This window comes from Saccharothrix carnea (assembly GCF_003014735.1).
GTDB classification, from domain to species: domain Bacteria; phylum Actinomycetota; class Actinomycetes; order Mycobacteriales; family Pseudonocardiaceae; genus Actinosynnema; species Actinosynnema carneum.
In genome coordinates this window covers 451,446-552,424 of sequence record NZ_PYAX01000007.1, presented here as the reverse complement: position 1 = coordinate 552,424, position 100,979 = coordinate 451,446, and the positions used below count along the sequence as shown (strand labels likewise).

The 100,979-nt window shown below is 72.1% G+C and carries 87 protein-coding genes and 1 other RNA gene (1 of these 88 only partly in view); 34 read left to right on the top strand and 54 right to left on the bottom strand.

From position 1 onward, the window contains the following. Positions 1–414: 414 nt before the first annotated feature. Together B0I31_RS23640 and B0I31_RS23635 are read right to left on the bottom strand one after the other, a co-directional pair. The gene (locus B0I31_RS23640; protein WP_106617516.1) at positions 415–4,878 is read right to left on the bottom strand and encodes an FkbM family methyltransferase; all 4,464 of its coding nucleotides are present in this window, start codon (positions 4,876–4,878) and stop codon (positions 415–417) included. A gap of 11 nt (positions 4,879–4,889) precedes the next feature. Next, a complete protein-coding gene (locus B0I31_RS23635) occupies positions 4,890–6,233 on the bottom strand; it encodes a glutamine synthetase family protein (protein ID WP_106617515.1) in 1,344 nt (447 codons plus the stop codon). Between the two features lie 150 nt (positions 6,234–6,383). On the opposite strand from B0I31_RS23635, the gene B0I31_RS23630 reads away from it, so the two are divergent. From B0I31_RS23630 to B0I31_RS23620, 3 genes are read left to right on the top strand one after another with little or no spacing between them, the layout of a single operon-like run. Continuing rightward, positions 6,384–7,037 (top strand): LppX_LprAFG lipoprotein, encoded by a 654-nt coding sequence (locus B0I31_RS23630; protein WP_106617514.1) that lies wholly within the window; start codon positions 6,384–6,386, stop codon positions 7,035–7,037. Next, positions 7,034–8,587 (top strand): MFS transporter, encoded by a 1,554-nt coding sequence (locus B0I31_RS23625; RefSeq protein ID WP_245950280.1) that lies wholly within the window; start codon positions 7,034–7,036, stop codon positions 8,585–8,587. The genes B0I31_RS23630 and B0I31_RS23625 overlap by 4 nt, the downstream gene beginning before the upstream one ends. Before the next feature lie 44 nt (positions 8,588–8,631). Further along, positions 8,632–9,243: an HdeD family acid-resistance protein gene (locus tag B0I31_RS23620; protein WP_106617513.1), complete on the top strand. Its 612-nt coding sequence runs from the start codon at positions 8,632–8,634 to the stop codon at positions 9,241–9,243. Positions 9,244–9,490: 247 nt separating this feature from the next. On the opposite strand, the gene B0I31_RS23615 is transcribed toward B0I31_RS23620, so the two are convergent. Continuing rightward, complete coding sequence (locus B0I31_RS23615) at positions 9,491–11,206, bottom strand: NAD+ synthase (protein ID WP_106617512.1); 1,716 nt, start codon at positions 11,204–11,206, stop codon at positions 9,491–9,493. An 87-nt stretch (positions 11,207–11,293) separates the two neighbouring features. On the opposite strand from B0I31_RS23615, the gene B0I31_RS23610 reads away from it, so the two are divergent. Further along, positions 11,294–12,841 (top strand): alpha/beta hydrolase, encoded by a 1,548-nt coding sequence (locus tag B0I31_RS23610; protein ID WP_106617579.1) that lies wholly within the window; start codon positions 11,294–11,296, stop codon positions 12,839–12,841. Here B0I31_RS23610 and B0I31_RS23605 read toward each other — a convergent pair whose 3' ends face one another. Together B0I31_RS23605 and B0I31_RS23600 are read right to left on the bottom strand one after the other, a co-directional pair. Further along, positions 12,842–13,123, bottom strand: a complete 282-nt coding sequence (locus B0I31_RS23605) for a DUF4287 domain-containing protein (RefSeq protein ID WP_106617511.1) — start codon at positions 13,121–13,123, stop codon at positions 12,842–12,844. 50 nt (positions 13,124–13,173) lie between these two features. Then, positions 13,174–13,386 carry a hypothetical protein gene (locus tag B0I31_RS23600; RefSeq protein WP_106617510.1) on the bottom strand — a complete coding sequence of 71 codons (213 nt, stop codon included), beginning with the start codon at positions 13,384–13,386 and terminating at the stop codon, positions 13,174–13,176. 106 nt (positions 13,387–13,492) lie between these two features. Here B0I31_RS23600 and B0I31_RS23595 point away from each other — a divergent pair, with 106 nt between their 5' ends. Further along, positions 13,493–14,323: a helix-turn-helix domain-containing protein gene (locus tag B0I31_RS23595; protein ID WP_106617509.1), complete on the top strand. Its 831-nt coding sequence runs from the start codon at positions 13,493–13,495 to the stop codon at positions 14,321–14,323. Beyond that, on the top strand, positions 14,320–14,496 hold the full coding sequence (locus B0I31_RS23590) for a DUF397 domain-containing protein (protein ID WP_106617508.1): 177 nt from the start codon (positions 14,320–14,322) through the stop codon (positions 14,494–14,496). Before B0I31_RS23595 ends, B0I31_RS23590 begins: the two co-directional genes overlap by 4 nt. Here the strand turns inward: B0I31_RS23590 and B0I31_RS23585 are convergent. Beyond that, positions 14,435–15,280: a helix-turn-helix transcriptional regulator gene (locus B0I31_RS23585; protein ID WP_106617507.1), complete on the bottom strand. Its 846-nt coding sequence runs from the start codon at positions 15,278–15,280 to the stop codon at positions 14,435–14,437. The two genes, B0I31_RS23590 and B0I31_RS23585, sit on opposite strands and share 62 nt — an antisense overlap. A gap of 120 nt (positions 15,281–15,400) precedes the next feature. Between B0I31_RS23585 and B0I31_RS23580 the strand changes: the two genes are divergently transcribed. Then, on the top strand, positions 15,401–16,150 hold the full coding sequence (locus B0I31_RS23580) for an SDR family oxidoreductase (RefSeq protein WP_106617506.1): 750 nt from the start codon (positions 15,401–15,403) through the stop codon (positions 16,148–16,150). A 36-nt stretch (positions 16,151–16,186) separates the two neighbouring features. Here B0I31_RS23580 and B0I31_RS23575 read toward each other — a convergent pair whose 3' ends face one another. Then, positions 16,187–16,999 (bottom strand): TetR/AcrR family transcriptional regulator, encoded by an 813-nt coding sequence (locus tag B0I31_RS23575; protein ID WP_106617505.1) that lies wholly within the window; start codon positions 16,997–16,999, stop codon positions 16,187–16,189. Positions 17,000–17,057: 58 nt separating this feature from the next. Here B0I31_RS23575 and B0I31_RS23570 point away from each other — a divergent pair, with 58 nt between their 5' ends. The 3 genes from B0I31_RS23570 (at position 17,058) to pip (ending at position 20,855) form a co-directional block, all read left to right on the top strand. Next, positions 17,058–18,746 (top strand): right-handed parallel beta-helix repeat-containing protein, encoded by a 1,689-nt coding sequence (locus tag B0I31_RS23570; RefSeq protein ID WP_106617504.1) that lies wholly within the window; start codon positions 17,058–17,060, stop codon positions 18,744–18,746. A gap of 221 nt (positions 18,747–18,967) precedes the next feature. Next, complete coding sequence (gene panB, locus B0I31_RS23565) at positions 18,968–19,822, top strand: 3-methyl-2-oxobutanoate hydroxymethyltransferase (RefSeq protein ID WP_106617503.1); 855 nt, start codon at positions 18,968–18,970, stop codon at positions 19,820–19,822. 91 nt (positions 19,823–19,913) lie between these two features. After that, complete coding sequence (gene pip, locus B0I31_RS23560; RefSeq protein ID WP_219910761.1) at positions 19,914–20,855, top strand: prolyl aminopeptidase; 942 nt, start codon at positions 19,914–19,916, stop codon at positions 20,853–20,855. Here the strand turns inward: pip and B0I31_RS23555 are convergent. The 11 genes from B0I31_RS23555 to B0I31_RS23505 form a co-directional block, all read right to left on the bottom strand. Next, positions 20,845–21,594, bottom strand: a complete 750-nt coding sequence (locus B0I31_RS23555; RefSeq protein WP_106617501.1) for a helical backbone metal receptor — start codon at positions 21,592–21,594, stop codon at positions 20,845–20,847. The genes pip and B0I31_RS23555 overlap by 11 nt on opposite strands. Then, a complete protein-coding gene (npdG, locus tag B0I31_RS23550; protein WP_106617500.1) occupies positions 21,594–22,262 on the bottom strand; it encodes an NADPH-dependent F420 reductase in 669 nt (222 codons plus the stop codon). The genes B0I31_RS23555 and npdG overlap by 1 nt, the downstream gene beginning before the upstream one ends. A gap of 52 nt (positions 22,263–22,314) precedes the next feature. Further along, complete coding sequence (locus tag B0I31_RS23545) at positions 22,315–23,721, bottom strand: RNB domain-containing ribonuclease (protein ID WP_106617499.1); 1,407 nt, start codon at positions 23,719–23,721, stop codon at positions 22,315–22,317. A 21-nt stretch (positions 23,722–23,742) separates the two neighbouring features. Further along, entirely contained in the window at positions 23,743–23,931 is a 189-nt protein-coding gene (locus B0I31_RS23540; protein WP_245950279.1) for a hypothetical protein, read from the bottom strand. 37 nt (positions 23,932–23,968) lie between these two features. Then, the gene (locus B0I31_RS23535) at positions 23,969–24,496 is read right to left on the bottom strand and encodes a hypothetical protein (RefSeq protein ID WP_106617497.1); all 528 of its coding nucleotides are present in this window, start codon (positions 24,494–24,496) and stop codon (positions 23,969–23,971) included. Between the two features lie 12 nt (positions 24,497–24,508). Next, positions 24,509–25,510 (bottom strand): C40 family peptidase, encoded by a 1,002-nt coding sequence (locus B0I31_RS23530; RefSeq protein ID WP_106617496.1) that lies wholly within the window; start codon positions 25,508–25,510, stop codon positions 24,509–24,511. A 1-nt stretch (position 25,511) separates the two neighbouring features. After that, positions 25,512–26,120, bottom strand: a complete 609-nt coding sequence (locus tag B0I31_RS23525; RefSeq protein ID WP_106617495.1) for a hypothetical protein — start codon at positions 26,118–26,120, stop codon at positions 25,512–25,514. Continuing rightward, on the bottom strand, positions 26,120–28,024 hold the full coding sequence (locus B0I31_RS23520; protein ID WP_106617494.1) for a hypothetical protein: 1,905 nt from the start codon (positions 28,022–28,024) through the stop codon (positions 26,120–26,122). Before B0I31_RS23520 ends, B0I31_RS23525 begins: the two co-directional genes overlap by 1 nt. Before the next feature lie 73 nt (positions 28,025–28,097). Next, a complete protein-coding gene (locus tag B0I31_RS23515) occupies positions 28,098–30,914 on the bottom strand; it encodes an ATP-binding protein (protein ID WP_245950276.1) in 2,817 nt (938 codons plus the stop codon). Between the two features lie 25 nt (positions 30,915–30,939). Next, the gene (locus B0I31_RS23510) at positions 30,940–31,413 is read right to left on the bottom strand and encodes a hypothetical protein (RefSeq protein ID WP_106617492.1); all 474 of its coding nucleotides are present in this window, start codon (positions 31,411–31,413) and stop codon (positions 30,940–30,942) included. A 3-nt stretch (positions 31,414–31,416) separates the two neighbouring features. Continuing rightward, entirely contained in the window at positions 31,417–31,692 is a 276-nt protein-coding gene (locus B0I31_RS23505; RefSeq protein ID WP_053721548.1) for a hypothetical protein, read from the bottom strand. Between the two features lie 383 nt (positions 31,693–32,075). On the opposite strand from B0I31_RS23505, the gene B0I31_RS23500 reads away from it, so the two are divergent. Then, a complete protein-coding gene (locus B0I31_RS23500; protein WP_106617491.1) occupies positions 32,076–32,420 on the top strand; it encodes a hypothetical protein in 345 nt (114 codons plus the stop codon). A gap of 271 nt (positions 32,421–32,691) precedes the next feature. On the opposite strand, the gene B0I31_RS42955 is transcribed toward B0I31_RS23500, so the two are convergent. Together B0I31_RS42955 and rnpB are read right to left on the bottom strand one after the other, a co-directional pair. Continuing rightward, complete coding sequence (locus B0I31_RS42955; RefSeq protein WP_342751494.1) at positions 32,692–32,991, bottom strand: DUF6345 domain-containing protein; 300 nt, start codon at positions 32,989–32,991, stop codon at positions 32,692–32,694. 112 nt (positions 32,992–33,103) lie between these two features. Continuing rightward, positions 33,104–33,504: RNase P RNA component class A (gene rnpB / locus B0I31_RS23495), an RNA gene on the bottom strand. Between the two features lie 222 nt (positions 33,505–33,726). On the opposite strand from rnpB, the gene B0I31_RS23490 reads away from it, so the two are divergent. Next, a complete protein-coding gene (locus B0I31_RS23490; protein WP_106617490.1) occupies positions 33,727–34,284 on the top strand; it encodes an NAD(P)H-dependent oxidoreductase in 558 nt (185 codons plus the stop codon). Here the strand turns inward: B0I31_RS23490 and B0I31_RS23485 are convergent. The 6 genes from B0I31_RS23485 to B0I31_RS23455 all read right to left on the bottom strand — a co-directional run bounded on the left by B0I31_RS23485 (position 34,281) and on the right by B0I31_RS23455 (position 39,785). Continuing rightward, positions 34,281–35,399 (bottom strand): bifunctional RNase H/acid phosphatase, encoded by a 1,119-nt coding sequence (locus tag B0I31_RS23485; protein WP_181320290.1) that lies wholly within the window; start codon positions 35,397–35,399, stop codon positions 34,281–34,283. The genes B0I31_RS23490 and B0I31_RS23485 overlap by 4 nt on opposite strands. Next, positions 35,396–36,133 carry a zinc ribbon domain-containing protein gene (locus B0I31_RS23480; RefSeq protein ID WP_106617488.1) on the bottom strand — a complete coding sequence of 246 codons (738 nt, stop codon included), beginning with the start codon at positions 36,131–36,133 and terminating at the stop codon, positions 35,396–35,398. Before B0I31_RS23480 ends, B0I31_RS23485 begins: the two co-directional genes overlap by 4 nt. Beyond that, entirely contained in the window at positions 36,130–36,957 is an 828-nt protein-coding gene (locus tag B0I31_RS23475) for a Nif3-like dinuclear metal center hexameric protein (RefSeq protein WP_106617487.1), read from the bottom strand. Before B0I31_RS23475 ends, B0I31_RS23480 begins: the two co-directional genes overlap by 4 nt. Beyond that, positions 36,954–37,997, bottom strand: a complete 1,044-nt coding sequence (gene cobC / locus B0I31_RS23470; RefSeq protein ID WP_106617486.1) for an Rv2231c family histidinol phosphate aminotransferase CobC — start codon at positions 37,995–37,997, stop codon at positions 36,954–36,956. Before cobC ends, B0I31_RS23475 begins: the two co-directional genes overlap by 4 nt. A 40-nt stretch (positions 37,998–38,037) precedes the next feature. Beyond that, positions 38,038–39,027, bottom strand: a complete 990-nt coding sequence (locus tag B0I31_RS23465; protein WP_245950275.1) for a polyprenyl synthetase family protein — start codon at positions 39,025–39,027, stop codon at positions 38,038–38,040. 296 nt (positions 39,028–39,323) lie between these two features. Continuing rightward, entirely contained in the window at positions 39,324–39,785 is a 462-nt protein-coding gene (locus B0I31_RS23455; protein WP_146173913.1) for a hypothetical protein, read from the bottom strand. 66 nt (positions 39,786–39,851) lie between these two features. Between B0I31_RS23455 and B0I31_RS23450 the strand changes: the two genes are divergently transcribed. The 4 genes from B0I31_RS23450 to B0I31_RS23435 all read left to right on the top strand — a co-directional run bounded on the left by B0I31_RS23450 (position 39,852) and on the right by B0I31_RS23435 (position 42,827). Further along, positions 39,852–40,307 (top strand): low molecular weight protein-tyrosine-phosphatase, encoded by a 456-nt coding sequence (locus tag B0I31_RS23450; RefSeq protein ID WP_106617576.1) that lies wholly within the window; start codon positions 39,852–39,854, stop codon positions 40,305–40,307. A gap of 298 nt (positions 40,308–40,605) precedes the next feature. Further along, on the top strand, positions 40,606–41,421 hold the full coding sequence (locus tag B0I31_RS23445; protein ID WP_106617575.1) for a fructosamine kinase family protein: 816 nt from the start codon (positions 40,606–40,608) through the stop codon (positions 41,419–41,421). A 4-nt stretch (positions 41,422–41,425) separates the two neighbouring features. After that, positions 41,426–42,001 (top strand): DUF1349 domain-containing protein, encoded by a 576-nt coding sequence (locus B0I31_RS23440; protein WP_106617483.1) that lies wholly within the window; start codon positions 41,426–41,428, stop codon positions 41,999–42,001. Between the two features lie 16 nt (positions 42,002–42,017). Continuing rightward, complete coding sequence (locus B0I31_RS23435; protein WP_106617482.1) at positions 42,018–42,827, top strand: SURF1 family cytochrome oxidase biogenesis protein; 810 nt, start codon at positions 42,018–42,020, stop codon at positions 42,825–42,827. On the opposite strand, the gene B0I31_RS23430 is transcribed toward B0I31_RS23435, so the two are convergent. Then, complete coding sequence (locus tag B0I31_RS23430; protein WP_106617481.1) at positions 42,763–43,737, bottom strand: cobalamin biosynthesis protein; 975 nt, start codon at positions 43,735–43,737, stop codon at positions 42,763–42,765. The genes B0I31_RS23435 and B0I31_RS23430 overlap by 65 nt on opposite strands. 51 nt (positions 43,738–43,788) lie before the next feature. On the opposite strand from B0I31_RS23430, the gene B0I31_RS23425 reads away from it, so the two are divergent. From B0I31_RS23425 to B0I31_RS23415, 3 genes are read left to right on the top strand one after another with little or no spacing between them, the layout of a single operon-like run. Continuing rightward, a complete protein-coding gene (locus B0I31_RS23425; RefSeq protein ID WP_106617480.1) occupies positions 43,789–45,270 on the top strand; it encodes a DUF2397 domain-containing protein in 1,482 nt (493 codons plus the stop codon). Beyond that, a complete protein-coding gene (locus tag B0I31_RS23420; RefSeq protein ID WP_106617479.1) occupies positions 45,270–46,439 on the top strand; it encodes a TIGR02678 family protein in 1,170 nt (389 codons plus the stop codon). Before B0I31_RS23425 ends, B0I31_RS23420 begins: the two co-directional genes overlap by 1 nt. Then, positions 46,436–50,731 (top strand): SbcC/MukB-like Walker B domain-containing protein, encoded by a 4,296-nt coding sequence (locus tag B0I31_RS23415; protein ID WP_106617478.1) that lies wholly within the window; start codon positions 46,436–46,438, stop codon positions 50,729–50,731. Before B0I31_RS23420 ends, B0I31_RS23415 begins: the two co-directional genes overlap by 4 nt. On the opposite strand, the gene B0I31_RS23410 is transcribed toward B0I31_RS23415, so the two are convergent. Further along, a complete protein-coding gene (locus tag B0I31_RS23410; protein ID WP_106617477.1) occupies positions 50,728–51,108 on the bottom strand; it encodes a MerR family transcriptional regulator in 381 nt (126 codons plus the stop codon). The two genes, B0I31_RS23415 and B0I31_RS23410, sit on opposite strands and share 4 nt — an antisense overlap. A gap of 114 nt (positions 51,109–51,222) precedes the next feature. Between B0I31_RS23410 and B0I31_RS23405 the strand changes: the two genes are divergently transcribed. Continuing rightward, positions 51,223–52,296 carry an alkene reductase gene (locus B0I31_RS23405; protein WP_106617476.1) on the top strand — a complete coding sequence of 358 codons (1,074 nt, stop codon included), beginning with the start codon at positions 51,223–51,225 and terminating at the stop codon, positions 52,294–52,296. A 46-nt stretch (positions 52,297–52,342) separates the two neighbouring features. Here the strand turns inward: B0I31_RS23405 and B0I31_RS23400 are convergent, their stop codons facing one another. From B0I31_RS23400 to B0I31_RS23380, 5 genes are all read right to left on the bottom strand, one after another. Then, the gene (locus tag B0I31_RS23400) at positions 52,343–53,533 is read right to left on the bottom strand and encodes an ROK family transcriptional regulator (protein WP_106617475.1); all 1,191 of its coding nucleotides are present in this window, start codon (positions 53,531–53,533) and stop codon (positions 52,343–52,345) included. 169 nt (positions 53,534–53,702) lie between these two features. Beyond that, positions 53,703–54,665, bottom strand: coding sequence for an NAD(+) diphosphatase (gene nudC, locus B0I31_RS23395; RefSeq protein WP_106617474.1), 963 nt, complete (start codon positions 54,663–54,665; stop codon positions 53,703–53,705). Further along, complete coding sequence (locus tag B0I31_RS23390; protein WP_106617473.1) at positions 54,662–56,050, bottom strand: M16 family metallopeptidase; 1,389 nt, start codon at positions 56,048–56,050, stop codon at positions 54,662–54,664. The genes nudC and B0I31_RS23390 overlap by 4 nt, the downstream gene beginning before the upstream one ends. Next, positions 56,047–57,333 carry a M16 family metallopeptidase gene (locus B0I31_RS23385; protein WP_106617472.1) on the bottom strand — a complete coding sequence of 429 codons (1,287 nt, stop codon included), beginning with the start codon at positions 57,331–57,333 and terminating at the stop codon, positions 56,047–56,049. The genes B0I31_RS23390 and B0I31_RS23385 overlap by 4 nt, the downstream gene beginning before the upstream one ends. A gap of 333 nt (positions 57,334–57,666) precedes the next feature. Further along, on the bottom strand, positions 57,667–59,307 hold the full coding sequence (locus B0I31_RS23380; protein ID WP_106617471.1) for a DUF2207 domain-containing protein: 1,641 nt from the start codon (positions 59,305–59,307) through the stop codon (positions 57,667–57,669). Positions 59,308–59,442: 135 nt separating this feature from the next. Here B0I31_RS23380 and B0I31_RS23375 point away from each other — a divergent pair, with 135 nt between their 5' ends. Both B0I31_RS23375 and B0I31_RS23370 read left to right on the top strand, forming a co-directional pair. Beyond that, positions 59,443–60,663 (top strand): neutral zinc metallopeptidase, encoded by a 1,221-nt coding sequence (locus B0I31_RS23375; protein WP_245950271.1) that lies wholly within the window; start codon positions 59,443–59,445, stop codon positions 60,661–60,663. 15 nt (positions 60,664–60,678) lie between these two features. Then, a complete protein-coding gene (locus tag B0I31_RS23370) occupies positions 60,679–61,578 on the top strand; it encodes a neutral zinc metallopeptidase (protein ID WP_106617469.1) in 900 nt (299 codons plus the stop codon). Here B0I31_RS23370 and B0I31_RS23365 read toward each other — a convergent pair. Then, entirely contained in the window at positions 61,548–61,985 is a 438-nt protein-coding gene (locus B0I31_RS23365) for a hypothetical protein (RefSeq protein WP_146173912.1), read from the bottom strand. The genes B0I31_RS23370 and B0I31_RS23365 overlap by 31 nt on opposite strands. A 709-nt stretch (positions 61,986–62,694) precedes the next feature. On the opposite strand from B0I31_RS23365, the gene B0I31_RS23360 reads away from it, so the two are divergent. Together B0I31_RS23360 and B0I31_RS23355 are read left to right on the top strand one after the other, a co-directional pair. Further along, positions 62,695–63,372: a response regulator transcription factor gene (locus B0I31_RS23360; RefSeq protein WP_425444389.1), complete on the top strand. Its 678-nt coding sequence runs from the start codon at positions 62,695–62,697 to the stop codon at positions 63,370–63,372. Further along, positions 63,369–64,856: a sensor histidine kinase gene (locus B0I31_RS23355; protein ID WP_245950269.1), complete on the top strand. Its 1,488-nt coding sequence runs from the start codon at positions 63,369–63,371 to the stop codon at positions 64,854–64,856. The genes B0I31_RS23360 and B0I31_RS23355 overlap by 4 nt, the downstream gene beginning before the upstream one ends. A gap of 30 nt (positions 64,857–64,886) precedes the next feature. Here the strand turns inward: B0I31_RS23355 and B0I31_RS23350 are convergent, their stop codons facing one another. Together B0I31_RS23350 and B0I31_RS23345 are read right to left on the bottom strand one after the other, a co-directional pair. Further along, positions 64,887–65,951 carry a potassium channel family protein gene (locus B0I31_RS23350; RefSeq protein ID WP_106617466.1) on the bottom strand — a complete coding sequence of 355 codons (1,065 nt, stop codon included), beginning with the start codon at positions 65,949–65,951 and terminating at the stop codon, positions 64,887–64,889. Beyond that, positions 65,948–67,360 (bottom strand): M20/M25/M40 family metallo-hydrolase, encoded by a 1,413-nt coding sequence (locus B0I31_RS23345; protein ID WP_106617465.1) that lies wholly within the window; start codon positions 67,358–67,360, stop codon positions 65,948–65,950. The genes B0I31_RS23350 and B0I31_RS23345 overlap by 4 nt, the downstream gene beginning before the upstream one ends. A gap of 69 nt (positions 67,361–67,429) precedes the next feature. On the opposite strand from B0I31_RS23345, the gene B0I31_RS23340 reads away from it, so the two are divergent. Next, the gene (locus tag B0I31_RS23340) at positions 67,430–67,810 is read left to right on the top strand and encodes a DoxX family protein (protein ID WP_106617464.1); all 381 of its coding nucleotides are present in this window, start codon (positions 67,430–67,432) and stop codon (positions 67,808–67,810) included. Positions 67,811–67,889: 79 nt separating this feature from the next. Next, a complete protein-coding gene (locus tag B0I31_RS23335) occupies positions 67,890–68,429 on the top strand; it encodes a hypothetical protein (RefSeq protein WP_073896039.1) in 540 nt (179 codons plus the stop codon). Here the strand turns inward: B0I31_RS23335 and B0I31_RS23330 are convergent. Together B0I31_RS23330 and B0I31_RS23325 are read right to left on the bottom strand one after the other, a co-directional pair. After that, positions 68,426–71,986 carry an ATP-dependent helicase gene (locus B0I31_RS23330; protein WP_106617463.1) on the bottom strand — a complete coding sequence of 1,187 codons (3,561 nt, stop codon included), beginning with the start codon at positions 71,984–71,986 and terminating at the stop codon, positions 68,426–68,428. The genes B0I31_RS23335 and B0I31_RS23330 overlap by 4 nt on opposite strands. 70 nt (positions 71,987–72,056) lie before the next feature. Next, positions 72,057–75,215 carry an ATP-dependent helicase gene (locus tag B0I31_RS23325; RefSeq protein WP_106617462.1) on the bottom strand — a complete coding sequence of 1,053 codons (3,159 nt, stop codon included), beginning with the start codon at positions 75,213–75,215 and terminating at the stop codon, positions 72,057–72,059. 113 nt (positions 75,216–75,328) lie between these two features. Between B0I31_RS23325 and B0I31_RS23320 the strand changes: the two genes are divergently transcribed. Further along, complete coding sequence (locus tag B0I31_RS23320; protein ID WP_073896225.1) at positions 75,329–75,655, top strand: MGMT family protein; 327 nt, start codon at positions 75,329–75,331, stop codon at positions 75,653–75,655. On the opposite strand, the gene B0I31_RS23315 is transcribed toward B0I31_RS23320, so the two are convergent. From B0I31_RS23315 to B0I31_RS23260, 12 genes are all read right to left on the bottom strand, one after another. Further along, the gene (locus tag B0I31_RS23315) at positions 75,618–76,022 is read right to left on the bottom strand and encodes a tetratricopeptide repeat protein (RefSeq protein ID WP_106617461.1); all 405 of its coding nucleotides are present in this window, start codon (positions 76,020–76,022) and stop codon (positions 75,618–75,620) included. The two genes, B0I31_RS23320 and B0I31_RS23315, sit on opposite strands and share 38 nt — an antisense overlap. Before the next feature lie 211 nt (positions 76,023–76,233). Next, on the bottom strand, positions 76,234–76,899 hold the full coding sequence (locus tag B0I31_RS23310; protein ID WP_106617460.1) for a sirohydrochlorin chelatase: 666 nt from the start codon (positions 76,897–76,899) through the stop codon (positions 76,234–76,236). Further along, positions 76,896–78,011 carry a uroporphyrinogen-III synthase gene (locus B0I31_RS23305; protein WP_106617459.1) on the bottom strand — a complete coding sequence of 372 codons (1,116 nt, stop codon included), beginning with the start codon at positions 78,009–78,011 and terminating at the stop codon, positions 76,896–76,898. The genes B0I31_RS23310 and B0I31_RS23305 overlap by 4 nt, the downstream gene beginning before the upstream one ends. Next, positions 78,008–78,328 carry a nitrite reductase small subunit NirD gene (gene nirD / locus B0I31_RS23300; RefSeq protein ID WP_073896023.1) on the bottom strand — a complete coding sequence of 107 codons (321 nt, stop codon included), beginning with the start codon at positions 78,326–78,328 and terminating at the stop codon, positions 78,008–78,010. Before nirD ends, B0I31_RS23305 begins: the two co-directional genes overlap by 4 nt. Further along, positions 78,325–80,829 (bottom strand): nitrite reductase large subunit NirB, encoded by a 2,505-nt coding sequence (nirB, locus tag B0I31_RS23295; RefSeq protein WP_106617458.1) that lies wholly within the window; start codon positions 80,827–80,829, stop codon positions 78,325–78,327. The genes nirD and nirB overlap by 4 nt, the downstream gene beginning before the upstream one ends. 119 nt (positions 80,830–80,948) lie before the next feature. Next, entirely contained in the window at positions 80,949–82,301 is a 1,353-nt protein-coding gene (locus tag B0I31_RS23290; RefSeq protein ID WP_106617457.1) for an MFS transporter, read from the bottom strand. 100 nt (positions 82,302–82,401) lie between these two features. Next, entirely contained in the window at positions 82,402–83,844 is a 1,443-nt protein-coding gene (locus B0I31_RS23285; RefSeq protein WP_106617456.1) for an FAD-dependent oxidoreductase, read from the bottom strand. Next, entirely contained in the window at positions 83,841–85,814 is a 1,974-nt protein-coding gene (locus B0I31_RS23280) for a molybdopterin oxidoreductase family protein (protein WP_106617574.1), read from the bottom strand. The genes B0I31_RS23285 and B0I31_RS23280 overlap by 4 nt, the downstream gene beginning before the upstream one ends. Before the next feature lie 152 nt (positions 85,815–85,966). Next, the gene (locus B0I31_RS23275) at positions 85,967–86,761 is read right to left on the bottom strand and encodes a TIGR02569 family protein (RefSeq protein ID WP_245950267.1); all 795 of its coding nucleotides are present in this window, start codon (positions 86,759–86,761) and stop codon (positions 85,967–85,969) included. A 254-nt stretch (positions 86,762–87,015) separates the two neighbouring features. Next, complete coding sequence (gene moeZ / locus B0I31_RS23270) at positions 87,016–88,188, bottom strand: adenylyltransferase/sulfurtransferase MoeZ (protein WP_106617454.1); 1,173 nt, start codon at positions 88,186–88,188, stop codon at positions 87,016–87,018. Positions 88,189–88,345: 157 nt separating this feature from the next. Next, a complete protein-coding gene (locus tag B0I31_RS23265) occupies positions 88,346–89,380 on the bottom strand; it encodes a DUF3152 domain-containing protein (RefSeq protein WP_106617453.1) in 1,035 nt (344 codons plus the stop codon). Between the two features lie 55 nt (positions 89,381–89,435). After that, positions 89,436–90,419 carry an alpha/beta fold hydrolase gene (locus B0I31_RS23260; protein ID WP_106617573.1) on the bottom strand — a complete coding sequence of 328 codons (984 nt, stop codon included), beginning with the start codon at positions 90,417–90,419 and terminating at the stop codon, positions 89,436–89,438. A gap of 140 nt (positions 90,420–90,559) precedes the next feature. Between B0I31_RS23260 and B0I31_RS23255 the strand changes: the two genes are divergently transcribed. Beyond that, a complete protein-coding gene (locus B0I31_RS23255) occupies positions 90,560–91,207 on the top strand; it encodes a TetR/AcrR family transcriptional regulator (protein WP_073896013.1) in 648 nt (215 codons plus the stop codon). A gap of 236 nt (positions 91,208–91,443) precedes the next feature. Here the strand turns inward: B0I31_RS23255 and B0I31_RS23250 are convergent, their stop codons facing one another. Both B0I31_RS23250 and B0I31_RS23245 read right to left on the bottom strand, forming a co-directional pair. Next, positions 91,444–92,367 carry an alpha/beta fold hydrolase gene (locus B0I31_RS23250; RefSeq protein ID WP_106617452.1) on the bottom strand — a complete coding sequence of 308 codons (924 nt, stop codon included), beginning with the start codon at positions 92,365–92,367 and terminating at the stop codon, positions 91,444–91,446. Then, complete coding sequence (locus B0I31_RS23245; RefSeq protein ID WP_106617451.1) at positions 92,364–93,263, bottom strand: AurF N-oxygenase family protein; 900 nt, start codon at positions 93,261–93,263, stop codon at positions 92,364–92,366. Before B0I31_RS23245 ends, B0I31_RS23250 begins: the two co-directional genes overlap by 4 nt. 64 nt (positions 93,264–93,327) lie before the next feature. Here B0I31_RS23245 and B0I31_RS23240 point away from each other — a divergent pair, with 64 nt between their 5' ends. Together B0I31_RS23240 and B0I31_RS23235 are read left to right on the top strand one after the other, a co-directional pair. Beyond that, entirely contained in the window at positions 93,328–94,062 is a 735-nt protein-coding gene (locus tag B0I31_RS23240) for a TetR/AcrR family transcriptional regulator (RefSeq protein WP_106617450.1), read from the top strand. Further along, complete coding sequence (locus tag B0I31_RS23235; protein WP_106617449.1) at positions 94,062–94,364, top strand: DUF4873 domain-containing protein; 303 nt, start codon at positions 94,062–94,064, stop codon at positions 94,362–94,364. Before B0I31_RS23240 ends, B0I31_RS23235 begins: the two co-directional genes overlap by 1 nt. 141 nt (positions 94,365–94,505) lie before the next feature. Here the strand turns inward: B0I31_RS23235 and B0I31_RS23230 are convergent, their stop codons facing one another. Together B0I31_RS23230 and B0I31_RS23225 are read right to left on the bottom strand one after the other, a co-directional pair. Then, complete coding sequence (locus tag B0I31_RS23230; RefSeq protein ID WP_106617448.1) at positions 94,506–94,736, bottom strand: DUF3107 domain-containing protein; 231 nt, start codon at positions 94,734–94,736, stop codon at positions 94,506–94,508. Positions 94,737–94,777: 41 nt separating this feature from the next. Continuing rightward, positions 94,778–95,476 carry a ferritin-like fold-containing protein gene (locus B0I31_RS23225; protein WP_106617447.1) on the bottom strand — a complete coding sequence of 233 codons (699 nt, stop codon included), beginning with the start codon at positions 95,474–95,476 and terminating at the stop codon, positions 94,778–94,780. A gap of 354 nt (positions 95,477–95,830) precedes the next feature. Here B0I31_RS23225 and B0I31_RS23220 point away from each other — a divergent pair, with 354 nt between their 5' ends. From B0I31_RS23220 to B0I31_RS23205, 4 genes are all read left to right on the top strand, one after another. Further along, positions 95,831–97,486: a DEAD/DEAH box helicase gene (locus B0I31_RS23220; protein ID WP_181320288.1), complete on the top strand. Its 1,656-nt coding sequence runs from the start codon at positions 95,831–95,833 to the stop codon at positions 97,484–97,486. A gap of 867 nt (positions 97,487–98,353) precedes the next feature. Next, on the top strand, positions 98,354–99,694 hold the full coding sequence (locus B0I31_RS23215) for an Rv3212 family protein (protein WP_106617446.1): 1,341 nt from the start codon (positions 98,354–98,356) through the stop codon (positions 99,692–99,694). Between the two features lie 42 nt (positions 99,695–99,736). Then, the gene (locus B0I31_RS23210; protein WP_106617445.1) at positions 99,737–100,609 is read left to right on the top strand and encodes an alpha/beta fold hydrolase; all 873 of its coding nucleotides are present in this window, start codon (positions 99,737–99,739) and stop codon (positions 100,607–100,609) included. Between the two features lie 221 nt (positions 100,610–100,830). Continuing rightward, positions 100,831–100,979, top strand: the 5' end (the start) of a protein-coding gene (locus B0I31_RS23205; protein ID WP_181320287.1) for a ricin-type beta-trefoil lectin domain protein. The gene runs 328 nt beyond the window's last position; the window shows 149 of its 477 coding nt (coding positions 1–149); the start codon lies at positions 100,831–100,833; the stop codon falls past the right edge of the window.

Genomic DNA, 100,979 nt, shown 5'->3' with positions numbered 1-100,979 from the left:
AGTTGTCCAGTAACAATCTCAAAGGAAACCTCTTGACGAGGTTCATAAATTTACTGGCTATTCGGCACGCTGTTGAGTTCTCAAAGAACACGCGCTCACCATCTTGTCCCGCGTCTTACCGCGGTTCATTCCGGGGCTTTGTGTTTCGTTCTGGTTGAAGCTTAGCTCGCTCGTTTTCGCGGTGTCAAATCGGCCGGTTTCGGCTTCTCGGCTCCGCGCTGAACTCGCTTCGCATTCAATTTGTATCAGTTTCCAGAGCGGAGGCAGCACGTTGTGCTGCTTATTCGTTTCTGGGAGCTTGACGCCGCAGTAGTCTACTCAGCCCGATTCGCGGTGTCAACCGCTCGTTCCGAGGTTCTTGCTGGCGACTCGGTAAAAGTTACTCATGACCATCGTCGGTGTCAAATCGCCTGGTCAGCGGCCTGCGGGCGCGGTGCGGGCAGGCCTGGCGACCTGCGGACCCGGCCCCTTCGGCGCCACGGGACGCGGTCGCAGCCACAGCGAGATGGTCCGCATGCCCTGCATCGCGGCCACGATCTGCTCCGGTGACGCCGGTTCGCGGGTGGCCACCGGCACCAGGTCGTAGCCCCAGATGCGGAACTCCTTCAAGACCGTGACCGGATCGTCGCCGAAACCCTCCGTCGCCGAGGCGGAGAACTCCAGGAACACGTGCGGGCGATCCCGACGCAGCAGGCGTACCAGTCCGGCCAACGCACGGTGACCACGACCGGGCGCGTCCACCCGGACGACGGACAGCTTCCGACCCTGCAACGACGGCACGGCCTCCAGCTCCTTGTCGAGCCTGGCCGCACGCACGCGGGGCACGTCGTCCCCGGCGCCCTCCGGCAGCGGCGCCACCGACACCCCGCCCGTCAACGACGGTTGGCTGGCCAGTTCGCCGGTGCTCTCCCACGCGGCGGCGTCGACCAGGACGAGCTGTTGCGCCACCCGTTCGGGCAGGTTGACGTCGACGTTGTGCCGCAACAGCGCCCGCGAGGTCGGGCACGGCTCGACCGCGACCACCGCGCCACCCGTGCCGAACCGGCTGAGCATGCGCACGGTCTGGTAACCGACGTACGCGCCGACGTCGAGGAAGATGCCGTCCGGCTCGACCACCGAGTCGATCAGCTCCGACAGGTCCGTCTCCCACACCCCGTTGCTGGACAGCATCGGGAGCATGAACGCGTCGTCAGACGGCAGGCGCAGCAGGCCGACGTCGGTCAGCACGAGCGAGCTGCGCGGCACGGCCTCGCTGTGCCGTTCGTGCTCGCGCACCACCACGCGGCGCAGGGCGTCGGCGGTCTGCTGGGCCTGGTTGGCGGCGCGCACGCTCGCGTCGAGCTTCGCGTCACGCTCCCGCAGCGCGTCGACGACCTTCGACTCCAGCGAGTCGATCCGGTCGAGGGTGCGTTCGAGGGCGACGGCGAGCTTGTCGATGCGCTGGGCCAGGACGTCGTTCTGCTTGGCGCGCTTGGCGGCCTCGGCGACGACGGTGTCCTCGATCTCGCGCAGCCGCCGCCCTTGGCCGGCCATGTCGGCGCGGACGCGGACGACGCCGTCGTCGACGCCGACGAGCTGGTCGGCGAGGTGGCCCTGGTGCTCGGCGTGCTGCTCCAGCTCGGCGCGCAGCACCTCCAGCTCGCCGAGGCCGACGCCGGTGGAGATGTCGTCCTGGCGGCGGACCAGCTCGGAGACCGTGCGCTCGACCCCGTCGACCAGGGACGTGAGCACGTCGCGCATGTGGTTGTCGTAGTGGTCGAGGACGCGCAGGACCACCTTGCGCAGCTGCGGCGCCATGGGCGTGCGGCTGGCCGTGCCGACGTCGGGTTGGCGCAGCAGGGCGTGCTTGGCGGCGTGCAGTGCCTTGAGCGGGTCGACGGTCGGCGCGGGCTTGGCCCGGCGTGCGCGCCAGCCGCGGTAGGCGTGCTCGACGCGTTCGCGGAGGACTTCGCCGATCTTGGTGACGTCACGGGTGGCGCGGACGTGGTCGCGGCCCTTGATGCCGATCGCGACGGCCGTCTTCAGGTCCTCCGCGAGGGCGCGCATGAGCTTGGCGGCGGCCTGGACGTCGGGTTCGACGCCTTGGCGGCACGGCACGAAGATCACCGCGGCCCGGTCGAACAGCTCGGCGACCGCGCCGTGGTCGGAGGTCAGGATCGGCGTGGCGTCGGCGGCGTGCCGGGCGAGGGTCTGCGCGATCCGGTCGCACGCGCCGCTCCGGTGCAGGTGGACGAGGCAGTCGACGTCGCCGAGCGCGTCGACCAGCTCGACGCGCGGGTCGGCGGCGGTGGCGAGGCGCAGTCGTTCGGCGGCTTCGGGGTGCGCGTCCGCGTGGGTGACCTCGATGCGCAACGTGACGTCGTTGCGGTCGGGGAAGGCGGAGAGGAATGCGGAGACGGCGCCCAGCACGTTGCCCGCGCGGTCGACGGCGTGGTCGGCGAGGGCGCCGAAGATCACGCCTTCGTGTGATTCGGGAGTGCGGGCTTCGGCTTCCGGGACCGGGAGCGGGACGACGCGGACGGTCGGGCCGCCGGGGCGTTCGAGGGTGGCGCGGGTCGTCTCGGAGGGGACCCAGAGTTCGGCGGCGTCGGTCGGCTGGTCGTCGTCGAGGAGGTAGTCGACGACGAAACGGCTGTCCGGGACTCGTTCGGTGGTGCCGACGCGGATCACGACCGGGTAGCCGGCGGTGGTGGAGGTCGGCAGGCCGGAGGCGCGGGCGGCGGCGTGGACGAGTTCGGCGATCGGGCCGGTGCCGAGGACGGAGACGCCGAGCTGGTCGTGCAGGACGGGTGCTTCGGCGCGGGGGCGGGGTACGGCGTCGACCGGCAACCGGCCCGCGGCCACGCCGACGCTCGCGCACCAATCGCGGAAAGCCGCACCGTCCGCGCCGAACGGGTCGGGGAACTGGGTGCGGAGGGCTTCGTCGGAACGCCAGAGGGCGGCGGCCCAGCGCGTGCTGCCGGGGAGGTCGGGCGCGGGTTCACTGGCCCAGGCGACAAAGCCCGCTCCGCCGTCCGGCCCGAAGGCCGGCGGTGGGGTGGTTCGCGCTGGGGGTGCGGCAACGGCGGGAGGTGCGGCAACGGCGGGAGGCGCGGCGACAGGGCTCGTGGGCTCGCCGCCGGTAGCGGGGAGAGGAGTGCCGTTGATGGCGGGTGCCGCAGCGGTGGTCGATTCGGTGCCGGTGGTGGTGGGCTCGGCCTGCCCGGACGCGGGTGTCGGTCGGTCGGCCTCCGCGAGGGGCTCGGCCTCGGCGGCAAGCTCCGCGGTCTGGGCGTCGGCGGCGGCAAGCTCCGCGGTCTGGGCGTCGGCGGCGGCAAGCTCCGCAGATCCGGCGTCGGCGGCGGCAGGCTCCGCAGATCCGGCGTCGGCAGCGGGCTCGGCGTCGCTGATCGACGCGGCCTCGGCGATCGGAGCTGCCTCGGCTGGTTCAACCTGGCCCCTCAAGTTGACCCGCTCGGCTGAGACAACCGGCCCGACCTGGGCAACCTGACCGTCCAAGTTGACCGGCTCCACCGGAACGACTGGGTCGGCTGGGGCAACCTGATCGGTCAGGTTGACCGGCTCGGCTGGGAGGACTGGCCCGACCCTGGTGACCTGACCGTTCAGGTTGACCGGCTCCGTCTGGGCGGCCGGGTCGGCTGGATCAAGCTGACCGGTCAAGTTGGGCCGCTCAGCCGGGGCGACCGGCTCGCTCGGGGTGACCTGAGCGGTCAGGTTGACCGGCTCGGTCGGGGTGACCGGCTCGGCCTGGGCGACCTGACCGGTTGAGGTGAGCGGTTCGGTTGGGGTGGTTGGGGCGGGCGGGGCAACCTGGCCAATCGGGGGGACGGGCTCGGTTGGGGTGGGTCGGCCTGCTGCGCTGAAGGCGGAGCCTGGGTGGGTTCTGGCGGCCTCGCGGTAGTCCGTGCGCAGTTCGTCCGGGATCTGGGTGCCGTCAGTGAGCTGGCCGAAGCCGTAGCGGACCCGCTGGGCCGTGTGGCCCCTGCGCACCAGTTCCGCGCGGTACGTCGTGCAGAGGTCGGCCAGTTCCGGGTGCTCCGAGAGCAGGACCCGGGGGCGGTCGGCGAAGTCCGCGGACAGCAGCCAGGGGCGGTGGGGGTCGAAGCCGGCGAAGTGGACGCTGCGGACCGGCTCGCCGAGCGTCGTCAACATGCCGTCCGGGCGGCGGTGGAGGTCGCGTTGGGCCGCGTTCCACACCGACAGGCCGACCGTCGCGTCACGCAGCACGTGCAGGTTCACCAGTGCGGGTGCCATGTCGAGCACGGCCTTGGTGGCGTCCGGCGTGCGGCGCAGTTGCTCGCCCAGAGAACGCAGGAACGGCTCGGCACCCGGCGCCACCAGCAGGAAACCGGGGTCGAAGACGCCCGTTTCGAGCAGTTCGGTCGGCGTGGGGCGCAGGCCGTCGTCGGGCAGCGGTCGCAGCGCCCTCGGCAGCAGGACCAGCGGGCCGCGGCGGACGGCGGCCTCGACCAGGTCGGTCAACGGGTTCAGGACCTGCACCCACGGGTCCAGGTACAGCACCGGGACGCCCTGGCCGAGCAGCTGTTCCAGCAACGTCGGCCGCAGCACGCCGCACAGCTGCGACGCCGTGCAGCCGGTCGCCAACTCGGCCAGCTCGTCCCGGCTCATCCCCAGGTCGGCGGGGGTGACCAAGCCCGGACCGGAGTTCTCCGGCTGGGCGTCCACCACCAGCGCCATGAACCTGGCCTGGGGGTGGTTGGCCAGGAACGAGCTGGACAGCACCTTCACCGCGGGCAGTTCGGCGGCGGTCGCCACCGTGCAGGCGATGAACGTGGGACGGGATTCCGAACGCGCGGGCACCTCGGTCACGGTCTGCAAACCTAGCTTCTCCGAGTGCCCGGTGTGGACCACCCGCACGGGTGTCTCCCTCACAGGACCGGCAACAGGTTGCGCAGCTCGTACGGCGTCACGCTGCGGCGGTAGCCGTCCCACTCGGCCCGCTTGTTGCGCAGGAAGAAGTCGTACACGTGCTCACCCAGCGCTTCGGGGAGCAGTTCGGAGTTCTCCATCTCGGTCAACGCCTCGCCGAGGTTCTGCGGCAGGTTGTCGTACCCGGCGGCACGCCGCTCGCGGTCGGTCAGCGACCACACGTCGTCCTCGGCGGGCGGCGGCAGCTCGTAGCCCTTCTCGATGCCCTTGAGCCCCGCCGCCAGGATCACCGCGTACGCCAGGTACGGGTTGCAGGCCGAGTCGAGCGAGCGGATCTCGACCCGCCGCGACGACGACTTGCCCGGTGAGTACATCGGCACGCGCACCAGCGCGGACCGGTTCGCGTGGCCCCAGCACACGGCCGTCGGCGCCTCGCCACCCACGATCAGGCGCTTGTAGGAGTTCACCCACTGGTTGGTCACGCCGGAGATCTCCCGGGCGTGCTTCAACAGCCCGGCGACGAACATCTTGCCGGTGTCGGACAGCTGGTACGGGTCCTCGGCGTCGTAGAACGCGTTGCGGTCGCCCTCGAACAGGCTGACGTGCGTGTGCATGCCGCTGCCGGGCTGGTCGGTGAACGGCTTCGGCATGAACGAGGCCCGCACGCCCTGCGTGAGCGCGACTTCCTTGATCACGTACCGGAACGTCATCACGTTGTCGGCCATGGTCAGGGCGTCGGCGTAGCGCAGGTCGATCTCCTGCTGGCCGGGCGCGCCCTCGTGGTGGCTGAACTCGACCGAGATGCCCATCGCCTCCAGCGCCTCGATGGCGTGACGGCGGAAGTGGGTCGCGGTCTCGTGGCTGGTCTGGTCGAAGAAACCGCCGTTGTCCGCCGGGACGGGCTCGCTCCCGTCGTCCGGCAACCCCTTGAGCAGGAAGAACTCCATCTCGGGGTGCACGTAGCAGGTGAAGCCCGCCTCACTGGCCTTGGCCAGGGCGCGGCGCAGCACGTGCCGCGGGTCGGCCCACGACGGCGAACCGTCCGGCATGGCGATGTCGCAGAACATCCGCGCCGAGTAGTGGCTCTTGTCCGGGGTCTGCCACGGCAGCACCTGGAACGTCGACGGGTCCGGCTTGGCCACCATGTCCGACTCGTACACGCGGGCGAAGCCCTCGATGGCGGAGCCGTCGAAGCCGATGCCCTCGCTGAAGGCACCTTCGAGCTCCGCGGGCGCGATCGCCACCGACTTGAGGAAGCCCAGGACGTCGGTGAACCAGAGCCGGACGAACCGGATGTCGCGTTCCTCTAGGGTGCGGAGCACGAACTCCTGCTGGCGGTTCATGACACGAAGCCTAGGTAAGACCGGTTAACCGCGCGTTGCCGACTCGGCCGAACGTGCTGCGCCGTTTGCCAGGCCGACGCGAACGCGCAGGTCACGGCCTCGCAGCCGCGTTTCGCCGTGCCGTGTGGCGGCTGGATCTACGATGCACCCATGCTCCCTCGTCGCGCCCTGATCGGGTCGCTCGTGCTCGCACTCGTGGCGGGCTGCACGTCGTCCGGTGGTGGCGGCGGTTCGCTGCCGGACGGGCCGGACCTGCTCGCCAAGGCGTCCGCGGGGATGAAGTCGGTGACCAGCACGCACTTCACGATCAAGGTCGACGGCGAGCTGCCCGGCGTGACCGTGAAGGACGCCGAGGGCGACCTGAACGCGGCCGGCGAGTCGCAGGGCCGGGCGAAGGTCGAGCAGTTCGGCCAGCTGATCGAGGTCGAGTACGTGCTGGTCGGGCAGGACCTGCACTTCAAGGGGCCGACCGGTGGGTACACCAAGCTGCCCGCGGCGCTGGCGGGCCAGGTGTACGACCCGACCGCGATCCTGGACCCGGACAAGGGCGTGGCACGGGTGCTGGCGGACGCGCGTGACGCCAAGACCGTGTCGAGCGACGACGGCGTGGCGGTGGTCCAGGCGACGGTGCCGAAGGACGTGGTGGCGGGGCTGGTGCCGGGTATCGACGCCGACGTCGCCTCGGAGTTCTCGCTGAAGGACGAGCGGCTGCAGAAGGCGCTGTTCACGTTGCCGAGCGGGGCGAAGGTGACGATCGAGCTGTCCGACTTCAACAAGCCCCTCACCGTTTCGCCGCCCGCGTGAGCACTGCCGTGGGTGATTCGGCGGTGAGCACGGCCAGGGCGCGTCGGCTGGCGATCGGCGCCGGTGCGACGGCGGTGCTGCTGGGTGCGCTGGACGCGTACGTGGTCGTCGGCGTGCTCGTGGACATGGTGCGTGACCTGGGCATCCCGGTGAACCACCTGGAACGCGCGACGCCCGTGGTGACCGGGTACCTGCTCGGGTACGTGGCCGGGATGCCGTTGCTGGGTCAGCTGTCGGACCGGTTCGGACGGCGGTTGGTGCTGCACCTGTGCCTGGTCGGGTTCGCGGTCGGCTCGGCGGTGACGGCGTTGGCGGGTGACCTGCCGCTGCTGGTGGCCGGGCGGGTCGTGCAGGGGCTGGCCGGTGGGGCGTTGCTGCCGGTGACGATGGCGTTGGTCGCGGACCTGTGGGCGGCGGAACGGCGTGCGTCCGCGTTGGGCGTGGTGGGCGCGGCGCAGGAGTTGGGCAGTGTGCTGGGCACGCTGTACGGGGTCGGGTTGGCGTCGTTGTTCAACGCCTGGTCGTTCTTCGAGTCCGTGGAGCCGCAGAGCTGGCGGTGGGTGTTCTGGGTGAACCTGCCGCTGGCCGCGATCGCGATGGCGGTCGTGCAGGTGACCGTGCCGCGGTCGGTCCGGTCGTCGGTGCGGATCGACTTCGTCGGTGGCGGTTTGCTGGCGTTGGCGCTGTCGCTGCTGGTGGTGGCCCTGTACAACCCCGATCCGGCACGGTCGGTGCTGCCGTCGTGGGGGTGGCCGGCGTTGGGTGCGTCGGCGGTGGTGTTCGTGGCGTTCGTGCTGTGGGAGCGGCGGTCGTCGGTGCGGCTGCTGGACCCGGCGGGGGTGGCCATGAGGCCGTTCCTGGCGTCGCTGGGTGTGTCGTTGGCGGCCGGTGCGGCGTTGATGGTGACGTTGGTGGACGTGGAGCTGTTCGCGCAGACCGTGCTGGGGCGTGACTCGGCCGCGGCGGCGGGGATGCTGGCGCGGTTCCTGATCGCGTTGCCGGTGGGTGCGCTGGTCGGCGGGTGGTTGGCGGCACGGACCCGGTTGGGTGACCGGTGGGTCTCGTTCGTGGGATTGGTGGTGGCCGGCGGGGCGTACGCGTTGATCGCGCAGTGGCCGGCCACGGTGACGTCGTTCGTGGTGGGGCGGGACCTGGCGGTGGCCGGGTTCGGGTTGGGGCTGGTGATCGCGCCGGTGTCGGCGGCGGTGCTGCGGGTCGTGCCGGCGGCGCAGCACGGTGTCGCTTCGGCGGCCGTGGTGGTGGCGCGGATGACCGGGATGCTGGTGGGCGTGGCCGGGTTGTCGGCTTGGGGGCTGCACCGGTTCCGGGAGCTGACGGCCGACCTGGACACTCCGCTGCCGTTCGGGATGACGCCGGAGGAGTTCGCCGAGAAGGCGGAGGCCTACCGGGAGGCGCTGACGGCGGCGCTGCTGACCGAGTACCACGAGATCTTCTGGATCACGGCGGTGATCTGCGGGGTCGGTGCGGTGGTGTCGTTGCTGCTGCCGCGGGCCGGTTCTCCGATGGAGACGAACCACTCGGACGAGTGAACCGCGGCCCTGCGGGGGCGGTCGGGTCGACGGACGATGGCCGCATGACACATCCCGATGCGAACACCGCTGGTCAGGCCGGTCAGGCTGGACGGGCCGAGCCGCGTGCCGGGCACGGGCGGACGTTGTGGATCACCTTCGGCGTGATCACGCTGCTGATCGGGCTGGCGGTGTTGCTGTGGCCGGGGCTCACGCTGCTCACGGCGGCCGTGCTGTTCGGCTTGCAGATGCTGGTCACCGGCGTGTTCTGGCTCGTCGGCTCGTTCACCGCGGACGCGCTGGGACGGCAGCGGTGGCTGCTCGCGGTGGCCGGGTTGTTGGCGCTGGTCGCGGGCATCCTGTGCCTGCGGGCGCCGTTCCAGACCATCGCGGTGCTGGCGCTGCTGCTCGGCGCGACCTGGGTCGTGGGCGGGGTCGCCGAGGTCTTCCACGGTGTCGGCACGAGCGGGTGGGCGGTGCTCTCCGGCGTCGTCACCGCGATCGGCGGGATCGTGGTGCTGGTGTGGCCGGTGGCGAGCCTGATCGCGTTGGCCTGGCTGCTCGCGGTCGTGCTGATCGTCTTCGGGGCCTTGGCCATCGCGGGCGCGGTCGGCATGGGCCGCGAACCACGGACCAGGGCGGCGGCCACCCCCACCGGGACGACGGCCACCGCCTGACCGCCGCCGACGCACGGACCCGCACCGACCCGAGCGGTGGGGCCTGTAGTCGCCCGGGCGGCGTCGGCTCCCGCGGGCGGCGGCGTCACAGACGGCTTTGACCGAGAACCCGATCACGCCCGCGCCCAGGGCGGCGACGGCCACCGCGACGGCGAGCGTCCGGTCGACCGGTTTCGCCCACCGCCTCCAGACCACGTGACCAGGTGAACACGGCCCAGACGCCGGCCGCGACCACGAGAGGGCTCCATCAGCCCTCGCGCCAGCCGCTGGTGATCGGGAGCCGGCGGTCGCGGCCGAACGCCTTGAACGTGATCTTGGTGCCCGGTGGGTACTGGCGGCGCTTGTACTCGGCCTTGTCGACCATGCGCAGCACCTTGTCGACCAGCTCGTGCGAGAACCCCATCGCGATCAGGTCGCGGTAGCCCTTGTCCCCCTCCACGTAGTCGTCCAGCACCGAGTCGAGCAGTTCGTAGTCCGGCAGCGAGTCGGTGTCGACCTGGCCGGGGCGCAGTTCGGCGGACGGCGGCTTGCTGATCGAGTTCTCCGGGATCGGCGGCAGCTCGCCGAGCTTCTCGGCCTCCGCGTTGCGCCACCGCGCCAAGTCCCACACCAGCGTCTTGAGCACGTCCTTGATCGGCGCGAACCCGCCGACCGCGTCGCCGTAGATGGTCGAGTAGCCGACGGCCAGCTCGGTCTTGTTGCCGGTGGCCAGCACCAGGTGGCCGTGCTGGTTCGACAACCCCATCAACGTGACGCCCCGGCACCGCGCCTGGACGTTCTCCTCCGCCAACCCGGTCAGCCCGAGCTGGTCCACGAAGACGCCGACCATGTCCGCGATCGGCTGCTCCGAGTAGTGGCAGCCGGTGCGCTGAGCCAGGTCGTAGGCGTCGGACTTCGAGTGGTCCGACGAGTACACCGAGGGCATGGACACGCCGTACACGTGGTCGGCGCCGAGGGCGTCCACCGACAACGCGGCCACCACCGCCGAGTCGATACCGCCCGACAGCCCGAGAACGACCGAGCGGAAGCCGTTCTTGTGGACGTAGTCGCGCAGCCCGGTGACGAGCGCGTGCCACACCTCTGCCTCGTCGGACAGCGGCTCGGCGGGCTGCGGCACGGGCAGCGGGTCGTAGGCCGGGAGTGGGTCATGGGTCAAGGATCGGCGGTGGACCATAAACCCGCCGTAACTACCTTCCGTGCGGGGCGAACCTCCGAGGAGGTCCAGGTCCAGCACGACCAGGTGCTCCACGAACTGCGGCGCACGCGTGATCAGCGAACCGTCCGCGCCGACCACCATCGTGTCGCCGTCGAACACCAGCTCGTCCTGCCCGCCGATCAGGTTCACGTACGCCAGCGGCGCACCCGCCTCGACCGCGCGCCGCGCCACCAACGGCAACCGGGCGTCGTCCTTCTTCCGCTCGTACGGCGACGCGTTCGGCGAGACCACCAGGTCCACGCCCGCCTCACCGAGCGCGGCGATCGGCCCGCCGTCCTGCCACAGGTCCTCGCAGATCACCATGCCGACCTCGACGCCGTGCACGCGCACGACGTCCAGCGAGTCGCCGGGCGTGAAGTACCGCCGCTCGTCGAACACGCCGTAGTTCGGCAGGTGGTGCTTGTGCTGCCGGGCCACCACTTCACCCCGGTAGAGCACTGCGGCGGAGTTGCGCATGCCGCGCTCGTCGCGGTCGAGGTAGCCGACGAACACCGCCAGCTCACCGCACCCCGCGTCGTCCAGCCTGGTGGCGAGCGCGGTCAGGGCCTGTTTGGACGCCTCCGCGAACGACACGCGCAGCGCCAGGTCCTCGACCGGGTACCCGGTCAGCGCCATCTCGGGGAAGACCGCGAGGTGGGCGCCCGCCTCCACGGCCTTGCGGGACCACTCGACGACGAGTTCGGTGTTGCCCGCCAGGTCGCCGACACAGGCGTTGACCTGGGCGAGGGCGAGTCGGAGCTGTGGCATGGGGGCATTCTCGCTCACCCGGAGCAACCTTGGCGGGCGTTGTGGCCCACGAGTCACACCTACGATCGGGATGTGCGCCGTCGGATGATGCTGTTCCTCGCCCTCCCGCTCCTCGCCTCGTGCACGAGCGTGCTGCCCGGCTCGCCCACCGCCGGGACCGCGTTGGAGCAGAGAGGGCCGGCGGGTGCCGTGCCCGGCGGGTTGGAGCGGTTCTACGGCCAGCAGCTGGGCTGGGAGGACTGCGCGCCGTACGCGACGACCGGGACGACGACGTCGCTGTTCAAGAACAAGAAGTCGATCGAGTGCGCCCGCCTGGAGGTGCCCCTCGACTACACCGAACCGGAGGGCCGCACGATCAAGGTCGGGTTGCTGCGGCAGCGCGCGACCGGCGACCGGATCGGGTCGCTGATCATCAACCCGGGTGGTCCGGGCGCGTCCGGCATGGCCGCGGCGGCGGGGATGGGCGCGCAGGTCAAGTCGTCACCGGTGGGTGAACGATTCGACCTGATCGGGTTCGACCCGCGCGGCATCGGGGCGAGCGAACCGCAGATCAAGTGCCTGACCGACGCCGAGCGCGACGCCGACCGGCTCGACACCGACATCGACACGTCACCGGCGGGCCTGGCGGAGACCGAGGCGGAGAACAAGGCGTACGCGGACAAGTGCGCGTCCGTGACCGGCGTCGACGTGCTGGCCAACGTGGGCACCCGTGACGTCGTGCGCGACCTGGACGTCATGCGGTCCGCGCTCGGCGACGAGAAGCTGACCTACCTGGGCTTCTCGTACGGGACGCACATCGGCGCGGCCTACGCGCAGGCGTTCCCGGGCAACGTGCGGGCGCTCGTGCTGGACGGCGCGGTCGACCCCACGCAGAACCAGGTGGAGTCGCTGATCGCGCAGGGCGCCGGGTTCCAGAAGGCGTTCGACGCGTTCGCCGCGTGGTGCGCGACGCGGCAGGACTGCGCGTTGGGCAACGACCCGTCGAAGGCCAACCAGGCGTTCCGGGACCTGACCCTGCCGCTGGTGCAGCGGCCGGTGGCGGTGGGCGAGCGGAAGCTGTCGTACAACGACGCGATCACCGGCGCGATCCAGGCGATGTACTCGGAGGAGCTGTGGGCGCCGCTGAACTCCGGGTTGACGGAGCTGAAGAACAACCGCGGTGAGGTGCTGCTGCTGTTGGCGGACAACTACTTCGACCGCGACAAGGAAGGCCGGTACTCCACGATCACCGACGCGTTCGTGGCGGTGAAGTGCGTGGACGAGCCGCGCGTGACGGACAAGAACGTGCTGAACGACGTGGCGCGGCGGTACAAGGCGGCGGCGCCGTTCCTGGACGACGGCCAGCCGCCGGGCGCCGCGCTGGACGCGTGCGCGTTCTGGCCTGTGCCGCCGAGCGTGCAGGAGCACAAGCCGGTGTCCGGCCTGCCGCCCGTGCTGGTGATCTCGACGACCGGTGACCCCGCCACGCCGTACGAGGCCGGGGTCAGCCTGGCGAAGGAGCTGGGCGGCGGGCTGCTGACGTTCGAGGGCAACCAGCACACCGTCTACTTCCACGGCAACGACTGCGTGGACGAGGCCGGGCACGCGTACCTGATCTCGCTGGAGCTGCCGCGCGAGGGGACGCGCTGCTCCTGATCAGCGGTTGGCGAGGCCGTCGATCCGCAGGGTCGCGGAGTCGTCCCGGTGGCTGCCGGTGCTGCCGACGTGCTTGTCGTTGATCGTGGTGCCGTTCTTGAGCACGTGGTAGAGCGCCATGCCGTGACCGCGACCCAGGTCGTAGTCGTCCTTCAGCCACTGGAGGACGACGCCCGCCTTGGTGGTCGCGTCGTAGCCGCGGTCGCCTGCCTCGGACAGCAGTTCGGCCGGGGTCTTGCCGGTCTTGCGTTCGATGGTGTCGAGGTACGCCTGGAAGGACATGCCCTGAGCCTAGGACAATGCAGTTTGTCTTGACAAGAGTTTTTGTCGGCTCAGATCCACAGCAGCTCGGACCCCTTGAACAGGTGCAGGCAGCTCTCGGGACCTTGCAGGCCCATCCGCAGGCTTCCGTCCTCCGACACCACTTGGGCGCCGCCTTCGAACTCCAGACCCCACGCCACCACCTGGAACTCGGGGTCGTGCTCCACCACGGCGAACAGACGCGGAGCCTCCGCCGCCACCTGCTCACGATCTTCTCCAGTCATAGGCGGAACGGTAAACCCGACCGGTCGAGTTGACCAGACACCTGATCGGGTGACCAATGGTCCGGAGTGGCTCGGGCAGACTGTCGGCGATCAACTGAGGAGACCCATGACCAGCAGCGACCGGAGCCCGGTCGACTACCGAGTCGGCCTCGCCCAGCGTCTGCGCGAACTGATGCAGCGCACGGGCGTCACGAAGGCCGCCCTCCAGGCGACGTTGGCTTGCTCGGAGTCGAAGGTGGGCAAGATCCTGCGTGGTGATCACTCGATAGCGCCGCTGGAACTGGTGGCCCTGCTCGACCTTCTCGGTGTGCGGGACGACGAGCGGGCCGACCTCATCCACCTCGGGGAGGAGGCGCGCAAGCGCCGGCCGAAGACGCCGTGGGGCGCGGCCATCCCGGATCGGCTGCGCAAGTACTTCAACACCGAGGAGACCGCGCGGAGCATCGAAGCGTACCGGCCGGATTTGCTGCACGGCTTGGCGCAGACCGAGGCATACGCGCGAGCGGTGATCGAGACGAACCCCGCGCTGCGGCCGAACGAGGTGGAAAGCCTGGTGCAGGCGAGGATGGCCCGGCAAGCGCGGTTGACCGGGCCGAATCCGCCGGACTACACGCTGGTGATCAGGCAGTCGGTGCTCCGGGCGCCGGTCGGGTCGCCGGAAACGCGCTTCGAGCAGTTGAGGCACCTCAAGAAGCTGTCCGGGCTGCCGCAAGTGACGATCCGGGTCATCCCGGACGGTGTTGGTCTGACCAGCGCGCTCTACTTCCCGTTCGAGATCCTCACGCCGCCGGGCGAGCTGCGGAAGATGGTGTACGTGGAGACGTTGACGGATGGGCTGTTCGTCGACGAGGAGAGCCGGATCTCCCACTACGAAGCCGTTTTTCAGGAGCTGCTGGCGGTCTCGGTGGCGGATCTGCTTGATAGCGTTGATCCATGACGTGGCGGAAGAGCAGCTACAGCGGGAACAGCGGCGGCAGCTGCGTCGAACTGCGAGCCGGGCTCGATGCCGTGCGCGACTCGAAGAACGTGGACGGGCCGGTGTTGGAGGTCAGGCCTGCTGCTCTGAGGGCGTTCCTGAAGGGGCTGCGGACCAGCTCGCCAGGAGTTTGAGGCGTTCCTCGGTCGGTGAGCCGACCTTGGCGGTGTAGACGGCGAGGACGATGTCCGGGTCGCCGGTCGGTTGCAGGGTCTCGTAGTCGAGGTCCAGGTCGCCGACCACCGGGTGCTGGATGAGCTTGGTGCCGTGGGTCTTCTCGAGGACCTTGTGCTGTGCCCACAGCTTGCGGAACGTGTCGTCCTTCATCGACAGTTCGCCCACCAGTGCCGCCAGCCTCGCGTCGTCCGGGTAGCGGCCCGCGTCGAGCCGGAGGAACGCCACCATGTCGGCCGCGACCGTGGGCCAGTCACGGTAGAACGCGCGGGATTGCGGGAGCAGGAACGTGTGCCTGGCGGAGTTCAGGTCCTCCGCCGGCAGGTCGTCGAAGCCGTACAGCGCCCCGGCGAGCGGGTTCCACGCCAGGATGTCCGTGCGGCGGCCCATCACGAACGCGGGCACGTCGACCACCATGTCGAGCAGGCGGCGCAGGCCCGGGCGGACGCGTTGGGGCGCGGGGCGCTTCGACGGCGCGGGACGGACCAGGTTGCGCAGGTGGGCGCGTTCGGTCTCGTCCAGCCGCAGCACGCGGGCGACGGCGTCGAGCACCGAGTCCGAGACCGCCGGGGTGCGACCCTGCTCAAGGCGCATGTAGTAGTCCACGCTCACGCCGGCCAGCAACGCCAGTTCCTCACGCCGCAGGCCCGGGACGCGCCGCCGACCGCCGCCGGGCAGGCCCACGTCGTCGGGCCGGACGCGGGCCCGGCGGCTGCGCAGGAATTCGCCGAGGTCGTGGTTCACCGGTCCAGTATGGCCGCGATCGGCGGGCCGAGCCTGGGTACCGGCAGTCCTAGGGAACGGCGCTCCACAGGCTGACCAGAGCCTCTGGTACCGGCGCTGACCAGGTCCAATGTTGTCGTCATGAGCTACGACCTGAACAACCGCACTGCCGTTGTCACCGGTGCCGCGAGCGGTATCGGCGCCGAGATCGCGCTCGTCCTCGCCCGGTCCGGGGCGAAGGTCGCGCTGCTGGCCCGCAGGGCGGACCGGCTCACCGAGCTGGCCGACAAGATCACCGCCGAGGGTGGGCGGGCGCTCGCCGTGGCCGCCGACGTGACCGGTGACCTCACCGAGGCCGTCGAGACCGTCCACACCGCCTTCGGACGGGTCGACCTCGTGGTGAACAACGCCGGCGTGATGCTCGCCAACCCGATCGACGCGGGTCGGGACGACGAGTGGGACCGGATGATCGACACCAACCTCAAGGGCCTGCTGAACGTGACCAAGGCGTTCACCGCCGACCTGGTCGAGGCGGGTGCGACGGGCACCGCCGACCTGGTGAACATCTCGTCCATCGCCGCGCACCTGACCTTCCCCAACTACGCCGTCTACACCGCCACGAAGGCCGCCGTCACCCACCTGTCCGCGAACCTGCGCACGGAGCTGGGCCCGAAGGGCGTGCGGGTGACCAACATCGAGCCCGGCCTGGTGCACAGCGAACTGCCCGACCACATCGACAACCCGGAGGTGTCGGCGCACCTGGCGCAGTGGCGGGAGGACGTGCCGCCGCTGAACCCGGCCGACATCGGTGACGTGGTCGGTTTCGCCACCAGCCGGCCCAAGCAGGTGAACCTGCGGCAGCTGATCGTGCTGCCGACCGTGCAGGTCTGAGGACGGCCGAGCCGCCCACCGGTCGCGGTGGGCGGCTCACGTCGAGCGGCGGTTGCGGTAGGCGCGTTGCTGGCACGCCCGCGAGCAGTACGCGCGGGGCCGCCCGGACGCGGCACGCACCACTGGTTTGCCACACATCTGACAAGTTTCATCACGCTTTACATCACGCCGACCGATCAACAGCTCGATACCGTCGAGCACCCGCGCCAGCCCGAACCCGAACGAGTCCGGCTGGTCGAAGCCACCGGTCTCCCACAGCCGGGTCAGGACCGGGTAGCGGTCGAAGTGGGCGAACAGCGTGTCCCGCGCGCCCCACCACTCCTCATCGCTGACCCCCGTGCCGCGTTCCGCCCGCGCGGCCTCGACCAGCGCGGACGCCTCGGCGTCCACCAACCGGCCGACCAGCCCGACCGCCGCGACCACCTCGGCCGGCTCCAGCCCGGTGTCGGCGAGGACGCCCAACGCGTGCTCGTAGTGGGCCAGGGCGTTGGGGCCGGGCACGGACCGGGCGGGCACCTCGGCCAGCCAGGGGTGGCGTTTGCGCAGCTCCCAGGCGTGCCGGGCGAACGCCTCCAGGTCCGCACGCCAGCCGCCGCCCGTCACCTCGGGCGGGTCGCCGTGCACCGCGTCACGCATCAGGTCGACCAGGTGGTCGCGGCCGAGCACGTGCCGGTACAGCGACATGGTGGTGAAGCCGAGCCGTTCGGCGACCTTGCGCATGGACAGCCCGGACAGGCCCTCCGCGTCGGCCACCTCGACCGCCGCGCCCACGATCGCCTCCAGGCTCAGCCCTCCCCGCCCGTCCCACAGCAACTCGACCGAGCGGTCGGGATCGCCTGTTTCGCCCATCACGCCTCCATGGTATACCTCTTGCGGTTTACGGCATAAACAACCTTGGGGGCTGCACATGACCGATTTCCACGTCTCCCCGGCCGGGGACGACTCCGCCGCCGGCACGGCCGACCACCCGTTCCGCACCCTGGAGCGCGCACGACGGGCCGCCCGGGAGGTGGGCGGTGACGTCACCGTGCACCTCAGGGCGGGCACGCACGTGCTCACCGAGCCGTTCGAGCTCACCGAGGAAGACTCCCAGGTCGTCTACCAGGCGTTCGGCTACGGCACCGACGCACGCGAGGACGTCGTCGTCAGCGGCGGGCGTGAGGTCGCCGGGCGGCGGGGTCCGGACGGCGTGTGGGTGGCCGAGGTCGGCGACCTGGTCACCCGTCACCTCGTGGTGAACGGGCGGCGGGTCGAGCGGGCCGGTGTGGACGGGCTGCCCGGCACGGTCCGCCGCACGCCCACCGGTTACGCCACGGACGCCCCGCTGAACTGGCGCAACACGTCCGGCGTCGAGTTCGTGCACCGGGGCGTCTACCCGTGGACGGAGGCGCGCACGGCGGTCGCGTCCGTCAGGCCGGACGGCGAGATCACGATGGCGCAGCCCGCGTTCGGCTGGGCCGTGGACGTCTACAACTCCGAGTGGTTCGGCCAGACCATGTCGGGTCCGCCGGCGCCGACCAGGGTGGAGAACGACCCGGCGTTCCTGACCGGGGGCACGTTCGCGCTGGACCGCTCGCGGCCCGGGCGGCACGTCCTGCACTACCTGCCCCTCCCGGACGAGGAGCCGCACGTCGTCGCGCCCGTGCTGGAGGTGCTGGTGCGGGCCACCGGCGTCCGGGACGTGACGTTCCGGGGCGTGGTGTTCGCCGACACGACGTGGCTGCGGCCGGGCAGCGACCGGGGATTCCTGCACTACCACTCGAACGGCTACTACGACGGTGGCCGGATCGGGAAGGTCGAGCCCGCCGAGGGCGCGTGGCTGACCGTGCCGGAGGAGACGGAGCAGATCCCGGCCTGCGTGCGGCTGGACGGCACGACCGGGGTGCGGTTCGAGGGCTGCCGGTTCACCAGGCTGGGCGCGACCGGGCTCGGCGCGACCGGCGGCGCGGACCTCGTGGTGCGCGGCTGCGACTTCGACGCCCTCGCCGCGTCCGCCATCGCCGTCACGGGCACGCGGAAGGCGTTGGTGGAGGACAACCTGGTCCGGCACGTCGGGCTGGACCACTCCGGTTCGGCCGGGATCACGTTCCTGGACACCGAGGACTGCGTCGTCACGCACAACCACGTGCACGACGTGCCGCACAACGGCATCGTGGCCGGTCCGGCGCGCGGCGGCACCCGGGTCACGCGCAACCTCGTGACCCGGACCATGGGTGTGCTGGCCGACGGCGGCGGCGTGTACCTGTCCGGCCCGCAGGGCTCGGCCGGGCACGGGGCCGTGATCAGCGGGAACGTGATCGAGGACACCCGCACGCCGTACAACTTCGGCCTCTACACCGACTACGGGGCCACGTGGGTGGAGGTCGAGGGCAACGTGGTCGTCCGCGCGGACAACACCTCGGTCCTGCACGTCTACCCGCCGTTGGAGCACGTCACCTACCGGGGCAACTTCTGGGACGCCGACCCGGTGGGCAGCGACGCCGTGCCGGACGGCGTCACCTACGAGGGCAACACCACGATCACCGACCAGGCCGACCTCGCCGCCGCCACGGCGGAGGTCCGGGCGCGGGCGGGGCTGCTCACGGCGAGGGGCTGACGAACCGGCGAGCGGTCGCGCCCCCGGAAGGGCCTCGCGCGGAGGTGGGAAGGCGGCACCGTACTCCCGATCGGCGGTGTTCGCGAGGTGGTGGGCGAGGCGTGTGAAGCGTCTCGCACTCCGCGCAATTCGCCCGGTGTCGGTGTCACGCTGGTCGGGTAACCGTGCAACAAGGCCCGGGGACCCGCGATGGAGCAGGCCCCGAGGGAGGACGGTCGACGATGACCTCGTCAGAGGTAACCGCGCCCTACGGCAGCGGGGCGGGCAGCGCCCCCACCGGCAAGAAGGTGCGCATCCACCACCTGCGGGAGATGAAGGAACGCGGCGAGCCGTGGCCCATGCTCACCGCCTACGACATGTACACCGCGGAGCTGTTCGACGAGGCGGGCATCCCGGTGCTGCTGGTCGGCGACTCCGCGTCCAACAACGTCTACGGCTACGACACGTCGCTGCCGGTGACCGTGGACGAGCTGATCCCGCTGGTCCGGGGCGTGACCCGGTCGGTGAAGCGGGCGCTGGTCGTGGCCGACCTGCCGTTCGGCTCCTACCAGGTGTCGGTGGAGCAGGCCGTGTCGACGGCCGTGCGGTTCATGAAGGAAGGCCGCGCGCACGCGGTGAAGCTCGAAGGCGGGAAGCACTTCGCACCGCACGTCGAGGCCATCGTGCGGGCGGGCATCCCGGTCATGGCGCACATCGGCTTCACCCCGCAGAGCGAGCACCAGCTCGGCGGCTACCGGGTGCAGGGGCGCAACGACGCCTTCGACTCGGTGGTCGAGGACGCGCACGCCGTCGAGGCCGCGGGCGCGTTCGCGGTGGTGCTGGAGATGGTGACCAGCGAGGTCGCCAAGCAGATCACCCACGACCTGCGGATCCCGACCGTGGGCATCGGCGCGGGACCGGACACCGACGCCCAGGTGCTCGTGTGGCAGGACATGATGGGCCTGCGCCGGGGTCGCGCGCCGCGGTTCGTGAAGCGGTACGCCGACGTGGCGGGCGTGATGAAGTCGGCGGCGGAGCAGTTCGCGGCCGAGGTGAAGGGCCACCAGTTCCCCGGCCCCGAGCACACCTTCCACTGATCGTGTGAACGTCGTCGCCGCGTCGGCCCCTCGGGTCGGCGCGGTCCGGCGTTGATCCACACCGGGCCGGTTCTCGGGCATTGTGGTGCTCATGTACCCCGAGATCGAACCGTACGACCAGGGCCTGCTCGACGTCGGCGACGGCTACCGCGTCTACTGGGAGGTGTGCGGCAACCCCTACGGCAAGCCCGTGGTGTTCCTGCACGGCGGGCCCGGTGGCGGTTGTTCGCCCGTGCACCGCAGGCTGTTCGACCCGGCCGCGTACCGGATCGTGCTGATCGACCAGCGCGGCTGCGGGCGGTCGGTGCCGCACGCGTCCGATCCCGGCGCGGACCTGTCGGCCAACACCACCTGGCACCTCGTGGCCGACCTGGAGAAGGTCCGCGAGCACCTCGGCGTCGACCGGTGGCAGGTGTTCGGCGGGTCGTGGGGGTCGACGTTGGCGCTGGCGTACGCCGAGACCCACCCGGACCGCGTCACCGAGATGGTGCTGCGGGGCGTGTTCACGTTGCGGCGCAAGGAACTGGACTGGTACTACGGCGGCGGCGCGGGGTCGCTGTTCCCGGAGCTGTGGGCCGAGGTCGTGGCACGCGTGCCGGAGGGCGCCGACGTGATCGAGAGCTACGGGCGGCTGCTGGCCGACCCCGACCCCGCCGTGCACGAACCGGCCGCGGTGGCGTGGAGCGTGTGGGAGGGGTCGACGGTCACCCTGCTGCCCCGGCCCGAGCTGGTGGAGGCGTTCGCGCAGCCCCGGTACGCGGTGGCGTTCGCCCGGATCGAGAACTACTACTTCCGCCACGCCGGGTGGTTGGAGGAGGGGCAGCTGCTGCGTGACGCGGGGAAGCTGGCGGGCATCCCCGGCGTGATCGTGCAGGGCCGCTACGACCTCGCGACCCCCGCCACCACGGCCTGGGACCTGCACCGGGCGTGGCCGGGTTCGGAGCTGGTGATCGTGCCGGACGGCGGGCACGCGTTCGACGAGCCGGGCATCCTGCGCGCGCTGCTGGCCGCCACGGACCGGTTCAGGGCCTGAGCGCCGCTTCGAGCGACGCGCGGGCTGCCACCAGCGACGGGCCGTACCAGGTCAGATCACGGCCCGAGACGTGCACCGGGCGCAGGCCCGGGAAGAACTGCGGGCCGTCGTCCGGGGTGAACAGGTACGGCTCGTCGGGCAGCACGACGATCTCGGCGTCCCGCAGTTCGGCCAGGTCGGGGCGGGGGTAGCGGTCGGGGTGGTCGGCGAGGGCGTTGACCACCCCGAGGCGCAGCAGCACGTCGCCGGCGAACGTGTCGCGGCCCAGCACCACCCACGGCTTGCGCCACACCGGGACCACCGCGCGCGTCCACGGTGGCGTCACGTCGCGCCACAGCCGCTCGGCCTCGACCAGCCAGTCCGGTTCCACGTCCCACGCCGTGCCGAGCAGGCGGCGCAGCGAGCCCAGCGCGGCGGGCACGGTGGCGGGCGCGGCGGTGACCCACACCGGGATGCCGTCTGCGCGCAGCCGTTCGACGTCCTCCGGCCGGTTCTCCTCGCTGTTGGCCAGCACCAGATCCGGTCGCAGCGCCAGCACCCGGTCCACCTTCGGGTACTTCGAGCCACCCACCCGGGTCACGTCCAGGCCCGGCGGGTGCGTGCAGTAGTCCGTGGCACCGATCAGCACGGTCTGCTCGACGGTCGCGACGGCCTCGGTGAGCGACGGCACCAGGCTGACCACGCGCCGCGGCGGGCCGGGCACCGGTACCGGCTCGCCGAGGTCGTCGACCGGCAGCATCAGATGTCGGTGATCTTGAGGCCGGCGTGCGCCTTGTAGCGCCGGTTGATCGCGATGAGGTTCGCGGTGAACGCCTCCACCTGGTGCGCGTTGCGCAGCCGCCCGCCGTAGACGCCGCGGAAACCGGGGATCGTCTCGGCCAGCGCGCGGACCAGGTCGGTGGCCTCGCGGTCGTCGCCGAGGACGAGCACGTCGTTGTCGACCCGCTCGATCGACAGGTCGGCCAGGTTGACCGCGGACACGTGGTGGAACGCGGCCGTGACGCGGGAGTCCGGCAGGAGCGCGGCGGCCTGCTGGGCGGCGCTGCCCTCCGGCACGGGCAGCGCGAACGGGCCCTGCTTGTCGAAGCCGAGCGGGTTCACGCAGTCGATCACGACCTTGCCGCGCAGCGGTTCGCGCAACGCCGCCACGGTGTCCGCGTGCCCGTCCCACGGCACCGCGATCAGCACCACGTCCGCCTGCGTCGCGCAGCCCTCGTTGTCCGCGCCGCTGACGTGCCCGACGCCGGTCTGGGACCGCACCTCCTCGGCCGCGGCCTCGGCGCGGTCGGCGTTGCGAGACCCGATGACGACCTTCAAACCCGCCTTGGCCCACCGCAGCGCCAAGCCCTTGCCCTGCGCTCCGGTGCCGCCCAGCACCCCGATGGTGAGCTCACGAATCTCAGTCACCCGGCCATCACATCACAGCCGAACGGGGCGGGCCCGCCGATCGCGTGCGTGATCACAGCCGTTCGAAGACAACCTTCCGGCGCTCCGGGTCGGCCTGCACCAGGCGCACCGCGATCCGCTCGCCCTCCGGCAGGTCCTCGCCCGTGCAGCGGCCCATCACGGGCGGTTGGGCGACGAAGACGTCGGCGCCGTTCGCGTCCGCCCGCAGCACGACCGCCTCGAACGACTGGCCCACCCGGTCGGCCAGCACCCACGCCTCGACCTGGTCCAGGCACGCCCGGTCGACCTTGCCCGCCAGCGCGTCCGAACCGCCCATCAGGCCCGGCAGCAGCGGCAACGCCTTGGTCAGCCACTCGGGCACGTCCTGCCCCGCCGTCACGGCCAGGCACACCTCGGTGGCGAACCGGTCCACCAGTCGGCGCAGCGGCGCGGTCACGTGCGTGTACGGCGCGGCCAGGCCCGCGTGCGTGGAGACGGCGGGCACCTCGCCGTTGAACGCCGTGTAGCCCGCGCCGCGCAGCAGCCTGGTGGCGTCCACGAACAGCGCCAACGCCTCCGGCCGGCTCGGGTCCAGGCCCGCGAGCAGCCGCGACGGTGTCACGCCGTCCGGCCACGGCACGCCCAGCGCGTGCGCGGACCGCCGCAACGCGTCCACCGCGCCGTCGTCCGCGTCCGGCAGCGTGCGCAGCACACCCACCTTCGCGGCCAGCATGATCTTCGCCGCGGACATGCCGGTGAGCAGGGAGATCTCCGCGTTCCAGGCGTCCACGTCGGCCCGCGGCCGGACCGCGAGCTTCCAGTCGCCGTCGCCGTTCGGCACGATCTCCTGCTCCGGTAGCTGCAGCTCGACCGCACCGCGCTCGGCCGCGCGTTCCCGCCGCAACCGGCCGAAATCGGGCAGCGCCTCGATCGACGGGTGCGGCGTGCCCGCGTCGAACTGCGCCTGCACGCCCTCGTAGTCGAACTGCGCCGTCGAACGCACCATCGCCCGGCGCACCCGCACCTCGGTCGGCTCGCCGTCCGGGCCGCACTCGAACGTCCACAGCACCGACGGCCGCGTCTGCCCGGGCAGCAGGCTCGCCGCGCCCTCGGACAGCACCGGCGGGTGCAGCGGCACGTTGCCATCGGGCAGGTACAGCGTCTGGCCGCGCTTGCGCACCTCGGTGTCCAGCGCGCCGCCGGGCACCACGAACGCGCCGAGGTCGGCGATCGCGTAGTGCACCCGGAACCCGGACCCGACCCGCTGCACCAGCAGCGCCTGGTCCAGGTCCTTCGCGCCGGGCGGGTCGATGGTCACGAACGGCAGCCCGGTCGCGTCCTCGCGGTCGTCCCGGCCGACGTCGCGCGACACCGCGGCCTGCGCCTCGGCCAGCGCGGCGGCCGGGAACTCGTCGGGCAGGCCGAACTCGGTCCGGATTCCGCCGAAGTCCAGGTCCGCTCGGCCGGTGCGGATCACCATGGGGTGCACCCTAAGCCGGCCTCAGCGCTTACCCCACTCCTTATCGGCCTTGTCCTCGGCTTTCGTCCGCTCCCGTGCCAGCTCCAGCGCGCGCTGCGCGGTGGCCTCGTCCGGGTAGGGACCCATGCGGTCCCCGCCCCGGCAGCCCACACCGCGCTCGACCGTCTGGTGGGTCAGGCAGTAGTACCAAGCGTTCGGGTCAGAAGCCATGCCCCCAGGTTTCCATGCGCCGGAGCGCATGTCATGTTCACCACTGGGGCGGTTGGGGCGCCTGCACGGGCACCGGACCCGACTGCGGGTAGGTCGGCTGCGGCACCACCGGCGGCTGGGGGAAGCCGCGCGGCGGGGTGTTCTGGTTGGCGTTGGCGAACTCGCCCGGGATCGGGTCGAGCACCGACACCAGCACCGTGCGGTGCTCCGGGTCGTCGATCAGCGCGCCGCTGCGGTCCCGGTAGACCAGCTCGCCGTCCGAGTCGATCTCGACGATCGCGCCGACCTCGGCCAGCTGGTCCTCGTCCAGGTCGACCAGCCGTTCCACCCGCGACGGCACGACCCGGTACACCGGCCAGTTGAGGTGCGCGTACGCGCGGTGGAAATCGGCCAGCAGGTGCGCCATCTGCTGCTGCCACGGCAGCGGCATCGCCTCGACCAGCGACCGCGGCAGCACCGCGTACGACTGGTCGGTGCCCGGCGGCCGGGTGTTGAGGTAGTCCCGCGTCGGGGTGCTGGACGCGGGCGGCCCGGCGTGCCGCTGGATGGGTTCGTGGTTGAACACCGTCGTGCCTCCCTACACGCCCGGCCGGACGGCCAGCGGCATCAACTCGTGGTAGTCCCAGTTGACCTTGCTGATCTTCACCACGTCACCGGTCTGCGGCGCGTGGATGTACTCGTCGTTGCCCAGGTACATCGCCACGTGGTGCACGGTGACCGGGTTGGCCGGGTTGGTGGCCCAGAAGATCAGGTCACCGGCCTTCGCCTCGCGCACCGGCAGGTACGCGCCACCGGACATGTACTGGTCGTTCGCCACCCGCGGGATCTTCACGCCCGCCTTGGCGAACGCCTTGACCAGGATGCCCGAGCAGTCCCACGCGTCCGGGCCGTTGCCGCCCCACAGGTACGGCTCGCCCAGCTGCTCCTTCGTGAACTCGATCGCGGTGCCCGCCGCGTTCGACGCGAGCAGGTAGTCGCCGACGCTCTCACCGCAGCCCGCCGGGTCGCTCACGTCGCCTTCCTTGCTGATCAGGAACGCGGCCATGGCCTCCCAGTTGTGGTACCGGTCGGGGAACGCCGACCGCTCCACGTCCTGGGCCGAGTCACCCGGCCGCTGCTCCTCCCAGTCCGGCAGCTTGAGCAGCACGTCGTAGAACTTGTTGATCGCGTAGTGCGGGTCGGTGACCTGCTGCGGCGTGCCCCAGCCCATCGACGGGCGCATCTGGAAGATGCCGAGCGAGTCCCGGTCACCGTAGTTCAGGCTGCGCAGCCCCGACTCGGTCATGCCCGCCTGGATCGCGACCTGCCAGGCCAGCGGCGGCAGCTCGCGCTCGCGGCCGATGGAGATGATGTTGGCGACGGTGGTGCGCTGCTCCTCGGTGAGCCGTTCCGCTTCCTTGCGGCCCTTCTCCTCGCCGCCACCGCCCCACGGGCCGATCGAGGCGTTGCAGCTCGCCATGCGGATCCCGGCGGCTTCCTCCGAAGGGGTGTTCTCGCTGAGCACGGTGGACACGCCGTTGGTCACGGTCACGGCGACCACGGCCACCACCGCGACGACCACCAGTCCGATCTTGAGCATGTCACCCCACCTTGGTCCACTCGGTCACGACCCAGCCCTCGGGGAGCTTCGCCACCGTGACGATCAGCCTGCCGTCTTCGAGCTTCGCCTCGAACTCCGCCGAATCGGTGAACGACTTGATGGCCTTGACCGGCTGGTCGACCACCGCGGGCACGTTCGCCGGGTCGACCGACTCCAGCGCGGGGAACTTCTCGTCCGACGTGTGCGGCTCCAGCCCGGCCAGCCACTGCTCCTTGGTCGTCTTGCCCGGCTGGTAGGCGCCGAACGCGTCGACCCACATGTCGGCGACCAGCTGCGCGTTGGGGTTCACCGGCGCCGAGCTGGGCGCGGCCGTGGGGCTCGGCGCCTTGGTCGGCAGCGGGGTGGACGTGACGGTGGGCAGCACGCCGATCTGGCTGCCGCCGCCACCGGGCTTGGTGGTGGTGGACGTGGCGCCCGCCGTGCCGCTGCCGCCGCGCGGCTTGATCGCGTTCGGGATGACCACGCTGATCGTCGTGACCAGGACGACCACGCCGACGATCGTGGCCACCAGGTGGCGGGGCGAGCGCAACGGCCAGCCCCACAGGCGTCGGTACACGGCCGCGCGGCCGCGATTGGTGCGGATCGGCATCAGCTGTCCCTGACCTCAAGCCCGCGTGACGGCCGGTAGATCACGTGGACCTGCCGTCCCGCCACGACCTCCGTCTCGGCCCGCCGCGGCCCCGGCACGGAGGTGGGCGCGTCCACGACCCGACCGTTCACCCGTGACGGCACCAGCACCGCGTCGTCCAGCCGGTCGTAGTTCCGGTCGGCGACGGGCGGCGCGTCGACCACCCGGGACCGCCCGGACGGCAACGCCGCCTGCCCGCCGAACCCGCCGGACGGCAACGCCGCCGCACCGTTGCGGCCGGTGGAGCCGACACCCAGCTCGCCGACGCTGTTCCCGGCCCGGTCCAACCGCTGCGCGGTCGCCGCCACGGGGTTGGCCGCCTCGGGCCGCACCCGCCGCCGGTCCCGCTGCGGCACCTCGGGCCCGTCCGGGTCCGTTTCGCGCACGGTGTCCCAGAACTCCTCCTGCGGCGAAGGCCCTTCCTTCTTCTTCCGCAGCCTCGACAGGACCCCGCCGCGCATTGGCAGCGCATTGCTCGCCGAACCGACAGACATCTCCACCATCTGCCACATCCGACGCAGCGGTTTGCCGACCATGAAGCAGACCAGGGTGAGCATCAGGCCCAGCAGCGCCTTGGTCAGCAGCGTCAACCCGCTCGCGCTGAAGATCGCCTGGAGCAGCAGCGCGTGCGTGCCCGCGAGCACCGCCAGCACCAGCACGTTGAACACGGTCACGGCCGCCGCACGCGCGACCTTGCGCAGCAGGTCGTGGTGGATCAGCGCGACCAGGCCGATGAGCGGGCCGGCCAGCGTGAGCACCCGCAGCAGCAGCTGGGCCAGCAGCACCGCGGCCTTCGCGAACAGCTGGAACAGCGAGAACGCGACGGCCTGCAGCAGCGACAGGAACCCGGCGCCCGTGCGGCCACCGTCCTCGCCGCTGAAGTAGCCCTTGGTCGGGCCGAGCTGCGCGTAGATGTTCTTGTACTCGGCCTTCTTGGCGTCGAGCGCGGCCTGGTCGCCGTCCTTGTGGTCGGCGAGTTCCTGCACCGTCCACGCCTGCGCGCCCAGCAGCCTCGGCCCGAAGTCCTTCGCCTGCGGCGCGTCGGGCGCGCCGAACTCGCCGCGCAGCCAGCTCTGGTAGACCACGGTCGTGTGCAGGTCCGTGGGTAGCTTGTCCAGGGTGTCCTGGTCGGCGTCCACGTCGATGAACCCGGCTTGGATCTCCGAGGTCTTGGTGACCAGCGTGCTGTCGAGGAAGTTGTAGAACTGGGGCAGCGCCAGGGTGGACGTCGCCAGCCACATCGCGGCCAGCGCCCACAGCCCGCGCTTGCTGATCGACGCCAGGTCGCCCTGCCAGATCTGGCGGAACATCAGCACCGCCAGGATCAGCGCGACCAGGCCGAACCAGCGCAGGTAGACGTTGTCGTAGACCTTCTGGACGCCGGTCTTGACCGCCTCGTCCAGCGGCTGCAGCAGACCCTGGCCGACGACCGTGTAGTGCAGGGCGTTCGTCGCGCCGACGATGTTCTTGCCGACGTTGAACAGCTCGTTGCCCATCCAGGTGTCCAGCACCGGGGTGGCGTTGGGCACCAGGCACTTCTCCTGGTAGGTGTGCCAGACCATGCCCGCGTAGCCGTAGGTCAGGTACGGCGTCTCCGGCAGGCCGTTGCCGATCGGCGGGTCGATCGCGCCGACCATGCCCGAGCCGGGCCGCTCGGGGTTGGGCGCTTCACCGCACGGCGCGGCGCTGGCGGGCGTGGCGCCGATGACGACCTGGAGGCCGACGATCGCCAGCACCACGGCCATCGCGCGCCAGCGGGCGCGCGCCGGTCGGCCGTGTGCCACCGCGTGCTCTTGAGCGTGTCTGAATCGCCGTCGCGCATAGAGCGCGACGGCGACCAGCGCCACCAAGAAGAGGGTGCTCATGCACACACCTCGCCAGGGCTCGGCGTGGCAAGAGCACAAAGCACCGTGTTCAACGATTCACTCGCGAGCTCGCTCATGCGCGACCTTCCCGGCCCGTTCGGCGGTTTCCTCCCTCGCCGTGCGCCGAGTCGACCAGCTCGTCGGTCAGGCCGACCTCGAGGTCGGCGGCCAGCTCGTCGTCGTACTCGTCGGTGTACTGCTCGGCGTACGCGAACGGGTCCTGCGGTGGGGAGGAGACCTCGACGTCGGTCGGCTCGGCGCCGTCGCGCAGGGCGTCCGGAGTGGTGTCGAGGGCGTTGCGCAGGTGCTCCAGGTGCGGCCCGGAGAAGTCGATGCGGATGCGCTCCACGCCACCCGCGCCGTCACCGAAGATGAACTGGCGCGGCGCGCGGTCGCGTTCGAGGTTGGTGCGGACACCTCCCGGTCGACGGCCCAGTGACGCCACGACCTGCTCGTAGCCCGCCCCGATCGGCACCTTGAGCAGGCGCAACGCGTCCGCCTGGGCCTGGTCGTCGTCCAACCGGCCGACGAACACCGAGTCGAGCAGCGTCACGAAACCCTGGATCTTGAGGAAGTCCGCCGGGATCTGGGACGACAGCAGCACGCGGACGTTCCACTTGCGGGAGTCGCGGGCGAAGCGGTTCATCAGCACGCGGCCCGTGGGCACCTCGGACAGGAAGAACGCCTCGTCGATCCAGACGCCCTTGCGCAGGTCCTTCGGCCGCTCGTAGATCGACCGCTGGGTCAGCCACGCGGCGAGGTTGAGCATCTCCACGCCGAGCGCTTCCGCGTCCGTCCAGTGCTCGCGGCCGACGCCGTCCTTCGGCAGGTTCAGCCCCGCCATGGTCAGCACGGTCAACCGGTCGTCGCGCACCTCGTTGTACGGGTCCGCGTCCTGCTCGGGGATGAGCAGCGACATGCGCTCCCGCATCTCGTCGAGGAAGTCGGCGACCACGACGGCGTGCTCGTGGTGCTCGCTCGAATCACGCCGCAGCGCCTCGAACACCATGCCGGGGTGGGCGTCGGGCCGTCCGCCGACCGTGCGGACCGCGCGCAGCAGCACGATCCGGGTCTGCGGCAACCGGGCCACCTCGAACGGCAGCAGGCCCGACAGCACGTCCAGCACGAGGCGGCGCCGGGTGGCCGCGGCCAGCGCGCGTTCCCGCCGCCACGCCCGTTCCGGGTCCTCCTCGTCCACGAAGTGGTCCAGTTGCGGCTCGGCCACCACCCGGTACGGGTTGAGGATGCCCGCCTGCGCGTTGAGCAGGTTGATCGGCCGGGCGTACGGCTTGAGCTCGGGCAGCTCGCACAGCGCCGCCAGCGGGCCGGACGGGTCGAGCAGCGTCCAGTGCGCCCCGGCGCGCAACGTCTTGTAGACGATGCCGCCGCCGAGGAACGACTTGCCCGCGCCCAGCCCGGCGACCATCGCGGTCAGGCCGGACGAGTCGCGCAGCTCCTGCGCCATCCACGGGTCCCACGCCACCGGGCGGCGGGTCGCGGTCACCGTCTCGCCGAGCAGGATGCCGCGCCGGTCACCCACCTCGGCCGTCGCGGTCGGCACCGCGGACGCCGCCCACAGCACCGAGCCGCGCCGCAGGTAGGCCGACGACGACAGCGGCTCGCCCGGGATGAACTCCCGCGCGATCGCGTACTGCGCCTCGGGGTGCTCGATGGCCACCTTCGGCTTGTAGAGGTCGAGCAGGCCCTGGGCCAGCCGCAACGCCTCGCGCTCGGTCGGCCCGGACACCGCCAGGCGCCACCAGCTGCGCACCCGCGTGCCCAGGGCGGTGAAGCCCGACGTCATCTCGTCGTCGATCTCCAGCACCCGCGACGCCTGGCGCGCCAACGACTGCGGCGGGTCCAGCTCGTGCTCGTCGGTGTAGTGGCGGACCTGTGAGCGCACCTTGCTCATCTGCCGCTGCAACTCGCCGGAGACCTCTTCGGGACGCCGCACGTAGATCCGCGCCGACCACTCGACGGCGGCGGGCAGCCGGTCCGACCGCTGCACCCACGGGTCGTCCTGCTCGGGGATCTGCAGGCCGTGCATCAGGCCCACGGTGAGCACGGCGACGTGCCGCTTGATGCCCGCGTTCGACCCCGTGCGACCACGCACCGTCACCGTCGGCGAGTAGGGCTCCTGGTGGAAGTCCGCCGCGTCGGTGAACGACGCCAGGTCCTCCGGCTCCCACGGCGCACCCGGCACGGCGGGCAGGTTGCGCGGCGCGGGCAGGCCCAGCGAGCACGACCGGTGCATCAGCCAGGACATCTCCTCGGCCGTGGCCGGGCGCCCTTCCAGGCCGGCGGAGCCGATCACCTGGTCGAGGTGGTCGATCTCGGACTCGATCGCGACCAGCTCGGCGTCCACCGCGTCCGGGAACACCTTGCGCAGCACGGGCGCGGCGCGTTCGACCGCGCGGTCCATCATGTTGCGGGTCTGCACCTGGACGCCGAGGTAGACCTCCTTCTCGGCCATCGACCGGCCCATCAGCTGCTGCTGCTCGCCGACCATGTAGTCGTCGAAGCTCAGCGTGCCGGGCGTGTCCGGCAGCCGGCGCACGGCGTTGTGCACGTGCGCCTCGGCCCACATCCGGATCGGGTACGGCCGGTTGGTCACGCGCAGGTGCATCCAGCGGCCCTGCAGCTCGGCGTACTGGCCCGCGATCGCCGCGATCAGGTCCTGCCGCTGCGAGTCCGACCGGAACGACCAGCGCTGCGGCGCGAGCCGGTACCAGGCGTAGACCTCCTGGCCGGTGCGCAGCAGGTGGCCGTCGATGCTGCGCGCGGCGATCGACGGTGTGTAGCTCGGCACGGACTGCTCGCCCGGCAGGCGGCGTCCGCGCTTGCTGTAGACCTTGCGGTCGTCGCGCGCGGCGGCGGCGTGCTGCGCCACGTGTGCGGCGGATCGTCGGTCACGGTCACGCCGGCGTCCGAACACCGCGCACCTCCTTCTGACGGCGGTCTTGCTGCCCGCGGTGCTGGGATCGGCCGGCGGCGCTCGCGCGTTTCGCCGCCTTCTTGTGACGTTTTCGAGGGCGTTGGGCGTTGACCCGGATCCGCGCCGCGCTGGCCGCGCCACCCCGGCCCGAGGTGGTCTCCCGCGGCGCGGTCAGCTCGCGCACCCACATCGCCGTGACGGACGACAGCGGGCGCTCGTGACTGATCCGCGAGCAGATGACCCTGGTCAGGAAGATCGTGGCGACGAATCCCCAGCCGGTGGTGATGAAGTCGAAGCCGAACCCGAGCTGCCGCTGGATCGCGGTCACCAGCAGGAACACCACGATGCCGACACCCCACGCGACGTATCGCGCACGCCACGGGAAGGTTGCTTTGGGCGGGCCGAGCCAGACGGCGTCGACCCGGTAGACCTCGTCGTCAGTGCGTACCCGCAAGGGTCACCCGCCGGTGAACAGGCCGGCGATCCACTGGCCGATGTTGGCGCCCGCGTTCGTGGTGACGGCCAGACCGATGATCGCCAACGCGATGATGACGCCGCCCAGGCGGCGCATGACCCCGGCGTTGTCGCCCTTGCCGCCGCCGAGCCAGAGCAGCAGCACCGCGACGGTCAACAAGAGGAGGGGGACCAGGTTGTCGAGGATCCACTGGCGCACCCCGCCTGTGCCCAGGGCGGGCGGCTGCTGGGCGAGTGTTACCAGGGTCATGGCGGTCATCTCGTACTCCTGAGTACGCAGGACTTCGCCGGGCGGGCCGAGGGGTGCCCGTCCGGTTGGTGCGCTATCGAGTAGAACACGTCTTCGTCACGAGGTGTATCGGCCGGCTAGCGGTGGGTAGATCAATAACCGTTCCCCTGGCACTCGATTACGTCTAATCTGACCACAGCCATCATCGTTCGGGGCGAGCCGGTGGAGAACCGACGTCCCCGGATTCTCCCGATTGCTGAGATAGTTCACCCGACTGCGAACCCCCTGGTCACGCACAGTGTGCACGACCTCCAGCCCACTTCCCGCCGGCCACGTCGACTCCCCCGTCCAGCCGAGCGACGGGCACCCGAACGGTCCGCAGGCCGGAGTGACGACGCCGAGGAGGCTCGCCGATGACCCAGCCGCCCGAGGCCGTGCCCGAACCAGCCGGTGGAGTGAACGAAATCACCGTCTCCGTGACCGTCTCGGGCAGTGATCAGGTTACCGGGGTGGACCGGCAAACCGGGCGGCGGGTGCAGCGGACGGTGAACTTCGACCAGGACGTGCTGGAGCGGGCGCGGGCGGCGGCGACCTACCTGGCGGCGTACGAGGCGGAGGCCGGCGTGCGCAGCCTGGCCGACATCGTGAACCCGGCCGTCGAGGCCTACGTGGCCGAGCTGGAGCGCCGCTACAACGGCGGCGCCGCGTTCCGCCCGGTCTTCCGGATGCCCCCGGGCCGCCCGTCCCGCCGCACCTGAGCGCGAGAGTCGTCCCCTCACCCCGCGCGTGTCCTACGTTCGGAACGCGCGTGTCCTACGTTCACGTACCCCGAGTTGAACGCTCAGCACAGTCGATCTTGTGCTGAGTGTTCAACTCGGGTGTTCCGAACGTAGGACACGCGTGACGCGAACGTAGGACACGCGGGCGGTGAGGGGACGACTCTCGGCGCGTGAGCGTTGGACTCTCGAAGTGAAGGGGTCCCTTCCACCCCCAGTGGGGAAGGGACCCCCTCGGCTCACGCGTGCCGGGTCAGCCGGCGCCGGAGATCCGCCAGTAGCCGTACGTCGGCAGCGCGTCCGGGCCGACCGGGCCCTTGTTCCAGGAGTAGTCGTCGAAGTCGGCCAGGCCACCGGAGCCGATCGGGCCCACGGTCGCCCACGTCACGGACGCCGGCTGGGTCCGGGCCGGGCTCGGGCAGCCGGGCGTCCACCACCGTGGCGGCGCGCCTGCTGTTGGTGGACATGCGGTTCCCTCCTCGTGGTACCGCGGGGCAGGGCCCGTGGTCTGCGGGGAGGACGCCGGCCGGCCGGGGTTGATACCGACAACCACTCGAACGGACTCATTCGTGTAACGCCGGTGGCGCACAAGGGATCTACAGGCGGAGGAGTGCACCCGACAGTCCCGGGAACGGCGAATGGACGCGCCCGATGGGCGGAAAGGGCGGATGAGCCGGCATGTAAGCCGGATTCTGTTCCCGGGCGCCTCGCGGCGGTCCCGTTCGGCGGCCATCCATCTCGGCCTGCCGTTGCCGACAGGCTCTTGCGGCCTACCCGCAGGCATCGGACGGGCCGTCCTCGAACGCCTGCGCAGGTGCCCTGGGGCACCCTCTTGGCCTTGCTCCGGGTGGGGTTTACCTAGCCGTTCCCGTCACCGGGGACGCTGGTGGTCTCTTACACCACCGTTTCACCCTTACCCCGGCTCGCACCGGGGCGGTCTGTTCTCTGTGGCACTGTCCCGAGGGTCGCCCCTGGTTGCCGTTGACAACCACCCTGCCCTGTGGAGTCCGGACTTTCCTCGGCGACGGGGCTCGCGCACCGCCGACGCGGCCGCCCTGCCGACTCATCCGCGCCACCAGGATACCGGCGCGTTCCCAGGCTGTGGAACCAGGTCGGCGAAACCTTGTCGTGATGTGGACTTTGCTGCTCTACTCGAAACCATGGCAGGAATCGGGGGACTCACCCGCCGCCGGCACGTCGACTTCGGCCGAACCGCCGCCGCGATCTGTTGTCGCTGACAGTTTTTACCTCGTACTCCGAGCCTTTTCTCGAAAGGTGTCAGCGACCCATGTCCTCCATTCTGATGATTTCCGGCGGCCCGTCGCCGACGTCCCGGACCGGCATCGTGGTCTCGCACGTCGAGCGCCTGCTGATCGAGGCCGGGTACGCGGTGCGCACCGTGCACGTGCGGCAACTGCCGACGTTGCCGCTGCTCACCGAGGACCTGCGGGACCCCGAGATCGGTGACGCGGTCGCCGCCGTGCTGCGCGCGGACGGCATCGTGGTCGCCAGCCCGGTCTACCGCGCCGCCTACAGCGGGCTGGTGAAAGCGCTGGTCGACCTGTTGCCGAAGAAAGCGCTGCGCGGCCGGGTGATCCTGCCGCTGGCGACGGGCGGCAGCCAGGGATTCCTGGTCGCGATGGACTACGCGCTGAACCCGCTGCTCGCCGGGAAAGGCGCGGACTCGGTGCTGCGCGGCGAATTCGTGCTCGACCCGGACATCGAGGACGGGACCATCGCGCCGAAAGCCGCCGAGGCGATTCGCGGCGCGGTGGACCGGTTCGCGCTGGCGGTCGAGGAGGCCCGGTTCCGGCGCGAGCGGACCCGGCTGCGCCCCGCCGGCTAACCCAGGTGCGACGTGTCGTTGACCAGCCGCACGGACGCGTGCCCGTCCGGGTAGAACTCGACCACCGACAACGACGCGAGGTCGAGGTGCAGCCGGAACAGCAGCGACGGGCCGACGTCCAACGCCATCCGCAGCAGGCACTTGATCGGCGTGACGTGGCTGACCACGACGACGTTCGCGCCGCCGAAGCGGGACACGACGGCGTTGCGCGCCCGCCGCACCCGGTGGTGCACCTGCTCGAAGCTCTCACCGCCGGGCGCGGGCACGGACGGGTCGCCGAGCCACCGCCGGTGCACGTCGGGGTCCCGTTCGGCGGCTTCGGCGAAGGTGAGGCCCTCCCACGCGCCGAAGTCGGTCTCGATCAGGTCGTCGTCCCAGGTCAGCTCGGCGCCGGTGGCCGAAGCCACGGCACGCGCCGTCTCCCGGGCGCGCCCCAGCGGCGACGACACGACCGCGTCCAGGCCCTCGACCTTGGCCAGCCGGCGCGCGGCGGCCTCGGCCTGCCCGCGGCCGACCTCGGTCAGCGGCGGGTTGCCGCGGCCGGAGTAGCGGCGGGCCACCGACAGCTCCGTCTGCCCGTGCCGCAGCAGGTACAGCCGGGTCGGCTCGCCCACCGCGCCGGTCCACGACACCGGTGACTGGGTCGCCGCGTCCGGCTGCCGCGGCTCCGGCCGGACGGCCTTCTCCGGCTGCGCCTGTTCCTTCCGGGGAACGCCGGCCTGGTCGTCCATCGCCAGGTTCGCGAGCCGGTCGGCGCGCTGGTTGCGCTCACGCGGGATCCACGTGTAGCCGACCCGGTCGAACGCCCGCGCGACTTCCCGCGCCTCGGCGACGAGCGGCTGCATGGACGGGTGCTTGACCTTCCAACGGCCGGACATCTGCTCGACCACGAGCTTGGAGTCCATCCGCACGTCCACCTCGGACGCGCCGAGCTCCGCCGCCGCCCGCAGACCCGCGATGAGGCCCCGGTACTCGGCCACGTTGTTCGTCGCGACGCCGATGCCCTCGGACCGCTCGGCCAGCACCGCGCCCGCCGCGTCCAGCACGACGGCGCCGTACCCGGCGGGCCCGGGGTTGCCGCGCGAACCGCCGTCGGCCTCGACGAGGACCTTCACAGACCCGATTCCCCGGTGCGCACCATGATCGCGCCGCACTCCTCGCACTGGATGACCTCGTCCGCCGCCGACTCCTTGACCTTGGCGAACGCGTTGCGGTCCAGTTCGATGCGGCACGCGCCGCAGCGCCGTGACTGCAGCAGCGCCGCGCCGATGTTCTTCTGCTTGCGCACCCGCTCGTACAACGCCAGCAGCGGCTCCGGGAACTGGCCCGTCATGAGCTTGCGGTCGGCGGTGCGCTTGGTCTCGGTCGACTCCAGGTCGGCCAGCGCGCTGTCGCGGCGGCGTGCCGCGTCGGACAGCGCCTCCTGCGCCTTGTCCAGCGCGACCCGGGCGTGCTGGATGTCGGCCTCGACGGCCTCCCGGCGTTCCATCAGCTCCAGCAGGTCGTCCTCCAGCGCGCCGCGGCGGCGGCCGAGGGTGGCCAGCTCGTGCTCCAGGTCGGTGAGCTGCTTGGCGCCGACCGAGCCGCCCTGCAGCAGCTTGCGGTCGCGCTCCTCGCGGGCCCGGACCTGGTCGATCTCGGTCTCCTGCCGCTTGACCTCGCGGTTGAGGTCGCCCAGCGTCGTCTCGATCGTCGTCAGCGCGTCCTGCTTGGCGCGGAACTGCTTCTCCGCCTCGGCGATCTCCGCGATCTCGGGCAGCGTGCGGCGCCGATGGGTGACGCGCGACAGTTCGGCGTCGACCTGCGCGAGGTCGAGCAGCCTGCGCTGCACGGCGGGATCGGCTTTCACTGAGATCCTCCTGTTCGGCTCGTCACGCCTACGGTCCACGGATCGGTCCGGCGGGTCGAGACGAGGACTTCGACGGTACCGCCGAGGGCGGTGCGCACGACGTGCGCCGCCTGTCCGCACCACGGCCACTCACTGGCCCAGTGGGCCACGTCGACCAGCGCGGGCCCACCGGCGGCCAAGTGCTCGCCCGCCGGGTGGTGGCGCAGGTCCGCGGTGACGTAGGCGTCCACGCCCGCGCGTGCCGCGGCGGTCAGGTAGCTGTCGCCCGCGCCGCCGCACACCGCGACCCGGCGCACGGGCCGGTCCGGATCACCCGCCGCGCGCACGCCCCACGCCGTCGTGGGCAGGGCTTCGGCGACGCGTCGGGCGAAGTCGCGCAGCGGTTCGGGGTGGTCCAGTTCGCCGATGCGGCCGATGCCGGTGTCGGCGCCCTCGTCGGCGGGCACCAGCGGCCCGGTGACCCGCAGGCCGAGGGCGTCGGCCAGGGCGTCCGAGACGCCGGGGTTGGCCGCGTCGGCGTTGGTGTGCGCGGTGTAGAGGGCGACGCCGGCGCGGATGAGCCGGTGCACCAGCCCGCCCTTCGGGTCGTCGGCGGGCACGCCGGTGACGCCGCGCAGCATCAGCGGGTGGTGCGCCACCAGCAGTTGCGCGCCCACCTCCAGCACCTCGTCCACTGTGGACTCGACCGGGTCGACGCAGAACAGCACCTTCGACACCGGCTCGGCGCGGTCACCGCAGACGAGGCCGACCGCGTCCCAGGACTCGGCGGTCGCGGGCGGGTAGGCGGCCTCCAGCGCGGCCAGCACGTCCCCGAGGGTGGTCACAGCTCCTCCAGCACGACTCGCAGGGCGTCCACCAGCAGCGCGAACTCTTCGGGCGCGCGGACCGCGACCCGCAGGTGGTCGGGCGTCAGGCCGGGGAACGTGTCACCGCGCCGCACCGCGATCCCCTTGTCCCGCAACGCCTCCCGCACCCACTCGCCCTGCGGCACGCGCAGCAGCACGAACGGCGCGTCCGGCGGCACGACCACCAGATCGCCCAGCCGGGCGACGGCGTGCGCGGTGTGCTCCCGGGCCTGGCGGGCCAGCTCCTCGGCCTCCGCCACGGCAGACGGCTCGCAGCACGCCGTGACGGCCTCCAGCACCAGGCTGCCCACCGGCCACTGCGGCCGGGGCAGCGCGAGCTTGGCCAGCAGCTCCGGCGCGCCGAGCAGGTAGCCCGCGCGCAGTCCCGCCAGGCCCCACGTCTTGGTCAGGCTGCGCAGCACCAGCAGCCCCGGCAAGTCGGCGCGGCCGGCCAGCGACTCCGGCTCGCCAGGGATGGTGTCGGCGAACGCCTCGTCCACCACGAGCACCCGGCCGGGCCTGCTCAGCGACGCCACGACGTCCGCCGGGTGCAGCACGGACGTCGGGTTGGTCGGGTTGCCCAGCACCACCAGGTCGGCCTCGTCGGGCACCAGGTCGGGCCGCAGCCCGTAGTCGTCCTCGGGCCACAGCTGCACGCGCTGCACCGGCACGCCCGCGTCCCGCAACGCCACCTCGGGCTCGGTGAACGACGGGTGCACCACCGCGGCCAGGCACGGGTGCAGGTTCGGCAGCAGCGCGAAGCCCTCGGCGGCGCCGTTGAGGACCAGCACCTCGTCGGGGGAGCGGCCGTGCCGGGCGGCGACGGCGGCGCGGGCGCGTTCGTCGGCGGCGGCGGCCGGGTAGGAGCCGAGCCCGTCGAGCGCGGCGACCAGCCGTTCCCGCAGCCACGGCGGCGGCGCGGGCAGCCGCACGTTCACCGCGAAGTCCGCGAGCCCGGGCGCGGCGTCGACGTCCCCGTGGTGGCGCAGCAGCGCCCGGCCGGAATCCTGGCTGGTCATCGCCGCGAGTCTAGGCGATCCGCGCCGGGCGACCCGCGCTCTACCCGATCTGCGAGGCGGCCCAGTCGAGGTAGGCGCCCGGCAGCTCGCGCAGGATGCCCAGCGCCTCCGACTCCGGCAGGTCCGGCAGCGCGTGCACCGCCTGCGCGGCCAGCGACGTGCAGTGCGCGAGCGTGTCCGCGACCAGGCTGGTCTGCCGCAGCTCCGCGAGCAGCCCGGCCACCTCCGCGTCGGTCAGCTCACGGCCGCGCGTGGCGAGCAGCGTGCGCTGGTCGTCGGTCAACACCTGCAGCAGCGGGAACGTGTAGACGCCCTGGCGGAGGTCGTTGCCGACCGGCTTGCCCAGCCGCTGCGACGTCGACGCCAAGTCGAGCAGGTCGTCGAGGATCTGGAACATCAACCCGAACAGCCCGCCGAACCGGGCCATCCCGGCGGTGGTCTCGTCGTCGGCGTCGGCGCAGTGCGCGGCCAGCACGCACCCCACCTCGAACAGCGCGCCCGTCTTCAGCTCGATGGACCGCAGGGCGTTCTCGGGGCTGCGGTGCGCGTCGTAGAGGTCGACGACCTCCAGCACCTGCCCCTCGACCAGGTCGGTCACGGCCTGGGCGAGCCTGCTCGCGGCGAACGGCGAGATCCGGTCCAGCGCGGCCTGGCTGGCGCGGGCCAGCATGAAGTCGCCGACCAGCACGGCCGGGCCGGTGCCCCAGTCCGCGTTGACCGTGCGCACGCCGCGCCGTTCCTCGGCGTTGTCCATCAGGTCGTCGTGCACCAGGGAACCGGCGTGCAGCAGTTCGACGCAGGCCGCGGCGGTGACGGCCTTGTCGGTGATCGCGCCGGACACGGCCAGCGACCCGGACAGCACCAGCACCGAACGCAGCCGCTTCCCGCCGGCCGCGGTGATGCGGCCGGAGAAGTCGTTCACGATCGGCAGGGACGACGACGTCGCCAGGGCCCGGATCTCGTCCTCGACCCTCGGCAACGCCCTGGCGAGCGCCGGCATGGTCGGCATGGTCGTCTGCGCTGTGGACACACGGTGATCGTCCAACGCCCGACCTGAGAGCCCGCTGAGACGACCGTCAGAGCATCGAGACCGCGACCGCGAAGAACACCAGCGCGAGGCTCAGCACCAAGTGCGCGACCGAGGGCACCTCGCACCTCCCGGCACGGCACAGCGGCGGCTCCGTCATGACCGCTCGCCGCCCGGTCTCCGCGTCGACGGCTCCGAATTGGACGGACGAACCCGCCGCCCGCCGCTTGTGCGCGTCATTCACATTCCTTCCCGACACATTCCCCACACCATTGGCGTCGGAATCGCGGGCCAGCTCGTTACTCGCTATCACGCTTTCGCAGACTCTCTTCCGCCGCTGACAGCAGCCGGGCCCGGTCCTGCCGGGCCAACCGCTTCCGATCCCGCTCCCGCACCCATGCTCGCACGTCGTCGGCACCCAAGCCGACCGCCTCACGGTAGAAATCCTCCCCGAACCACCACCACACCCGAATGCCGTACCGGGCAATGCGCACAGGCTGTTCCCGACGCAACACGTCGAGTGACGAGAAATCAGCGACCGGCACCGGCGGGCACCCCGTGCCGACGAAGAAATGCCTTTTTCGGAACAGGAAACGGCGGTGCGTGAAGAATCCGGCGTTCGGGTCGGGAGCCAGCCCACCAGGCGATGTCACGGGCCGTGGTCGGGCGAACGCGGGCGTCTCCGGCCACGACCGGCGGCGCACCACCACCCCGACGACCACCAAGACCACGAGCAGCACAACGACCCACACCACGGACATCGCTCCGACCCCCACCGCGAACGGCCCTCCGAGCGCCCGGACCTGGCAGACTGACCCGCCGTGGCGCTGACCGTCTCGTTCATCTGCACCGGCAACATCTGCCGCTCCCCGGTGGCCGCGATCATATTCCGGGAGCACCTGCACCGGGCCGGCCTGGGTGACCTGGTCGAGGTGACCAGCGCGGGCACCGGCGGCTGGCACGTGGGCGACCCGGCCGACCCGCGCGCCGCGAAGTCGTTGGCGGACAACGGCTACCCGACCGACCACGTCGCCGCCCAGGTCGACGAGAACCACCTGGACGCCGACCTGCTGGTGGCACTGGACTCGGGCCACGCCCGAGCACTGCGGCGAATGGTCGCCAACCCGGAACGGGTCCGCCTGCTGCGCTCGTTCGACCCGAACGCCGACGGCACCGACGTCCCCGACCCCTACTACGGCGACAAACCCGGCTTCGACCTCGTGGTGGAAATGGTCGAGGCCGCCGTCCCCGGCCTACTGGCCTGGGTCCGCGAACACCTCTGACCCCCACCCCCCGAGCCCTCGCCCGCCCCACGCGAGCTTCATCACCGAACCCCTGTTCGAACCACTCTCCGGGACCCCACCGCACCTCCCTCCCCCTCGACACACCGGCGCCTCCCCGCACCCGCACTCCACACCTGCCGCCCGACCCAGACGGCTTGGGAAGCGCCCCCCACCTGTGGACAACCGCCGAACCAAGGGAGCGCCTGTGGACAACCGCGGCCCCACGCACGCCGCCCAGACCACGCACGCCGCAGAAGCCGCACAGACCGCGCAATCCGCACAAGCCGCGACCGAGCAGCTGACCGGCCTGCCACCAACCTCCCTCCGCCCCCTCGGCGGCACCGTCTGGGAAGCCCACCTACCAGACGGCACCCAAGCAGTCGTCAAACGACACGACACCCCGAACGCCGCCCTGGCCGAAGCGACCTCCCTCACCTGGCTGGCCACCGCCGAAGCAGCCCCACCCCTCCCCCGCCTCCGCCACCACGCCGGCCCCTGGCTGGTGATGGACCGGATCGAACCGGGCCACCCGACCCCCACCGCCGCCGAGGAGTTCGGCCGCCGGTTGGCGGCCCTCCACGCCTCCGGCGCACCGGCCTTCGGCGCCCCACCCCCGGGCGGCCCGACCGACGCCTCGATCGGCCTCGCACCGATGCGCAACACCCCATCCGGAAACCACAACTGGGCCGAGTGGTTCACCGAACACCGGATCGCCCCCTACACCAAGCTCGCCCTCGACGCGGGCACGCTGACCCCGGCCGAAGCCCGCACCATCGAGGACGTCCGGGTCCAGGCCCCGGACGAACCGCCCGCCCGCCTGCACGGCGACCTGTGGAGCGGCAACGTGCACTGGGCCGCGGACGGTCGCGCGTGGCTCATCGACCCGGCCGCGCACGGCGGCCACCGGGAGACCGACCTGGCCATGCTCGCCCTGTTCGGCTGCCCCCACCTGGACCGCGTCCTCGCCGCCTACCACGAGGCCGCACCACTCGCGGACGGGTGGCGTGACCGCCTACCGCTGCACCAGCTGTTCCCGCTGCTCGTGCACGCCGTGCTGTTCGGCCGCGGCTACGCCCAACAGGCCTTGTCGGCGGCCCGTTCGCTGCCATCATGACCGCATGGGGATCACGACCGGCATCACGGCGTTCGACCGCGACGACTGGCGGTGGCTCAACGAGCCGCGCACCTGGACCACTGAAGACGGCCTGACCGTCACCAGCGACCCGGAGACCGACTTCTGGCGCACCACCCACTACGGCTACGACCGCGACAGCGGCCACGTGCTCGGGGTGCCGCTGACCGGCGACTTCACCATCGCCGCCTCCTTCACCGCGGACTACGCCGCCCAGTACGACCAGGCCGGCATCGCGCTCTGGCTCGACGACCGCAACTGGATCAAGGCCGGTGTCGAGCTCGTGGACGACGAGTTCCAGGTCAGCACGGTCGTGACCAGGGACTTCTCCGACTGGTCCGTGGTGCCGGCCGGGCGCGTCGGCCGCGTCACGATCGCCGCGGTGCGCGAGGGCGACGCGGTGACCGTCCGCTACGGCGTGGGCGACACCGAGCCGACGACCCTGCTGCGGCTGGCGTACTTCCCGCCCGCGGCGGAGACGATGGTCGGCGTGATGGTGGCCGCGCCCACCGGCCCCGGCTTCACCGCCCGCTTCGACCGGGTGCAGGTCACAACGGCCTAGGGCTTACCGTGGTCACGTGCGGTTGAGGTTCCTGTTGCAGCCCGGCTGGCTGGCGTTGACGCTGGCCGTCTGGGTGTTCGCGGGCGCGTGCTTCACGCTGCTCGCGCCCTGGCAGTTCGACCGCGACACCGAGCGCGACGCGCAGAACGACGCGGTCACCTCGTCCCTGCGGACCGACCCGGTGCCGGTGACGACGCTCCTCGACCGGCCCAACGCCGAGGTCGAGTGGCGACGCGTCACGCTGACCGGCCGCTACCTGCCGGACGGGCAGGCGGTGGCGCGGCTGCGGACCGTGCAGGGTGAGGCGGCGTTCGAGGTGCTGACGCCGTTCCGGCTGGCCAATGGGCCGACCGTGCTGGTCGACCGGGGTTACGTGCGACCGGTCAACGGCATCAAGGTGCCCGACCTCAAGCCCGTGCCGACCGGTGACGTGACGCTGGTCGCGCTGGCCCGCCGGGACGAGTCGGACAACCGGGACGCGTTCCAGGAGGACGAGCACCGGCAGGTGTACTCGGTGAACGCCGCCGTGGTGGGCCGGGCCGCCGGGCTCGACCTGCGACCGGGTTACTTCCAGCTCACCGAGGGCCAGCCCGGCGTGGCGGAGGCCCTGCCGCTGCCGAAGCTCGACGCGGGCCCGTTCTTCTCCTACGCGTTGCAGTGGATCGCGTTCGGCGCGATGGCGCTGGGCGGCTGGCTGTACTTCACCGTGCGCGAGATCCGCCCCGGCGGTGCGCTGCGGGAAGACGCGGGCACCGCGAAGGTCAGGCGGAAGTCCGTCGCCGAACAACTCGCCGAAGACGAAGACCGGGCCGCGCGAGCGCGATGACGGCGGTCACGGCCGCCGCCGACGCGCCGACCACCCGCGACAGCTCCACGGCCCGCGTGACGTGACCGGCGTCGGGGTTGCGGCCGTGCCCGAGCACCGGCCGGTCCTCCGCGCCGTGCGCGTACACCGTGCGGCCGCCCAGCCGGACCTCCAACGCGCCCGCGAACGCCGCCTCGACCTGACCGGCGTTGGGGCTGGGGTGCGCCGCCGCGTCCCGCCGCCACGTCCGCCACGCCTCGCCCGCCGACCCGCCGACCACCGGTGCGCCGGCCGTCGTGAGCAGCGCGGCCAGCCGTGACGGCAGCAGGTTCGCCACGTCGTCCAGCCGGGCCGCGGCCCAGCCGAACCGCCGGTACCGCTCGTTGCGGTGGCCGACCATGGCGTCGAGGGTGTTCGCCGCGCGGTAGCCGAGCAGGCCGGGCACGCCCGCGACCGCGCCCCAGAACAGGGGCGCCACCACGGCGTCGGACGTGTTCTCCGCCACGGACTCGACGGTCGCCTTCGCCAGGCCCATCGTGTCCAGCTTCCGCGGTTCGCGCCCGCACAGGTTGGGCAAACGATTGCGCGCCGCTTCGAGGTCGCCGCCGTCCAGCTCCCGGCCCATCGCGGTGCCCTCGTCGGCCAACGACGACCCGCCGAGCACGACCCACGTGGCCGCGGCCGTGGTCAGCGCCTGGAACACCGGGCTGCGCTTGCCGAGCCGCTCCACCGCCACCCCGGCCAGGACCGTGCCGCCGACGAGCACCGCCGTGTGCGCCGCACCGCCCACCTGGTGGTCGCGGTACAGCCTGCGCTCCAGTGCCGCCGCCGCACGGCCGAATCCCGCTACCGGGTGATACCTCTTGGGGTCGCCGAACACCGCGTCAGCGGCCACGCCCAGCACCAACCCCACCGCGCGCCCCAGACTCACACGGGCACGGTAGCCCGCACGTGTCGGACCGCCGCATTAGGGTGGCGCACCGTGGAACCAGCCGGCCGCCTCAAGCTCTACGCGTACCTGGACGCCCGTGATCACCAGCGCACCTACCTGGCGATCATGCGGCTGTTCACGTCGACGCTGCTGGCCGACCTGTCCGCGGGCGAGGTCGCGGGCGCGTTGGCGGGCGCCGAGCGGGAGGGCCGGGTCGAGCCGGGCGAGTCGCGCATCGAGAACGTGGTCAACCGGCTCCGGCAGCTGGTCGAGTGGGGCAACCTGGTGCAGGGCAGGCGCGAGGTGGTGGCGTCGAGCATCGCCGAGTTCCAGCACGGCAGCGTCCGCTACCAGGTCAGCAAGCTCGCAGTCCGGGTGCAGCGGGACGTGGACGAGCTGCTGCGCGTGCCCGAGGGTGCCCGTGAGGTGTCGCGGGAGCTGCTGCCCGCCGTGGAGCGCGGCCTGGACCGGCTGGGCCGGTCGCTGTCGGAGGCGTTGATCAGTGGCGCGCCCCGCACCCGCGAGGTGCTGGCCGAGCAGGTCACCACGCTGTTCCTGCAGCACGCCGAGCTGGCCGCGACCGTGCGCGACTTCTACGCCTACCTCGGGCAGGTCGTGACGCGGCACCACCTGGCGGCCGAGGAGATCTCCGGGTTCCGCAACCTGCTGGTCGAGTACATCCAGATGGTCGTGGAGGACGTGCTGCGGCACACCCCGGCCATCGCCGACGCCCTGGCCCGGGTGAACTCGGCGCGGTCGGAGCTGCTGCGCCTGCTGGGCCGGGCCGACCTCGGTGACCAGGTCGAACGCGCCCGGGGACGGTCGGCGGAGGACTGGCAGGAGCTGACCGACTGGTTCGTGGACCGCCCTGGGCGGCCGAGCCAGGTGACGGCGCTGCGCGAGGCGACGGCGCGCGCGATCGGGTCGCTGCTGGCGAGCGTGAAGCGGGCGACGTCCGGTGGCGGGCTGCTGCCGAGCAGGCGGGCCGAGCTGCTGAAGCTGGCCGGGTGGTTCGACTCGGGCACGCGTGAGCAGGCGCACGAGCTGTACGCGGCGGCGTTCGGGCTGTACTCGGCGCGGCACGTGTCACCGGCGCCCGAGCACGACAGCGACAACGAGCGCACAACGTGGCGGGACGGGCCGGTGGTCGACGTGCAGGTGAGCGTGCGCAGCCGCGGCGACCGGGGTGCGCGCGGGCGGACGTCGCGGATCCTGGACGACCCGATGACCGAGCAGTCGCTGCTGGCCGAGGCGCGGGAGGCCGACGAACGGCGGGCCGCGTCGGTGGCGGAGCTGGCGGCGGCGGCGCCCCGGTTGGCCGAGACGACGTTGTCCGGTGAAGCGCTCGGGGTGCTGTGCGAGCTGCTGACGTTGGCGATGGCGCAGCGGGACACGGCGGACGACTCCGGTTCGGCGACCGACCCCGTGCGGGGACTGCGCGTGACGGTGGCGCACGCGGCCGGTCGTTCCACGCGGATCCGGTCCGCGGCGGGGACGTTGACGCTGCACGACTCGACGTTGGTGCTCGACTGATGTTCGACGACCTCTCCGAGATCGACGCGGCGAACGTGGTGCGCTGCGCCCGCACGCTGCTGCGGCGGCCGTTGCTGCGCGCGGACGGACCGGACGGCGAGCTGGTCGCGCTGGTCCACCGGCACCGCGCGGCGTTGCAGGACCTGTTCGCCCGGCTGCTGGGCTACCGGCTCGTGGTGGAACGGCGGTTCGCGCGGCTCTACAAGGCCGGGCCGGGCCCCGACGACTCGCGCGGCGTGCTCGGCATGTCGCCGCGCGGGTACGCGTACGTGGCGCTGACGGCGGCGGTGCTGACCGGGATCGGGCGGCAGACGTTGCTGTCGCGGCTGGTCGCGGACATCCGTGCGGCGGCGGTGGAGGCCGGGTTGACCGTCGTGGACGACGTGGCCGACCGGCGGGCGTTGACGGCGGCGTTGCGGCACCTGGTGTCGTTGGGCGTGTTGCACGAGACCGAGGGCACGGTGGACGTGCACACCGAGGCGTTGATCACCATCGACACCGACCTGCTCGGCCAGTTGTTCACCGGGCCGGTGGCGGAGGCGTCGTCGCCCGAACGGCTGGTCGAGCTGGCCGCCCGGCCCGGTCCGCGCGGTGTCGAGCACGCGGTGCGGCGCAAGCTGGTGGAGAACCCCGTCGTGCTGTACGCGGACCTGCCGGCCGAGCAGGCCGAGTGGTTGCGGCGCAACCAGCGCAAGGAGTCCGCGCTGCTGGAGACGTGCTTCGGCCTGCACACCGAGTGCCGGGTCGAGGGCGTGCTCGCGGCCGACCCCGAGGACTACCTGACCGACCTGTACTTCCCCGGCACGTCCACGGTGGCGCGGATCGCGCTGCTGGCGCTGCCCGAGTTGCTGGAGTCCGACCCGCGTCCCTCCGATGGGCGGCACGTCGTGATGCCGGCTCAGTTGCGCGAGGTGTGCTCGCGGTTGGTCGAGGACTACCCGACCGCGTGGTCCAAGCAGTTCACCGACGACCTGGACCGGCTGGTCGCCGAGGTGCTGGAACTGCTGCGCCGCATGGGGTTGGCGGTGCACTCCGAGGGGGAGTGGCTGCTCGGCGCCGCGGCGCACCGGTGGCTGCCGTCGCCGGACGGCGACCCGGAACGCGAAGTGGAGCCGGTGGTCGTGCCGGACGTGCCCAGCTGGTCGTTGTTCGATGAGGAGACCGCGTGAACAGGTGGCGGCTGCACAGGGGCGGCATCGTCAACATCTGGCAGTACACCGAGCAGGCGTTCGACTTCTCCGGTGGGCGCGCGATCTTCCAGGGCACCAACGGGTCCGGCAAGTCGCGCACGCTGGAGCTGCTGCTGCCGCTGTGCCTGGACGGCGACCTGAGGCAGGTCGGTTCCAAGGGCTTCGACACGGTGTCGCTGCGGCGGCTCATGCTGGACGACTACGACGGCGGGCCCAATCGGATCGGGTACGCGTGGGTGGAGCTGACCCGCGGTGACGGCGAGTACCTGACCTGCGGGTTGGGGGTGAAGGCGTCCAAGACGTCGCAGGCGATCACCGACTCCTGGCGGTTCATCACGTCTTCCCGCGTCGGGCACGGCTTGACGTTGGTCGGCCCGGACCGCACACCGCTCGGTCCGGCGCAGCTGCGCGACCTGATCGGCGCGGACTGCGTGCTGGAGGAGGCGGCGTTCCGGGCGCGCGTCGCCGAGACCGTCTACGGCGTGCCCGCGGCCCGGTACGGCGACCTGCTGCACCTGCAGCGGACGCTGCGCAACCCGGACGTCGGGCTGAAGGTGCTGGAAGGGCAGCTGGAGCAGATCCTGTCCGACGCGCTGCCGCCGTTGGACGCGGCGATGGTCGAGCAGCTGGCGACGTCGTTCGACGACCTGGAGTCGATCCGGGAGAACATCACCCGGCTGTCGGCGGCCGACGCGGCGCTGGGGACGTTCCTGAAGACGTACTCGGACTACGCGTTCGGCGGCTTGCGGGCGGCGGCGGAGCGGTTGGGCGGTGCCGAGGACGGGGTGCGGAAGCTGGAGCGCGCGGCGGCCCGGCTGTCGGCGTCGTTGGAGGAGACGCTGGCCGCGCGTGCGGCGGCGGAGGCGTCTCTGGCGTCGTTGGAGGCCGGTGAGCAGCGGGCCGAGGAGACCATCGGTGCGTTGAAGGAACTGCCGGCGTTCCGCGACCTGCAGGACTTGCAGACGCGCGAGAAGCTGGTGGCGGAGAAGCGTTCGTCGGCGGTGGCGGCGTTGGACATGGCGAACAAGCAGCGGTTGCAGGAGGACGGCGCGGTCGACGGCGTGCTGCGGCTGCTGCGGCGGTTGGCCGAGGATTTGGGTTCGGCGCGGGAGCTGGCCGAGCCGTTGCGCCACCACTTGCGCGTGGCCGGTCTTCCCGCCGCCGTGGTGCCGGATGTGCCTGCTGTGTCCACTTTGGATGCTGTGGTGCGCACGGAGTCCGTTCGGGCGAAGCCGGACCCGGAAGCCGAGCCGTTGCCGATCGAGCGGCGGGTGCCGCCGGCGTTCGACGTCGACGCGGACGCGCTGGAGGCCGTGGCGGCTCGGGCTTCGGAGATCGCTTCGTCGGCCCGGCAGCGCGGGGCGTTGGCGCTGGCTCTGGCCGCGCAGGCGGCGGAGTTGGACGCGGCGCAGCGGCAGGTGGACGCCCTGCGGCAGACGGCGCGGGACGCGCAGCACGCGGCGACCGAGGCGGCGGCGCTGCGCAACCAGGAGGCCCAGGAACTGGCGGAGGTGGCGCAGGGCTGGCTGGCCGAGGTCGAGTCGTGGCGCGACTCGGGCCCGTTGGCCGAAACCCAGCCCGACTCCCGCCTCGCCCTACCCGCGTCGGTCGACCCGACCGCCGCCCGAACCCTCACCACCACCGCCCGCGAGTGGGTGGCACCTCTCGTCACGGCCGCTCGTGACGGGGCGCACGCGGTCGTGCGGCGGCGGGCCGACCTGATCACGTCGATCAACACCCTGGACGCCGAACTGTCCGGCCTGCGCTCCGGAACGGCCCAAACCCCCGACCGAGGCCGCTTCACCGCACCGGACAGGGACGTCACGACCGGCGCCCCGTTCTACCGCCTGGTCGACTTCCACCCGACCGTCGCCGACTCCGCTCGTGCGGGCTTGGAGGCGGCACTGGAAGCTTCCGGCCTCCTGGACGCCTGGGTCACCGGAACACAATCGGGTGAACCTGGCCCGAATATGTACGGAAACACTGTTCTCGTACCTCGGTTGAAAACCAGCGGACCCGCCGAAACCACCACCCCTGCCCCAACCCACCCGACCCCCACCCATCCGGACCCGACCACCCCAGCCGCCGCCGACCCGACCCACCCGACAGCGCACCCCGCGCCCCACGACCCGCCCGCCGGCACCGCGCCAGCCGTGCCCGACGACGCGCCAGCCACCTCCGTGCCCGCACCCGCACCCGCACTCGCGCCTGCGCCTCACGACGTGCTGGCCGTACCCGGCACCCCGGTGGACGGCCCGTCCCTGGCGACGGTGCTCGTCCCAGCCGTCGAGCCGAACTCGCCGGTGCCGGCCGCGGTGGTGGCGGAGTTGCTCGCCTCGGTGTCCCTGCGCGCCCTGGCATCGGCGCCTGCCGCGTTCGCGGTGTCGGAGGACGGGCGTTGGCAGGCCGGCGTGCTGACCGGTGCCTGGCACAAGGACGCGGCGGAGTTCATCGGGGCGGGTGCCCGGGAAGCGGCGCGCCGGCGCCGGATCGCGGAGCTGGAGGACGAACTGGCCGCCCTGCGCGCCGAACTGGGCGTGGCGGAGGCCGACCTCGCGGCGGCGCACGGTCTGGTCGAGCGGTGGGAGGGGCACCTTGAGCGCTTCCCCGCCGACCGGGAACTGGTCGCCCGGCACGGGCGCCTGCAGGCCGCGCAGGAATCCGCCGATCGCGCCGCCCGCCGCGCGGAGGAGTTGCGCGACGAGCTCGCGACCGCCCAAGCGCGCGGTGAGGCCGCGGCTGCCGAGGTCGTGCGACAGGCCGGCGACGCGGGCCTGCCCGCCACCACGGACGGCCTGCAGCAGGCCCAGCAGGCGGCAGCCGAGGCGCAGCGGACGGCGGACCGGCTGGGGGATGTGCTGCGCCGCCAGTGCCGCGGCACGGTGGCCGACCTGACCGACGCGTCACACCGGTACCACGCGGCGGTGGAGGATCGGGTGGCGGCGGAGGCCGATGCGGAGGCGCGGTGCGTCGATTACGCGTCGCAGGCGTCGACGTTGGCCGAGCTGACCGACGCGATCGGCGGTGAGGCGAGGGAAATCGCGGAGCAACTGTCCACTTTGGAGCGTTCACGGCGGGAAATGCGCGATGAGCTCAAGGGTGTGCGGGAGCAGGTCGCGTCGGCGCGCGAGCAAGCCGCGAAGCTGAGCGCCCAACTCGAAACCTCAACCGAACAGCTCACCTCCGCGAAAGACGCCCTCACCCGCGCGACCGAGCACTTCAAGGCCACCGTGCAGGCACCGGGCATCCTCGTCGCCGCACTGCCGGACGTCCCCGACGACGTCACGTCGGTCCGCGCCGCGCTCCTGACCTCCGACCGGCGCGGCGCGGGCGAGGCGACGGTGATCACCAAGCTCCAGGCGCTCCAGACGTCACTCGCGGGCAGTCACGACATCGCCGCCGAGCAGCACGTCGGCCTGCTCACCGTCACGGTCACCGGCGAGGAAGGCGCCCGCCCGGTCGCCGTCGCCGCACGCCAGGTCACCGCGAAACTGGCCGAACAGCGCGGTTTCCTCGACGAGCAGTACCAGAACATCTTCGCCGACTACCTGATCCGCGATCTCGCCGAGTGGCTGCGCGGGCAGATCGCGGTCGCCGAGGACCTGTGCAAGCGGATGAACGAGGTGCTCGGCAAGGCACGCTCCAGCCAGGGTGTGCACGTGAAGCTGGCGTGGAAGCCGTCGGCGGCGTTGGAGGAGGAGACCCGCGACGCGTTGGCGCTGGTCCGCCTGCCCTACGCGGAACGGGATCCCGGGCAGGACGCCACGCTGCGCCGCGTGTTCACCGAACGCATCGAAGCCGAACGTGACGCGCACACCGGCAACTACGCCGAGATCCTGTCCCGTGCCCTCGACTACCGCACGTGGCACCAGTTCACCGTCACGGTCGCCGACACCGGCCCGGACGGCAACCCGCGGGAACGCCGGTTGCGCCAGCTGTCGTCCGGCGAGACGCGGCTCATCTCGTACGTGACGCTGTTCGCGGCGGCGGCGTCGTTCTACGACGCGGTCAGCGGCGAGTTCGAACCGCTGCGGCTGGTGCTGCTGGACGAGGCGTTCGAGCGGCTGGACGACCCGACGATCGCCCGCATGCTCGGCCTGCTGGTGGACCTCGACATGGACTGGGTGATCACCTGGCCGAGCGGCTGGGGCGTGTCCGACAAGATCCCGCGCATGCACATCTACGACGTGCTGCGTCCCAAGAACGGGCGTGGTGTGGCGTGCACGCAGACCACGTGGGACGGCGCGGCGCTGGACCGGGTCGACCCCTAACCGGCGCGAACGGCGACCCGGCGGGCGTCGCGGTATGCCTGGGCCACGGCCATCAGGGCGTCGAGCGCGTCACGGGTGCGCAGCAGCTCTTCGATGTGGGCGGAGAGCCGTTCGCGTTCCTTGGCCATGCGCTCCATCGCGGCGTCGGAGTTCTCGTCGCTGGGCGAGTCGACGCACGGCAGCAGTTCGATGATGGTGCGGCTGGACAGCCCGGCCGCGTACAGGCGCTGGACGAACGCGACCCGCTCGACATCGCCCTCCGTGTACTGCCGCTGCCCGCCGGCGCTGCGAGTGCTGCGGAGCAGACCCTGCTCCTCGTAGTACCGCAGCGAACGGACGCTGACCCCGGCCTGCGCCGCGAGTTCGCCGATCCGCATCTCACCCTCCCGGCTGTGACCCTGGCCGCACGACTTGCCTCTCACATTGACGTCAGGTTTTAGCGTACTCGTCGGGTCCCTGAAGGGCCTCGACCAGTACGAAGGAGTTCCGGCATGACCACGCTGTTCGACCGCTACCGCCTCGGGCACCTGGACCTGCCCAACCGGGTCGTGATGGCCCCGATGACGCGGGTCCGGGCCGCGGCCGGTGGCCTCGCGACCCCGTCGATGGCGGCCTACTACGCCCAGCGCGCCACCGCCGGGTTGATCGTCTCCGAGGGGGTGCAGCCCAGCCTGGTCGGGCAGTCCAACCCGGGCACGCCGGGGCTGCACACCGACGAGCAGGTGGCCTCCTGGCGTCCCGTCACCGATGCCGTGCACGCCAACGGCGGGCGCATCTTCGCCCAGATCATGCACGGCGGCCGGGTCTCGCACCCCGACACCACCGGTTTCCAGCCGGTCGGACCGTCCGCCGTCGCCGCCGTGGGCGACGTGTTCACCCCGAACGGACCGCGGCCGGCGCCGATCCCCCGCGCCCTGGCCACCTCCGAGGTGCCCGAGCACGCCCGCTCGTACGCCGACGCCGCCCGGCGTGCCGTCGAAGCCGGGTTCGACGGTGTCGAACTGCACGGCGCGAACGGCTACCTGATCTCGCAGTTCCTGTCGTCCAACGCGAACCTGCGCACCGACTCCTACGGCGGCCCGATCGCCCACCGCATCCGGTTCGCCGTCGAGGCGGTCGCCGCCACGGTGGACGCCATCGGCGCGGCCCGCACCGCGATCAGGCTGTCGCCCGGCGGCACGTTCTGGGGCGTCGAGGAGACCGAGGTGCCGCGGCTGTACGCGGCCCTGCTCGCCGAGCTCGCCCGCTTCGACCTCGCCTACGTGCACCTGGAGGCGACGGCCGACGAGGAGGTGCTGATCGGGCTGCGCCGCGCGTGGCCGGGCACCCTGGTGATGAACCCGGTGATGCCGATGGGCCCGAAGCAGACCGACCGGACCGCCGCCGACCACTGGCTCGGCCTGGGCGCGGAGCTGATCAGCTTCGGTCGTGCCTTCATCGCCAACCCCGACCTGGTGGAACGGCTCCGCACGGGCCTGCCGATCGCGCCCGTCGACCCGGACACCTACTACCAGGGCGGTGACGCGGGCTACCTCACCTACCCGGCCTACCAGTACGCCGCCTGACCCGGGCAGTGCCCCGGCCGGAACTCCACGCCGGCCGGGTCCCGCCCTAGACCACGGGGCTGGGCGTGCGGTGGCGCACACCGCCCGCGGCCAGGAACTCGGCCACCGGCAGCGTCGCCGCACCCAGCGCGACCGACTCGGGCCCCAGCTCGCACAGGGTGATCGACGCCTGCTCGAACGGTCGGTGCAGGGCGTGGCGGGAGGCCTGGGCGCGCACGTCGTCCAGGATCCGCGCGCCCAGCAGCAGCCCGGCCCAGCCGCCGAGGATCACCTGCGACGGGTTGAACAGGTTGATCAGGTTCGCGATGCCGAGCCCGGCGTAGCGGGCGGTCTCGGCGAGGACGTCCCGCGCGGCACGTGAACCGTCCGCCACGAGCGCCGCCAACGCCGCCTCCTGCTCGGCAGGCACGTCGGACTTCACCGCGCGGTAGCGGTCGACCACCGCCGACGCGCCGATGTACGCCTCGAGGCAACCATGCGCACCGCACCGGCACGGGCGGCCGTCCAGCGCGACCGTCGTGTGACCCCACTCCCCCGCGCCGCCCGACGAACCGCGGTAGAGCACGCCGCCGGTGATGACGCTCGCGCCGACACCCGACCCGATCAACGCGACCACCGCGTCACCCGTGCCGCGGCCCGCGCCGAACCACACCTCGGCCTGCCCCAACGTGTTCGCGCCGTTGTCCAGGAACAACGGCAGGTCGGTGCCGGTCCGCAGCAGCTGTTCCAGCGCGACGCCGTGCCAGCCGACGGTCTGCGCGTACACCCGGCCGCGCTCGACCTGCCCGGGCACGCCGATGCCGACGCCGAGCACGTCACCCACCCCGCTCGCGGCGAGGCACCGGTCGAGTCCTTCGAGGACCCGCCGCGCCACGTCGTCGACCGAGTGGACGTCCGGCTCCATCGGGAACGTCGCCTCCGCCAACCGCTGCAACGTCAGGTCGAACACCTCGACCAGCACGTGCGTCTCGCCGACGTCGACACCCACCACCGCCGCGTGCGCCGGGTCGACCCGCAGCAGCACGCGGGGCCGCCCGCCGTCCGAGTCGACCTGCCCGGCTTCGACGACCACGCCATCGGCGATGAGCTCGGCGACCACGTTGCTGACCGACGCCTGGCTGAGCCCGGTGGCGCCCGCGAGCTCCTGCCGGCTGCGTGGTTGGTCGAAGTACAGCGCGCGCAGCACCCGTGCCCGGTTGCCGGCACGCAGGTCGCGCACGGTCAGTCTGCGGTGCACGGCGACCCCCGTCGGGCGAGTAGGACCACGGCCGCCACACGGGCGCGTCGAAGCCCCGACGTTAGTCGGTGGCGGACCGCTTGGCGTCCTATTTGCCGTGTGCTTCCAGCAGTTTTCGCCGATGCGGATCGGCATCGCGGTCACTCGGCGGCTCGACGTGCTCCAGCCCCTACGCCTCGGCTCGACCGGCCGCCGCCCAGGACTGGATCATCCGGTAGGCGATGGAGGCGCCCGGGGCGAGCAGCAGGTCCGGCACGCTGCCCGGCTCGGCGAGCGCCTGCCGCACGTCGGCCCGGCTCACCCACCTGGCCTGCGCGATCTCGCCGTCCGCGAGCCGCAACGGCTCGGTCGGGTCGGCCACCGCCTCGAACCCCACCATCAACGACCGCGGGAACGGCCACGGCTGGCTGCCGAGGTAGCGGATGCGGCCGACCTCGACGCCGACCTCCTCCACGATCTCCCGCGCCACGCACGCCTCCAGTGACTCGCCCGCCTCGACGAACCCGGCCAGCACCGAGTACCGCCCCTCGGGCCACCCCGCGCCACGGGCGAGCAGCACCTGGTCGCCGCCGTCGTGCACCAGGCAGATCACGGCGGCGTCCGTGCGCGGGTACTCCTCGTTCGCGCACTGCTCGCACACGCGCGCCCAGCCGGACTTGATCGACTCCGTCCGACCGCCGCACACCGCGCAGAACTTCGCCGACCGGTGCCAGTGGAACAACGCCACCGCCGACGTGAACAGACCGGCGCCGGTGTCGTCCAGCAGCGCGCCGCACGCCCGCAGGTCGAGCCACTGCGGTTCGTCGGTCAGCTCCGGCCGCATCCACGCCCGGCCGGACGACGCGCTGACGTCCGTCTCGTCCTCGGTCAGCGGAACCGCCCAGTACGCCACGCCGTCCTGCTCGCCGAGCAGCACCGCCGTGTCCGGCGGGCCGTCGCCGAACTCGGTGGCGGGGCGGTCGACCAGGCGCGAAGCCCGGTCGGCCACCAACGTGCGGCCGTGCGCGTCCACGGTGATCACGCGCGCCTTCGGCCACAACTGCGCGACGCGCTCCGCGTCGCCCCGCAACGGCTCCTGCCGGTCCACCGTGAACCGCGACAGCGCGGGCAGTTCCACCAACTCGAAGCTCACGGCAGGGTGACACCGCCCAGCGCCCGGAGCTGCGGGGTCAGCAGTTCCGCGTCGCCCACCAGCACACCGGTGAACGCGGTCGGCGCGAAGAACTCCAACGCCACCTCGGTGACCTGCTCGACGGTGACCTCCGCCAGCCGGCCGGGGTGCCCGGTGAACCACTCCACGTCCAGGCCGAGCCCGGCGAGGTTCATCAGGAACGACGCCAGCCCGCCCTGCGACGACGTCGCGGTCAGCAGCGACCCGATCGCGTACCGGCGCGCGGTGTCCACCTCGGACTCGGTCGGCGGCACCAGGCCCAGCTTGCCCAGCTCGTAGCGGGTCTCCAGCAGCGCCGCCGCGGTCACCTCGCTCGCCGTGTCGGCGTCCACCAGCAGCGTCGCGCCGCCCGGCGTGAACTCCGGGTGCGACCGCGCGCTGTAGGTGTAGCCCTTGTCCTCGCGGATGTTCTCGACCAGCCGGGACGAGAAGAACCCGCCGAACACCAGGTTCGCCAGCTGCAACGCCGGGTAGCGGGGGTCGGTGCGCTCCAGGCCGCGCCCGGCGAGCCGGATCTGCGACTGCACGGCACCGGGACGGTGCACGAACAGCACGTCACCACCCCGCACCGGCTGCAGCGGCGACAACGCCACCGCGGTGCCCTCGCCGGTCCAGCCGCCCAGCGCCTCCTCGACCGCGCGCACCGCCGCGTCCGGCGCCACGTCGCCGACCACGACGATCACCGACCCGCGCGGCAGCACGGCCGTCGAGTGCAGCGCCAGCACGTCGTCCCGCGTGACCGCCGCGACCTCGTCCGCCTCGGGCATCTCCTTGGCGAACGGGTGGTCGCCGTACAGGTGGCGCTGCAACGCCTCCCGCGCGATCACGTTCGGCTGCGACCGCGCCAACCGGATCCGCTCCACCAGCCGCGCGCGTTCCCGCTCGACCTCGTCGGCCGGGTAGGTCGCGCCGGTCAGCACGTCCCGCAGCACGTCCAGCACCGTGCCGAAACCGGACACCAGGGCGTTGCCGGACAGCGCCAGCCGCTCCGGGTCGACCACCGCGTCCAGCTCACCGCCGACCAGCGCCAGCTCGGTGTCCACGTCCACCCGGTTGCGGGTGGCGGTGCCGGTGAGGATCGTGTTCGCCAGCACCTCGGCGCGGGCCGCGTGCGTCGAGCCGACGCTGGTCGACGCCGGGTCGCCGAACGGGATCCGCAGCCGCACCTCCACCAGCGGCACCGACGACCGGCGCACGGCCAGCACGCGCAGGCCGTTGGCCAGCGTCGTGTCGATCGTGTCGAGGTCCGCCGCCGCCCGCTGCTCGCCCAGCTCCGGGAACGGGCGAGGCCCTAGCTCCGTACGGCCGATCTCCTCGGCGCTGCGGTGCTTGGTCGGGGCGCTCACTCGGTACCTCCGTCGACGGGCTTGAGGGTCAGGACGGCGCGCGAGTCCGGCCGCAGCGCCTTGGCCGCCGCGGCGACCTCGTCGGTGGTGATGCCGGCCAGCTTGTCCGGCAGCTCGTACAGCAGCTCGGCCCGCCCGAACAGCAGCTCGGCCGACCCGAGGCCCAGCGTCCGGCTGGTGAGCCGGTCGTGCTCGCGGTGCATGGTCGACACCCAGCGCGCGGTGACCTTCGCCAGCTCCTGCTCAGTCGGCCCTTCCTCGGCCAACCGCAGCAGCTCCTCGTCCACCGCCGCGAGCACCTGCTCGGAGGTGACCTCCGGCGGGTGGATCGCGGTGATGCTGAACGTGTCCGGGTCGCGTGCCTCCAGCGGCCCGAACAGACCGCACCCCGCACCCACGTCGACCACGATCGCGTCACGGTGCACGAGCCGCTGCTGCAGCCGCGACCCGTCGCCATCGGTGAGCACACCGGCCAGGACCAGGTACGCGAGGTAGGCCTCGACCTCGTTCACCGGGTCCGGAATCCGGTAGCCCACGGCGATGGCGGGCATCGGCGCGTGCTTGTCGGTGTGCTCGGCGCGCAGCTCGCCCTTCGGCGCGGCCTCGGCGAACGACGGCCGGACCGGCACCGGACGGGCGGGCACGTCACCGAAGTGCTTCTCGACGAGTGCCTTCGCCCCCTCGGGGTCGAAGTCGCCCGCCACCGTCAGCACGGCGTTGCCCGGCGCGTAGTAGGTGTCGAAGAACGCGGCGCAATCGTCCACGGTGGCGTTCTCCAGGTCGGTGAAGTCGCCGTAGCCGTTGTGCGCGTTGGGGAACGTCTGGAACAGGACCGGCGGCAGGAGGATCCACGGGAACCCCCCGTACGGTCGGTTGAGCACGTTGAGCCTGATCTCCTCCTTCACCACGTCGATCTGGTTGCGCAGGTTCTCCTCGGTGAGCTTCGGCGCCCGCATGCGGTCCGCCTCGAGGAACAGAGCCCGCTCCAGTGCCGCCGACGGCAGCACCTCGTAGTAGTCGGTGTAGTCGGGGTGCGTCGACCCGTTGAACGTGCCGCCCGAGGACTGCACGTGCCGGAAGTGCGCCAACTTCTCCAAGCTCTCACTGCCCTGGAACATGAGGTGCTCGAAGAGGTGCGCGAACCCGGTCCGCCCCTCGGGCTCGGAGCGGAAGCCGACGTCGTAGTGCACGCTCACCCCGACGACCGGGGCGCTGCGGTCGGGTGCGAGCACCACCCGCAGACCGTTGGGAAGCGTGAACCTGTGCAGTTCGGGTAGCGCCATGAACGCAGCCTACGGGTTCACACCACCGCCCAGCCCGATGGTCGCCCACCCACCGGAGCGTGCCGCTACGCCCAGCGCGAACGACCGGGCTCGGACCGGCCGACCAGCGGCTCGACGGCCATCCGGGACCGGGCACACGCCCGCACCGGTCCGGACCACCGCCTGTCTCAGCAGGCCGACCACCCGGTGGAGCCGGCGCGTGTGGACACCGGGACGACTTCGGCCTCGCCCCCCGAACCTTCGCCCGCCGCCCTCGGGTCCGTGTTCGGGGATAGGTCCATTGTCGAACTGCTGTTCGAGGTAGCGCAAGATCACTTCCGAGTGAAACGCGGGTCAGCCGCGCAGCGACCGCAAGTGCCCCGCCTGCGCCAGCACACCGTCGACCGCACCGAGGAACGCCGGGAACCGCTGCGCGAATCGCCGCAGGTCACCGCCCTGCTCGGCCTCTCCGAACCAGTACAGCCCCGGCCGCGTGCCGGCGAACGTGGCCAGCCACCGCTCCGTCTCCCCCAACACCACCGCGTACGGCAGCGACCGCGAGAACACCATCTCCCGATCGGACTCCGGGATGTCCTGCGGCGTGGCCGTGTGCAGGTACCCGCGCAACCCGCGCACGTGCTCCAACAAGGCGCTGCCGCGCTTGGTCCGGGCGGGCATCGACCGCGCGCCCACCGCCAGCGCCACCCCGGCCACCACGACCACCAGCCCGAACAACGCCGCACCACCGACCAGCGCCAACACCACCGTCAGCGCCGCGCCCAGTACGCCGACCCCGACCCCGGCCCACCACCAGAGGCTGCGCTCCGCGTCCGGCCGGCGGGCGAACCAGTTCTTCGCCACCACGTCGGCGTACAACGCGTCCCGCACGCGAGAGAGGTCGATCCGCCTGCCCCTCAGCTCGGACAACGACACCGCGTTGACACCATCGGGCAACAAGGCCTCGTACACCGCCCGCTCGTACCCCGACAGCGACGAATCGGCCGGGTTGCGCCGCACGAACCTCCAGTCGTGCCCGTCCACCTCTTCGATCCACACGTAGTTGCGCACCGCGAGGTCCACGATCGTCGCGGTCACGTCCACCACGTCCACGTGCTCGTCCACCACGGTGCCGACCTGGCCGGGCAGCACGCCGTCCGGCGACGCGAACACCATCCGCCCGGAGCCGTCCGTGACCAGCACGTTCACCGGTCCGACCTCACTGGCCAACGCCCGCGCGTCCCGCCCCCGCAGGTACCACAACAACAACCCGCCGCCCAGCAGCAGCACGACCAGCCCACCGAGCCCCGCGCCGGTCAACGGCGTCAACGCGAACGCCGCCGCCAGCCCGGACGTCTCCTCCACCCGCGCGTTGGCCGGCGCCGCGCCCTCCTGCAGCCCGACCGCCACGTCGACCCGCTCACCGGCGGCCAGGCCGATCTCGGTGGCCCGCACGCCGCGCCCGTCGCCGAGGTCCGCGCTGGTGCACGGCTTGGACGTGCCCGGCTCGCCGGCCAGGCAGTTCACCGACCTGGGCGCGTCCGGCGTGATCACGGAGACCTTCACCGAGTCGAGCGCGGTGTCCCAGCCGCTCGCGGGCTGCCAGCGCAGCTCCAGCGTGTCGCCGATCTTCGCGACCGTGCCGATCACGGAGTACCGGACGGTGGACGTGCCCGGCCGGAGTGCGATCGTCAGCTCGTCGTCCGATGCGGTAGCGGTGCCCTCGCCTTCCACGGTCACGTCGGCGACCTGGAACACCCGGTCGCGCTCGGCGGAGACGGGCACGCGCAGCGGAACGACCCGGGTGGCCGTCCCGCCGTCGGGAACGGTGACCACCTCGGTCACGGTCAGCCTGCCGTCGCGCTCCAGCTTGAGCCGCACGTCCGCGCCGACCGTCCCGGGCAGTCCGGCCGTGCCGCTCGGCTGCGCCGACGCCGTGCCGACGCCCGTGCACAGCGCGACCGCGCAGAGGGCCGCCGCTCCCCAGTTTTTCAACACGGCCGCGGAGAATAGCGGAGTTCCCCTAAGCTCTTGTGCTGATTCGGGCATCCGCGATATGGGGGACCACCAGCGATGACGCAACCACCGCCGCCGGGTGGCTGGCCACCGCCACGACCGGTTGGGCCACCGCCGATGCCCGCCCCGCTGCACCCGCAACAGCCCCAGCCGACCCGTCAGTGGCCGGCACAGCAGCCGCCGCCCCTGACCGGGCCGCAGCCGCAACAACCCCAGCCCCAGCAGTTCCAGCAGCCCCAGCAGTTCCAGCAGCCTCCCCAGTGGCCCGGGCAGGCGCCCGCGATGCCGCAACCGCCACCGGCGAACTGGGGGCCGCCGGCCGGACCGCCGCCGAACTGGGGCCCGGCGCCGATGCCCTACCCGCCGCTGCCCCGGCAGAAGAGCAAGGGCCCGCTGGTGGCGGTGCTGATCGTCGGCTTCCTCGTGCTCGGCGTCGCGACGATCGGCATCGTGGCCGCGACCAGCGGCAGCAAAGAGGCGAGCGATTCGGGCAACGCCGGGTACGCGAGCTACACGTACACGCCCGAACCCACCACCACGACCACCACGACGACGACCACGTCCGCGGAGACCACCAGCAGGCGGTCCCCCTCGACCAGCACGCCGAAGGCGGGCCCCAAGGCCTCCATCACGCTGGGCGACAACCCGATCCACGCCGCGGGCCTCGGCGCGTTCAACATCGACGGCTGCGCCCTGCCGGCGATGGACTACTCGCCCGCCGGCCAGGACCGGTTCCTGCGCGCCTCGCTGCCGTGCATCGAGGCGATGTGGAAGCCGTCGTTCGAACGCGCGAACCTGCCCTACCAGCCGGTCGAGCTGGTCATGGTGACGTCCCAGATCACCAACACGTGCGGCAACATGGGCCCGGACCGCACCGCCATGTACTGCGACGGCACGATCTACTGGACGCCGAACCACTACGCCAACGAGCAGGGCTCGGCGAACCCCAACCACCCGGGCAAGTATCTGGGGCAGCTCGCGCACGAGTACGGCCACCACATCCAGTGGCTGTCCGGCATCCTGCGCGCGTCCAGCCAGGCCCAGTACGAGAAGGGCGGCTGGGACACCCCCGAGGGCCTCGACCTGAACCGGCGCAAGGAGCTGCAGGCCACGTGCTTCGGCGGGATGACGCTGGCGCCGCTGTCGCACGGCGCCGTGCCCGGTGACGTCATCTCGGTGGCCCTGACCGACGCGGGCAACCGGGGCGACTACCCGATCTACCCCAACCGGGACCACGGTGCGCCGGAGAAGAACGCGGCGTGGGTCAACCACGGGTTCAAAAACAACGAGACGAGCGCGTGCAACACTTGGGTGGCGAGCGCGGCGGACGTCAGCTGACCCGACTGGAGGACCGTGCACACGCCCGAGGAGCCCAAGAACAACCCGATCGTCCTCATCGGCGTGTTCTCGTTGATCGTGTTGTGCGTGCTGGGCCTGGGCGGCATCACGCAGCTGGAAACGTCCCGGCGGATCAACGGTCGCGCGGTGGCCGCGCCCGGTGTGCAGGTTCCGCAGACCACGGAGACCGAGGCCCCTCGACCTCGTGCCGTGCACCGGCTGGCCGACCACCCGCTGCTCACCGCGCCTGTTCGACTGCCCGCCGTGACGTGCGCGTTGCCGGGGTTCGGGGTGTCGGACGCGGAGCTGTCGGCGTACTACAAGGCCGGGGTGGCGTGCCTGGACCAGGCGTGGCGGCCGGCGCTGGAGCAGGTGAACCTGCCGTTCGACCCGCCCGCGCTGGACACGTCGCCGGACCTGGTGGAGGGACCGTGCGGCTCGGCGCCCGCGGAGAGCGAGGCGGTCGCGTACTACTGCGGTCGCAACAGGACCATCTACATGCCCACGCGGCGGCTGCGCGACAACGGTGGCGGTGAGCGCGCCGGGTCGCACCTGGCGACGTTGGCGCACGAGTACGGGCACCACGTGCAGGCGTTGTCGGGGATGCTGCGCGCGGCGGACAGCAAGATCGTCTCGGCCGGTGAGGAGACGCCGGCGGGGCTGGAGATGTCGCGGCGGATCGAGCTGCAGGCCAACTGCTTCGCCGGGATGTTCCTGGTGGCGGCGTCCGAGTCGATCGGGACGGGGCTGGCGCAGGAGGCGGCGGACGACTTCCAGTACGCCGTGGAGGAGCCGCCGGAGAAGAACGCCCACGGCAGCCCGGAGAACCAGTCCGAGTGGGCGTCGCTCGGGTTCACCACCGGTGAGACGTCGTCGTGCAACACCTACGCGGCTTCGGCGGAGGCCGTGGGCTGAGAGCGCCTGGTCAGCAGGTAGGCGTAGAGGCCGCCGGCAAGGCCGCTCAGGCACATCAGCAACGTGGTCAGCCGGACGTCGAACGGCATGCCCTGGGGCGTGCTGGCGGCGGCTTGGACGGTGAACTCGCCGGTGGTGTCGGCGGGGAGGACGACTTCCACCACCTCGTCCTGCTGGTGGCCGCAGCCGTCGAGCTTCACGGTGTGCTTCCGGTCACCGATCGTCAGTTCGACCTGGTCGTAGGCCTCCGCGTCACCGCAGGAGGCGGGTGCGACGACGGTGGCGGTGGCCCGGCGGACTTCGGCGGACGTGCGCGGCCACCACAACGCGACCGCTGCCGCGACGGCTGTCAGCCCCACGACCAGCAGCACCAGCGCCCACCTGACCGGGCTTCGCGGAACCGCCACAGCGTGGATGGTCGCAGACGGGGTGGTCGGTTGTCGTGGGGGCGGAGGCACCTACCGCCCGCCCAAACATCACTCGATCGTGATCTTGCCCACCCTCGAACTGCTGTTCGATACTGGTCTCACGGCTCCACACCACGCCCACCCGCCCAGTTCCCGTCCACATCGGATTCCGACCCCACAGGCACACCGGTCGTCGGCCACCGCCCGTCGACACGAGGTGCCCGCGGGGTCCACGGACGGCCGGTCTCCCCCTTCCGCGCCCACGTCGGGGGAGACCGGCCCACAACGCCCAGCCCACAACGCCGGCACGCACGGTCGGTCGCTGGGGTTGGTCGCTCGGGTCGGACGACGCGGTCGGACGACGCGGTCGGACGACGCGGTCGGACGACCGTGCGGGTCGACCGGCGGGTCGGTCACCCCGCACGGTCGGTCGGCAGGCGCACGGTCGGTCGGTCGTCGGCGGGTCGGTCGGCAGGCCCACGGTCTGCGGGTCGGCAGATCGGCTGGCCGATCGCGCGGTCGGTCCGAGGGGCGGTCGGCGAGGCGCTGACCGCCTGACTGACCGCATGGTCGGTCGGTGGTCCGTATGGGGCGGTCGCATCCGGTTGCAGGTCGACCGGTGGCGGGGCGTGCAGTGTGGGGAAGTCGGTTTGGTCAGGCTTGTCGCGGCTTCACCGCCGTGGCAGGCGACGCGACGCAGAATATGGAGGTGTCGACTGCTGCCAGGGTGCTGGTGATCGAGGACGCGGAGGCGATCGCCGCCGCGGTGGGTTCCGCCTTGCGGGATGCGGGTTACCAGGTGCAGGTGCGGCCGGACGGTCGTGACTTGGAAGGCGAGCTGGTCCGGTTCCGGCCGGACTTGGTGGTGCTCGACGTGATGCTGCCCGGTCGGGACGGCTTCATGCTCCTGGACGTCATCCGGCGGGCGTCCGGTGCCGGGGTGGTGATGCTGACCGCCCGGGACGGCGTGTCCGATCGGCTGCGCGGGCTCGACCGGGGTGCGGACGACTACGTGGTGAAGCCGTTCGTGCTGGCCGAGTTGGTCGCCCGGGTGAGCGCGGTGCTGCGGCGGCTGGGGCGGACGCCGTCCACCGTCCAGATCGGTGACCTGGTGGTGGACGCCGATTCGGCGGTGGTGCTGCGGGGTGACGTGCCGGTCGAGTTGACCGCCACCGAGCTGCGCCTGCTGCGGTACCTGGCCGCGCAGCGGGGCCGGGTGGTGGGCAAGACGCAGATCCTCACCGCGGTCTGGGGTTACGAGGACTACGACCCCAACCTGGTCGAGGTGCACGTCAGCGCCCTGCGCCGGAAGTTGGAGGAGCACGGCCCGCGGTTGCTGCACACCGTGCGGGGGCTCGGGTACGTGCTGCGGGCGGACGAGACGTGAGCCTGCGGACCGTCTCGCTGCGTCGGCGGGTCACGCTCTCCGCGATCGGTGTGCTCGCCGTGGTGCTGATCGGGGTCGTGTTGTCGGTGGACGCGCTGTTCGCGGCGCAGTCCAAGCGGGACGTCGACACCGCGCTGCTGGAGAAGGCGCGGGTGGCGCAGCAGTTGGTCAAGCAGCGGGTGCGCGGTGCGGACCTGGTGGACCGGCTGGAAGGCCGGGGGGTGGAGGTCCGGCTGGTCATGCCGGACGGGACGGTGTTCGGGAACGCGCCGGACGAGGAGGTGGCGAACGAAGTCAGCAGGCAGTTGATCGACGGATCGACGATCACGGTGTACGCGGAGTCGTCGGTCATCACGGCGGCGCAGACCAGGCTGCGGCGGTTGTTGCTGCTGGTCGGGTTCGGTGCGCTGGCGGTGACGGCCGGGGCGATGGTGTTGACGGTCCGGCGTGCGCTGGCGCCCCTGGACGCCATGACCACGCTGGCCCGTTCGATCGCGCGCGGCAACCGGGGCTCCCGGCTCAACCCGTCGCGGGCGGACAACGAACTCGGCCGCACGGCTGCCGCATTCGACGACATGCTGGACTCGTTGGAGGGATCGGAGGAGCGGACGAAGCGGTTCGTGGCCGACGCGGCGCACGAGTTGCGGACACCCATCGCGGGCGTGCAGGCGGTCGCGGAGGCCTTGATGCAGACGGCCGGTGCCGAGGAGCGGGAGCGGTTGAACCTGCTGCTGGTGCGGGAGTCGCGGCGGGCCGGGCGGCTGGTGGACGACCTGCTGGCGCTGGCGCGCATCGAGGCCGGTCTCGAACTGCACCGGGAACGGGTCGACTTGCTCGCGTTGGCCGAGGCCGAGGTTGGGCGGACGCAGCTGCTCGCGCCGGACTTCGACATCGCGGCCGAGGGTGAGCCCGCGTTCGTCCGGGGCGACCCGCAGCGGTTGGCGCAGGTGTTGGCGAACCTGGCCGACAACGCCCGCCAGGCCACCGGCCTGTCGGGTCGGGTCAGGCTGCGCGTGTCCCGGGAGGGCGGCTTCGCGGTGTTCGTCGTGGCCGACAACGGTCCGGGCGTGCCGATGGAGGACCGGGAACGCATCTTCGACCGGCTGGTGCGGCTGGACGAGGCGAGGGACCAGCGTTCCGGCGGATCGGGCCTCGGCCTGCCGATCGCCCGCGGCGTGGTGCGGGCGCACGGCGGCGAACTGTCGTGCATCGCCCCCGGGCAACACCGTGCAGTCGCCGACCCGTACCCGGTGGCGAGTGCGGGACAACCCGACGCCGTCGCCGATGTGACTGACGACCGCCGGCCAGGCATGGCCCCGGTCGGCGGGAGCGCTGCGCCCGACGTGGCCGGGGACGACGACTCCACCCCGGAACCGCGGGGCGCGGGCGTCTCGCGGCCGGAGGTGGTGTCCGACGCGGCCGGACGGGACGGTGCGGAGGTGTCCGGGGCTGTGTTCGAGGTGCGGATTCCGTTGGCCGAGTGAGTGCTGGGTGAGCGGCCGTGCGAGCGCTAGTCACTCCTTCGGTGGGGTGACTTTCTTGACGTAGAGGAGGCGGTCGCCGGCTTCCACCGCGTCGGCTTCCGGGGCGTCGACCCGGTACAAGGTGCCGTCACGCACGACGCCCAGCACGATGTCCGGCAGGTGGCGGGGGGAACCGCCGATCTCGGACGGCTCCACGTCGCGTTCGGCGATGGCCAGGCCGGCGTCCGGGGTCAGCAGGTCCTCCACCATGTCGACCACGGACGGGGTGGCGGTGGCCATGCCCAGGAGCCTGCCCGCGGTCTCGCTGGAGACCACGACCGAGTCCGCGCCGGACTGGCGGAGCAGGTGCTCGTTCTCGCGTTCACGCACCGACGCGACGATCTGGGCCTTCGGCGCCAGTTCGCGGGCGGTGAGGGTGACCAGGACGGCGGTGTCGTCGCGGTTCGCGGCGACCACGACGGCACGCGCGCGGGGGACACCCGCCACGCGCAGCACGTCGTTGCTGGTCCCCGAGCCGTGCACGGTGACCAGGCCGATCGCGGACGCGGCGTCGAGGGCCTCCTGCGTGGTGTCGACCACGACGATCGAGCCTGGCTCGGCCCCGTCGCCCATGAGGGCGCTGACCGCGGACCGGCCCTTCGTGCCGTACCCGATGACGACCACGTGGTCCCGCACCTTGGTCCTCCACTTCTGGATGCGCAGCGCCTGCCGCGAACGCTCGGTGAGCACTTCGAGGGTCGTACCGACCAGGACGATGAGGAAAAGCACCCGCAGGGGTGTGATCACCAGGACGTTGACCAGCCGCGCCGAGGAACTGGCGGGGGCGATGTCACCGTATCCGGTGGTCGACAGCGACACCGTCGCGTAGTACACGGCGTCCAGGAGGGACAGTCCGTCCCCGTTGACGTCACGGTAGCCGTCGCGGTCGAGGTAGACGATCAGCACGGCGGCCATGAGCGCGGTGAGCGCGCCGATCACCCGTTTGAGAATCGCGCGGACCGGGCTCTGCACCGCGTCCGGCATCCGGATCACGCCCACGAGCGAGTGACCGGGCCGGGTGGCCAGCGGTTCGCCCGGACTGGTGCGGCGGATCATGACAACCTCTCCGGGAGTAGTCGCCACAGCAGGGCGGCGGCCTCGGCGCCGCGGAGCAGCAGCGGCACGACGACGCGCTCGTTGGGCGCGTGGATCCGATCATCCGGCAACGTCGCGCCGAGGTACACGACCGGCACGCCGAGCCACCCGTGCAACAACGCCGCCGGCCCGGAGCCACCTGTCCGGCTGAACCTGACCGGCTGGTCGAACGCGGCTTGCAAAGCGTCACGCACCGCACCCACGGCCGGGTGGGAGATGTCCACCGCATAGGGCGGGGCACCGTCACCGCGCGCGATCACCTCGGCGTGCAGCCCGGGCGGTGTGTGGTCGGCGACGAACTCGCGCAACGCCTCCGCCACCAGCTCGGGCCGCTGGTCGGGCACGAGCCGGAACGACAGCTTCACCGACGCCCGCGCCGGCACGATCGTCTTCAGCCCCGGCCCGGTGTAGCCGCCGTGGATGCCGTTCACCTCGGCCGTGGGCCGCACCCAGACCCGTTCGAGGGTCGACCAACCGGGTTCACCGGCCAGCCCTTGGGCGCCACCCGCGTTCGCCAGCCACACCGCCTCGTCGAACGGCAGCGCCGCGTAGTCGGCGCGTTCGGCCTCGGTGGGTTCGATCACATCGGCGTAGAAGTCACGCAGCCGAACGCGCCCGTCCTCGTCGTGCAGGGCCGCGACGAGCCGCGCGATGGCCGTCGCCGGGTTCGGCACGCCGCCACCCGAACGCCCGGAGTGCACGTCCGACGTGCCGCCGGTGAACACGACCTCCGCGCCGTACACCCCGCGCTGCCCCGTGCACACGGTCGGCGCGTCACGCCCGTACAGCGGCGTGTCGGTGAACACCACCAGGTCGCACGCGAGGTCGTCGCGGTGGTCGTCGAGCAGCCGGGTCAGGTGCGGCGAGCCGGACTCCTCCTCGCCCTCCACGAACAGCTTCACCGTCACTGCGGGCCGCTGCGCGCCGGTCGCCGCGAGGTGCGCCCGCAGCCCGAGCAGGTGCATCGCGACCTGGCCCTTGTCGTCGCTGGCACCCCGCCCGAACAGCTCCTCGCCGACCAGCGTCGCCTCGAACGGCGGGTGGTGCCACTGCTCGACCGGGTCGACCGGCTGCACGTCGTGGTGGCCGTAGACCAGCACGGTCGGCGCGTCCGGATCGGCGGCGGGCCAGCAGGCGTACACGGCGGGCAGCGCCGGGCCCTCGTCCCAGACCCGCACGTCAGGCCACCCGTCCCGGCGCAACGCCTCGGCCAGCCAGTGCGCGGACGCGGCCACGTCGCCGTGGTGCGCCGGGTCGACGCCGATCGACGGGATGGCCAGCCACTCGCGCAGGCCGATCAGGAAGTCGTCGGCGAACGCGGCCACGGCCGCCCGCTCGGGATGTCCGGGTTCTTCGGGATCACCGCTCACGGTGCGGGAGGATAGCCCCGCGACAACCCTGGGAGCGCCGTGCGGCGGACGACGTGACAGGGTGGTCGCATGGAACCCACTCGTTCCCGTTCCTGGTCGGCGCTCGCGCTGGCCGGGCTGCTCGGCGCCGCGGGTGTCACGCACTTCGCCAAGCCGAAGCCGTACGACGCGATCGTGCCGCGTGCGCTGCCGGGCAAGCCGAGGACCTGGACCTACCTGTCGGGGGCCGCGGAGCTGGCGTTGGCGGCGGCGGTCGCCGTGCCGCGCACGCGGGGCGTGGGAGGGAAGCTGGCGGCCGGGTTCTTCGCGGCGGTGTTCCCGGCCAACGTCAAGATGGCCTACGACTACCGCACAAAGTCACGCAGGGTGAAGGCCATCGCCTACGGCCGGTTGCCGTTGCAGGTGCCGCTGGTCCTGTGGGCGTTGCGCGTGGGGCGCTCAACTCCCTGATCACTCTCGGCAGTGGGTTGGCCACCCAGCGCGGCCGAGGGTCTGTCATTGAAACCGCAACCAGTCCTAGGATGCCCGAGTGCAACCGCTCCTCCACCATGCCGCGTCGGCGCTGGGTTGGCGCGGCATCGTCGTGCCCGACGTCGCCGTGCTGGGCCACCAGGTGTCGGCCGTCGTGCGGGTTCGTGCCGATGTGCACGAGTGGCGCAGCGCGAACGGCTGGCCGCCGCAGGCCGACCCGTCGTGGTTCCGCTCGTGGTTCGAGCCGGCCGCGCACGACCGGTTGCCCGTGCCCGCGGTGGAGCTGGTCGGCGTCCTGGTGGGCGAGTCCACGGTCGACCGCGCGTTGCAGTCGTGCGGAACCTTGATGACGCTCGCGCCGTGCTCGGTGGTGTTGCCCGCCGGGCCGCAGGGCACGCAGTCGTGGCCGTTGATCGAGCTGGACTACTACGGCATCGGTGTGGTCGCGGTGGACTCGGCGGGCGCCGCCGAGCTGCTGGTGCCGCCGGAGGACCGGTCGACCGAGTTCGGGCCGTCGCTGTTCGGGCGGTGGCTGCTGGAAGTGCTCTACGACCGGGTGTTGAAGGAAGTGCCCGCGAACGCGCGGGTGAACAGCTAGTTCGGGATCGAGCGGATCAGCTCGCGCAGGCCGTCCGCGTCCAGCAGGTCGGCGGGGCGCAGCGTGTGGTCCTGGCGGACGTAGTGGAACGCCGCCCGCACCTTCTCGACCGCGGTGCCGGTCAACGCCGCCCACGCCAGCCGGTAGGCCGCGAGCTGCACCGACAGCGCCGGTAGGCGGTCTTCGTCCGGCACGGCGCCGGTCTTCCAGTCGACCACGGTCCAGCCGCCGTCGTCGTCGGCGAACACGGCGTCCATCCGGCCGCGCACGGACAGCCCGTCGATCTCCGCCTCGAACGGCACCTCGACGTCGTGCGGGACGCGGTCGGCCCAGCTACTGGCCAGGAACGCCTCTTGGAGACGGGTGAGGTCGGTGTCCGGTGCGGCGCCCTCGTCGGCGGCGCCGGGCAGTTCGTCCAGGTCGAACAGGCGGCTCGCGCCGAACCGCTGCTCCAGCCAGGTGTGGAACGCCGTGCCGCGGCGGGCCAGCGGGTTGGGCGGGAACGGCAGGGGACGGCGCAGCCGGCGGGCCAGCAGGTCCGGGTCGGCCGCGAGCTCGACCAGCTGGCTGACCGAGAGGTGGTCGGGCAGGACGACGCGTTCCCGGCGGTCGGCCGCGGCGGCGCGTTCGGCGAGGAGCACGTCGACGTCGCGCGACCAGCCCTCGGGGTCGTCCTCGGACTCGAACTCGGACTCCGGCCCAGGCTCCGGCTCCGGCTCCGGCTCCGGCTCCGGCTCGACCGACTCCGGCTCACGCCCAGGCTCGAGATCAAGCTCGGACTCGGGCCCGATCCCAGGCTCGAACTCGGGTTCCGGGTCGAACTCGGGCTCGAACTCCGGCGGCGGCACCGGTTCGGCGTCGAACTCGGGCTCCGGCTCGAACTCCGGCTCCGGCGGCGGCTCGAACTCCGGCTCGGGGGCCGTGAGCGTGGAACTCGGGGGTCCTGGAGGTTCGACACGCGGGGCCTGGGCGTTCGACTCGCGAAGGGCGTCCAGGGCGGTGAGGACCAGTTCGGCGCCCTCGGCCACCGCGGCACGGCGCTTGCCCAGCGGGTCGGTGGGCCACTGGGCCGTCTTCGTCTGCGACGCGAGCGGGTTGGGGTCGTCCTCGGCCGGACGGGGCGCCCAGTGCGCGATGTCGGCGGGCGGGTGGTCGGCGGCCCGCACCGCCTCCCGGATCCCGGTCAGGAACGCGGACGGCCCCTTCGGCTTGTCACCCGTCTCGCCCCACCAGTGCCCCGACACCAGCAGGCTGTGCTCGGACCTGGTCAGCGCGACGTACAGCAGCCGCCGCTCCTCGACCAGCCGTCGCTCGTCGAAGTCCTCCTCGTGCCGGACCAGCGCCTCCTCCACCTCTTTCCGGTTGGCGTCGGGCGCGATGCGCAGCGTCGGCAGGTCCTCGGCGTCACCACGCAGGTCGGCGGGCAGCTCGGCCACCGCGCGCAGCCAGCTGGACGACTTCTTCCGACCCGGGAACACGTCCTTGACCACGTGCGGCACGGCGACGATGTGCCACTCCAGGCCCTTCGCCGAGTGCATGGTGAGCACCTGCACCCGGTTCTCGGCGACCTCCACTTCGCCGGGTTCCAGCCCGTCCTCGGCCTGCTCGGCGGTGTAGAGGTAGTCCAGCAGCGCGGGCAGGGTGGCCGAAGGGCTGGCGGCGGCGAAGTCGTTGACCACGTCGGCGAAGGCGTCCAGGTGCGCCCGCCCGACACCGCCCGGCCGGGCCATCGCCTCGATGTCCAGCAGCAACGTCCGCTCGACGTCCGCGACCAGCTCGGGCAGCGGCTGGTCCAGCCGTCGCCGCAGCGCCGACAGCTCCGCGCCCAGCCGCCGGATCCGCCGGTAGCCCTCGGCGGAGTACGCGGTCGGGTCGCCCGGGTCGTCCAACGCGTCGGCGAGACCGGCCTGCTCGGCGTGCTCACCGGGCAACGCGTCGGCGATCACGGCCAGCGGGTCGTTCGCCACGGCCTGCCTGCTCGGCGAACCCGCCAGGTCACGGGCCCGCGTCCACAACGCCGCCAGGTCGTACGCGGCGACCCGCCAGCGGGAACCGGTGAGCAGGCGGGCGGCGGCGGTACCGGCCAGCGGGTCGACCAGCACGCGCAGGGCGCTGGTCAGGTCACGGACCTCCGGCTCGTCCAGCAGCCCGCCCAGGCCCACGACCTCGACCGGCAGGCCGCGTTCCCGCAGCGCCGCCGCGATGTTCGCCATGTCCGAACGGCGCCGCACCAGCACCGCGGCGGTCGGCGGCTCGTCGCTGGTGTCCAGGTGCTGCTCCCACTGCGCGGCGACGGTGTCGGCGACCCAGTCCAGCTCCTGCCGCACGTCGTCGAACAACGCCACCCGCACGTCACCCGGCCCGGCGCCGTCACGGGCGCGCAGCTCGTCCACGTCCAGGCCCGAGGCGCGCAGCGGCGCGGACACCGCGTTGGCCAGCGCCAGCACCTCCGGCGGGTTGCGGAAGCTGGTGAGCAGGCCGTACTTCTTCGCGGGCGGGAAGTCGTGCACGAACCGGGGCAGGTTCGCCGCCGACGCGCCGCGCCAGCCGTAGATCGCCTGCGCCGGGTCGCCCACCGACGTCACCGGCATGGGCTCCCCCCGCCCGAACAACGACCGCAGCAGCACGCGTTGCGCGTGGCCGGTGTCCTGGTACTCGTCCAGCAGCACGGCGCCGTAGCGCTCACGCTCGCCGCGCACGACCTCCGGGTGCTCGGACGCCAGCCGGGCGGCCAGGGACATCTGGTCGGCGAAGTCCATCGCCGCCTCACGCCGCTTGCGCGCCTGGTAGGCCTCCAGCAGCGGCAGCAGGTTGACGCGCAGGCGTTGGGCGTTGACCACGGCCTTCAGCGACTCGGGCAGCCCGTCGCGCTGCCGTGCGGTCTTCGGCGCGTTCTCGATCATCGTGCACAGCCACTCGGCGTGCTTGCGCAACGCGGTCGGCTCGACCAGGTGCTCCCCCAGCTCACCGGCCAGCGCGAGCAGGTAGCCGGTGACGGTCGCGGGCACCTTGTCGGTGTCGATGTCCTCGGCCCACGTCGACACCACCCGGTGCGCGAGCTGCCACGCGGCGGTCTCGGTGAGCAGCCGCACGCCCGGCTCCACGGGCAGCCTCAGACCGTGCTCGCCGACCAGCCGGCCCGCGTAGGCGTGGTAGGTCAGGATCACCGGTTCGGTGGTCAGCACGGCGGCCCGCCGTTCGCCGCTGGGGTCGAGCCGGTCCAGCAGGGGCGAGCCGCCGAGCCGGCGCAGCCGCAGCCGCACCCGGTCGGACAGCTGGCGGGCCGCCTTGCGGGTGAACGTCAGGCCGAGGACCCGGTCGGGGGTGACGAAGCCGTTCGCGACCAGGTACACCACCCGGGCGGCCATCGTCTCGGTCTTGCCCGCGCCGGCACCGGCCACGACGAGCGCGGGCGCGGTGGGCGCGGCCACGACGGCGGCCTGCTCGGGGGTGGGCTTGGGCAGGCCGAGCGCCTCGGCGACCTCGAACGGGCTGGCGAGCGCCACCGGCTCACCCGCCACCCGTTCGACCCCGCTCGGCACGACCACGTCCCGCATTCTCCGTGGTCGGGCCCCGGCTGCTTCGGCGACCCGCAGGCGGAAGCCGTATTCGCTGGTCAGGCCGGCCTTATTGGCTCACCTGACGGCCCGACGAGTGCACCGGGCAGGTGGTGCGGGCCGGGCAGCGATCACAGTCCGCGTTCTCCGCGGCCCGGTACCGCGGCCCGACGCTCGACCCGGCGGCCAGCTGCACGGCCTCCAGCCACACCCGCACGCCCTGCTCGTCCAGCGGCGCCTGCTCCCGTTCGACGGCACCGGTCTTGCGGTCCTCCTTGGCCACGTACAGCAGCCGCGCGCCGCCCGGGTCGGTGCCCAGGCCGAGGTGCGTGAAGCCGCCCAGCGCCGACGCCAGCTGGTAGACGGCCAGCTGCGGGTGCTCCCGGGCGTCGTTCTTGCTCACCGGGGTCTTGCCGGTCTTGACGTCCACCACGACCGGTCGCCCGTCCCGATCGGTCTCCAGCCGGTCGACCCGGCCGCGCACGCGCAGTTTCGGGCCGCCGTCCTGCCGGGGGATCTCGACGGAGATCTCCTCCTCGACCGCGACCTGGGTGAGCTGGGAGCGGCTGGAGGCGAGCCAGCCCAGGAACGTGTCGAGCATCCGTTCCACCCGGATCCGCTCGCGGCGGGAGAACCAGGGCGCGCCCGCGTCGACCGCGGCCCACGCCTCGTCCAGCTTGGCGCGCAGCTCCTTCTCGTCCGCGCCGGTCGCGGCGGCTTGCGCGAGGGCGTGGACGAGGGTGCCGGTGATCGACGCCAGCTCGGCCGGGTCCTGCCCGCCGTGCCGTTCGACGACCCAGCGCAGCGGGCACTTCGCCAGCGTCTCCACGGTGGACGGCGACACGCTCACCGTGTGCTCGTCGGTCCACAGTGGACTGTCCGTGGTGACGTCCGCCAAGCCGTACCAGGAATCGGGGTGAGCGCCGGGCACGCCCTCGGCGGCCAACCGGGCCAGCTGGACGGCCGCGCGCTCACGGCGGTCGGCCGGCTCGTCGTCGGAGCACACGACGCGGCGCAGTTCGCCGACCAGCTCGGCCAGGACCAGGCCGCGCTCGGGGGTGAACGTCGGGCGTTCCGGTTCGCCGGTGGACAGCTCCTCGATCTCGTCCAGGAACCGGGACGGCTGCTCGTCCTCGCCGCGGACGGCGCTGACCAGCAGCGTTCGCCGGGCCCGGCTCGCGGCGACGAGGAGCAGGCGTCGTTCCTCGGCCAGGATGGGCGCGACGGCGGACACCGTCTCGGCGGACACGCCCGCGACCACGTCGACCATGCGTTCCACGCCGAGCAGCGACCCGCGCAGCCGCAGGTCGGGCCAGCTGCCCTCCTGCACGCCCGGCACGGCCACGACCGTCCACTCGCGACCGGCGGCGGCGTGCGCGGTCAGCACCGACACCGCTTCACCGGTGGGTGCGGCGGCGGCCAGCGTGTCGCCCACGATCTCCTGCGCGGCCAGGTAGTCCGCGAAACCCTCCGCGCCCGAACCCGGCAGCCGGTCCACGTACTTCGCGGCGGCCTCGAACAGCGCCACGATCGCGTCCAGGTCACGGTCGGCCTGCATGCCCACCGTGCCGTGCCGCGCGGACTGCGCCACCCAGCGCAGCTCCAGGCCCGTGGTCTGCCACAGCTCCCACAGCACCTGCTCGACCGACAGTCCGTCCGCGATCCCCTTGCGCGCCTTGCGGAGCAGCCCGGCGATGCGTCGGGCCGGCTGCGCCTCGGCGTCCTCCAGCGCGGCCAGCCGGTCGTCCGACTCGATCACCTCGACCAGCAGCTCGCCGCTCGGCCGGTCGCGGCCCGCGGCCAGCTCCAGCCGGCGCAGACCGCGCCGCAACCGCCGCAGCGCCAACGGGTCCGCGCCGCCCAGCGGTGACGACAGCAGCATCGCCGCGGTGTCCTCGTCCAGGCTGCCCGGCACGGCCGCGCACCGCAGCAACGCCAGGAACGGCATCACCGCCGGTTGCCGGGCCAGCGGCAGTTCGTCGCGCGGCACGGCCACCGGCACGCCCGCCGCGAGCAGGGCGCGTTGCAGGACCGGCAGGGATCTCGTCGCCGAGCGCGCCACGACGGCCATCTGGGACCAGGGGATCTCGTCGATCAGGTGTGCCCGGCGCAGTTGGTCGGCCACCCAGCTCGCCTCCTGCGCGGCGGACGCGAACAGGCGGACTCGGACGTGGCCGGTGCCGTCGACCGGGGAGACGTCGCGGGTCGGTGAGGCGCCCGGCAGGCGTGCGGCCAGGCGGCCCACGGCGGCCCGGATCTCCGGTGCCATCCGGTAGCCCGTGGTGAGGACCACCGCGGGCCCGTCCGCCTCGGCCAGCAGCGTGGGGTCGGCGCCCCGGAAGGAGAACACCGCCTGGTCCGGGTCGCCCGCCAGGACGAACTCCTGGGCGGATTCGCCGAGGGTCCTGATGAACTCGTACTGCAACGGGTCGAGGTGCTGGGCGTCGTCCACGAGCAGGTGCCGGACGCGTCGGTGTTCGGCGGCCAGCACGTCCGGCTCGGTCTGGAAGGCGAGCAGCGCGCTGCCGACCAGCTCCGCCGCGTCGAAGGATGGCGCGTGCCCCTGGCCGCTGCTGGCCAGCAGGTTCACCTGTTCGTACTGGGTGGCGAACAGACCGGCCGCCACCCACTCCTCGCGGGAGTGCTTGCGGCCCAGCTCGGTCAGGTCCTCCGGGGCGAGGCCGCGTTCGGTGGCGCGCAGCATCAGGTCCCGCAGTTCGTGGGCGAAGCCGGGGAGGGTGAGGGCGGGGCGGAGGCGTTCGGGCCACTTCGGCGCGCCCATGCTCACGTCACCGGCGAGCAGTTCGCGCACCACGGCGTCCTGTTCGGGGCCGGAGAGCAGGCGAGGGGCCGGTTCGCCTTGGTGGACGGATTGGGCGCGCAGGACCGCGAAGGCGTAGGAGTGGACCGTGCGGACCAGGGGTTCCTGCGTGGTCGGCAGCACGCCGTCCGTCCGGGCGCCGGTCAGCAGGCGGGTGATGTGCGCGCGCATCGCCTCGGCAGCGCGTCGGTTCGGGGTGAGGACCAGCACGTTCTCCGGGTGCACGCCGCCGCGCAGCACCCGGTGCGCCACCACCTCGGCCAGCAACGTCGTCTTGCCGGTACCGGGGCCGCCCAGCACGCGCAACGGACCGCCGGCGTGGTCGAACACGGCGCGTGCGGGCGCGTCCCAGTCACGCCGGGGCTCGTCCTGCCGCACCCGGCGCACCAGCAACGGCGCCCTGTTCACTGCCACGGCGCAGATGGAACCACAGACCCCCGACAGTGCTGGATTGCGCCGCCTCCGCCGTCGCGGGCGAGGTCGCGTGGGGTGGTTGCGGCGGAGGTGGAAAGCTTGGGGGTGTGGACGAAGAGCTGCACGAGATGGTCCGCGAGGTCGTGCGCAAGATCCCGCGCGGCCGGGTCGCGACCTACGGTGACGTCGCCGACATCGCCCGCGCGCCGTCGCCCCGCCTGGTCGGGCAGGTGCTCAACCAGGACGGGCACGACCTGCCGTGGCACCGGGTGCTGCGCGCCAACGGCACGTGCGCGCCCCACATCGCCGACGAGCAGTTGCAGCTGCTGCGCGAGGAGGGCGTGGTGGCCGACAACGGCAAGGTCGACCTGCGCACGTACCGCTGGGAGGACGCGGTCAAGGAGAAGGCGGAAGAGCCTCCTGGCCTGTGGTGACCCGGTCGGTGGTGAGCCGGGCCTCGACCCGGGCCACCTCGGACGCGACCTCGGGGTCCTGCGTGATCGCGGCGGCCAGGCGCAGTTGCGGCAGCGCCTCGGCGTGCCTGCTCTGCCGGCTGAGCGTGCGGCCGAGCAGCAGGCGCGTGTAGCCGTCCGACGGGTCGAGGTCGACCAGGGTGGTCAGCACGCCCTCGGCCTTGCCCAGCGCGGCCGACTGGAAGTGCGCCAGCGCCAGCTCGGTCAGCACGGTCCGGTCGTGCGGCGCGTGCTCCGCGGCCTCGGCCAGGTAGCGCGCCGCGCCGCTCGGGTCGCCGGACGCGCGGAACATGCGACCCTTGCGCAGCAGCTCCAGGACGTCGGTCATGACACCTCCTCGGGCGGTGACCGCCCGGTTCGGCGGTCTCACCCGCGTCAACAATAGTTGAAACCTCAACTATTCCACTGCCACAGCGGCACGCCGACGACACCCGAGCGTTGAACTCGGGGGTCGCGAACGTAGGACTCTCGCGCTCCGAACGTAGGACTCTCGCGCTCCGAACGTAGGACTCTCGTGTTCCGGACGTAGGACACGCGGGTCAGGCGACGTCCTGGAAGCAGCGGGCCTCGTAGTACCGCAGCAGGACCGCCTCCACCACCCGCAGGTGAGCCCCGATCGGCTCCGCCACGACGTGCGCCCCCGAACCGGCCACGACCTGGTGGAACAGACCCGGCGCCAGCAACCACGAGGCCACCGCCACCCGGCCCGACGCCGCGGCCACCACGTCCGTGATGCGGGGTTCGGCGGTGGCGGCGTAACCGATGGTCACCGGACCCACGCGGCGCGACAAGGCCGTGGCGACGGCGCGGACGTCGGCCAGCGCACGGGGGTCCGACGAGCCCGCGGCGGCCAGCACCACCGAGTCGCCCGGCGCCCAGCCGGCCTCGGTCAACCGGGCCAGCAGCGCGGGCAGCAGGGCGGGCCCGATCGGGTCCGTGATCACCACGTCGGGGTGACCGGACGCCTCGACCTGCGCCGGGATGTCCACCCGGACGTGGTACCCGGCGGCGAGGAAGGCGGGCACGACGACGGCCGGGCCGGAGACGGACGACAGCACCGAGGTGACGTCCGGCTGCCGCACGTCCGCGTAAGCCACCCGCACCGGCACGCCACCCAACCGGGCACGCACCAGGGACGCGATTTCTTCCACCACAACGGCACCTGCGGGGTCACGGGTGCCGTGCGCGACGAGAACGAGGGTCATACCGCGACTCCGGCGGGGTCCATGGCCAGGCGGTAGCCGCGCTTGACGACGGTGGTGACCATGCGCGGTTCGCCCAGCGCCGAGCGCAGCCGGCCGATCGCGGTCTCCACGGCGTGCTCCTCACCACCGCTGGGCAGCGCGGCCAGCAACTCGCGCCGCGACACCACCCGGCCACGCGCGGCGGCCAGCACCCGCAGCACGGCCATCGGCGCGGGCGGCACGGGGCGCAGTTCGCCGTCCACCACCACGGCCTGGCCGCGCAGTTCGATGTCCCGGGCCGCGATCCGCAGCCGGGTCGCCCGGGCGGGCAGTTCCAGCGTCAGCTCACGGGCCAGCGCGCCGATCCGGGCACGGGCGGGCTGCACCACCGGGATGCCCGCCGCCACGAGCGGTCCGGCGGTGATCGAGCCGACGCCCACCACCAGCACGTCCCGCCGCAGCACCGAGGTCAGCTCGGTCAGCTTGCCCATGCTCTCCGCCACCCGCAGCACGGACGCGGCGGCGGGCGCGCTGGTGAACGTCAGCGCGTCCACCTGGCCCGCCAGCACGGCCTCCAGCAGCCGTTCCAGAGGCGCGGGGTCGGCCGGGCCGGTCCAGCGGTAGACGGGGACCTCCACGACCGTGGCACCGGCCGCGCGCAAGGTCGACGTGAACTCCGGCAACGGCTCGCCGTGCAGCTGCACGGCGATGCGCTGCCCGGACACACCCGTCCGCAACAGGTGGTCGAGCAGCTCGGCGTTGCTCTCCCCCTCCGGCGACCACGCCTCCACCAACCCGGCGGCACGCACCGCGCCCCGCGCCTTCGGCCCCCTGGCCAGCACCCGCGCCCCGGACAGCCGCGACAGCAGCCGCGCGCCCAGGCCCCACCCCTCCGCGGCCTCGACCCAGCCGCGGAAGCCGATGCCGGTGGTCGCCACCGCGACGTCCACCGGTTCCTCCACCACCAGCCGCGTCGCGGCCAGCAGCTCCGCGTCGTCGGGCAGCGGCACGATCCTGATGGCGGCGCCGTGCAGCACGGTCGCGCCCTTGCGCTCCAGGAGAGCCGAGAGCTCGTCGGCCCGCCGGGCGGCGGTCACCCCGACCGTGTACCCGGCCAGCGGGGCGGCGTTCACGGTGACCCGACCTGGATGACGCCGTCGGTCACGACCACCGGGTGCACCGGCACCCCGGTCGAGGGGTCGTCCAGGCACTTGCCGGTCGAGAGCTCGAACGCCTGCTTGTAGACCGGCGACACCACCACCGGCACGCCGCCGCGGTCGCCGACGATGCCGCGCGCCAGCACCGCCGCGCCGCTGAACGGGTCGATGTTGCCCAACGCGTGCACCGTGCCCGCCGAGGTCAGGAACACGGCCACCTGGGAACCGTCCGGCAGCAGGGCCGCGACTCCCTGGTCGGGCCGGAGGGCGCTCAACTCGCACACAGGTGTCATCGGGATACCTCCGCCTGGACAACACTGGGAACACCCAACAGAACCGGCACCTTCTGGCCGCGCTCTTCCCGGAACGAGATCGTGGGGTCGGGCGTGCCGGGCGCGTTCACGAACGACGTGAAGCGGGCCAGCTTCTCCGGGTCCTCGAGCACGCCGCGCCACTCGTCGGCGTAGTTGTCCACGTGCTTCTCCATCGCGGCTTCCAGGTCGGCGCAGATGCCGAGGCTGTCGTTCACGATGACGTCGCGCAGGTGGTCCAGCCCGCCTTCCAGCGACTCGATCCACGTCGAGGTGCGCTGCAACCGGTCCGCGGTGCGGATGTAGAACATCAGGAACCGGTCGATCAGCTTGATCAGGGTCTCGGTGTCCACATCGGACGCGATCAGGTCGGCGTGGCGCGGGGTGAAGCCGCCGTTGCCGCCGACGTAGAGGTTCCAGCCGTTCTCGGTCGCGATGATGCCGAAGTCCTTGCCGCGCGCCTCGGCGCACTCACGCGCGCAGCCGGACACGGCGGACTTGAGCTTGTGCGGCGACCGCAGGCCGCGGTAGCGCAGTTCCAGCGCGATGGCCAGCGACACCGAGTCCTGCACGCCGTAGCGGCACCACGTGGTGCCGACGCACGACTTCACCGTGCGCAACGCCTTGCCGTAGGCGTGCCCGGACTCGAACCCGGCGTCCACCAGGCGCTTCCAGATCTCCGGCAGCTGGTCGACGGTCGCGCCGAACAGGTCGATCCGCTGGCCGCCGGTGATCTTGGTGTAGAGGCCGAAGTCGCGGGCGACCTCGCCGATGACGATCAGCTTCTCCGGCGTGATCTCGCCGCCGGGGATGCGCGGCACGACCGAGTAGGTGCCGTTGCGCTGCATGTTGGCCAGGAACCGGTCGTTGGTGTCCTGCAGGGTGGCCTGCTCGCCCTCCAGCACGTGCCCGTTGTCCAGCGACGCGAGGATCGAGGCGACGGCGGGCTTGCAGAGGTCGCAGCCCAGGCCGCGGCCGTGCCGGGTGATCAGGTCGCTGAACGTGGTGATGCCGGTGGATCGGACGATCTCGAACAGGTCGGCGCGCGAGTGGTCGAAGTGCTCGCACAGCGCGCGGGACTGCTCGACGCCGCACTCGGACAGCAGCTTCTTCAGCATCGGCACGCACGAGCCGCAGCCGGTGCCCGCCTTGGTGCAGGCCTTGATGCCCGGCACGTCCACCGCGTCGCCGGAGTTGACCACGTCCACGATCTGCTGCTTGGTGACCGCGTGGCACGAGCACACCTGGGCGTCGTGCGGCATGGACAGCTCGACGCCGCCCTCGGGCCCGATCAGCGCCACCGGGTCGCCGGGCACGGGCCGGCCGACCAGCGAGCGCAGGATCGTGTACTTGGACGCGTCACCGACCAGGATGCCGCCGAGCAGGGTCTTCGCGTCGTCGGACACCACGACCTTGGCGTACGTGCCCGCCACGGCGTCGTTGACGACGACCTCCAGCGCGCCCTCCTCCTTGGCGTGCGCGTCGCCGAACGAGGCGACGTCCACGCCGAGGAGCTTGAGCTTGGTGGACATGTCCGCACCGGGGAACTCGGCGGAGCCGCCGAGCAGCCGGTCGGCCACGACCTCGGCCATGGAGTAGCCGGGCGCGACCAGCCCGTAGACCATGCCACCGATGTTGGCGCACTCGCCGATGGCGTAGATGTGCTCGTCGGAGGTGCGGCAGGCCTGGTCGACCACGATGCCGCCGCGTTCGCCGACGGTGAGACCGAACGAACGGGCCAGCTCGTCGCGCGGCCGGATGCCCGCGGAGAACACCACGACGTCCAGGTCCAGCTCGACGCCGTTGGACAGCTTGGCGATGAGCCGTTCGCCGTCCTGCTCGATGGAGGACGCCGACGTGCCGGTGTGCACGGTCAGGTCCAGCTTCTCGACCAGGCGCTTGAGCAGGCCGCCGCCACCCTCGTCCACCTGCAGCGGCATCAACCGCGGGCCGAGTTCGACCACGTGCGGCGAGATGCCCATGCCGCGCAGCGCGTTCGCCGCTTCCAGGCCGAGCAGGCCGCCGCCGAGCACCATGCCCGCGTGCCGTCCGGCGGCGCGCGCCGACTCGACCGTGGCGCGGATGCCGTCGAGGTCCTCGATGGTGCGGTAGACGTGGCAGCCGGGCAGGTCGCGGCCCGGCACGGGCGGCACGAACGGGACCGAGCCGGTGGCCAGGACCAGCGCGTCGTACGGCTGCGCCCTGCCCTTGGTGGTGCGCACGACCTTGTTGTCCCGGTCGATGTGCACCACCTTGTCGTCCAGGTGCAGCACGACGGCGTCGTCCTCGTGCGGCGCGAGGCTGAGCGACTCGGCGTCCCAGCTGTCGACGTAGGACGACAAGGCGACCCGGTCGTAGGCCGGACGGGTCTCCTCGGCGAACACGACGACCCGCCACTGACCGGTCACGTCCTTCTCGCGGAGGGCCTCCACGAGGCGGTGACCGACCATGCCGTGACCGACCACTACGAGCGTTCGCGTCATGGGACCAATCCCTTCTTCTGCCCGGGTCAATGCTCACCGGGCACCGTGTCGTGCCAAGGTCGCGAATGTTGCGCAGGCGTTAAAGCAGCCTCACGCCGCACTTCAGAGCGTTGTGTGCGTCACACACCGGCGTAGGCGAGGCTCGGCACGCGGGCGAACACCCGGCGCCGCATGTAGAACCACCACGTGGTGGCCATGCAGAGGCCGTAGAAGACCAGGAACGCGGTGAGCGCGGGCACGAGGGTCTTGCTGCCCTCGAGCGAGAACTTGAACACCAGGTTCACCAGCACGCCGCCGAACGCGCCGATCGCGCCCGCGATGCCGACCACGGCGGCTGCCTGCCGCTTGGCCGAACGCATGTCCTCCGTCTGCGCGGCGAAGATCGCCGGGATCATCCGGTAGGTCGAGCCGTTGCCGACACCGGCCAGCACGAACAGCGCGATGAACGAGCCGAAGAACAGCGCGAAGCTGCGGATCTCGATGCTGACCAGCAGGCTGACCGTGCCCGCGGCCAGGCCGAGGAACACCGCCATCGTCATCCGCGCGCCGCCGAACCGGTCGGCGAGCCACCCGCCGAACGGCCTGCTCACCGAGCCGATGAGGGCGCCGAGGAAGGCCAGCCCGACGAAGCTCTTGTAGTCCACGAAGCTCAGCTTGATCAGCGACGGGAACGCGAACGAGAAGCCGATGAACGAGCCGAACGTGCCGATGTACAGGAACGACATCACCCACGTGTGCTTGTTCGACATCGCCTTCTTGTACGACGTGCCGTCCGGCTTGGCCTGGGTGAGGCTGTCCATCAGGAACCACGCGCACGCCGAGGCGACGATGATGAACGGCATCCAGAACAGCGCCGCGTAGGCCAGGTTGATGCCCGTGCCCAGGGAGATGATGATCGGCACGACCAGCTGCACCATGGCCACGCCGAGGTTGCCGCCCGCCGCGTTCAGGCCGAGCGCCAGGCCCTTCTTGCCCTCCGGGTAGAAGAACGAGATGTTCGCCATGGACGACGAGAAGTTGCCGCCGCCGAAGCCCATCGCGGCCGACGTGAGCAGGAAGAACCAGTACGGCGTGCCGGAATTGCTCACCGCGATCGCCAGCATGGTGGTGGGGATCAGCAACAGGCCGGCGCTGATCGTGGTCCACGCGCGCCCGCCGAACTTCGGCACCGCGAACGTGTAGGGGATGCGCAGCACCGCGCCGACCAGGTTCGGCACGATGAGCAGCCAGAACGTCTGGCCGACGCTGAAGCTGAAGCCCACGGAGCCGAGGCTGACCACGACGATGCTCATCAGGCTCCACACCGTGAAGCCCAGGTTCTCCGCCAGGATGGAGAAGACCAGGTTCTTGCGGGCCACCTTCTTGCCGGTCGCCGCCCAGAACGACGGGTCTTCCGGCTCCCAGTGCTCGATCCACCGACCACCGCGCTTCGCCTGGGGCGCAACGCTCTGGGTCTCCATCACCGTGCTCATTGGACCCTCCCGGACACCGATTTCCCGTTGCGGGAACACTAAGAACGGTCCGTTACCCCGACGTTCGGACAGGTGTCGTCGGCGGCAACTCCTCTGCACATCACGCGGACTGGGGCTGTGAGGCCGCGAGCCAGTCGACGATCCCGCACACCGCGTCCTTGCAGCCTCCGCAGCCGGTGCTCGCGCGCGTGACCTCGGCGATCGAGGACAGCGTCGTGGCGCCCGCGCGCCAGGCGCTGACCAGCTGGCCCTTGCTGACCGTGTTGCACCGGCACACCACCGCGGACGCGGGCAGGTCGGCGGGGCTGGCCTCGTTCTCGGCGGGCAGCGCGCGGCCCAGCAGCAGCGCGAGCCTGTCCGTCGGCGCGGGCAGGCCGCGGTCGAACAGCTGGGTGATGGCCGCCGCCGCGTCCGGGGCGCCGAGCACGATCGCGCCGGTGACCTTGTCGTCGCGCAGCACGAGCTTGGCGTACCGGCCGCGGGCCGGGTCCTGGAAGCACAGCACCTCGTCGTCGGGCGAGTCGACGCCCACGTGCACGTCACCCAACGCGGCCAGGTCGACGTCACGGGCCTTGAGCCTGGTCACGACCGTGGTGCCCGCGTACCGGGCGGCGGGCGCGACGCCGGTGAGCCGGTCGGCCAGCACGGCGGCCTGCTCCCACGCGGGCTGGACCAGGCCGGACACCGTGCCGACGTGCTGGGCGCAGTCGCCGATGGCGTGCACCCTGGGGTCGGAGGTGCGCAGCGCGTCGTCCACGAGGATGCCCCGGTCGACCTCGATGCCCGCCTCGTCGGCGAGGCTCGTCTCCGCGCGCACGCCCGCCGACACGACGACCAGGTCCGCGGGGACGTGCGTGCCGTCGTTCAGCTCCAGCCCTTCGCCGGGCGTGTACTTCGTGGCCAGCACGCCGAGCCGGAACTCGATGCCCAGGCCCTCCAACGTGGTCGCCAGCACCCGGCCCGCGCCCGCGTCGAGCTGCCGTTCCATCAGGTGCCCGACCGGGTGGACCACGGTGACCAGGCAGCCTCGCCCGGCCAGGCCGCGCGCGGCCTCCAGCCCGAGCAGCCCGCCGCCGAGCACCGCGACCGGCGTCCCCGGCGAGGCGTGGTCCACGATCCGGGCGCAGTCGTCCAGCGAGCGGAACGCCACCGCACCGGGCGCCAGGACGCCGTTGCCGTCGAGCAGCCCCGGTGTCGGCGGCACCCACGACCGGGCACCGGTGGCCAGCACCAGCGAGTCGTACGGCACCTCCTGGTCGCCCACGTGCACCACCCGCCGGGTCCGGTCGATCTTGCTGACCGACCCGCCCAGCCGCAGGTCCACGTGGTGCTTCGGGGCCCAGTCCGGGTCGTGCAGCCGCACGGCCTCGGGTGTCAGCGACCCGGCGACCACGCTGGACAGCAGCACCCGGTTGTACGCGGGGTGCGCCTCGTCGCCCAGCACGGTCACCGAGACCCGTTCCGCCTTCGGGTCGCGGCGGCGGATCTCGTCGGCCAACCGGGCACCGGCCATGCCGTAGCCCACGATGACAACGTTCCTCATACCGACTCCAATCGGACCGCGCACACCTTGAACTCGGGCATCCGGCTGGTCGGGTCCAGCACCGGGTTGGTCAGCAGGTTGGCCCGGCCCTCGCCCGCGTAGTGGAAGGGCAGGAACACCACGTCGATCCGCATCGACGGCACGCAGCGCACCCGCGCCACCGTCCGCCCGCGGCGCGAGACCACGGCGGCCATCCCGCCGTTGGCCAGGCCGGCGCGGGTCGCGGTGTCCGGGTGGACCTCCACGTACGCCTCGGGCTCGGCCCGGTTCAGCTCGGGCACCAGCCGGGTCTGCGCGCCGGACTGGTAGTGCTGCAGCACCCGACCGGTGGTGGCCTGCAACGGGTAGTCGTCGTCCGGCATCTCGACGGGCCCCCGGTGCTCGACGGGGACGAACCTCGCCCGCCCGTCCGGGTGGGCGAACCGGTCGAGGAAGGGCCGCGGCGTGCTCTCCTGGACGACGGGCCAGTGCAGGGCTTCCCCCTGGCGCAGGCGCTCGTAGGTCACGCCCGAGTAGTCCGCGGCACCGCCCTTGGAGGCCTGGCGGAGTTCCTCGAACACCACCTCGGGTTCGGTCGGGAAGCGCTCGGCCGGTTGGCCCAACCGGGTGGCCAGTCCCCGCAGCACGTCCAGGTCGCTGCGCACGCCTTCGGGCGGGGTCACGGCGACCTGGCGCAGGAGGATGCGGCCTTCGAGGTTGGTCATCGTGCCGCTCTCCTCGGCCCACTGCGTGATCGGCAGCACGACGTCGGCGACGGCGGCGGTCTCGGACAGCACCAGGTCGGCGACGACCAGCAGGTCCAGTGCCTTGAGCCGGTCGGCGACGTGCTGCGAGCGGGGTGCGGAGACGATCACGTTGCTGCCGAACACCAGCAGCGCCTTGGGTCCGTTCGGCTGGCCGAGGGCGTCCAGGAGCTCGTAGGCGGAACGGCCCGGCCCGGGCAGGTCGTCCACGCCCCACACGTTCATGATGTGCTCGCGGGCCGCCGGGTCGTCGATCTTGCGGTAGCCGGGGAGCTGGTCGGCCTTCTGGCCGTGCTCGCGCCCGCCCTGGCCGTTGCCCTGGCCGGTGAGGCAGCCGTAGCCCGAGCACTCGCGGCCGGGCAGGCCCAGCGCGAGGGCCAGGTTGATCCACGCCGAGACGGTGTCCGCGCCGCTGGCGTGCTGCTCCGTGCCGCGACCGGTGAGGATGAAGGCGTTGTGCGCCTCGGCCAGGATGCGGACGGCGGCGCGCTGGTCGGCCACGGGCACGCCGGTGACGCGCTCGACCCGTTCCGGCCACCAGGTCGCGGCGATCCGCCAGGCCTCGTCGAAGCCGGTGGTGCGCTCGGCCAGGTACTCCTTGTCCAGGTGACCGTCCGCCACGGCCGTGTGCAGCAGGCCGAGGGCGAGGGCGAGGTCCGTGCCGGGCGCGGGCTGCAGGTGCAGCGTGGCCTGCTCCGCCGTGGGCGTGCGCCGCGGGTCGATGACGATCAGCTCGGCGTTCTTCAGGTGCTGCACGAACGGCGGCATCGTCTCCGCCGGGTTGCCGCCGACCAGCAGGATCGCGTCCGCGCGGTCGAGGTCGGTGACCGGGAACGGCATGCCGCGGTCCAGGCCGAACGCCTTCATCCCGGCGGCGGCGGCGCTCGACATGCAGAAGCGGCCGTTGTAGTCGATCTGGGAGGTGCCCAGCGCGACCCGGGCGAACTTGCCCAGCAGGTAGGACTTCTCGTTGGTCAGGCCGCCACCGCCGAACACGCCGACCGAGTCGGGGCCGTGGGTGTCGCGCAGGGCCTTGAGCTTGGCCGCGATCAGGTCGAGGGCTTCGTCCCAGGTGGCCGGGTGCAGTTCGCCGTCACGGCGGACCAGGGGCGTGGTCAGGCGGGCGGGCGAGGTCAGCAGCTCGGCCGACGTCCAGCCCTTCTGGCACAGCCCACCGCGGTTGGTCGGGAACTCGCGCGGCGACACCTTGCCGTTGGTGATCGACATGGCGCACTGCAGCGCGCAGTACGGGCAGTGCGTGTCGACGCTCGCGGAGGCGGTCACGAGCCTGACGGTAAGAAGCGGCTGTTAACGACAGAACGCGGATTGTTTCGTCCACGCGAACTTGCCTGCTCGTGGTTGGCGCGGAGCGGGTGAGGTCACAGGGAATCGAGGACGAGTGCGGCCGTTCGCTCCAGCCCGACGAGAGATTGTCTGCTCGAACGGGGGTGCAGGGCGTGGACTGCGAGGCGGAACAGGGTTGCCCGCAGGAGGATTTGCGGCCAGTCGTCCAGGTGGGACCAGCGCTGGAGGAGGCCGTGATCCGCGCCACCCCAGGACAGGGCGTCCACGACGACCACGGCGGCACCGTAGGGCGCGGGCCGCCAGTAGGCGACGAAGTCGATGATCGCGGGTGCCGCGTCGCCGGCGAAGAGGACGGTGCCGAACAGGTCGCCGTGCACGACCTGGGGCTTGAGCGTGACCGGCTTGCGGTAGGCCGCGCACTGCTCGAACAACCGGCCGCCCAGGTCGGGGTCCAGTTCGGCCTTCTCCTCGTCCCACGCGCAGCGGTCGGCCGTGGCGAACAGGTCGGTGCGGGCGTCGAGGAAGCGGGGCTTCGGCAGGTCGGCGGTGGCGCGGTGGAGCTTGACGGCCACGTCCACCACCTCGTCGTGCCTCGGTTCGGCCCGGCCGGAGAGGTACTTGGTCGCCGCCCAGCCGCCGACGACGTAACGGCCGTCCGTGGAACGCAGAGGGCGGGCGACGCGCAGGTTCTCGACGTCGAGCGCGTCGAGGGTCTTGGCGACCCAGGTGGCCTCGGCCGGCTTGCCGGCGGGCCGGATGGCCGCGTCGCCGCACCTCCACACCGGGCCGCCGTCGATCAGCTCCGGCTCGGCGTCGCGCGCGCCGAACGCGGCGCGCACGTGCGACGGTGGCGGCTCCGGAGTGGTCACGGCCGGCACGCTACCTGGAGCGGGGCTCGCGTTGGTGGACGTGAGGGGTTCGAACACGTGGTGTCCACGCATTCGGCGTAACCGCATTATTGCGGTCTCAGCGGGAACGCGCTGGCTGTGACCTATGACACCAGTTGTCCACAGGCCCGCGCCTGCCCACCGCCCGCTGTCGGTCCCACCTGGCAAAATCAAAGCAGGGGTCCCCATGGCGGGGACCCCTGCGAAGCGTCGGTCCGCAGCCGGCTCGGCGGCGATCAGTAGGTCGGCAGCGAGGGGTCGACCTCGCGGGCCCACGCGAGCACGCCGCCGCCCACGTGCACGGCGTCCTTGAACCCGGCCTGGTGCAGCACGGCCAGCGCCTCCGCCGAGCGCGCGCCCGACTTGCAGTGCAGCACGACCTGCTTGTCCTGCGGCAGCTCCGCGAACGCCTCGCCCGACAGGATGCGGTCCTTCGGGATCAGCACCGAGCCCGGGATCTTCACGATCTCGTACTCGTGCGGCTCGCGGACGTCCACCAGCAGGAAGTCCTCGCCGCTGTCCTGCTTCTGCTTCAGCTCCAGCGGCGTGATCGTGTTGCCCGCGGCGGCCTGCTGGGCGTCGTCGGACACGACACCGCAGAACGCCTCGTAGTCGATCAGCTCGGTGATCTTCGGGCTCTCCGGGTCCTTGCGGATCTTGATGGTCCGGTAGGACATGTCCAGGGCGTCGTAGACCATGAGGCGGCCGAGCAGCGGGTCGCCGATGCCGGTCAGCAGCTTGATCGCCTCGGTCACCATGACCGACCCGATCGACGCGCACAGCACGCCCAGCACGCCACCCTCCGCGCACGACGGCACCATGCCGGGCGGCGGCGGCTCGGGGTAGAGGTCGCGGTAGTTCAGGCCCTGGCCGTTGGGCGCGTCCTCCCAGAACACGCTGACCTGGCCCTCGAACCGGAAGATCGAGCCCCACACGTACGGCTTGCCCAGCAGCACGGCCGCGTCGTTGACCAGGTACCGGGTGGCGAAGTTGTCCGTGCCGTCCAGGATGAGGTCGTAGTCGCGGAAGATGTCGAGCGCGTTCTCCGAGTTCAGGTGGGTCTGGTGCAGCACCACCTTCACGAACGGGTTGATCTCGGCGACCGAGTCCCGCGCCGACTCGGCCTTCGGCTTGCCGATGTCCGACTGGCCGTGGATGACCTGGCGCTGGAGGTTCGACTCGTCGACGACGTCGAAGTCGACCACGCCCAGCGTGCCGACGCCCGCCGCCGCGAGGTAGAGCAGGGCCGGGCTGCCCAGCCCACCGGCTCCGACGACCAGGACCTTCGCGTTCTTCAGCCGCTTCTGCCCGTCGACCCCGACGTCCGGGATGATCAGGTGGCGGCTGTAGCGCGCTACTTCTTCCTTGGTCAGCTCCGCTGCGGGCTCCACGAGCGGCGGAAGCGCCATCTGAGTCCTCCTCGACGAAACATGTCCTGTACCGACGGACAACACCAGCCTGCCCGTCCGTCTTCCCGGATGGGAAGTCGTCCCAAGGCTCGGGACGCAACCTCCGCGCCCGTCACCGGGCACTCCTACCCGCCGCGAGGTCGCGCCGATGGCACTGTCACTGCGGCGCCACCGGGAACGGGTTGGGTGTGCACACCAGGCCGTTGGCCTCCACCGCGTACCGGTTGGAGGAGTCGACGGAGTTGAGCTGGGCGACGTAGTCGTTGGCCACGCCGAACGACTGCTGCATCATCACCGGCGCGGCCTTGCCGTTCTCCTTGCAGCCCTCGTGCGGGTTCTTCAGCACGTGGCCCACCTCGTGGTTGATCGCGTAGGTCCGGTACGCGCTCAGGTCGCTGCCGTAGACCTTGCCGCCGCGCACCCACCGCGCGGTGTTGATGACGACCCGCTTGGAGAGGTTGTGCCAGCACGACGACTCGAACTGGATCTGGAACCCGCACATGGCGTGCGTGGTGCTGGTGGTGGTCAAGCTCACGGTGAAGTCGACCGGTTCGGCGTCGACGCGCTGCATGGTCACCTGGCCGGTGCCGATCCAGCTGCGCGGGTCGGCCAGGATGCCGTCGACCGTCCGGGCGAACGCCTCGCGGTCGCCGTTGTAGTCGGCGGGCTCGACGCCGTCCTCGATGGCGATCGCGTACCGGTAGAGCTTGCCGCCCGTGCCCGCGGGCTGCGTGGTGCCCGGGATCACGGCGAACGTGCCCGCGCCCTGCTCGGAGAACTTCGGCCCGTCCGGCAGCTGCGCGGTGGGGAAGTTCTTCAGGTCGATCTCGACCGGCGGCTTCTCGGTCGCCTCGGGCGGGCCGGTGGTGGTCGGCGGTGCGGACGCGCCGGTGCCCGGGTCGGCCGGGTTCGTCTCCCCGCCGGCGATCGTCGACGGCGCCGCGGTGTCCAGCACGACCAGCGCGGTGAGCACGAGCAGCACCGGGATGGCGTAGATCCGCCACCCGTACCCCGCGATCAGGCCTTTCACGCCCCGGCGCCGCTTGCGACGCCGGTGACCGGTCGGTTCCCAAGACGCGGCCAGCGGCTCCGCGCCGGTGCGGCGGGTACCGCGGCGGTAGCGGTCCTCGGACAACGGCCGACCATCGTGGGACGGCGCCGTGTCACGCGCGCCCTGCGACGTCCGGTTCACGGCGACCAGGGTGCCACAACCGCACCCGGATGGCGGATTCCAGGTGACCTGTGCGTCACCACTGGTTCCTCTCGACCGCCTCCCACATGCCCACCACCGCGCGTGCCACCGACACCGGCCGTTCCATCTGCGCCACGTGCCCGGTCCGGGGCAGCACGAGCAGCCGCCCGCGCGGGATCAGCCGGGCCACGCGCGGCGCCTTGCGCACGCTCACCAGCCGGTCCTCGGTACCCCACACGACCAGCGTGGGCGCGCTGATCTTCGGCGGGAGCAGCCACATCGACTTCGACCTCGGCACCAGCCACGACCGGATCAGGTCGATCGTGCTGGCGCTGAGCGCGTTGCCCGCCCACGCCTGCGCCGACCGCTCGCTGTACTCCTCCTCGCTCTGCTCGATCCGGTTCGCCGGCACCGAGCGGGGGTCGGCGAAGCACAGCCGCAGCATCTGGTGCGTCCGCTCACGCGGCGTCACCGTGGCGAGCTGCTCGCGCACCCGCGGGCCGATGACCGGCAGGAACGCCAGCGGCAGCCGCCGGTCCGACACCCGGCGCAGGCTCACCCGCAGGTCCGGCACGGCGGGTGACACCAGGGTCAGCGTGCGGACCAGGTCCGGCCGGGAGGCCGCGACCATCAACGTGATCGCGCCGCCCATGGAGTTGCCGAACAGGTGCACGGGACCGTCGTCGAGCGACTCGATGTACTCGGTGACCACCCGCGCGTGCGTGGCCATCCGGAAGTCGTAGCCGTCGATCGGCTCCGAGCGGCCGAACCCGGGCAGGTCCAGCGCGTGGCCCTCGACGTGCTCGCGCAGCTGCGCGGCGAGGTCGGTCCAGTTGGTCGCCGAGCCACCGAGTCCGTGCACGTAGACGGCCTTGGAGTCGGCCGGTCCGGCGGTGCGGCGGACGTGCATGCGGTGCCCGCCGACCTCGACGTAGTCACCAGGCCACGGCTGGATCGTTGTGTCCAGCGGAGGTAGCGGCGCGGTGGACAGGGGCACGTGGGTGATGGCGGTTCTGCGCGCCTCCAGCGTCTCGGTCACCACCCCAGGATGCCTGTCCGGGCGTCCTACGAAACGAGAAGCTTTGCGGGAACGCTGCTACCAGCGAGTAAGGTTGCCGGCGAGCCGGAAGGGCAACCCCTTTCCCGGTTCCGCGAAGTGATTGGTTGGCTGGAGGCACCATGACGGAGACGGCCCAGACTGCGGTCGGGCACCACAGCGGCGCTGCGGGGCGGGGTGTACGGCTCCCGCGCACCGCTCGACGTGCCCAGTTGCTGGCCGCGGCGCAGGACGTGTTCGTGACCAACGGCTACCACGCCGCCGCGATGGACGAGATCGCCGAGCGCGCGGGAGTCAGCAAGCCGGTCCTCTACCAGCACTTCCCCGGCAAGCTCGAGCTCTACCTGGCGCTGCTGGAGTCCCACGTGGACGAGCTGGTGAACCGCGTGCGCGGCGCGCTGGCGTCCACGACGGACAACAAGCAGCGGGTGAAGGCCGCGGTCGCCGCGTTCTACGACTTCGTGGACGGCGAGGGCCAGGCGTTCCGGATGGTGTTCGAGTCGGACCTGCGCGGCGAGCCCGCCGTGGCGCGCGCGGTGGAGCGGGCGACGACGGACAGCGTGGAAGCCATCACCGACACCATCACCGCCGACGCGGGCCTGGACGAGCACCGCGCCCGGCTGCTGGCCGTCGGCCTGGTGGGGTTGTCGCAGGTCACGGCACGTTCCTGGCTCGCCGACGACCGGAAGCTGGCGAAGGAAGACGCGGTCGCCCTGATCTCGAACCTCGCCTGGCGGGGCATCGGCGGCGGCTTCCCGCTTCAGCACTGAGGGCAGCGCTGAGAGCCGGACCGGACTGAGCACAGTGCAGGACTGAGCACAGGCAGGACTGGGCACGGTGCCGGTGAGGGCCGCCCCCGACAGCGGCCCTCACCGGCGATCACCACCGCGCCGAGTTGTCCACAGGTCGCTGTGGTCGCGCGGAGATTGTCGGTGCTTGCCGGCAGGATCAAAGCAAGGGTTCCCCTTCGGCGGGGGACGCTTGCTCCGGCTCGGCCTCCGGCAGCTCAGGTGCCGCGCGCGGCCTCGCCGACCGGCCGGAAGCAGGTCGATACGACCCCGGCGATGTGCGCGGTGACGTCGTCCGCCCTCTCCAAGGGCAGCATGTGGCCCGCGCCGAGGTAGATCACCAGCTCGGCGTGCGGCAGCTCGTCGGCCAGCACGCGGGCGTGCCGCAGCGGGGTGAGCCGGTCCTCCGCGCCCGCCAGCACCACCGCCCGGATGCCCGCCAGCCCGGCCAGCGCCTTGCGCCGGTCGTGCTCGTCGAGCGAGTCGCGGAACCCGACCATGCTCACCGGGTGGCACCGGCCGACCATCCCGGCCGTCATCACGACGTGCCGCCACGACGGCCGCTTGCCGAACAGCAGCCACCGCAGCCCCGGCCTGGCCACCTCGGTGCGCTTGAGCAGCTCGGCCCGCCGCAACCGCGCGATCCGCCGGTTGACCGCCTTCTCCCCCGCCACGAACGCCCGGCCGAGCGGTCCGGGCAGGCCCAGCGTCGAGCCGGCGAGTTCACCCGAAGAGGTGGCGACCAGGACGACGCCGGCGACGCGGTCGAGCAGCGAGGGGTGCTGCTCGGCCAACGCCATGATCGTCATGCCGCCCATCGAGTGCCCGGCCAGCACCAGCCGCCCGGTCGGCACCCAGGCCGCGACCAGCTCGGCCAGGTCGTCCGCGCACCGGGCGATCGTGGCCGTCCCGGCCGGCGCGGGCGCCGAGCCGCCGTGACCGCGGTGGTCGTACCGCAGCACGCGCCCCGGCAGCCCGGCCGCGACCGCGTCCCACGACGTGTGGTCCAACGTCCAGCCGTGCAGCAGCACGGTCGTCACGTCGGAGTCACGCGGCCCGGTGTCGACGACGTGCAACGCCGTGCCGTCCGAGGTCACGAACCGCTGGTCGGACTCCCGCGGCGCGGCCACCCGGGCCCTCATCCGAGCAGGAACGACCGGCGCCAAGCCCGCATTCCCGGCTTGCCGACCAGACCGACCTCGTCCAGGAACTTCATGATCCGCTCGCCGGACCAGCGGATGCTCTCCTGCCAGTGCGGGTTGCCCAGCGCCGCCTTGTGCGCCTGCTCCTTGTCCAGCCCCACGGCCGCGTACACCTCCGGGTTGATCAGCGACCGGGTGATGAACATGGACGTGGTCGCGATCAGCCACCGCTGGTAGGGCAGCTCCTTCTTGGTCAGCTTCTCCATCCCGCGCACGACCTCCTCGCGCGCGAACCGGACGTGCCTGGCCTCTTCGAGCACGTGGATCCGGTTGACCATGCGCACCAGCGGCTGCACGGTCTCGTCGGCCATCGTCTCGCGCTGCAACCGGTCCAGGATCTCCTCGGCGACCAGGATCGACCCGTACAGCGCGGGCCCGTAGCCGACCACCGGCAGCAGCTTGCCCAGCTGGTAGGTGTACTGGCGGGGGCCGTAGGGCGGGCAGCCGATCGCCTCGACCATCCGGGCGAACATCGTCGAGTGCCGGCACTCGTCGGCGACCTCGGTCAGCGCGTACTGCGCGTGCTTGGTCGTCGGGTCCGAGCGGTAGACCTCCTTGAGCAGCATCTGCATGAGCAGGATCTCGAACCACAGCCCGACGCTGGCGACGCTGGCCACCTCGTGCCGGGACAGGTCGATGCGCTGCTCCGGGCTCATCTGGTCCCACAGCTCGGTGCCGTACAGCGAGCACCGGTGCTCCGGCGTGAACCGCAGGCCGTCGACCAGAGGCGCGGACCAGTCGATGTCGACCTCAGGGTCGTAGAACTTGTCGGCCGAGGAGTTGAGCAGACGCTCGGCGGTCTTCTCTCGATCCGCGACCTTCAAGGTCCTCGTCATCGGGTCCCTCCCCGGGAGTTATCTGTTACTTGAGGTAACGGTTACTTCTGGTAGCGTGCGTCACATGGCTCGAACTGTCAAGGGCGGCACGGACGCCCGCCGGGAACGGTGGAAGGGGCACCGCGAGGCGCGGCGCGCCGAGTTCGTGGAAGCGACCATCCGCGCCGTCGCCAAGCACGGCCCGGACGTGGGCATGGACGAGATCGCCGCCGAGGCGGGCGTCAGCAAGCCGGTGCTCTACCGGCACTTCGCCGACAAGTCCGACCTCTACCTCGCCGTGGGCCGGCGCGGCACCGAGATGCTGATGGACAAGATGGGGCCCGCGATCGAGCACGACGGCCCGATCCGGCAGCGCATCAAGCGCATCGTGGACGCCTACCTGTCGGTGATCGAGGAGCACCCGAACCTGTACCGGTTCGTGGTGCGCAAGTCGTTCACCGACCGGCCGGTCGAGCAGGACGTGGTCAGCGAGGACAAGGAGCTGATCGCGGCGGCCCTGGCCCGGCTGCTCGGCGACTACCTGCGCGCGTTCGACATGGACTCCGGCGGTGCCGAGCCGTGGGCGCACGCGCTGGTCGGCATGGTGCAGAACGCGGGCGACTGGTGGCTGGACCGGCAGTCGATGACACGGGCGAGCCTGAGCGACTACCTGACCACGATCATCTGGCACGCCATCGACGGCCTGCTCCGCTCCGCGGGCGTGGAACTCGACCCGGACGCGCCGCTGACCAGCGATTTCCCCGCAGCGGACCTGCCCGAAGGCCCCCACCTGCGGGTCGTCGACGTCGAGGAGGCGTGATGAGCGAGGAACACGAGCACGACGAAGAGGGCTACACCGGCGCGGCCGTGCTGGTGTTCGACGAGCGGGAGGTGCCGGTGAGCGTGGAGCTGCGCGGCTACTTCCAGCCCATCGACGGCCGCTACCACTGGTACGGCCGGGTCGGCGCGAACGAGCAGGTCACCGAGCTGGTGGAGGGCGGTGCGCGGACCGCGCTGCTGCGCACACCCGACGGCTCGGCGACCGGGTCGCTCACCGACCCCGACCCCTGGCGGCGCTACCGCGTGGCCGGCACCTCCACGCCGCCGTTCGCGGTCGGCTGACCAGGGGCTCGACAAACGCGAGAAGGGGCACCCGATCGGGTGCCCCTTCTGGTGTCCGGTGGCCCGGAGAACGCTCGTTCGGCCGGTGCGCCGCGCGGACGGTCGATCCCGTCGACCGCGCGGTTCTCGGCCCTCCGCCGCTCAGTCGCCGGAGACGAACCCGACGCGGCGCGAGTCGCTCGGACCGATCTCCACGTACGCGATGCGCGACGCCGGCACCAAGTAGCGGGCGCCCTTCTGGTCGACCAGCACGAGCTGCCCGGTGCCGGCCTTCAGCGCGTCCGCGACCTGCGCCTCGACCTCCTCGGGGGTGAGCCCGCTGGACACCACGAGCTCCCGCGGGCTGTCCGCGATCCCGACCCTGACCTCCACGCTGACCTCCGTGCGGCGTTGATGGCTTTCGAACACCAACCCTAGCCGAGCCCGAGCGCCGTCATGCGCCGCGTGTGGCTCTGCTGGAGCCGCCGGAACAGCGCCGCGATGCCCGCCAGGTCGCCCGAGCCGCGCACGATCAGCTCCGCGAGCCCGTCCCGCTCCGCCACCACGTACTGGGCCTGCGTCAATGCCTCGCCGAGCAGTCGGCGACCCCACAACGTGAGCCGGTCTCGCAGCGTCGGGTCGTCGTCGCAGGCGGCCCGGACTTCGCGCTCGGCGAACGCCGAGTGGCCCGTGTCGGCCAGCACCGCGAGCACCAGCTGCTTGGTCGGCTCGTCCAGCCACTCCGCGACCTCGCGGTAGAAGTCGGCCGCCAGGGCGTCGCCGACGTAGGCCTTCACCAGCGACTCCAGCCAGCTGCGCGGCGCCGTGGAGGCGTGGAACCCGTCGAAACCCGCGGCGAACGGCCGCATGGCTTCCTCGAGCGAGTGGCCGCGCTCGGCCAGGTAGCGCTCCAGCAGCCCGTAGTGGCCGATCTCGGCCGCCGCCATCCGCGACAACGCGGCGCGCCCGGCCAGCGTGGGCGCGGTCCGGGCGTCCTCGGCGAGCCGGTCGAACGCCGACAGCTCGCCGTACGCGAGGGCGCCGAGCAGGTCCACCACACCCTCTGCCACCTGGTCTCCGTCACCCACCGCCACCGACTGACCCACCGCCGCATCCACTCCCGGGTCGCTCATGCCACGGAGCCTAGCCGGGTGTCGTTGACAACACCCCAGGCACGCGAAACCGCACTCGAGGCCGCGAACCAGCCCGATCGGCCTAGTCGCCGGGTAGACTCGACAGACGACGCCCGGCGCGGCGCGGCCCAGTGGGGGCTCGCTAGCGGTGCCGAAGGCTGAACTGCGGCGGCACCGTGCCGCCAGGAGAGGGTGCGCGCACACACCTCGCTGGCCCTCCCGCGACCCGCCCGGCCCCTTGCGGTGGCCCGAGTGGCGGTGACGCGGTCGAGCGGCCCGTACAGGCCGTGGCGCGCTGGTACGAGAGAGGCGATCACCCTGACCGCGACGAACGAAGAGACCCACATCGACCCGGTGGCCTTGGAGCACAGCGAGGCGGGTGTCCCGGAAGACGACACCTCGCACCCGCTCGTCGCCGACGCCCCGGTCAAACCCGATTCGCCCACGTTCGGCGAGCTGGGGGTGCGCGAGGAGATCGTGCGCTCCCTGGCCGAGGCGGGCATCCACCGCACGTTCGCCATCCAGGAGCTGACCCTGCCGCTGGCGCTGGCCGGCGACGACGTCATCGGCCAGGCCCGCACGGGCACCGGCAAGACGCTGGGCTTCGGCATCCCGCTGCTCCAGCGCATCGTGACGCCGGGTGACGGCACGCCGCAGGCGCTCGTCGTCGTGCCGACGCGCGAGCTGTGCCTGCAGGTCACCCACGACCTGACCGACGCGGCGAAGCACCTCAACGTGCGCGTGCTGGCCATCTACGGCGGCCGGCCGTACGAGCCGCAGATCGCGGCGCTGCGCAAGGGCGTCGACGTGGTCGTCGGCACGCCGGGCCGGTTGCTCGACCTGGCCGAGCAGCGCCACCTGGTGCTCGGCAAGGTGCGCGGGCTCGTGCTGGACGAGGCCGACGAGATGCTCGACCTCGGGTTCCTGCCCGACATCGAGCGGATCCTGCGGATGGTGCCCGACGAGCGGCAGACCATGCTGTTCTCGGCGACCATGCCGGGGCCGATCATCACGCTGGCGCGCACGTTCCTCAACCAACCCACGCACGTGCGTGCCGAGGAGAACGACGCGGGCGCGATCCACGAGCGCACCGAGCAGTTCGTCTACCGGGCGCACGCGCTGGACAAGTCGGAGCTGCTGGCGCGGGCGTTGCAGGCCCGTGAGCGCGGCCTGTCGATGGTCTTCACCCGGACCAAGCGCACCGCCCAGAAGGTGGCGGACGACCTGGTCGAACGCGGTTTCGCCGCGGCGGCCGTGCACGGCGACCTCGGCCAGGGTGCGCGTGAGCAGGCCCTGCGGGCGTTCCGCTCGGGCAAGATCGACGTGCTGGTGGCGACCGACGTGGCCGCCCGCGGCATCGACGTCGAGGGCGTCACGCACGTGATCAACTACCAGTGCCCGGAGGACGAGAAGACCTACGTGCACCGCATCGGCCGCACGGGTCGGGCGGGTCGCACGGGTGTCGCGGTCACGCTGGTGGACTGGGACGAGATGCCCCGGTGGAAGCTGATCAGCGACACGCTCGACCTGGGCAAGCCGGAGCCGGTGGAGACGTACTCGACGTCCGACCACCTGTTCGCCGAGTTGGACATCCCGGCGGGCTCGACCGGCCGGCTGCCGCTGGGCCTGCGCACCCGCGCGGGCCTGGGCGCCGAGCCGGAGGAGAACCTCAAGGGCGAGAAGAAGACCCGCAAACGCCGCCGCAGCGGCCGCGCGGGTGCCGACAGCGCCCAGCCGACCGAACCCGGCACCGGCACCGCCGGCTCGGGTTCCGGCTCGAACTCCGGCCCCGGCGAGGAGGGCGGCACGCGCCCACGTCGCCGCCGCCGCAGCCGCGCCGGCGTCAGCGCGGGCGAGAACGGCACGACGACCGAGGGATCCTCCGAGGTCACCGCGGGCGCACCGGCCAAGGAGTCGACGGCCGCGTCAGCCGAGGGCGAACGCCCCCGCCGCCGCCGGCGCCGCCGCACGGGCGGCAGCGAAACCCCGGACTCCACCCCGGCCGACTAGGGAACAATCGCGGTGGGCAGCGCCTCTGCACCAGCGCTGCCCGGCCCGCCCAAACCCAATCGGGTGAACATGACCCGAAAATGTACGGAAACACTGTTACCGCACCTCGGTTAGAATCGAGGAGCCGCCGAACCACCCCGGCACCCCGGAAACCCTCCAGGCGACCGGGCCGCCAGACCACCGGACCGAACACCAGCCCCCAGCCCGCCCACGCCAGGGCCGCCATCCACGGAACGCGGCCCGGCATGGACGGCAAGGACCGACCACACCGCCCGCCCCATGGCGCGCCACGGAACGGCCCAAGCCGCGCCCAACGTGACGCGCCGCAGCGACCCGCGCCGCAGCGACGGACCGGGTCGAGACGGGCCGGCGGGGGTCGCCGGGTCGCCGGGTCGGCCAGCCAGGCGGGTCGCCGGCTCGGCCAGCCCGGATCGGGCGGGATGAGCAAGCGGGACGAATCGGCCAGGCTGGCGGGCTGGAGCGGGCGGGCTCGACAGGCAGGTCGGATGGGCGCGCCGGATCGGGGCGAGCTGGATCGGGCCGCGGGATCGGGCCGCGGGATCGAATCGCGAGATCGGGTCGGCCAGGCCGGAGCGGGCCGGTTCGATCAAGCGGGCAAGGTCGGCCGGGCCGGGGTTGGATCAGCCGGGGCGGATCGGGTGGACTGGACCGGTTGGCTCGGCTGTTGAGCGCGCTACGTTTGAGCGTCGAGCCGCCGGCCGACACGGCGCGAAAGGGTCTCGGCTCGGGGTTGCGGGACGCCGCTGTGAACGGAACCTGCTGCCGCCTCACACCGACCTCTTCCCGGTGGTGGCAGCATGTCGCCAGACCGAACGCGATAGATCACCGACCATCGGGAGCCGGGCAGTGGGCCAGCCGGAGCAGGCGGAGTCGAACGGGCAGGTCGTGCTGGACGAGGAAGACGTCCTGGCGGAGGCCGGCGAAGCCCAGGGCGAGCCGCGGGACGACGACGCAGTCGAGCCATTCGAGCCGCTGCCGGCGAGGTCGTGGCGCACGAAGGGCGACTTCATCGGCGTGGCGCTGGTCGTGGTCGCGGTGCTCGTCGCCAGCCTGGTGCTGTGGCTGACCAGCGACGCCCGCAACACGATCAGCCAGACGGGTCCGTCCGAGGTCACCCCGTTGCAACCCGTCACCGCGATGCCGCCAACGCTCTCCGAGATCTGGCGCGCCCCCAGCGGGGCGACCCCCGTTCCGGTGAACCTCGACTCGGTCGTCGTCACCGGCGACGGCGGTGAGGTCGTCGGCCGGGACGCGTTCACCGGCGACGTCCGCTGGCGCTACGCCCGCGACCTGCCCCTGTGCACCGTCTCCACGGCCTGGGGCCGCATCTTCGCGGTGCACCGCAAGGACACCAACTGCTCCGAGGTCACCACCCTTGAGAACGCCTCCGGCAAGCGCGGCCCGCAGCGCAACGGCGACGCCGAGTTCGGCACCCGACTGCTCAACGAGGGCTCGCACGTCCTCACCACCGGCGGCACGTACGTCGAGGTCTACCGCCGCGACGACCTGGTCCGCTCGCTCGAGTACGGCGCCCTGCGCGCCATCGTGAACCCGAACAAGCAGCCGCGCACCGGCTGCACCTACCACTCGTTCGCGGTCACCGCCGGCAAGATCGCGATGATCGAGCGCTGCCCCGCCCTCGACCCGTCCGACCGCCTCACGATCCTCAAGCCCAACCCCGAGAAGTCCGACGAGCCGCAGGTCATCAGCAGCACGGTGACCGGCGAGAACGGCGCCCGCGTCATCGCCGTCACCGCCAACCGGGTCGCGCTGGCCGTGCCGGGCCGGATCGTGGTGTTCGACTCCGAGACCGGCGCCGCGGTCGCCGACCACCAGGTCGACGTCACCGCCGACGAGCTCGCGGGCGACCCGCCCGGACGGGTGGCGTCGACGTTCACCAGCACCGCGAACACCTACTGGTTCACCGGGTCGAAGACGGTGGCGCTGTCACTGGCCGACCTGAACCCGCTGTGGACCGCGAACGACACCCTCGGCGCGGGCACCACGCTCGCCGGTCGGCTGCTGCTGCCGGTCGAGGACGGGCTGAAGGTGCTCGACCAGGTCTCCGGCCAGGAAGTCGCGGCGATCCCGGTCGACCGCGGCGACCACACCGGCCCGGTCGAGATGGCCACCGAGGGTCCCGTCGTGCTGGAGCAGCGCGGCGGCACGCTCGTCGCACTGCGGTAACGCGCCACGCACCCGCGCGGCCGGTGCGGCAGACTGCCAGACGTGCACTCGCAGTTCAGCCCGCACCGGGCGCAACGCGTGGACCTGCCCGGCAGGCACGGCCCGATCGCGGCCCTGCACGCCCCCGCCGCGGGCCGCGACCTGGGCGCCACCGCGCTGCTCGTCCCCGGTTACACGGGGTCCAAAGAGGACTTCGCGCCGCTGGTCGACCCGATCGCCGACGCCGGGGTTGAAGTCGTGGCGATCGACCTGCCCGGCCAGTACGAGTCGCCGGGCCCGCTGGTCGAATCCGACTACCGGCCCGAGGTGCTGGGCTCGGCGGTGGCCGAACTGGTCGCGAAACTGGCCGCCGAGGGCAGGCGCGTGCTGCTGCTCGGCCACTCGTTCGGTGGCCTGGTGGCCCGCGGCGCGGTGCTGGCCGGTGCGCCGGTGGCCGGGTTGACGCTCATGGCGTCCGGCCCGTCCGAGCTGCCGCCGGGCGAGCGCCGCACCGCCCTGGACTACGGCGAGATCGTGCTGCGCGAGCAGGGCGTCGAGGCGTCGCAGCAGGTCAACGAGACCCGCCAGGCGCTCAACCCGCGCTGGCGGGTGATCCCCCAGGACCTGAAGGACTTCTACCGCGAGCGGTTCGTGCGGTCGTCGCCGGTCGGGCTGCTGGGCATGGGCGAGGCGTTGCGCACCGAGCCGGACCTGGTCGCCAAGCTGGCCCGCGTCCTGCGCACGACGGGCATCCCGTGCCTGGTGGTGTGCGGCGAGTTCGACGACGCCTGGTCGGCGGCGAGCCAGCGCGACATGGCCGAACGCCTGGACGCCGACTTCGCCGTGCTGTCGGGCGTGATGCACAACCCGAACACCGAGGCCCCGGACGCCCTGCTGGCCACGCTCCTGCCGACGTGGCGCGCCTGGCTCTCCTGACAACGCCCGCAGCGACCCGCCTTCCCGGTCACCCCCCGGAACGACCGCACCGCGCACGGTGGAGTGTCTCCCGCGCCGTGTGCGTGACGGGCGCGACGCACGGCCGAACCGGACCGGGTCGTTTACCGCCACCATCGGTGTTTCCGCTGGTCGCGGGCACCTTCCGGCGCTTCTACTTAACGGTGCACCCGAACAAGACGGACACCGGAAGGACCATGGGAATGACACTCGCACGAATCCTCACGGCCATCGTCGCGGCCGCCTCGGCGCTGCTCGTCGCGCCGATCTCCAACGCCGCCCCGGAGCCGGACCGGTGGGTGCTCGAGAGCGTCGCCGTGCCGAACGACGTGTGGGACCAGACCAACTGGGC

Bases quoted from the DNA above. Each gene is read 5' to 3' on its own strand.
- B0I31_RS23245 (WP_106617451.1), bottom strand. From the start codon at position 93,263: ATGACGAGGACCTTGAAGGTCGCGGATCGAGAGAAGACCGCCGAGCGT.
- pip (WP_219910761.1), top strand. From the start codon at position 19,914: ATGTACCCCGAGATCGAACCGTACGACCAGGGCCTGCTCGACGTCGGC.
- B0I31_RS23615 (WP_106617512.1), bottom strand. From the start codon at position 11,206: ATGCCACAGCTCCGACTCGCCCTCGCCCAGGTCAACGCCTGTGTCGGC.
- B0I31_RS23490 (WP_106617490.1), top strand. From the start codon at position 33,727: ATGTCCTCCATTCTGATGATTTCCGGCGGCCCGTCGCCGACGTCCCGG.
- B0I31_RS23315 (WP_106617461.1), bottom strand. From the start codon at position 76,022: ATGACCGACGTCCTGGAGCTGCTGCGCAAGGGTCGCATGTTCCGCGCG.
- B0I31_RS23420 (WP_106617479.1), top strand. From the start codon at position 45,270: ATGTTCGACGACCTCTCCGAGATCGACGCGGCGAACGTGGTGCGCTGC.
- moeZ (WP_106617454.1), bottom strand. From the start codon at position 88,188: ATGGCGCTTCCGCCGCTCGTGGAGCCCGCAGCGGAGCTGACCAAGGAA.
- B0I31_RS23330 (WP_106617463.1), bottom strand. From the start codon at position 71,986: ATGCGGGACGTGGTCGTGCCGAGCGGGGTCGAACGGGTGGCGGGTGAG.
- B0I31_RS23520 (WP_106617494.1), bottom strand. From the start codon at position 28,024: ATGAGCACCCTCTTCTTGGTGGCGCTGGTCGCCGTCGCGCTCTATGCG.
- B0I31_RS23310 (WP_106617460.1), bottom strand. From the start codon at position 76,899: ATGACCCTCGTTCTCGTCGCGCACGGCACCCGTGACCCCGCAGGTGCC.
- B0I31_RS23410 (WP_106617477.1), bottom strand. From the start codon at position 51,108: ATGCGGATCGGCGAACTCGCGGCGCAGGCCGGGGTCAGCGTCCGTTCG.
- B0I31_RS23570 (WP_106617504.1), top strand. From the start codon at position 17,058: ATGACCGATTTCCACGTCTCCCCGGCCGGGGACGACTCCGCCGCCGGC.
- B0I31_RS23375 (WP_245950271.1), top strand. From the start codon at position 59,443: ATGCCCGCCCCGCTGCACCCGCAACAGCCCCAGCCGACCCGTCAGTGG.
- B0I31_RS23455 (WP_146173913.1), bottom strand. From the start codon at position 39,785: ATGTCCGTGGTGTGGGTCGTTGTGCTGCTCGTGGTCTTGGTGGTCGTC.
- panB (WP_106617503.1), top strand. From the start codon at position 18,968: ATGACCTCGTCAGAGGTAACCGCGCCCTACGGCAGCGGGGCGGGCAGC.
- B0I31_RS23255 (WP_073896013.1), top strand. From the start codon at position 90,560: ATGACGGAGACGGCCCAGACTGCGGTCGGGCACCACAGCGGCGCTGCG.
- B0I31_RS23530 (WP_106617496.1), bottom strand. From the start codon at position 25,510: ATGCTCAAGATCGGACTGGTGGTCGTCGCGGTGGTGGCCGTGGTCGCC.
- B0I31_RS23545 (WP_106617499.1), bottom strand. From the start codon at position 23,721: ATGGTGATCCGCACCGGCCGAGCGGACCTGGACTTCGGCGGAATCCGG.
- B0I31_RS23340 (WP_106617464.1), top strand. From the start codon at position 67,430: ATGGAACCCACTCGTTCCCGTTCCTGGTCGGCGCTCGCGCTGGCCGGG.
- nirD (WP_073896023.1), bottom strand. From the start codon at position 78,328: ATGACACCTGTGTGCGAGTTGAGCGCCCTCCGGCCCGACCAGGGAGTC.
- B0I31_RS23620 (WP_106617513.1), top strand. From the start codon at position 8,632: ATGACACATCCCGATGCGAACACCGCTGGTCAGGCCGGTCAGGCTGGA.
- B0I31_RS23610 (WP_106617579.1), top strand. From the start codon at position 11,294: ATGCTGTTCCTCGCCCTCCCGCTCCTCGCCTCGTGCACGAGCGTGCTG.
- B0I31_RS23385 (WP_106617472.1), bottom strand. From the start codon at position 57,333: ATGGCGCTACCCGAACTGCACAGGTTCACGCTTCCCAACGGTCTGCGG.
- B0I31_RS23250 (WP_106617452.1), bottom strand. From the start codon at position 92,367: ATGAGGGCCCGGGTGGCCGCGCCGCGGGAGTCCGACCAGCGGTTCGTG.
- nirB (WP_106617458.1), bottom strand. From the start codon at position 80,829: ATGACGCGAACGCTCGTAGTGGTCGGTCACGGCATGGTCGGTCACCGC.
- B0I31_RS23290 (WP_106617457.1), bottom strand. From the start codon at position 82,301: ATGAGCACGGTGATGGAGACCCAGAGCGTTGCGCCCCAGGCGAAGCGC.
- B0I31_RS23630 (WP_106617514.1), top strand. From the start codon at position 6,384: ATGCTCCCTCGTCGCGCCCTGATCGGGTCGCTCGTGCTCGCACTCGTG.
- B0I31_RS23580 (WP_106617506.1), top strand. From the start codon at position 15,401: ATGAGCTACGACCTGAACAACCGCACTGCCGTTGTCACCGGTGCCGCG.
- cobC (WP_106617486.1), bottom strand. From the start codon at position 37,997: ATGACCAGCCAGGATTCCGGCCGGGCGCTGCTGCGCCACCACGGGGAC.
- B0I31_RS23500 (WP_106617491.1), top strand. From the start codon at position 32,076: ATGACCCAGCCGCCCGAGGCCGTGCCCGAACCAGCCGGTGGAGTGAAC.
- B0I31_RS23505 (WP_053721548.1), bottom strand. From the start codon at position 31,692: ATGACCGCCATGACCCTGGTAACACTCGCCCAGCAGCCGCCCGCCCTG.
- B0I31_RS23405 (WP_106617476.1), top strand. From the start codon at position 51,223: ATGACCACGCTGTTCGACCGCTACCGCCTCGGGCACCTGGACCTGCCC.
- B0I31_RS23440 (WP_106617483.1), top strand. From the start codon at position 41,426: ATGGGGATCACGACCGGCATCACGGCGTTCGACCGCGACGACTGGCGG.
- B0I31_RS23555 (WP_106617501.1), bottom strand. From the start codon at position 21,594: ATGCTGCCGGTCGACGACCTCGGCGAGCCGGTACCGGTGCCCGGCCCG.
- B0I31_RS23635 (WP_106617515.1), bottom strand. From the start codon at position 6,233: ATGAACCGCCAGCAGGAGTTCGTGCTCCGCACCCTAGAGGAACGCGAC.
- B0I31_RS23600 (WP_106617510.1), bottom strand. From the start codon at position 13,386: ATGACTGGAGAAGATCGTGAGCAGGTGGCGGCGGAGGCTCCGCGTCTG.
- B0I31_RS23350 (WP_106617466.1), bottom strand. From the start codon at position 65,951: ATGATCCGCCGCACCAGTCCGGGCGAACCGCTGGCCACCCGGCCCGGT.
- B0I31_RS23525 (WP_106617495.1), bottom strand. From the start codon at position 26,120: ATGCCGATCCGCACCAATCGCGGCCGCGCGGCCGTGTACCGACGCCTG.
- B0I31_RS23590 (WP_106617508.1), top strand. From the start codon at position 14,320: ATGACGTGGCGGAAGAGCAGCTACAGCGGGAACAGCGGCGGCAGCTGC.
- B0I31_RS23285 (WP_106617456.1), bottom strand. From the start codon at position 83,844: ATGAGGAACGTTGTCATCGTGGGCTACGGCATGGCCGGTGCCCGGTTG.
- B0I31_RS23280 (WP_106617574.1), bottom strand. From the start codon at position 85,814: ATGTCGATCACCAACGGCAAGGTGTCGCCGCGCGAGTTCCCGACCAAC.
- B0I31_RS23240 (WP_106617450.1), top strand. From the start codon at position 93,328: ATGGCTCGAACTGTCAAGGGCGGCACGGACGCCCGCCGGGAACGGTGG.
- B0I31_RS23225 (WP_106617447.1), bottom strand. From the start codon at position 95,476: ATGAGCGACCCGGGAGTGGATGCGGCGGTGGGTCAGTCGGTGGCGGTG.
- B0I31_RS23235 (WP_106617449.1), top strand. From the start codon at position 94,062: ATGAGCGAGGAACACGAGCACGACGAAGAGGGCTACACCGGCGCGGCC.
- B0I31_RS23540 (WP_245950279.1), bottom strand. From the start codon at position 23,931: ATGGCTTCTGACCCGAACGCTTGGTACTACTGCCTGACCCACCAGACG.
- B0I31_RS23575 (WP_106617505.1), bottom strand. From the start codon at position 16,999: ATGGGCGAAACAGGCGATCCCGACCGCTCGGTCGAGTTGCTGTGGGAC.
- B0I31_RS23605 (WP_106617511.1), bottom strand. From the start codon at position 13,123: ATGTCCTTCCAGGCGTACCTCGACACCATCGAACGCAAGACCGGCAAG.
- B0I31_RS23595 (WP_106617509.1), top strand. From the start codon at position 13,493: ATGACCAGCAGCGACCGGAGCCCGGTCGACTACCGAGTCGGCCTCGCC.